We start from the raw sequence: 115,343 nt of genomic DNA on the forward strand, positions 1-115,343 counted from the left end.
CAATTGCAGGGTACTGGTTAAATTAATTGTACCGCTGATAGTAATAATATCACCTGCCTTGGCATTGGCAACAGCGGTCTTTAAAGCTGATTCTGTAGTAACAGTGGTGTTAACAGCTGCAACGGAAGTACCACCTGTTAATTCTGATTTGGCAGCGGCATCAGAGGAGGAAGCGTTAGTTGCTGGTCTTTCTGTATTCTTTAAGCAACTGGCAAAAAGGATCACAAGCGCCATGGCGCCAATGTGTTTTTTCATACTTGAAGGCAATTTAATCGTTAAAAAAAAGGTTCTTCACTAAATTTAGCACATGTACTAAATAGTTAGAGTACTGCTTTTAACATTAATTTATGCAATCGTTACCGGTAACGATTGCACCTTCGCCCGCAAATATTTCGAATAATAGTAAAAACCACATTTATAAGAGCTGCAGCCCGTTAGAACTCTTTTCCGTCAATATTATAAAGGTTATAATCTGTCATTGGTGCATCGGTAAAGCCCAGCTGCCGCCCAATAGTTATAACCTGTCCGCGATGATAGGTGCTGTGATTGGCATAATGTACTATATATTCAAAGTTCCTGAAATTGCACCTAAACCAGGGGCTTTCGATCATCGTCTTTTCCTGTACATTTTCATCGGTCATGGCGTTTATATACCTGGCCAGTTCACCCGAGGTTTTTAATAATGCATCAAATACGGCCTGCATATTTCCGGTGAATTCGCCATAAGCCGGTTCATCTTCGTTTTTAAGTATGGCCAGCCAGTAGCGTTCTGTTTGCCAGATGTGTAAAAGCGTAAGCCTGATGCTGGGAAAACTGGAAGGCACTTCCCGCTCCAGGGTGGCTACCGGCTTGGTTTTTAGCCAGTTTATAAGGGTTGAATTGGCCCAGAGGTTATAATTCGCATAGTTTTTCATTAAACAGGCAATGGCTGTTTCCTTTGTTGCTGGTTCAATGTTTACCGTATCCATAGTTGTTTGTTTTTTGATAGTACAAAGAAACCCGGGGTTGGTGACAACAGTATGTCAGCAGGGGTTGAAATAATCTGAAAATGTTTTAATGTTATAATGTGGGGTTTTATATTTAAAAAATAGCTGCTATCTTGGGCCATACATTATAATATCTATGAAATCCATTGTACTGCTCCTGATCTCCGTGGCGTTTTTTACGGGTAATGCTTATTGCCAGAATGCCGGCGGGCAGGAATTTGGGGAAGACATTAAGACCTGGTTAAAGGAAGGCGAGCATAAAGTGGAGTTGATGGGCGTAAAGGCTACCGTAAATCCCCGTATGATGGAGCTTACCTCCAAAATGTTGAAAGCTGCTGAAAAAAACGCTGCCTGGATCAAGGATTCCATGGCCACGGCGACCGACTCCTCAGTAATGTTTGAGAAGTTTGGTTTAACAAAGGCCGAGTATTATGAATATATCGCTTTGAACAATACCACCACAACAAACCAGCAATGGATAAAAACCGGTGATGAAAAGCTGGTAATAAAACGAAAGAAGAATACACTCAGTTTCCAGGGCACCGGCCAGCTAAAGGTGCTCGATTCACTTAAATTCAATATACTTCTGAATGAACCCATTTATGGGGGAAAGGAAATAGAATTTGCACATAAATCTGAGTCGGCAGAAAACAGCAACCCGTTTAACAGTCCATGGACCGGTTACCATTATTCGTACGAAAATGTAGAGGACATTGGTACGGGGGTATCTGATATGAGTGCAACAACCATATCATTCGATATTGGACAATTGAAGAGCAATGGAAAGATCATTCTGTTGTTCATGATGTACCAGGTAGAACTTGGCAAGCTCACCCATAAAGCAACGCTTTTCTGTCAATTTGATTAGCGGCTTCCCAATACAGATATAATAAACAATAATAATATCTGGAAATCATTTTCCTTCCCATTCTTTTTGATTGAAAGTGTCAAAAATAAATGTGGTTTGAGTATTTTATTACCCAACAATATTGAGTTTGTTAATGAATAACTTGTATGTTGTGGAATTTTTATAATTATCTTCTTCGTTCTGTTGATCTCCGCTTCTTTTTCTTATCAAGGCTTATAATTTGCATTAAAGAATGGGGTTCCATGCAAAAAAATAAGGAGTTGCATTATTTAATAACTAACCTAGCGGGGATGGATGCTAAAAATTCTATTGCACAGTGATTGACTTTATTTGATTCAGCTCTTAGACTATCCCATTTCACCAATAAAACGATTGCTACTAACATTTCACAAGCATTATATGGTGTTTGTTAAGGCATTCTTTGGCATAAACAAAACAAGAACGTATGTATAGATCAACTTATGTAGTTATTATGGCAGGAGGAATCGGCTCACGTTTTTGGCCGGTTAGCAGAACTGATTTTCCCAAACAATTCCTTGATATATTGGGAACAGGTGAAACATTGATCCAGCAAACCTTCAAACGGTTTGAAACATTGGCCCCGGTTGAAAATATTTATGTAGTAACTTCCACAGAATATACAGATATTGTAGAAAAGCAGTTACCCACATTACTCAAAGAAAATATTTTAAGCGAACCTGAAAGAAAGAATACAGCTCCCTGCATCGCATATGCATCCTTTAAAATTCTACAAAAAGATCCGGCTGCCTCAATCATTGTAGCGCCGGCCGATCACCTGATATTAGACCAGCAGGCGTTTGAAGCAGTTTGCACACAGGCCTTACAGTTCATCGATATTCATCATGATGCCCTATTGACATTGGGCATTAAGCCTTCTTATGCGAATACTGGGTACGGATATATACAATTTAATAAAGAGACTGCACAATCCGGGGTGCATAAAGTGATAGCTTTTACTGAGAAACCAGATGCCCAACGTGCTGCAAAATTTGTAAACGGTGGGGAACACCTGTGGAACTCGGGCATTTTTGTGTGGAAGGCCAGATCAATAATAAATTCAATTGAAAAATATCTTACTGATCTGTTTCAGCTGTTTAAAGAAAAACAATCATGGCTTGGAACAAGTTTTGAGAAGCTAATGATCGCCGATATTTATGCTGTATGTGAAAACGTTTCAATTGATGTTGGCGTCATGGAAAAAGCGGGGAATGTATATATTATTCCTGCTTCGTTCCGGTGGAGTGACCTCGGAACCTGGAACAGCGCCTGGGAAAATATGGGTAAAGACAGGCGCAACAATGCAGTGGCCGGTAATGGTGTGCTGGTTATTGATACAACACAATGTGTGGTACATGCTTCAGATGAAAAGCTGGTAGTGTTACAGGGATTACAGAATTACATTGTGGTTGATACAACGGATGTGCTGCTGATATGTCAGAAAGAAAAAGAACAGGATATAAAGAATTATGTGAGCGAAGTGAAAAAACTAAAAGGTGAGCGATACCTGTATTCTGTTAACAACATATTAAAACCCGCGGGTGCAGTACTTGAACGGGTTTATTAAATAAAATTGATTTGTTTGCTGATAATCATTCAAGAACAAACTTGAAACAAGGCTGGCACAAAAAATTAATATTATGATTTCCGATAAAGTGCAAGCTTTTTGATATAAGACCCCAAACCTTAAAGATCCCCCTTGCTTGCATATAAAAAACACCTCTTCCCTTAGGTTACTCCTGATTCAATAGGACATACAGGTCCTGTAGTGTAGTGTAATAGGCTTGTCAGGCAAAATTAAAAATCATATATGGGTTATAGAAAAACTATGGCATGGCCACGGTGGTGGCAGTCATGTAAATATTATTGTGTTTTGGTAGTACTGCTGGCAGGCGTGTCATGTACGAGTACGAAGAAGGCAGTTTATTTTTCAGAGCAAAAGAACGGTTCATTTGAAGCCCCGGCTATTCCAAAGCTGGTTATACAAAATAATGACCTGCTGAGCATTTCTGTCAGCAGTTTGAACCCTGAAGCATCAGCAATATTCAACCAACCTAATAATGCTGCTGCCAATACTAATACAACCACAACTGTTGCCGCTACCGGCTACCTGGTCGATGGTGAAGGCAATATTCAATTCCCTTTTTTAGGGTCGGTAAAAGCAGCCGGTTTATCAAAAGATGAGTTGAAAGATAAGCTCATCAAATCGCTGGTTGATAAAAAGTTGTTGGTAGATCCCATCATAACCATCCGCTTTCTCAATTTCAAAGTAACGGTTTTAGGTGAAGTGGCGCACCCCACCGTGGTGACGGTGCCCAGTGAAAGAATATCCTTGCTGGAAGCCCTTGGCCTGGCAGGCGACCTCACCATTTATGCCCAGCGCGATAATGTGCTGGTGATAAGGGATGAAGATGGTAAAAAGGTCACCCATCGCCTGAACCTTAATTCAACAGAACTATTCAACTCACCATATTATTATTTAAAGACGAATGATGTGGTGTATGTAGAACCAAATAAATCAAAAGTAGCCAGTACAAGCCGTTCCCAGCAATGGATACCAATTGTATTAAGCGCTTTATCGCTGGGAGTTATCGTCGTAGATCGTTTAACAAGATAAAATAAATTATTTATGCAAGTGACACACAAAAATGGATTGGAGATGGAGAGCAGGGAAACCAGTTTTAACCAGTTATGGAACCGTTATGCTTCCTACTGGCCATGGTTTGTATTTCTGTTGTTGCTGGCAATAGGAGGAGCCTGCCTGTACATGCGGTATTCAATTCCACAGTATGAGTCCACTGCACGGTTACTTATTAAAGATGAAAAGAAAGGGGTGGAAGATTCCAAAGGGTTGGAATCACTGAACCTTATTTCTACCAAGAAGATCCTGGAAAATGAAATGGAAGTGTTGCAGTCGCGCACCCTGGTAAAGGAAGTGGTGAACAACCTGGAATTGTATGCACCGGTTTATGAAGAAAGGAGGATCCATTCCTGGCTGGAATCGAATAAATGGTTATCGAACAACGCCCTTGCCAACTGGTTTACAAAAAAAGGCGTTGCTCCGGGTGGATTGCCTGCCTATACTACCTCACCGGTAATTATTAAAGCAAAAAGCCCCGATAGCCTGACCGAAACAAAGAAAGTTCCTTTTGGCTATAATAAGGAAGAAAAGAAAGTGGTCATCGGCACCGACAGTTACCCGATAAATGAATGGGTGCAAACACCGTATGGTACGTTACAATTCATGCCGAACCCCCGGTTGAAAGATTCGGCCTATGTACCTGCCGGACAATTCTATTTCACTTTGCAGGAACCTAAAAAAGTGATTGCGAATATTCAGGACCGGCTGGTGATCGCCTCGGCCAGCAAGCTGTCTTCTATTTTAAACCTTACCATTCAGGATGAAGTGCCCGAGCGCGGTGAAGACATCCTGAATGAATTGCTGACGCAATATAATGTTGCAATGCTCAAGGATAAAAATACGCTGGCCGCCAATACCCTCCGGTTTGTGGAGGACAGGTTGAACCACGTATCGCGCGACCTGACCGGCATTGAGCATAAGATTGAACAATATAAATCATCACAGGCGGCGGTAGATGTAAGCGAGCAGGGCAAATTGTTCCTCGAGAATGTAAGCGCCAACGACCAGAAGCTGGGTGAAATTGATATGAAGCTGGCCGCGCTTGACCAGGTAGAGCGTTACGTAAAACAAAAAGATAATAACAGCAGCATTGCACCTTCTACATTAGGTGTTTCTGATCCGGTATTATCGAACATGCTTGATAAATTATACGAACTGGAGCTGGAATATGAAAAGAAGAAAGGAACTACGGGGGAAGGTAATCCATTGATGTCATCGGTTACCGATCAAATCAACCGCATAAAGCCCGGCATCCTTGAAAATATTCAAAACCAACGGCGGGGTTTACAGGCAAGCAGGGGCAACCTGGCTTCAACCAATAATTCCTATACTTCGGTATTGCAAACCATTCCCAAGAAGGAACGCGATCTCATAGAGATCAGCCGCCAGCAAAGCACCATGCAAAGCATTTACGCTTTCCTGTTGCAAAAGAAAGAAGAAACAGCCCTTTCTTATGCTGCCAATGTGAGCGACAGCCGCGTGGTTGACCGCGCTTCTACTACTGTAAAACCGGTTAGTCCAAAAGCACCGATCGTGTTTGCCATCGCTGTTATTACTGCCCTGGCTATTGGGGTTGTTTGGATTACATTGAAAGAAATATTCAACAAGAAGATCATGTACCGGCAGGATATAGAACGCCTCACCAGTCATCCGGTGATCGCAGAGATCTCAATTGATAAATCAAAGAACCCGGTCGTGATCGGCGGCCCAAACAGCCGCAGCTTTGTAGCGGAACAATTCCGCAAATTGCGCGTGGCGCTTAATTACCTGGGGGTGAACACCACTAATAAAAAGGTGCTGGTAACTTCCAGTATCGCCGGGGAAGGTAAAAGCTTTATAGCCACCAACCTGGCATTGAGCATGGCGCTTACCGGTAAAAAAGTAGTGCTGCTCGAAATGGACCTGCACAGTCCGGCCATCAGTGAATATCTGAACATCAATTCAGAAGTAGGTATTTCCAATTATTTGCTGGGCACCCGCGAACCTGAAGAGATCATTAAACGGAGTGACGTAAATGATAATTTATTCATTATTCCTGCGGGACCATTATCGGCCAACCCCACTGAAATTTTAATGAACAATCGCCTGCCTGAGCTGCTGACCTATCTCGACGGCATCTTTGATTATATTATCATCGATACGGCTCCGGTTGGTCCGGTAACGGATGCATATATTATTTCACCGTATTGCGATGCTACATTGTATGTTATCAGGCACCGTCATACGCCCAAGATAATGGTAGAACAGATCGACAAGATCAGTAAGGTGAATTCCCTGAAGAACATGGCCATTGTATTCAATGGCATCAGGCCCAAAGGATTTGGAAGACATCATTATGGCTACGGATATGGTTATGGCGACGGTTATGCTTACAAGGAGAATAGAAAGATGAAAAAACAGAAGACTTCATTTAAGCCAATATAAGAAGTAGTGAAAAAGGTAAGGGCGCTCATGCTCAGGGAGCGGCGCCCTCTCTGAAACCAGGTCCGCCTTAAACGCCTCAGAAACTGAATACATATTAAAAAATTATCTGCCGGTTACAGGGTACTGTAACTGAGTTGGGCGGAGCCTGTTCTTAAAACAAAATAATCGAAGTATATGGACACAAGTAAGAAATGGTATGCTGTGTATACACGGCCACGATGGGAAAAGAAGGTAGCCGATCTGTTAGTACGAAAGCACATAGAGAATTATTGTCCTTTGAACAAAATGGTTCGTCAATGGGCCGATAGAAAAAAACTGGTCCTTGAGCCTTTGTTCACCTCCTATGTATTTGTGCACACCACCCCACAGGAACATGTGACCATCAAACAAACAGATGGTATTTTGAACCTGGTATACTGGTTGGGTCAGCCTGCAGTTATCCGCGATGAGGAAATAGATACAATAAGACAGTTCCTTAATGAATACCACAATGTGCAGCTTGAAAAGATAAACGTTAATATGAACGACCGGGTGCGCATTTCGAGCGGTCCGTTAATGGCGCGTGAAGGCGATGTAATAGAAGTGAGAAGCAAAACAGTAAAAGTGCAATTGCCCTCACTGGGTTATACCATGACAGCCGAAGTGGAAAAGAGCAATGTTGAAGTAATTCCGATCACCACATCTTATACCAACAACTATTTTTATAATGCACTCTTCAAATAAGATCTATGTAGCCGGTCACCGGGGAATGGTGGGCAGTGCCATTATCAGAAAATTAAGCGCAGCGGGATACGGGAACCTGGTTACCCGTAGTTCCACGGAGCTCGATCTTCGTAACCAGGATGCGGTAGCTGATTTTTTTGAAACAGAACAACCTGAATATATTTTTCTGGCTGCTGCCAAAGTGGGCGGCATTGTTGCCAACAATACCTGGCGGGCCGATTTTCTGTACGATAACCTGATGATCGAAAGCAATATAATTCACCAGGCACATAAAGCGGGGGTGAAGAAGCTGCTCTTTCTCGGTTCTTCCTGCATTTATCCCAAACTGGCGCCACAGCCATTGAAAGAAGAATATTTATTATCGGGTTTGCTGGAACCAACCAATGAACCATACGCTATTGCCAAGATCGCCGGCATCAAGCTTTGTGAAGCGTACCGAGATCAATATGGTTGCAATTTTATTTCGGTAATGCCTACCAACCTGTATGGGTTCAATGATAATTATGATCTGGAAAGCAGTCACGTGCTGCCGGCTTTGTTGAGAAAGTTCCATGAAGCGAAAGAACACTCAGCACCGCAGGTAGTGATCTGGGGAACAGGTTCACCACTGCGTGAATTTATGCATGCCGATGATTTGGCCGATGCCTGTTTGTTCCTGATGAATAATTATAATGGCCGGTCACCGGTGAATGTGGGGGTAGGGGAAGATATCAGTATTATACAACTGGCCGAATTGATAAAAGACCTGGTAGGCTTTAAAGGCCGCATTGTACTCGATGCAACCAAGCCCGATGGCACGCCCCGCAAGATCCTCGATGTAAGCAAGCTGCATGCATTGGGCTGGCGGCATAAGATCTCCCTGAAGGAAGGCCTGCGACAGATATATGAAGACTTTAAAACAACCACGCTCGAAAAATCAATAGCATGAAACGTCCATGACAAAATTTTCATTATGATCATGTAATGCAATGAAAATTTTGTCATAGCCTGTCCCGGCTTGTCGGGAGTAAGTTCCATCTGGCCAAAATAAAAAATAATAATTTCAGATGAAAATAGCGCTTATAACTGGTGTTAACGGTCAGGACGGTGCGTACCTGGCCGAACTGTTACTGGAAAAAGGATATATGGTACATGGCATAAAACGGCGGTCGTCGCTGATCAATACCCATCGTATAGATCATTTGTACCAGGACCCGCATGAAGCAAACGTGCGGTTCCGCTTACATTATGGCGATATGACCGACAGCACCAACCTTATTCGCATCATTCAGGAAACGCAGCCCGATGAAATATATAACCTGGCAGCCATGAGCCATGTAAAAGTGAGCTTTGATACACCTGAATATACCGCCAATGCCGATGGCATTGGCACCCTGCGCCTGCTCGAAGCGATCAGGATACTGGGGTTGGAAAAGAAAACCCGTATTTACCAGGCATCCACCTCAGAGCTGTATGGCCTGGTGCAGGAAGTGCCGCAAAAAGAGACCACGCCCTTCTATCCACGAAGCCCGTATGCGGTTGCTAAATTATACGCTTACTGGATCACTGTGAACTACCGCGAAGCGTATGGCATGTATGCCTGCAACGGTATTTTGTTCAACCATGAAAGCCCATTGCGCGGAGAAACCTTTGTAACGCGTAAAATAACACGCGCGGTTGCCGCCATTGCCCTCGGCTTACAGGATTGTTTGTTCCTCGGTAACCTGAATGCGCAACGCGACTGGGGCCATGCAAAGGATTATGTAGAAGCTATGTGGAAGATCTTACAACAGGATACGCCTGAGGATTTTGTAATTGCTACAGGTATCACTACCGAAGTGCGGGAATTTGTAAGAATGGCTTTTGCCGAACTGGGCATCGTGATCGAATTCACCGGTGAAGGCGCAGCCGAACGCGGTTTTGTAGCCACCTGTACCAACGAAAATTATCAACTGGAATTAGGCAAGCAGGTAGTGGCTGTTGACCCCGAATACTTCAGGCCAACGGAAGTGGAACTATTGATAGGCGATGCTACCAAAGCAAGGACCAGATTGAACTGGGAACCAAAGTATGACCTGACAATGCTGGTAAAAGAAATGGTGGAATGTGATATAAAAGAATTTGAAAAGGCCGGTAAAGTACAATTTGAACATTTGATCAGTTGATCAAAATATAGTATAGGAATCGACTATGACAGAATTTTCATTTAAATGATCTCATAATGAAAATTGTGTCATAGCCTGTTCCGGCTTGTCGGGAGTAAGATCCATCAGGCCAAAAACAAAATAATATTTTCAGATGAATTCTCTGATGGTGGTGTTAACCGCCGGAGCTCTTGTAGCATTCGTTGTTTTGTTGCTGTTCAGCAGGCAACCCAGGCGTACCTATCTTTTATATATGTTGTACGTGCTGCCGTTGATCGATCTGAAGATCACGCCTTATGAATATGGTAGTTTAACCCTGTTTGATGGCTTGTCTTATCTGATGCTCTTCTGGCGGTACAAGGATTTTCTCAGTGTGTACAAACCCAACCGGTTTTATTTTGGCGGGTTTTGTACGTTGATCTTCCTGTTGCTGCTGGGCAGTCTCACTTCATCCTTTATCACCAATTCCTTACTCACCATTTTATCGGTGTTCCCAATATTTATCTATGCCCGTTTGCTGATGGTGGAATGCCTGCACGATGAAGGGTTTATTAATAAAATGATCAACGGTTTGCGTTTTGCCTGTTTGTTTTCCATGGCTTTCCTGGTGGTGCAATTGGTGATCGGGCTTGACTTCCGGTTGTATACGGAGCTGAACCAGAATACCCTCGACAGCAATGGTATTCGATATCCCAGTTTCTTTGCCGATTCACAGAAGTATGCGCAGTTCCTGGCCATGCTGAGCTTTATGTTCCTGATCAACAATAAGTACATTCAGCGCCCCCAACTAAAGAATATCCTGCTTTTTCTGTCGGTGGTGGTGGCTATTTTCTTAACAGGAGGCCGTTCAGCATTCCTGGGATTGAGTGCGGGGGTGTTGTTCCTGCTGTTGTTTGCCGGCATGCAATACAAAAAGTACATCGTAATAGGTTGTATTGCGGGTGGGGCAGTGATCGCTTTATTTTCCAACTCACTGATCCTGTTCAAGCGGCAGGATGATATAAATAACTCTTTTGATTTCAGGGCTACCATCTGGCGCGAAGCATATGATATATACAGGTCACATCCCTTCCTGGGTATCGGCATCGGAAATTATAAAGATTATGTTTCGCGTTATGCGCAGGACCAATACCTGGTGCTGGAAAATGAGGTTGTTTTTCTCGATCAGCCCGAGAATGGGTATTTAAAGATACTCACTGAATTTGGCGCTCCCGGCTTCCTGGTGGTATTCGCATTGATACTGGGCGCCGTTATTGGCGGCTTGCGGGGTTGGGTGAAAAAACAAACCGATAGCCGGGTGTTGTTATTTATTGCACCCATCATAAGCTGGCTGGTATCTTTTGTATCGCTGTACTCCATAACCGATAGAAGGAACCTGATCGTGCTGGTGTGCCTGTGTACATTCCTGATCTATTTATCAAATCGTTCAAAAATTGTTCATGAAGTTGAACCTGATGCAGCGTTCGGTGAACCTGTTTAAGTCGCGGTTAATAAAGAACAGCTTCTGGGGCATTGCAGCCAATGGCCTGCAAAGTGTTTTGGTTAGTTTGTTCTTTGTGATCGTAGCACGTAAATACACCACCGGTGAATTTGCCTTTTTTCTGATCGCCAATACTATTTATCAATTCCTGGCTGCCTTTTCAACATTGGGGTTGGGGCAGTGGTTTACCCGCGAGCTGGTTGATGTGCCCGATAAGCAACAGCTGGTAAGCCGGTTCGTAAAAATACAATTGTACAGTGGTTGCTTTTTTTATGTATGCAGCATAGCCATTGCATTCCTGCTGTACCACGATGCCCTTTTGCAATCACTGATCGTATTGCTGGGGGTGAACATAATTTTCGATAATATCATTTATGCCATTAAATCTTTGAATATTGCCGAGTTCAATCAGAATAAAACATTTATTATCCTCATCATTGATTCGGTGCTCAAGTTTGCGATCGGTTGCCTGCTATTTCTTTTTCCCATTTCGATCATGGTATTGAGTGTGCTGCTGATAGGGGTACGGTTTATAACATTGAATTTCTTTCTGGCGGTTGGTTCCTCAAAGACCATCAGCATGCGGTCGTTGTGGAATTACCGGCTGGCAGGGAGCGAAGTAAAAAAGATCGTGTTTGCAAACTGGCCCTTTATCATCATTGGCAGTGTTTCCATAGCCTACTGGCGCATTTCGAACATTATTATTTCAAAGACATTGCCGTTGGCCGATGTGGCGCATTTCGAGATCTCGTTCCGGGTATTTGCCATGGCACAAATATTACCACTGATCGTTTCCATGTCGGTGTTTCCGGCGCTGGTGCAGCAATTCAAAACAGGCAGCCTCGATGATTTCAGGAATTATTACAAAAAAGTATTTAACTACTATTTACTGTTTGGCCTGTTTGCCTACACCTTTATTTATTCGTTTGCCGATACCCTGATACCCTGGGCATTTGGAAATAACTATAATGCTACGGGCGCCTATACAAAGGAGATGTTCCTGACCATATTGATCTTCCCAACGGCCCTGTTGCAGGCCAACGTGTTGGTGTCTATGAACCTTGAAAGGGCCGATATGTGGTTCAATGTAATCAGCCTGGTGCTGAACATCGTGTTTTGTTTTACGGGTTTCCTCATTGATAAAAGTCTTACCACAGTGAATCTTGCCATATTTTTCTCATTCCTGATATTTCATATTTGTCAGGATGTGCTGTTGCTGCGAAAGGGTATGGTAACCATGGGGCATGTGCTGAAATTCTATTTGCTGACCGGTTTTCTGGCTGGCAGCTATGTCTTATTATCATTCAAGTTTTCACCAATAGTATTGTTTACAGGTTACTGGTTATTGCTGGCGCTTGCATTTGTAAAAATACCCGCTGCCAGTTTAGGATCCCGCTGGGGCGGGAATGCGCCATCGCTAACGCTAAGACAATCTGAAACCCGAAAATAATTTATCATGACAGTTGTGTATTATATGCAGGTCGCGTTTATGGATGCCACCATTGAGCTGGTGAACATCCTTAAAAAACATGTGCAATTGCATGTGCTCATTGAGTTAACGCCATCGGGCAGGAATACGTCGGTTATTGAGGTTGACCATCTTCCTGACGATAAAACCCTGGTAAAGCCAGAGCAGGTCTTATCTCCCCGCAGCTACCAGGGCCTGAAACCATATTTTGAGGGCGTGGCCAGTGTGCATTTTGTGATCCACCCGCATAAAACAGGTTTGTCATACAGTACCCTGAATGCATCTTTTAAAGTTTGGAAATACATAAAGCAGTTCAGGCCCGATATTATTCATTTTGAAACGTTCAGTTTGCGGGCTATTGGCATGTTGTTGTATTTACGGTCATTTAAAAATGTTTGTCTTACCATTCATGATCCCGTACCGCATTCGGGCGAAGACACCTGGAAGATAAGCCTGCCCCGTACCTTCTTTTTCAATATGCCGGTTAAAAAGAAATTCCTGTTCTACTCCGATTTTGCCAAGGCCCAGTTCGAGCAATACTATAAAGACCATGCGCCCAATAAAACGGTATTGAAGATGAGCCCGTACAGTTTTCTGAGGCGGCTGGTACCGGACGGAGAAGACAAAAAGAAATACATTTTATTCTTTGGCCGCCTCTCGCCTTATAAAGGAGTTGATGATCTGTTGAATGCCATGCCCGATGTGTTCAGGGAATTTCCTGATGAACAGTTGATCATAGCCGGTAAGCGGTATTATGGATTCGATATGGATGAAGAACTGTTGAATAAGTATAAGAATAACATCACGCTAATTGAAAAGCATATTCCCAACGAAGAGCTGGCCACGCTGATACAGCACGCGAAGTTTATCGTTTGTCCGTATAAAGATGCTACCCAAAGTGGGGTGCTGATGACTGCCTTTGGATTGAATACCCCGGTGATTGCTACGAATGTGGGCTCTTTCCCCGAATTCATTGATCATAATGTGAACGGATTGCTGGTGCCACCGAGCGATCCGGAAAAGCTGGCCGAAGGCATACGATTTGCATTGCGCAATGAACATTACAAAACACTGGCGCAAAACATCAGTCATTTAACCGAAGACGAAATGTGGAATAGAAATACAGAGATCTTACTGCATGCATATGCATCATAGGATATAGTTGCAAGTTACAGGTTTCAAGTTTCAGGTTACAGGTTACAGGTTGCCAGTTTCCGGTACCGGCAAAGAATTAGTAGAGCCCGATTATGTATAGACTGATCGAAATTCAAGTCCTGGCAACTGGTAACCGGTAACCGGTAACGGCAACATTCACCACACACAACTTACAATATGAATTTCTTTCAATTTATATTTCAAGATTGGGAGTCTAATAAAACCAGTGCGAAAGGCCGGGTGATCATGCTGTTGTTCAGGATCGCCAACTTCTGCACTACACGAAGGATCTATTACTATCTCCTGTTTCCCTATCTCGTTTTTTACAAGATACTTGTAGAATGGTTCTTTAGTATCGAGATACCATGGAATATAAAAGCGGGCTGTGGGCTCAGGATCTATCATGGCCAGGGACTGGTGTTGAACAACCAGGTGGTAATTGGCAATTATTGCACGCTGCGCCATTGCACTACTATCGGCAACAAACAGTTGCCAAATGGTACCATGTCTCATTCACCGGTGATCGGTAATTATGTTGATGTAGGCTGCAATACCTGTATTATCGGTAATATAACCATCGGCGATCAGGTGACCATTGGCTGCGGGTCGGTAGTGACCAAAAGCGTACCTGCCAATACCGTGGTGGCCGGTAACCCCGCTGTTCCCATCAGGAAATTAATGCAAGCAGTAGAAGTAGCGTAAACACTCTCCAACAAATAGCAATAGTTCATGAAGAAAGTTTTATTAAGTGCCTATGCCTGCTCGCCCATCAGGGGGAGTGAGGAAGGGAACGGATGGAGCTGGGCGCTCAACCTGGCGTTGCAGGGGTATGAAGTGTGGTGTTTGACCAATGTGCAGGACAAAGAAGCTACGCTGGCCGAACTGGAACGATTGGAATTGCCTAACCTGCACATCGTTTTTGTAGAGCTGGCGTTGAACCTCGACAAAGTATTGTTCAACCCTTCTTCCAAGACCATTTACCTGCATTATTTTTTATGGCGGAAGAAGGCTGCCGGCATCGCTTTACAAATGCACCGGAGAATGCATTTTGATGTGGCTCATCACGTTACTTATGGAAGCTTTCAGCAGGGCACATTTTTATGGAAGCTGAAAGGCGCCCGCATCATTTTTGGACCGGTGGGTGGTGGCCAGGAAGCATTGCCCGAATTCAAAGAATATTTTGGACCGGCCTGGAAAATTGAAAAGATCCGGAGCCTTATCTCAAAGCTGAGTATCAGGTTCAGCACCAATCTGAAGAATACCGTTACCCTTTCTGATCACATTCTGGTTACCAACCAGGATACAGCCGACATAGTACAAAAAGTACGAACGGCGCAGCCCCGCAATATTCACCTGATACTCGACAATGCGATCCCCCTGTCGATGCAGCACATGGATTTTATTGAACGTGCACCCGGCAAACAACTGAACCTGTTGTGGGTGGGGCGCATGTTACCCCGCAAGGGATTGAACCTTATTCTGCATGCGTTGTCGCTGGTGCCCAAAGAAGTGAATTATACGTTCACGATAGTGGGTGGGGGCGAACAATACCAGTTCTTGGAAGGATGGATACAACAATACGGATTGGATCCCTCGCAGTTGCGGATATTGGGACAAATACCCTTTAAAGAAGTAGTTCATCACTATGAACAGGCCGATGTTTTTATTTTCTGCTCATTGCGCGATTCGTGCCCGGCCCAGTTAAATGAAGCCATGGCTTTTGGGTTGCCGGTGATCACGCTCGATATACATGGTTCAGCCCTCGCGGTTAGCAATGAGTGTGGCATTAAGATAAAACCCACAACAAAAGAAAATACAGCACTTGACATTGCCAAAGCGATAACCCGGATGTATGTGGATGTTGAGTTCAGGAAAAAATGCTCGGTCAATGCATTTAATTACGCCAAGGGAAATACCTGGGAACGAAAAGTGCATTTAATAACTACACAATTTTATAATTAATGGCTCAACGGATATTGGTGGGCGTGCCACCAAAAAATCATGTTCTTTTATCACATGACGAGATCGATGGTTTCACCGATCTGGGATATGTATGTAAACCGGTGCCATTTAGCCGTAATGATAGTACGGCCCCAAAAATGTTAAAGCTATGGGGGGTAATAGTGAAGGCGTTGAATATTGTGAAGCAACTCTATGCTTTTTCACCGGAATTTTTATACCTCAACTCCCGGTTTGAACCCGTCGCCACTACCCGTGATTTTATTACGGTGTTGCTCATAAAGCTCCTGTATATACACAAAGTGAAAATTGTAATAAAGACACACGGGTCAGATGTATCGATCTTACAAAGCAGATCATTTTTATTCCGCCACATGGTGGTGCCGTTTGTAAGAAAGCATGTGGATGTATGGTTCTTTTTATCGAGCGAAGAGAAAGAGCTGGTGCGGCAATATGATCCCGCACTGGCGCGAAAAATATTTATTACGGCCAATATTATTGACCCCGCGCGCTCGGAAGCATCACTGGCATTCAGGAAAAAATATGCGTTGGATGATTCCAAATTCAAGGTATTGTTCGTTGGCCGCATTGTACGGGAAAAAGGCGTTTTCAGCCTGCTCGAAAGCATTCCCATGCTGCCCTGTAAAGATGATTGCCTGTTTGTATTTGTAGGTGATGGCCCCGATATGAAGGAGCTACGGCAACGCGCCGAATCATTACAGGTTATGGATTACGTTCGTTTCACTGGTTTTATACCCGATCAGGAATGTGATCACTTTTACGCCAATGCCGATATGCTGGCCTTTCCTACCTTTTTTAATGAAGGGTTTCCGATGGCGTTGTTTAAGTCGATAGCGGCCGGTTTACCGGTGATCACCACCCGCATTCGCGCGGCCAAAGATTACCTCACTGCTCCTGATAATGTTTTGTGGGTTGATGGAGAATCGGCTGAAAGTGTAGCAAAAGCAATCAGCATTTTATATGGCGATCATGCTTTGCGCAAAGCCATGTCGGCCAATAACCGGGAGCTGGCGAAAAAGTTCACCCGTTTGCAGGTGTGCACCGGCATGCATGAAGTAATGAATTCAATTGGCCATGCGCAGCCAGGCCCTTCGGCCCGGCTGGTACAGTCAAAACCCAATGGAAAATAAAAGTTAATCCAGATACTACATAACTGTAAAACTTTCATCCCCAATAAGCTTACTGGTATGGAAAGAAAAAGCATTATCAACTTCGGAATTACGACAGGGAATTATTCTTCTTTCGTAAGTCAAATTGTAACGTTGGCGCATCATAAAGAGAGTGCCAACGTATGTGTGGCCAATGTGCATATGTTTATTGAAGCCTACAAAGATCAGTCGTTCAACCAGGTCATTAATGATGCTACCATGGTAACGCCCGATGGCAAACCGCTTACCTGGGTGTTGCGGTATGTATATGGCATCAGACAGGACAGGGTAGCGGGTATGGACCTGTTGCCCGATCTGTTGCAGCAAATGATGTTGAAGAAACTGCCGGCTTTCTTTTATGGCGGAACACCTGCCCTGCTCGAAAAAACAGAACATTACCTGCGTTATGCATTTCCCGACCTGCCAATTGCCGGCATGTACAGTCCGCCGTTCAGACCTGCCACCCGCGAAGAAGAAGACAAGCTGGTAGAGAAGATCAACAACTCGGGCGCTGCCGTAGTGCTGGTAATTCTCGGTTGCCCCAAACAGGAAAAATGGATGGCTTCCATGAAGGGAAGAATAAATGCAGTGATGATTGGAGTGGGGGGCGCTTTACCCGTTATGGTGGGGATGCAAAAGCGGGCACCGGCCTGGTTGCAGCATTTGGGGCTGGAATGGTTATTTAGGTTGATGCAGGAACCACGCCGCCTGTTCAAGCGGTATGTGATCACGAATTCGCTGTTTATTTATTTGTTTTTTAAGAAGATCTTCAAGGTACATGGGCCAAGGAGATTAGAAATGAGAAATTAACAACTCACTAATCATTGACCTAAAACTGATGTGTGTATGAATAGCAGATTTTTGCGCCATTTGCAATTGACCTTACTGGCAATGGACCTGGTGGCTATTAATATAGTTTTTTTTATTGCCCGGTTCTACTTTCAACGGGAGAGTTTAATCGAGGCGTATGTTGAATATACTTATTTCGGAATTTATTTAACGGTAGCCTGGCTGGTGGTGGCGTTATCGGGTAATGTATATCATGAACGGAATATTTTTTCATTTGAACTGTTTGCCGGGCGATCGACCCGCGCCTTTTTATATTTCCTGCTCATGGTTTGCGCGTTTTTGTTCTTCTCGCATTTCTTTATCATTTCGCGCCTGTTCATTGCAACCATAATATGCGGTATTCCATTACTACTGGCCTGTAACCGATTTTTATACCTGGCCGTTTATCATTACTTTAAAAAGAAAGATTTCTTTCATAATAAAGTGATCGTGCTGGGGTATAACGACCTGTCGAGGAAACTGGTCGATTACCTTGAAGAAGATGGCATCAATAAAGAAGTGGTGGGGTATTGTGAAGAGCTGGAGAATATTCATGAATTATCACGTTATCCCATATTAGGCAATATCAATGGGGCGCTGGATGTTTGCAAACGGTATGGGGCCACTGAAATATATTCTACCATAGTGCCCGAACAAAACCCCGGTATTTACCGGTTGATCAAGAAAGCCGATCAGAACTGTATCAGGTTTCGTATTGTACCCGATATAGGCGCCCTGGTAAAACGGCAGGTATATATCGATTATCTGAATGAGATACCTGTACTTTCCCTGCGCCGCGAACCGCTCGACGATCTCGGCAACAAAGTCAAAAAAAGGATCTTTGATATCCTGGTAAGTGCATTGGTAACGGTATTCATACTTTCCTGGTTGATACCGTTAATAGGCCTTTTGATTAAACTGGAATCGAAAGGCCCGGTATTTTTCCGCCAGCAACGCAGCGGACAGGATAACAAAAGCTTCTGGTGCCTGAAGTTCAGGAGTATGAAGGTAAACGATAATGCCAACACGGTGCAGGCTACCCGTAACGATGCCCGTATTACCAAACTGGGGCAATTCCTTCGCCGCTCGAACCTCGATGAATTTCCACAATTCCTGAATGTGTTGATGGGCGATATGAGTATCGTGGGGCCGCGGCCGCACATGTTGAAACATACAGCAGATTATTCAAAGATCATTGATGAATATATGATACGCCAGTTCCTGAAACCGGGTATTACCGGCTGGGCCCAGGTGAGCGGCTTCAGGGGTGAAACAAAAACGCTCGACCAAATGAAGAAGCGTGTTGAGTATGACCTGTGGTATATGGAGAACTGGAGTATGTGGCTCGATATGAAAATTATGTTTTTGACCGTATTTAATACTATAAAAGGCGAAGCAAATGCATTCTGATACAAATGTGACGAAGCTGGGCAGGTACCGGTTAGAGGGGATTGGTAAAGTGATCCTGTTCATTGTGCTACTGGTTATAACGGGACTGTTTTGCGAATGGCCTAACTTTCATCCTGAACATTATTTTGGCGCCAGTTATCACTGGTGGCTCGATATGATCTTTCATGGTGGCTATTATTTTGTGATCACCATATTGCTTTATGTTATTTTTTGCAAAGGCCGCTATAAGGGACTCTTCTGGCTGGCCGTACTATTATCGTCGTACCTTTTTGAAATTGGACAATCCTTTGTACCCGGAAGAACCGTTTCCTGGCTTGATATAACAAGTAATTCTTTGGGCATATCACTGGCAACATTGATTGGCGCCCTGGTTTACAGATAATATAGCTTGCGATTTCCTTATCCACGTTCTGAATAATATACCCACGATTGCTGCCAATATAGAACAGCCCTTCTCCTTCCCCAACCGGCATCGCTCAAACACCCGCCAAGTTCTTTTATTCCCTTACATAATTAATTAGTAACTGGCCCCGGCTTAACCGGAACTGGTTTGGATATGATTTTTAAGAAATAACAAACATCAGAATGATGAAACCAAGGATCCTGTTTATTGTTCAGCTACCGCCCCCCATTCACGGCGTAACCACCATGAATCAGTACACTATAGAAAATCCCGGTTGGCGAACGAAGTATGATGTTAAAACCTTGCCTTTACACTTTGGTCAAAGTCTTGATGACATTGGTAAGATAACGTCTTTGAAGATGCTACACATGGTGGGCTTTATTTTCAGGCTCTGCCGCATTCTTATTCAATTCAGGCCTTCCCTGGTATATTTTACAATCGTCCCCACAGGAAAAATATTTTACCGGGATGCCCTGATAACCGCGTTGATCAAATTATTTCGCCGCCGCATCGTATTCCATTTGCATAAAAGAGGGATAGAAGAAATGGCCAATGGTTCGCGCCATAAAAAATGGTTATTGAGAAGGACCTTTAAAGGCGTAACCACCATCTGCCTTTCAGAAAAACTGACTGCGGATATCCGTACAATTTATGAACCGAAACCTTTTATTCTGCCCAATGGCATCGAGATCGTGAACAAGAGAAATATTGAGCGCAATAATGCGGCCCCCCGCATATTGTATCTCTCGAACCTGGTGATCAATAAAGGGATTGAGGTCTTTCTGCAAAGTTTGGTTGAGCTGCACAAGCTGGGCTGCCAGTTCCATGCCCGTATAGTGGGCGCTCCTGTTGATTATACCATTGAACAGGCAAAGAACTTTTGCAAAACAGCCGGCATTGAGCACCTGGTTGATGTGGTGGGGCCCAAATTTGGTACTGATAAATTTGATGAGCTGGAAGTGGCTGATATTTTCGTGCTGCCTTCTTTCACCGAATGCGTTCCCCTGTCGATATTGGAAGCCATGCAGTTTGGGTTGCCGGTAGTGGCAACTTGTGTGGGCGGCATTCCCGACATATTACAGGAAGGCGTGAATGGCCTGCTGATCCCTCCCGGCAGTGTAAAAGACCTTACTGTCCGGCTGAAACAACTATTAATGGACAAGCCCCAACGGGTACAAATGGGCCATTGCGCCCGTGAACGCTTTTTGCAGAAATATACACTCACAAATTTCTATGATAGTTTGACGGGTATTTTTGAGCAGGTATTGCATAATAAACCCCAAAAGCAGGAAAGCAGTGTTTCATAGAACGATATTCATTATTTTAGTGTAGGGAATAAAATACCTTACACATCATGAAGCTATTTAAAACAAGCAAAGGGACCTTATTACAGTTTAAAGAGGAATATTATGTGTTGCAGCACGAGTGGGATAAACTCATTAACCGTGATAATCTATATGCCTTTTTGCTCGGGGAATATTTGAATGGCAAAAAGATAACCGCTGCAGAGGCTGAGGAATGGCACCGTGAGTACCTGTTACCACCCATAGGCACACAGGAAGTGTGGGCGGCAGGTGTTACCTACCTGCGCAGCCGCGATGCCCGCATGGAAGAATCGAAAGATACCGGCGGGGCCGATTGCTATCAGCGGGTGTACGAAGCTGAACGCCCTGAGCTGTTCTTCAAATCATTGCCACACCGGGTGGCCGGTCATCAGCAAACAGTGTACATCAGAAAAGATTCAACCTGGAATGTTCCTGAGCCTGAGCTGGCATTGTACATTAATTCGGCCGGCGTTATTCAGGGCTATACGATAGGTAACGATATGAGCTCGAGAAGCATTGAAGGCGAGAACCCCTTGTACCTGCCACAAGCCAAGGTATACGAAAGAAGCGCCGGACTGGGGCCCTGCCTGTATATTACCGAACAGCCAATAGCTGCCGAAACCGGTATATACATGACCATTCACCGCAATGAGGTCAGGATGTATGAAGGCAGCACCACACTGAAACAAATGAAACGGTTGTTACCCGAGCTGGTGAGCTATTTGTACATGGAGTGTGATTTTACCACCGGTTGTTTTTTGATGACCGGCACCTGCCTGGTACCACCAACCGATTTCACCTTACAACCACGTGACCTGGTAACCATCAGCATTGACGGTATAGGTACGCTGGTGAATGTTGTGGACGTAAAGCCTGCGCTTTAACGCAAACAGAAAAACCACACCCAGGCCATATATACCGGCTGAAAGAATAAACGCGAGATGTTATACAGATTCGGTTTACTGCGCGCCACGAATATGTTGGCGGGAAATACTGCTATTAAAAGTAATAACAAACCGTAGGCGGCCCACATACGGGTTGCCGGAAAAAGCAATAAGATACCCAGAATGATCTCTGCTGCACCGCTGAGATAATTCATTGCCCGGCGGTAAGGCCAATGGGCCGGGATCATCGCTTCCAGTTTTTCGGGTTTGGCAAAATGACTGATGCCTACCAGTACAAACATCATGGTTAAAGCAAATACGCCTTTATCGGCCAGCGTAAGTAACCAGGCGCCGCCGGATACAGCACCTATAAAAAGGCCAATTAAGAAGAATACTATAAGTCCGATCAGGAATGCCATAAAATAAATTTGTGCCTGTAAAGTTGGGCATTGTATACGGCAAAAACGATAACCGCTGACAAAAAAGCGTACCGGTTTATTAACATAGGTTAATGCCTGTTCAGCCGGCTCAGTTTATTGCGGATGCGGCTTAGGCTGGGCGCCTGTATGCCCAGGTACGAGGCAATATAATGCTGGGGCAGGCGCTCGAGAATTTGCGGTTGAGTGTTTAATAATTCAATATATCTTTCTTCTGCGGTCTTTAATAGAAGCGATTTGTACGAGTTCATAGTCACCAGGTAAACATATTCTGCGATCAAACGGCCAAACCGTTCATAACGGGCGCCCATGTTATATAGTTCCTGCATTTTATTGTAGGAGAGGCAAAGTACTTCACTATCTTCCAGGGCCTGTACGTTATTGGCAGCAGGTTGCTGGGTAAGAAAGCTTTCATAATCGCCCAGCCACTGCCCTTCGAACATAAAATGGCCGGTTTGTTCCCGCTCCCGGTAAGTAAAATACATTCTGAACGCTCCTTTTTGCACAATGGCCATGTCGTGGGCTATTTGACCTTCCTTTACAAAAAGATCATGTTTGGCGATAGTACGGGCTTCAAGCTTGCTGATAAAGAAGATCATTTCTTCTTCAGAAAGCGAAGGCATTATGCGTAATAAAGATTCTTTGATTACTGTAAACATACTGCAAGTTACATAGCTTACTCCGACTTTATGTGTTTCAGGGTACCGGTTGCCGGTTGCCAGTTACCAGGACTTGAATTTCGATCAGTCACAAGATAGTCGGACTCTCCAAAATTTTTTGCCCGGTAACCGGTAACTGGAAACTGGTAACAGCAACAGTTTTTTCTTTATCTTGGCATCATGTACAAACTAATAACCGCATTCTTTCTATTTGCCAGCGGTTCAACGATTGCCCAAACAGGAGTACGCCTGTCAACAGCGGGCAGGGGATGGGCTGCCAATTCAGTTAATGCCGTCATTTTCCGGCATAACTCGCTTACCAGTTTTAACAATACGCAGTACATTGCCTATTACGATTCCGCACAGCGGCTGGTGATCGGGAAGCGATCGATCGGTTCTACCAAATGGACCTTGCAAACGACCCCATATACAGGTAAAGCCACCGACGCGCACAATACCATCAGCATAATTGCTGACGGCGAAGGCTACCTGCACGTTTCATGGGACCATCATAACAATGAATTGCGGTATGCCCGCAGCGTGCGTCCCGGTTCATTGAAACTGACTGATAAAATGCCCATGACGGGTAACAGGGAAACGAAAGTGACCTATCCGGAGTTTTACCGGTTACCCAATGGCAACCTGTTATTCCTGTACCGCGATGGCGCCAGTGGTAATGGCGACCTGATGCTGAACCACTATGATACCAAAGCAAAAAAGTGGACGCAGGTGCAAAGCGGCTGGATCAGTGGGGAAAATCAACGCAGTCCGTACTGGCAAATGGCCATTGATAAAGCAGGCACGCTGCATATTTCCTGGGTATGGCGCGAGAGTCCCGACGTTGCCAGTAACCACGATCTTTGTTATGCCCGGTCAAAAGACGGTGGCCTCACCTGGGAAAAAAGTACCGGTGAAAAATATACCCTCCCTATTACTGCCACTACGGCAGAATATGCCTGCCGCATTCCGCAGAACAGCGAGCTCATAAATTCCACCTCGATGAACACCGATGATGCGGGCCATCCGTACATAGCTACCTACTGGCGCGATTCATCGAGTACTGTACCACAATACCGGCTGGTTTATAATGAAGGCCAACACTGGATTGCGCAGCGGGTCTCTCATCGCACCACGCCATTTTCCTTATCGGGTGGCGGCACCAAACGAATACCCATTTCGCGGCCTCAGTTATTGATCGCGGACCTTAATGGCGCTGTGCAGGCCGTGCTCATTTTCCGCGATGCAGAGCGGAATGATAAAGTGAGCGTTTTGCAATGTAATGACATTACGCAGCGGAGATGGGAAGTAAAAGACCTTACCACTGAACCTGTAGGGTTATGGGAGCCCAGTTATGATACGGATAGCTGGAAAAAGAATAAGGTGTTGCATTTGTTCGTAGAACGGGTTGAGCAGGGCGATGCCGAAACCACGAAGGCCATTGAACCCCAACCGGTGCAGGTGCTGGAATGGAAACCATAAAGTATTACTATCCTTTACGCTTAAACCGCCGCAACCAGCGGCTGTCTTTCCATTTGTTACGAAACTGAAAAGCAAAGAATGACCAGGCGGCAATTAATAATGCAGCTATCATAGCGTTAATAGTAAAATGATTGAAAAAGGTTGGCTCAAATGGTGACAACGAGCCGGTGGCCGCCGGGCACTTCAAGGTCCCAAAGCTCAGCAAAGTGTTCCAGTTTCACCGAAATGGTATCTACGGTAAGTTTGCCGGCTGCTGCCAGTTGGAACATGGCAGGCAGAATTTCTCTCAACAATTGACCCACCTGTGCTTTTGTCCAGGAGCCCAGGCCTGAGCCGGTCAGCTGCAGATCAACACTGCGTAAAGTAGCTGCCGATAGCTGAATAAGATCGCCCGTTATACTGCCCACCGAAACATATCTTGTTTTATTGGTAAATGACCCGTTGCCCTGCAGGCAGGCCAGTATCATTTCGGCGGTATGCCCCCATAAATAATCAATGATAATATCAATGGGGGTTTGGGAATGGATCGCTGCAAGCTGTTGCTTAAAAGCATCATCATCCGCTGTAATCGCAATTGCGTCGTTGGCGCCCAGCGACAACAGATCATTTAAGGAAGAAGTGTTTCTGCCTGTTACGATCACCTTTCCGGCGCCATAGTGTTTGGCAATTTGTACGGCTACCCGGCCGGTAAATCCGGTGGCGCCATTGATGAGTACAACATCTCCTGGTTGTATACCTGCTTTGAACCGGAGCCCCATTGCTGCCCCAATAACGGCGTTGGGCAAAGCGGCTGCAGTAGCATCGGAGATTCCTTCAGGTAACTTTACCATTCTGTCTTTTTCAATAGTGGCTTTTTCTGCCAGCATACCACTTGCGCCAATGCCATATACGCGGGTGCCATCGGGCAACAGGCAAACCCCGTCGCCGCCAATTACCCGGCCATTTTCGGGTGCGGCGCTGCTTGAATAATGTTTGCCGGCAGCACGGCCTTTATCAAAATGTTTAATGGCTACTGCTTTAACAGTGACCAATACCTCCGATTCCTGGTTAACAGTTGGTTCGGGAAAATCTGCATATTGCGGCAATTCGCCTTTCCGGTACATTACGGCTGCTTTCATTTGTTTTGTTTTTAGTGACACAAAATTAGCCGGCAAGCCACCTGCGTACGATAACATATGTTATCAAGTTTAGAAATGCGATCTTCCTTTTGCCAGTTTACTTTTAATACGGCTCAGGTGCACTGTACTAACGCCAAGGTAAGAAGCAATATAATGTTGGGGCACCCGCTGAATAATATGCGGCCGCTTCTTCAGCAGGTTCTGATAGCGTTGTTCGGGTGTATCGCGTATAAAGGAAACGAATTCATTCATGTAATGGAGCTGCCGTTGCGCACTGATCTGTAACAGCATTTGTGCGAAAAAGGGTTCCAGGCTCAATTCGCTCATCAACCGGGTAACATGTTTTTTGGGTAATAAATAAATGACCGAAGGCTCAATGGTTTCAATGGTAAGCAGGCTTGGTACATTGTTTATAAAGCTGTCGAATGAGGTTAGCCCTTCCTGCTCAAAAAAGAACTGCACGGTTTTGTCGGTGCCATCTTTATTGAGAAAAGTTCTTACACAGCCTTTCTCAATAAAAATATAATGCTGTGACTTCTTTCCTTCCTGCAGTAGAACAGTCTTTGCAGCAACCTCGCGCCGTTGCTGAAAAGGCAGGTATTTATCCCAATAGGCATTTAATTGAGGGAATTTATTTCTGAAATGAAAAAACATGGATGAACAATTAGATAATGTGATAATATGATAATGTGATAATGGCTTTATGCGGGATGCTTGCGATTTATCGGTCATCACGAATTTTATCATTATCAAATTATCGAATTTTCAAATTATCACATTCGGATTTACCTTTTTTTCCGTATATTTATAGTGTAATCTACCAAATGACCATAATTATCAAATACAAGACCTGTTGTTGTTGCTGTTGTAAGCAAAAGGCGGTTATTAGGGTGGAGGATAGCCATACCTTGATTATATAATAATTTATATATACACATTATTAAAGCTCCCCAGTGCATCGGGGAGCTTTTTTTATTTAATAACTTTTCTATGTCAACTGTAATTTCGACATCAACCATAGATTTACAATTGTTGCGGAGTGTGCAGCAACTGGGCACGCAAATTGGCCATACGCCCCTGCATCGCATTACCCGCCTGTTCAATAAACCGGGCGTTACCGTTTATGCCAAAAAAGAGTGGAAACAATTATCGGGGAGTGTAAAGGCAAGGGCTGGTTATGCTATTTTTAAAGCGGCCATTGAAAACGGTTCACTGACCAAACAAAAAGCATTGCTCGATGCTACCAGCGGCAACACCGGAATTGCCTATGCCACTATCGGTGCCCGGTTAGGGGTTCCGGTTACTTTATGCCTGCCCGAAAACGCCTCGCCCGAAAGAAAGGAAATTCTGCGATCGCTGGATGCTGAGATCATTTATACTTCCCGTTTTGAAGGCACCGATGGTGCGCAGCAGGTGGCCCGGGCGCTGGCTATGGAACAGCCAGAGGCCTATTATTATGCAGATCAATACAGGAACGACAATAACTGGAAAGCACATTATCATTCCACGGCGCTGGAAATATTTGAAGCGCTGCCTGGCATTACCCATTTTGTTGCCGGGCTGGGAACCTCCGGAACATTTACCGGCACCGGCCGGCGGTTAAAGGAACTGAACCCCGCTATTCGCCTTACCTCGTTGCAACCCGATAACCCCTTGCATGGGCTGGAAGGCTGGAAGCATATGGAAACAGCCATTGTACCCACTATATACGATAGTACCCTGGCCGATGACAATTTAGAAGTTGGCACCGAAGAAGCCTGGGAAATGATAAAAGCGGCTTACCATTATGAACAGCTGTTGTTGAGCCCATCCGCGGCAGCCAACCTGGTGGGCGCCTTGCAGGTAGCGGAAAAGCTCGATCATGGCGTGGTGGTTACCATACTGCCCGACAATGCCGATAAATATAAAGACATCATAAAAAAACTATTGTAACATGATTGTACTTGACAATGAAGCACAAAGAACGATCGTGCAGGATGCCGTGGATACATTCCCCGATGAATGTTGCGGCTTTTTATACGGGCACGAAGACAGCAGTGGCCGGCGGTACATTACCGAGGCCCATGTAGTAAAGAATGTAAAAGATGGCGATAAACGCCGGCGTTTTGAAATTGCCCCGCATGATTACCTCGAGGCGGAGCAATATGCCGAAGCGCACCAGCTCGAGTTGCTGGGCGTGTATCATTCGCATCCCAATCATCCGGCCATACCGAGTGAGCACGACCGGGCCGCGGCGCAGCCTTTCTTTTCGTATGTGATCATTTCAGTGAACGATAAGGAACCCGGGCCCATTCGCTCCTGGCGGTTAAACGACGACTGGCAGTTTGAAGAAGAAAATAATCACTTACTGGCGCAGTGAAGCGTGAATGATGATTGGTGAATGGCGGCCAAACCAAAGAACTGAAAAACTTACAGGAACCCAGAATTAATAACATCCCAAATTTATAACCAACCCTTTTTCCCCTTTAGGGGGCGAGGGAGTAAACAAAAAAACATGGCAACAGTTATTATTCCAACCCCATTACGAAAATTCACCAACAATACGGCAAGGCTTGAGATTGAAGCCGATACCATTGCGAAAACAGTTTCTGCCCTCACGGTTAATTTTCCTGATCTCAAAAAGCACCTGCTTGATGACCGGGGGCAGATCCGTTCATTTGTAAATATCTTTGTAGGAAATGACGACATTCGCAATCTGGAGCAGGAAGACACTTTTGTAGCGCCCGATGCGATTATAAGCATTGTTCCTGCAATAGCAGGCGGGGCAATCGTGAATGTTGCTGTTACCGGTTGCCTGTTACCAGTTACCAGGACTTGAATTTCAATCACTCTGTAAATAGTCGGGCTCTCCGAAATTTTTTGCCCGGTGTCCGGTAACAGGTAACTGGTAACCTGAAACTTGAAACCTGTAACAGACACAAAGAACCTTATTCCTACATTTGTTAATTGATCAATCATGAGCAACCAGATAACCTTTTCAAAAGAAGAACTTGCCCGGTATAACCGGCATATCATTATACCCGAATTTGGGCTGGCGGCGCAACAAAAATTAAAAGCAGCCAAAGTGCTGGTAGTTGGCTCCGGCGGATTGGGAAGCCCGGTATTGCTGTACCTGGCGGCTGCCGGTATTGGCACCATTGGTATTGTTGACTTTGATGTGGTTGACGACAGCAACCTGCAGCGGCAGGTATTGTTTGGGGTGAATGAAATTGGCAAACCTAAAGTAGAAGCAGCCAAACAACGGCTGCAGGTATTGAACCCGCATATTGAATTTGTGCTGTATAACACCCAGCTCACTTCACAGAACGCATTGGACATCATTAAGGATTATGATGTAGTGGCTGATGGAACCGATAATTTCCCCACCCGTTACCTCGTCAATGATGCCTGCGTATTATTGGGCAAACCAAATGTATATGCATCCATCTTTCAGTTTGAAGGGCAGGTGTCTGTTTTTAATTACCGCCATGCCAATGGAGAGCTGGGGCCGAATTACCGCGATCTGTATCCTACGCCACCGCCCCCCGGGCTGGTGCCCAGCTGTGCCGAAGGCGGCGTATTGGGCGTATTGCCGGGCATTATCGGCAGTTTGCAGGCGCTTGAAGTTATTAAAGTAGTTACGGGAGTAGGGGAGCCGCTGGTTGGCCGTTTTTATATTTTTGATGCCCTCAGTTTCGAGAGCCGTACATTTAATATTTCCCGCCGCGACGATAATCCCTTAAATGGTAAGAACCCCACTATTACCACACTCATCGATTATGAACAATTCTGCGGCGTGAAAGCGGTTGAAACACCGGTGAAGGAAATTACCGTTAAGGAGCTGTATGAGCTACAGGTAAAAGGCGAGCCCTTTCAACTTATTGATGTACGCGAGCCTTATGAATACGAAATTGTAAATATTGGCGCCGAACTGATACCGTTGGCAGCAGTAGCCGAACATGCTGGCGACATCAGTAAAGACAAACCCGTGATCGTTCATTGTAAAATGGGTGGCCGCAGCGCCAAAGCCATTCGTGAGCTGGAAGAAAAATTCGGGTTCACGAATCTGTATAACCTCAAAGGCGGCATACTGGCGTATATCGATGAAGTGAAGCCGGAGTTAACGAAGTACTAAATTGAAACAGGGTATCGGTTTTTAGTCGAATATCCACTGTAAAATACTTCGTTGTTTCTGTATAACGGTGGCGGTTGCCTTCATACCATGGTATAATGGGGCCAGTTCGGCCAGCTTTTTTAAACTGTTGCTTTCTGGTGTTAACATCACCATATGTCCTTTACCAGCTTCAGCTATAAGGGATGCATACAAAATCCTGCTTTCTGCAGCAAAGTTATTTCCTGTAGTTTCTGGCAGTTTAATGAACACTTTCGCTGAATGTAACAGGTTCTGTGGTAGTTGCCCGTTATAATACCCCACCGCAGTTACCTTAAACAGTGGATCAATGATTGGCAAAATAGTTGCCAACGTGTCACCGGCTTTTACCTGGTTGGTATTGAATAGCTGGTTGTTTGAATGGATGGTATAACCAGTGCAGGGGGAAATAACATACCTTTTCAATTGTTCCGGTGCAGATACAACCAATAACGTATCTCCTTTTTTTACCTGTTGTGCCCCGGTTAATTTATTCACTTCCACGTTGCCGCTGGCATCTGCTGTTACATAAGTAGCTTTGTCATTACCAATTGTTACAGGGAAACTGATGGTTTGATCATACGGAATGATCGCTGCTAAACACAACAAGGCTATTATCGCTAACAAAACCGTAAGTACCCCCCATTTCATTATCCAGGTGGGCGTTTTGTCTAAAGCATCATGGTTGAAGCTATCCTTTATTTCAATTTCTTGTTCCATTGTATCGAAAACGTTTAGTAAGGGAAGATTTATACACCAAGCTCAAGCTGGTTCTTTACCAGGTTAAAATAGGATCCTTTTACCGATATCAATTCATGATGGTTGCCGGCTTCGATGATCCTTCCGCTTTCCATAACCAGTATCTGGTCGGCGTTTTTAACGGTGCTAAGGCGGTGAGCTACTATTACCACTGTTTTATTCCTGAAAAAGTTCTGAAGATTTTCAATAATAGTACGTTCGTTGTTTGCGTCAAGTGCATTCGTGGCTTCGTCAAAAAAGATATACTCAGGGTTTTTGTATACGGCCCTGGCAATAAGCATCCGTTGCTTTTGTCCCTGGCTTAACCCCATTCCATCTGACCCTATTTTGGTATTATACCGCAAGGGGAGTGTTTCAATGAAGTCTTTTATATTCGCTACAGAGACTGCATGCAATAGTCTTTTTTTGTCAATGTCGTCAAATCCCAGGGTAATATTCTTTGCTATGGTATCAGAGAAGATATAGCCATCCTGCAAAACAACTCCGCATTTGCTTCGCCAAAAATCCTCATTGATCGTGTTGAGGTTCAGGTTGCCTATTAATATAGATCCGTTTGAGGGTTCATAGAATTTTAATAAAAGCTTCAGTAATGTGGTTTTGCCGCTGCCACTGAGCCCTACAATGGCCGTTACTTTTCCTTTGGGTATGGTGATGGAGATATTATTCAGTACGTTGAAATAGTGTGTTCCGCCATATTTAAAACTAAGATTTCTGATAATAATGGAATCATTGACTAAGTATTCGTCGGTAGCAATAGGTGGGGTGGCCCCGGCTTGCTCAGGGTCGCCTGCATGAATTTCGCCTATGCGTTCTATACTAATCCTGGCATCCTGGTATGCATTTAAGAACTCCAGTAAATTAAATAATGGAACATTTAATTCACCCACAATAAACTGAACTGCCAGCATTTCGCCCAGAGACATTTTATTACTGATCACAAGGCTTGAACAAATGAATGTTGTAGCAATATTTTTCAGGGTATTAATAGATTGAGCGCCTACCCGCTGAAATTGTTCAAGGGTAAGGTACTGTACGTTTACCCTGAACAACCGGGCCTGTATGGCCTGCCATTCCCACCGTTTATGTCGCTCGGCATTCTGTAATTTAATATCGTGCATTCCGTTTATGATCTCTACCAACTTCGACTTGTTGTTGGCTAATTCGGAAAACCGCTTATAATCAAGTTGTTTTCTTTTTCTTTGGAAGTAAGATATCCAGCCTAAGAATAATATGCCCCCGGTCACAAATACCGCAAAGATCAATGGGCTATAGTAGATAAGCAGGCAGGTGAAAACAAGGAAGGTGAATATCGAAAGAATGAACCTAAAGGTTCCGTTGGTGAGAAAATCTTCTATTCGCTTGTGGTCATCAATGCGTTGTAATAAGTCGCCCGACACCCTGGTGTCGAAAAACCGGAGTGGTTTGCGCATTAATTTTTTGAGGAAGTCAGATATAATAGATGTATTCACCCGGGTGCCAACATATAATAATGTCCAGCTTTGCACCAGTGAGATAATGGTTTCAGCAATAAAGATCACTATTTGCCCAATGAGTATAAGATAAACGAAATTAATATCCAGGTTACCTATACCGGTATCTACAATGCTTTGCGTAAGAAAGGGAAAGGTTAATTGTAATAAGGTGCTTACAAGCAGGCCAATCGCTAAATTTATCAGCGGTTTGCGATGTTGTTTGAAATGCACTAATAAGTACCGGTAGCCGGTTTTTATTTGACTGGTTTTGGGCGTTTCGAGGTCTTTTTCATAAAACACCGTTGTAGGCTCCAGTACAATGAGAATGCCAAAGTCTTCACCATGTTCCTTCCCGCTTGCCCACCCATTTAAAAACTCCTGTCTGTTCAACTTTTGTTTGCCTTGTTCGGGGTCGGCAATATAAACATGTTTTTGGGTGATCTTATATACTACTACAAAATGATTTTGTTTCCAGTGAGCAATGCATGGTAACTGTATTTGTTTTTCCAGAACGGAAAAGGAAGCTTTCAATGCAACAGAATTGAATCCCAGTTGCTCGGCAGCGTTATTGATACCCAAAACCGATACGCCTTCTTTGCCGATGTTGCAAAGATCGCGTATGTATGACAGTGGATAGTCCTTTTTGTAAAACCGCGCGATCATTCTGATGCAGGTGGGGCCGCAGTCTTTGGCATCGAGCTGTTTGAAGAAAGGAAAGGTGTTTGGGTAAAATTGCATTTTTGAAAAAGTATATAGATATGTTGATAAAATATATTCGAATATATGTTATAGTTATTAAACTACAATATCCTAAATTTAGTAACTATTTAATCAATTTCATTAATCAAAAAAATCTTGTTTTATGAGTCAAGAGAAAGAAGTAAAGAAGGTAGACCCTAAAGAGTTCCTTGGTGCAAAAGTAATTTCTCCATTGGAGCAGGAAAAATTAGTTGGTGGCGTTTCAAGTGCTGTTAAAGAGAAAGAAAAAGAGAAAGAAAAAGAAAAGTCAGTAAACTAAACCGTGATTATGCAGATTGACCCTCAAGGTCAATCTGCTATTTTTTTTGGGGCATAAACCGATAAACCTTAGCTATGATCTCTACAACTCATGCTACCAGGGAAGTCATGCGCGAAAGTGATCGTGACGTTTATAATACGGCTACCGGAACGCATACCCGCATTTTCGATCTATACATGACAGAGGCCAATGGGCATTACGTTAATACACTTCATTATATTCATTTATTTGATCCCATTTTTACCGATACGGTAAATCAATTAATAACCGGCCAACTTGGTTCCGCTTTTTCTGAAGAAGCTGATGAAAAGAAATGGAATAGGATAAACAGCAGTGCCGATACCGGCGGTGAGTTGGGAATTTTGGTAGCAAATGGCAGCATCACCATCAACTACACGGGCCATAAGGAACGAAGTACGTTTACCATTGAGCTTTTAAAAAATTTAATTAAAGACATTGATGAGCGGCTTCAGGGCATCTGAAGCCTTTTTAAACCTTTTCTTATGTTAACAAAAAACGAGGTTATTGCCTCTGCTGACCAAAAAATAACGGCTGCATGGTGGAACGAGTTTTTGCTGCAGTGTAAAAACTTTACCGAGACTATTGTTATTCCCGATGTATTATCTGACAGGGATTGTACTGATATGAGCATGATGACGCTTGATGCAGTGCGGGAGATCTGTAACCGCCAGGCCGGTAACTACGATTTCAGGTATTACCAGGGAACCGAGGCTATGGATGAAGAATACCTTAAGAAGAACATATACCCATTTCCCCCTATGCCGGGAGAAACACTTACTGCCTGGGCCGAACGGGTTTTTCCGGGGCAAAAGTTCGGGATCATCTTAAACTATGGAGAAAAATTTTCGCCATTGCTTGCAGAAACGCTTGGGCGGTATGCTGCGCCATTACTTCAGAAAATAGGGATTCCCGTCAATGGTACCTGTATAACCATTTTCATTGGTAATTACGGGTATACGCCGCTTGGTATTCACCAGGATCATAAAGGAGAGAATGTGATACATTTTCATTTGGGGCCAGGAGGTAAAGTAATGTATAACTGGGAGGTAGATGAATTCAAAAAGTTGGGTGGGCATCAGAATTTTATGGATGTACAGAAGATGTTGCCTTACGCCACTGAATTCCCGTTTAAAAAGGGTGACATATTCTATATGCCATGGAATAAGTTCCATATCGGGTATTCAGATGAGCTTTCTATAGGGGTTACATTATGGTTCAATAATATTACCCGGAAGAAAATGATCAACAAGCTCATTAATTCTATTCAGCTGCAATATATTGACCAGGAAGACGACACAATTACAAAACCTGAGAAAGATATTAATGACCTGCAGGGGTTTAAAGAAATAGAAGCGCTGATCAAGTATGATGATGACATTCAAAATTTAACTGTCGGGCAGTTTTTCAAACATACGTATAATGAGTATATGCAGGCGCTGTACAGTAATGGCGGATGGCGTGCACGGCCATTATCGCTTGAGCAGGAAGTAAACTACAATGAGAACGAATTTGAACATTTACACGGAAAAGTTATACAGCGGGTCTCCCCATTCATCTTTCATTATAAGATCAGTTCCGACAATAATAAGTTGTTCGTGTACTGCCGGGCTTCAAAGATTGAAATAAACTATCATCCTGAATTGATAAACATCATTGAAAAATTAAATTCAGGGGAAAGCTTTGTGACAAATGACCTGGTTGCCGGGTTGGCGAGGGAATGGCCCGAAGAGGCCGGACTGTATTTTCTTTCCCTCCTGTATAATAAGCGGGGAATACAAATAATCGACTAATGTAGTGCGCCCGAAGGTAGGGCGCCCATCTTTAATTGTTAATTGCCTTTACCATGAATGCTACAAGTCCTGAAATTGTGTCAAATAAAATAAACGTCCAGGCTATAAAAATAAACGATAGCTGGTGGGAGCTGTTTTTAGAAAAAACAAATCATTTTAAAAATACCACAGTTATTAAAGATGCCATTTCCGGCATTGAGTGCGACGAAATAAAAGAAATGGTGGGAAAGGTGATCAGGGAAGTTTGCCGGGCTAAGACAGATAATTATGGGTTCAGAATATTTGTTGACGGAGTTAAAGTGAAGGGAGAAGAGCTGGAAAGCCTGGTTTTTCCCCAGCCACCCCTTATGAATGAGGACCTGCAAAGCTGGGGCGAACGCCTTTTCCCCGGAAAAAAAATAGGGATGATCATTAATTCGGGCGAAAAATTCTGTAATGAATTGGCTCAACGGTTAGCAGTGTATGCAGCGCCGTTACTTGAAAAAGCAGGCATACCATTGAATGGATTGCATTCAACCATTTTTGTAGGTAATTATGGGCTTACACCGCTCGGTATACATCAGGATCATAGAGGCGCCAATGTAATACATTTTCATGTGGGGCCCGGTGGTAAAATAATGTATACCTGGAATGAACAGCAGTTTAACGAACTATTGAAAGGAAGAAATAAAAAAGACGTTCCTGTTGAAGAATTATTGCCACACGCAAACGAGTTCCCGTTTGGGAAAGGTGATATTTATTTTATGCCCTGGGACCAGTTTCATATAGGGCATTCCGATGAGTTTTCAATTGGGGTTACCTTATGGTTCGATAACCATGTGCGGAATTATGTGTTGAATAACCTGCTGGAGTCGTTCCGGGTGCAATATCTGAATATGGAAGATACAACCGTTACAGTTCCTGAACAATCGCTTAACGACCTTAAAGGATATGCCGATATCGATGCCGTACTTAAAATAGATCAGCATTTGGCAAAAAAGACGTTTCCTGAATTCCTGAAGTTGGTGTATGAGGAATACATGTTCTCTTTATTCAGCAACCAGGGTTGGAGTTCGTTGCCGCTCTCACTTTCGGAAGAGATCAATTACGACGAAAATGATTATGAGTTCCTGGCCGAAAAAGAGATCAGGATCGCGTATCCCTTTAAGATCTTGCATAAACACATTCAGGAAGTTCAAAAAGTACAGCTTTTTGCGCGCGGATCGAAAATTGAGTTAAACTATCACCAGGAGATCATTGATCTGGTAAATAAGCTCAATGAAGGTATTGTATATAAAGTTTCGTCGCTTGCGGCCCAGGTATTTAAAGAACTCCCTGCAGAAGTTGCCTTATATATATTGTCATTGCTGTTAAACAAAAGAAGTATTGAATTGGTCAACTGATGGGGCAACGCTATAACTAATATTTAATGAGAAGCCTACTTACTGTTGCTTTCATAACATTAGCCTGTTCATTGTTTTCACAGGAAGGAAGAAAGTACCGGGTTCGCGGAGTTGTTTATGACGGGGCAATACAAAAGCCATTGACCGCTGTAACAATTACCCTTTCACGGGAAATTCCTGCTATGAAACCCAGGACGGTGATAACCGATTCTGCCGGTAAATTTATTTTCGATCAGGTTAATGCCGGAACATACAAGCTTGTATTATCTGACATTGTACATAAAGAGTGGCAACGGACCGTATCGGTAGTTACTGCCGATATTGACCTGGATACGATCTTCCTTAACAGTAAGATAACCACCCTGGGCGAGATCACCGTATCATCGAAAAAGCCTTTTATTGAAAGGCGCATCGATAAACTTGTTTTGAATGTAGAAAGCAGTCCTGTTTCGGCCGGCGGATCAGTAATGGATGTATTACAAACCTCTCCGGGGGTTACCGTAAATGATAATATTATTTCCCTGAAAGGGCGAAAAGGAGTGACCATTATGATAGATGGACGGCCGAGTACGCTTTCTTCTTCAGATATTGCCAATATTCTGCAAAGTTTACCTGCTAATGCGGTAGCCCGTATTGAGATCATTGCAAACCCTTCGGCGAAATATGATGCCGCGGGGAATGCCGGCATTATTAATATCGTCACTAAAAAAATACGGGTGAAAGGATTTAATGGTACTGTAAATGCGTCGTCGGGATTTGGCGTTTACCCGAAATACAATGGGGGCGGCAGCTTTAATTATAAGAATGACCAGTTTAACTTTTTTGGTAACTATTATATAAATAAGAGTACAGGCTTTAACCGCTATACCAGTAAACGGATAATTGATAGTATTGTTTTTGATGAATCGGGAAGATCAAAAACGAACAGTACCGCACACAATTACCTGGTGGGCATGGATTTTCAGGCAGGAAAAAGAAATGTGATCGGCTTCTCCATGACCGGAAATTTTTCAGACAGCCGGTTTAAGGAAGATTTCAATACAGATTTTGTTAAGGAGAAGAAAGATTCTTCTTTGCTGGTAGATAACCTAACCAATTCCGATTATAATAATATGTCGTGGAACCTGAATCACGACTTCAGGATCGATTCATTGGGTAAATTACTCTCTACCAACGTCGATTATTCGCGGTTTACCTGGCATAACGGCGGCTTGTATAATAACACCTATCTGAGCCAGGACGGCCTGCCAATGCGTGACCTGGAAGCACTCCGGAATAACAGTGAGGTGCTAATAAAGATTGGAAGCGTTAAAGTGGATTATACGCACCCGGTAAGTAACAAAAAATTGACCATTGGCGCCGGTGTTAAAACCAGTTGGGTACGAACCGACAGCGATATTCGTTTTGAGTCAAAGAAAGGAACGGTGTGGCAGGAAGACCCCGGAAAAACCAATCACTTTATTTTTGATGAATATATAACGGCTGCTTATGTTAATGTTAGCAAGAAAATAAATGATTACGAATTTCAGCTCGGATTACGCGCCGAGCATACCCACAACAAGGGCAATTTATTGACCGGGAACATAATAAATACCAATGATTACCTGAAGTTATTTCCTTCCCTGTTTATAAACAAAAAGCTGGATGAGTCGCAGACCATAAATTTTTCATATGGAAGAAGAATTAACCGGCCTTCTTACGAAGATCTGAACCCGTTCATTTACTATAACTCACCTTATTCGTTTTATCAGGGAAATTCTTTTTTGCGACCTGAGCTTACCAATACGCTTGAGTTAGGGTATTCATTGAATGATGAACTGCTGGTGTCAGTGAGCTATAGTAATACCAAAGATTATTTTACCTATTTAACCTATTTGAACGATACAACTAAGATCTCAAGGGAAACCATTAATAATTTCAAACGGTACCTTAGTTACGGTACCAGCATCTCGCTCGATAAAGAGCTTACGAATTGGTGGCATTTGTCGGCCAACCTGGATGTATTTTATGAAGAATATACCTCTTTTTACCACACCCGGGATTTTAAAAACACCCTGATAAATGTAAACGGTAACCTCTCTAATGACTTTTCATTTGCCGGCAATAACAGCATTGTTCTCACGGGTATATACAGGTCGCCCTCTATTGATGGCATCAGGAAAAATTATGCGCGTTATAGAATGGATGCCGGGTATAAAAAAAGCTGGTTGAATAAAAACCTCATCCTGAAGTTAGCTGTGCGGGATATTTTTTATACCTACAGGAAGAATGGCAACAATAGGGCAGAGAACCTGAATGTGGAATTTACCAACAGGAGCGATAGCAGAGTGTTTTCCATAGACCTTACCTATAAATTCGGAAATCAAAAATTGAAAGCGCGCAAACCGGCAAGGGGTAACGAAGATGAATTGCAAAGGATAAAGGGAATGAATTAAGCAACCGGTAACCGGCCACCCTTTAGGATGCCGGCGGATCTTCCACTGCTTTCCTTTTCATCCTGCTCAAAAACTTCTGCCGGATAACTATCTCAGTAGCCGGAATATTTTCCATTTTGCTTTCGAGCCAACTGATGATATCGAGATAGGCAAAGGCGCGTGTTTCGAAGCGGTTCGCCTGTAATTGTTTTAACTGTTCCAACAGTTTGGCGAACTCGGGCTTTAACTGGCGGGGCGACAAATGGAACGTACGGCGCAAAAAGCGAAAGATCTCTTCTTCCACCACACTGAGGTTACCCATTTTCGCCATAAACCGGTATACCGATTTGAACAGGTATTCAAGCAGCTGAAAATTCCCCAGCTCATAATGCGCTATCAGGTGCAGCAGGCGGCTGTAGCATTGCAGATCAGTACGCAGGTCAACCTTCCAGTTAATGATCTTGTTGAGGTAATCGATGGCTTTCTCATACTGGCCGCTGCCAAAATACAGGGAAGCGATCTTATAATAGAACACCAGAATGCGGTGGCGGTCGAGGTAGATCTCGTATTCGTGCAATTTTTCTTCAATATAAGGCACCAGCAGCAGGCCTTCGGTAAAGGTGCCTTCCATAAAATGCTTGTTGATCTTGCTTACGTTGAGGTAAACAAAGACCTGAATGCGGTTATTATGGTTGTTGACAACCAGGTCGCTTTGGGCGAACGCCTCGAATTTCTCAAGGGCCTCCTTCAGCTTGGTATAGTTCTGCAGATCGAAATGGGCGCCCATGAGGTTGTGCATGCCTTTGATGTAATGGGCGGTCTCCACTTCTATCATAAATGGCTCTTTTTCAAATAATTCTACCCATTTTTGCGTATACCGGTAATAAAGCAGGAAATCCTGTCGAATAAAAGCATACCAGCAATAGCTCTGGTACCGGTACAGCCGCTCGTAAAAGCCTTTGGCCTCATCGGCCCCCGGCGGGTAATGCTGGTCGAAGAACTGCTGGATCTCCTTTTCGTCGTTCTCGTCGCGGGCATGGCCATGTTTTATGTACCAGCTGTACAGCAGCAGCGACAGGTTACTCAGTTTGCTCACCATTACCAGGCGGCGGTTGGTTTCGTCCACATCACAAACAAGCTGTTCGGCGCGGTCGGTCATACTGCGCGTAATATGCAGAGCCTCAATCTTTTTCTCGAAAAATAACACCTGTAGTAAATAGGTGATCTGGTTATTGGCCCGGGCCAGTTCCTTCATGCGGTCGAGCATCTTGAGGCTTTGGAGGTACAGCCCCTTGTTGTACAGGATACGGGCATGGTCCATCATCTCATGCAGTTGAATATCAATGTTGTTCTCGTTCTTGATAAGCCGTAAACTGCTGAGTATCTGTTTATATAGATGAGCTTTTATGTTCGAAAGCTGCTGCTTTTTTAAGTCCTTATACTTACTCAATAGTAAACTTTCGTCGTAAGTATCCATTTTGTCAAGGGCGTCAAAAAGCTGCACGATCTTCAGGTTTTCACTCGAAGAATTGCGTTGAACATAAAGCTTGAAATTACGTTTCTCTGACTTTTCCAGCGACTTTACCAGCTGAAATAAGGCATCTGTAGATCGGTTGGGCATCGTAATCGAAAATCTTTAAAATCCTTGACCAACAAGGGTTTGCACCAGGTTGGTAACATTTAAGTAATGTAAATTAGGTACAAATTTGGTTTTAATGGTTGAATAAACAGGAATAATTTCGGATCAGCAGGTTGTTTTTCTCATTTATAGCAAGCAACAAAAAAATCGAACAGCCTGCTTTTTTTAAATAAAATCCTACTTTATAGAGAGATACCTATGCCAAAGAACAAAGTCTATATTTTCGACACAACATTGCGCGACGGCGAGCAAGTGCCAGGCTGTAAATTAAATACCAAGGAGAAGATAGAAATTGCTTTGGCGCTGGAAGAACTGGGTGTAGATATTATTGAGGCCGGTTTTCCCATATCATCACCTGGCGACTTTAAAAGCGTGAGTGAGATTGGGGCAGTGATAAAAAACGCCGTTATATGCGGTTTAAGCCGGGCTGTGCAAAAGGATATAGAGGTGGCTGCCGAGGCGTTAAAGACGGCCAAAAGGTCTCGTATTCACACTGGGATCGGAACTTCCGACTTCCACATCAAATCGAAATTCAACTCAACCCGTGAAGACATTTTGCAACGGGCTACCCAATGCGTAAAATGGGCGCGGAACTTTACCGATGATGTTGAGTTTTATGCCGAAGATGCCGGCCGCACCGATAACGAATATCTGGCCCGCGTAGTAGAAGCAGTTATTGCTGCCGGCGCTACAACGGTGAACATACCCGATACAACAGGTTATTGCCTGCCGCATCAATATGGTGAGAAGATCGCTTACCTCATCAATAACGTGCCCAATATCGACAAAGCGGTGATCAGCTGCCATTGTCATAACGACCTGGGCCTGGCAACAGCGAACTCTATTGCCGGCGCCATGAACGGGGCACGCCAGATCGAGTGTACGATCAACGGACTGGGGGAAAGAGCAGGTAATACTTCGCTGGAAGAGGTGGTAATGGTGATCAATCAACACCACTCGCTCGGTTTCTATACCGATATCAAAACACAACAATTGAACCCATTGAGCCGGCTGGTTTCCGATACCATGCGGATGCCGGTTCAACCAAATAAAGCTATTGTAGGCGCCAATGCATTCTCACATTCATCGGGTATTCACCAGGATGGATTCCTGAAAGATGCACAAACCTACGAGATCATCAACCCCGAACAGGTTGGGGCAGATGGCAGCAAGATCGTATTAACAGCGCGCAGCGGTCGCAGCGCTTTGGCCCATCGCTTTCAGAAGCTCGGTTTCCAGTTTAACCGGAACGACATTGACGTGTTGTATGAGCAATTCCTGAAAGTTGCTGACAGAAAGAAAGAGGTAGAAGATGAGGACCTGAAGGTATTGGCCAATCAATACCAGACCGCCACAGTGTAGTGAGCAGTATTTTCTCATAATCATGTAGTTTTTGTTACGCGTGGTGCGTCTGCACCACGCTTTTTTCCAAAACTACCATTCGCCAGCCGGCGAACGAGCAATGAAAAAAGGAAAGAAAGAAGAATGAAAGAAGGGTCAAATAACGGTGATAAAACAGCATGTCTCTGCCAGTTGGCGGAGTATACGACCCTCAATAGCTGCACGTACAATCAACAATTACCAATAAAAGTCAAGAAAGAGCGCCTGCAGCCGCAGGTATTGATTGAAAAGAAAGCCAGTCTGTATAGACGGTATTCCTTTCAGAACAATATGCCTGTGCCTGTATAACGCCGGGTGTCAGAAGGAGAAACAGGGACCGACCAGTCCGAGTTTTGAAACTACATTTTATGGAAAAGAATATTGTTGTTATAGAAGGTGATGGCATAGGGCCTGAAGTTACCCGACAGGCAGTAAAAGTATTGAATGCCGTTGCCGAGCAATTCGGTCATGAGTTCCACTACCGGTATTGCTTAATGGGTGCCGATGCCATTGATAAAACCGGCAACCCGTTACCCGATGAAACCATTGAAGCCTGCCTTAACAGTGATGGAATATTATTTGGCGCTATCGGCCATCCCAAATACGATAACGATCCTTCCGCAAAAGTTCGCCCCGAGCAGGGCTTACTGAAACTGCGGAAAAGCTTACAATTGTTTGCCAACATTCGACCTGTAATCACGTACCCCTCACTTCAACATTTGTCTCCTTTAAAAGCACAGCAATTAGAAGGAGTTGATTTTATAATTTTCAGAGAGCTGACCAGCGGCATTTATTTCGGCAAGAAAGAGTTGAGCCAGGATGGTAACAGGGCTGCTGACGATTGCGTATATACGCGCGAAGAGATCGAACGCATTGCCCACCTCGCATTTCAGTATGCAGGAAAGCGCCGTAAGAAATTAACGCTGGTCGACAAGGCCAATGTGCTGGAAACTTCGCGCCTGTGGCGCAAAGTAGTGCAGGAAATAGCTTTACAATATGCCGACGTGAAAGTTGATTTCCTGTTTGTTGATAATGCCGCCATGCAGATCATCCTGAACCCGAAACAGTTTGATGTGATACTCACAGAAAATATGTTCGGCGATATCATCAGCGATGAAGCCAGTGTGATCAGCGGTTCACTGGGTTTGTTGCCCTCGGCATCAGTTGGTACCGGTGTAGCGTTGTTTGAACCTATTCATGGTTCGTACCCGCAGGCTGCCGGTAAAGACATTGCCAACCCGCTGGGATGTATTTTGTCTGCAGCCATGTTGCTCGATCATTTCGGACTGGCCAAAGAAGCGGAAGCGGTGCGGCTTGGTGTTGAATGGACACTAATAAATGGCTTTGTGACAAAAGATATTGATCCTATTAATTTTTATTTCACTTCAACCATTGGTGAGCTGGTAAGTGATTTTGTTGCGAACCGTATACCGGGCGGGGTGAATAAGGCTAATATTGAATTAAGAAAGTCGACGATTATATAATTAGCTAATGTGCTGATAACAAGGAGAAGTAGGAGGTAAGAGGTAAGAAGTAGGAAGAGGTAAGAAGGAGGGAGGAATGCTGGAATGTAGCGAACAATCATACTTCATACTTCATACGTCTTACTTCAGAGGCTTAGGATCCAGAATACAGATTTTTTTAAAAAAGCTCTTTATAATTCAAACGGCGGGTGTATATTTGTGACACACGAAGTCCTCTTATGCAAAAAAGCAGCATCAATAACATCATCTCTGTCGTAACTGCAATAATTATTATTGTGGTGGTGGTGATTATTCCTGCAACGCACGGAGGTGGTGTTTAACGTATACAAAGAATCAAAATAAACGACCCGCCTCCAACGAGGCGGGTCGTTTGCTTTTAGGGGGTGCTGAGCGAGTTGAAGCATGTGACCCGGGTTACGGGCGGGCCGGGAACTGAATTATTGAAGAACCTTATTATAAATAAATTATTAAATGGCATACTATCAGGATAATACGATTATTTGGCTCAACGGCGCTTTTGTAAAAGCGGCGGAGGCAAAAACTGACTATTACAGTCAGTCATTGCATTATGGCTATGCGGTGTTTGAAGGCATCAGGTCGTACCAGACTGCCGACGGCGATACAAAGATCTTTAAAGCTACTGAGCACTATGAGCGCTTGCGCAATTCGGCCACTGCCCTTAACATGCCCTATGGCTGGGATACCGATGAGATCATTGAAGCCACTTACGAAGTATTGAGCCGCAATAATCTTCAGAACGCATATATCCGTCCTGTGGTTTATGCGCCGGCCAATATGAGCTTCAACCCCAATAAAGAATCCTATCTCCTGATCGCAGCCTGGGAAATGGGGCTCTTCCTCGGAGAAAAATTATTACGCGTAATGACCTCTTCCTTCCAACGCCCCAATCCCAAAGGATTTCGCATTGAAGCCAAGGCCAGCGGTCATTATGTAAATTCCATCCTGGCCAGTCAGGAAGCAAAAGCAAAAGGTTTCGATGAAGCATTGCTCACCGATATGAACGGTTATGTTGCAGAAGGCCCCGGCGCCAATGTTTTCTTTGAGAAGAATGGCAAACTGTATACGCCGCCAACCGGCAACATTTTACCCGGCATTACCCGCGCTACTGTAATAGAGATCTGTGCAGAACTGAATATACCGGTTGAAGAGCGTTTGTTCACCACCGATGAACTGAAACAGGCCGATGCCGCATTCTTTTGTGGTACCGCTGCAGAAGTGATCGGTTGGGAATCGTTCGATGAGGTAAAATTCCCGGCTACCTGGAATGATACGCTGAGTAGAAAGATACAGTTGGTATATAAAGAAAAAGTGACAGCGGCAGGAAAAGAGGAATTATCAAAAGCAGGGTAAGAACCAAAAAAATAAAAAGTAAAATCCAAACTTATAACAGTCGAATAGAATGGCAGAAATAAACAAATATTCAAAGACACTTACGCAGGATGAAACACAGCCTGCTGCTCAGGCCATGTTGTATGGCATTGGCTTAACTGATGAAGATCTGAAAAAAGCACAGGTAGGCATTGTCAGCATGGGTTACGATGGCAACACCTGTAACATGCACCTGAACGACCTGGCAAAAATTGTGAAGGACGGCGTGTGGAGCAATGACCTGGTAGGTTTGATCTTTAATACCATTGGCGTTAGCGACGGTATGTCGAACGGAACCGATGGGATGCGCTATTCACTGGTGAGCCGCGATATCATTGCCGACTCCATTGAAGCGGTTTGCGGTGCACAATATTATGACTCATTGATCGCCATACCTGGCTGCGATAAAAATATGCCGGGCTCTGTAATGGCAATGGGCCGGTTGAACCGCCCCGCCATCATGGTTTACGGCGGAACTATTGCACCCGGTCATTATAAAGGCCAGGACCTGAACATTGTTTCTTCCTTTGAAGCATTGGGACAAAAGATCGCAGGTCAGTTAAGCGATGCCGACTTCAAAGGCATTGTAATGAACAGCTGCCCCGGCGCCGGCGCCTGCGGTGGAATGTACACGGCCAATACCATGGCCTCGGCCATTGAAGCGTTGGGAATGAGCCTGCCTTATTCCTCTTCGAACCCGGCCCTAAGCGATGAGAAAAAGAAAGAATGTCTGGAAGCGGGTAAGGCTATCCGTAACCTGATGGAAAAAGATATCAAGCCCCGTGATATCATGACCCGCAAAGCTTTCGAAAATGCCATCACCACCATTATGATCCTGGGCGGAAGCACCAATGCGGTATTACATATGATCGCCATTGCAAAAAGCGTGGATGTGCCATTGACGCAAGACGATTTTCAGGCTATCAGCAACAAGATACCTATGCTGGCCGACTTTAAACCCAGCGGAAAATACCTGATGCAGGACCTGCACGAACATGGTGGCCTGCCTTCAGTAATGAAATACCTGTTACAAAAAGGACTGCTGCATGGCGATTGCCTCACTGTAACCGGTAAAACCCTGGCCGAAAACCTGGCCGGCGTTCCCGATCTCGATTTCAACAAACAAAAGATCATTCTCCCCCTCGAGACGCCGATAAAAGCTACCGGACACTTACAGATATTGTATGGTAACCTGGCCGAAAAAGGCAGTGTGGCCAAGATCACCGGTAAAGAAGGCGAACGTTTTGAAGGACCCGCCCGCGTATTCGACGGCGAGTTTGAGCTGATTGCCGGTATTCAAAGTAAAAAAGTACAACCCGGCGATGTAGTGGTGATCCGTTACGTAGGCCCCAAAGGCGCACCCGGTATGCCTGAAATGCTGAAACCAACGGCTGCGCTTATTGGTGCGGGTTTAGGTAAAAGCGTGGCCCTCATTACCGATGGCCGTTTCAGCGGTGGTACGCATGGCTTTGTGGTAGGGCACATTACACCCGAAGCGTATGACGGTGGTGGCATTGCACTGGTAAAAGATGGCGATATCATTGAACTGGATGCAGTGAAGAATACCATCAACCTCAAGATCAGTCCCGATGAGCTGGCAAAACGTAAAGCAGCCTGGAAGCAGCCTGCATTAAAAGTAAAAAAAGGAATTCTCTATAAATATGCGAAGCAGGTAAAAGATGCTTCGGAAGGATGTGTAACCGATGAAGCGGAATAAACGATGCCGTTAGATCGGATAACATTTAGAACAGGAACTAAACCGACAATTGAATCACAAAAAAAAGTTTATGAGTACAATCGAAAAAGCACCTGCCAAAGGAAAGACGGACAAGAAGCCAGCAGTAACAAACATCAGCGGTTCGGTCGCGGTGTTGGAAGCATTTCTGGCAGAAGGGGTCGATACCATCTTTGGGTATCCGGGTGGCGCAATCATGCCTATCTATGATGCGCTGTATGATTACCAGGAGAAACTCCATCATATACTGGTGCGTCATGAACAGGGTGGTATACATGCCGCTCAGGGTTATGCACGTTCATCAGGCGACGTAGGGGTCGTTTTTGCAACCAGCGGTCCCGGTGCAACCAACCTGGTAACAGGTTTGGCAGATGCCATGATCGATAGTACACCATTAGTATGCATCACCGGTCAGGTATTTGCCCATTTGCTGGGAACAGATGCCTTTCAGGAAACAGATGTTATCAATATAACCACACCGGTTACCAAATGGAATTACCAGGTAACTGATGCAACCGAAATACCTTCAGTGCTGGCAAAAGCATTTTATATTGCCCGCAGCGGAAGACCCGGTCCCGTGTTGATCGATATTACCAAAAATGCCCAGCTGCAGAAATTCGATTACGAAGGCTATACAAAATGTGATCATGTACGCAGCTACCGGCCTGCTCCCATTGTACGTAAAGAGTACATCGCAGAAGCAGCTAAACTGATCAATGAAGCGAAAAAACCATTCGTGATCTTTGGTCAGGGTGTAATTCTGGGTAAAGCAGAACAGGAATTTATAAAGTTCATTGAAAAAGCGGGTATTCCCACTGCATGGACCATCATGGGATTGAGCGCTATTCCTTCAGACCATCCGCTGAATGTAGGGATGCTGGGCATGCACGGCAATTATGGACCTAACGTGCTCACCAATGAATGCGATGTATTGATCGCGATCGGGATGCGTTTCGATGACCGCGTTACCGGCCGCCTCGATAAATATGCCAAACAGGCAAAAGTGATCCACCTGGATATTGATCCGGCTGAAGTAGACAAGAACGTAAAAGCAACTGTACCGGTTTGGGGCGACTGTAAAGAAACCCTGCCTTTATTGACCGCACAGATTGAGCAGAAAGTATACCCGCAATGGTTGCAAAAGTTCAAGGACATGATGAAGGAAGAAGAAGATACCTGCATTACACCTGAACTGAACCCCACCACCGACCAGCTGACCATGGGTGAAGTAATAAAGACCCTGAATGAACTCACCGGTGGCGATGCGATCATTGTAACCGACGTTGGCCAGCACCAGATGGTGGCCTGCCGTTATGCGAAATTCACGCAATCAAAAAGCAATATCACTTCAGGTGGTTTGGGCACTATGGGTTTTGGCTTGCCCGCAGCTATAGGTGCAAAAGTAGGCGCTCCCAAAAGAACGACTGTTGCCATCATTGGCGATGGTGGTTTTCAAATGACCCTGCAGGAGCTGGGAACTATTATGCAATCACAGATCGATGTAAAGATCCTGATATTGAATAACCAGTTCCTCGGCATGGTGCGTCAGTGGCAACAGCTTTTCCACGACAAGCGTTACTCGTTCGTTGATATTGAAAGCCCCAATTTTGTACAATTGGCCAAAGCATATAACATTGACGGGAACAGCATTTCGAAAAGAGAAGACCTGAAGAAAGCAGTGACCGACATGTTGAATTCAAAAGGCGCGTACCTGCTGGAAGTAATGGTAGGAAAGGAAAACAACGTATTCCCCATGGTACCGCAGGGATGCAGTGTAGCAGAGATCCGTTTAAAATAATTAAAAAGGTAACCAATGGCTATAACAGAAAAAAATACCTGGAATACCTCGCTGTACGACAACAAACATGATTTTGTTTTTAAGTATGGTGAGTACCTGGTACAACAGCTGCTAACCCCACAGGAAGGCGAACATATTCTGGATATAGGGTGTGGTACGGGTTATTTAACCAGTTTGATTGCCGCTTCAGGCGCAATGGTTACAGGTATGGATAGTTCAATAGACATGATCGCTAAAGCGAGAAATGAATATCCGCACCTGCCCTTCAGGCTGGCCTCAGTAACCGATTTCGACTTCAATGAACCATTTGATGCCTTGTTTTCCAATGCGGTACTGCACTGGGTAACCGAAAAAGAACAGGCCATTAAATGCATGTATAAGAACCTGAGACCCGGCGGCCGGCTGGTGCTGGAGATGGGTGGAAAAGGGAACGTGCAACTGATTATGCGTGCATTGAACAATGCCCTTATTCAATACGGATACCCACAGAACGCAGAACGCGAAATATGGTACTATCCTTCATTAAGTGAATACACCAGTCTGCTTGAAAAACAGGGATTCAGGGTTACCTACGCGGCGCATTATAATCGCGAAACCGAGTTGAAAGATGTGCAGGATGGTATCAAGGATTGGGTGCATATGTTTTGCGGTGCTTTACTGGAAGGGGTAGCTGAGGAAACAAAAGAGAAAATTCTGGAAAATGCACAGGAAACATTGCGACAAACCCAGTTCAGGAACCAGAAATGGTATGCTGATTATAAAAGGTTGCGCGTAGTGGCCATTAAAGAAAACTAAAGTAAATCGTTATTCATTAAAAACCCATTGGGTTACATCATGAAACAGGAATTCACCGTTACGGTATATACTGAAAATCAGATCGGGTTGCTGAACCGGATCGCCATTATGTTTTCACGCCGTAAGATCAATATTGAAAGTTTGAATACTTCACCTTCCGAGATCGAAGGCATTCACCGCTTTACCATTGTTATCAATGAACTGGAAGACGTGGTGAAAAAACTGGTGCGCCAGATCGAGAAACAGGTAGAAGTATTGAAAGCTTATTACAATACCAACGACGAAATTGTTTGGCAGGAGCTGGCATTGTATAAAGTACCTACCAGTGTGATCGCCGAAAAAGTAAAAGTAGAAAGGTTATTACGGGAGTACGGTGCACGTGCTGTAGTGATCAGGACTGATTACGTAGTATTTGAAACAACCGGCCAGCGCGATGAGATCAACAAACTGATCTCTGTACTGGAACCCTACGGTTTGATCGAATTCGTACGCAGCGCCCGGGTGGCCATCATTAAAGCCAGCAAAGGCTTCCACGACAAACTGAAAGAGTTTGAAAAGAAAGAACCCGGTGAAGACGTGATCGAAAATGAATATTTAGGCAAAGGCGGCGAAGTGTTTACCATGTAAACACCGAACGCAAAAAATACAGAAAAGGCAGTGAGTGATAACTCGCTTTCCAATACAAAAAACCAATAACAATAAACATTCTCAACAATGGCAAAATTAAATTTCGGCGGGGTGGAAGAAAATGTAGTAACTCGTGAAGAGTTCCCACTTGCCAAAGCGCAACAGGTATTGAAAAATGAAACGGTAGCAGTGATCGGCTACGGTGTACAGGGACCGGGTCAGGCGCTGAACCAGAAAGACAATGGTATCAATGTAATAGTTGGTCAACGCAAAAATTCAAAAACCTGGGATAAAGCGGTGAAAGATGGTTTTGTACCCGGCGAAACATTGTTTGAAATTGAAGAAGCATTACAACGCGGTACCATCATTTGCTACCTGTTGAGCGATGCTGCACAAATTCAATTGTGGCCTACTGTAAAAAAACACCTGACTGCAGGTAAAGCATTATATTTTTCACACGGCTTCGGTATTACCTTCAACGAGCAAACAGGTATCGTTCCTCCCAAGGATGTAGACGTATTCCTGGTTGCCCCTAAAGGTTCAGGCACTTCTTTGCGCCGCATGTTCCTGCAGGGCCGTGGTTTGAACAGTAGCTATGCTATTTTCCAGGATGCTACCGGTAAAGCCAAAGAAAGAGTAGTGGCTTTAGGTATTGCTGTTGGTAGCGGTTACCTGTTCGAAACAGATTTCAAGAAAGAAGTATACAGCGATCTTACCGGCGAAAGAGGTACATTGATGGGTTGTATTCAGGGTATCTTTGCTGCCCAATACCAGGTATTACGCAGTAAAGGTCACACGCCTTCAGAAGCATTCAACGAAACTGTTGAAGAGCTCACCCAATCACTGATGCCGCTGGTAGCGGAAAATGGTATGGACTGGATGTATGCCAACTGTAGCACCACTGCACAACGCGGTGCATTGGATTGGTGGAAGAAGTTCCGCGATGCAACATTGCCTGTATTCACTGAATTATATGAAAGCGTTGCAACCGGTAAAGAATCTCAACGTTCTATCGACAGCAACAGCCAGCCCGACTATCGTGAGAAACTGGAAGCTGAACTGAAAGAATTGCGTGATAGCGAAATGTGGCAAGCCGGTAAAACAGTGCGCAGCCTTCGCCCTGAAAATCAGAAGCCAGCCGAAGTAACAGCTTAAGACAATATACAATAGGCAATAAGCAATTGGCCAGGCTGGTTGTTTATTGCCTATTGCCAATTAATTAGCCACCGTTCCGATATTTTCTGATAACTAAAACAGTGGTATTCCTGAGATTCGTCGAAGGAGATCCTGAGCGAAGTTGAAGGGCGGTGGCTATTTTTTTTAACTAATCCTGAGCAAAGCCGAAGGGCTCAAATCAAAGATGGGCACATTCACACATACCACGCCTGAACTGGAGTTTCACAAAGCAGCGTTGCGGTTGAAAAAAGTGGTGAACAAAACACCGCTGATGTACAATCACAATCTGTCGAAGAAATACCAGTGCAGCGTGTATCTGAAGCGGGAAGATCTGCAGGTGGTACGGTCGTACAAACTGCGGGGTGCGTATAACATGATGAGCAGTTTGCCGGTTGAGCAGCTACAACGGGGGTTGGTATGCGCCAGTGCCGGTAACCATGCCCAGGGATTTGCCTATTCATGTAAAAAACTGAATGTAAAAGGCGTGGTTTTCATGCCTATCATTACCCCCAACCAGAAGGTGAACCAAACCAAGATGTTTGGGGAAGAGAATATAGAGATCCGGCTGATCGGCGATACCTTTGATGATTGCGCCATAGCAGCCAAGAAATTCACTGAAGAGAACGGCATGACCTTTATTCCGCCGTTTGATGATCACCGTATTATTGAGGGGCAGGGAACCGTAGCAGTTGAAATACTGGAAGAACAAACAGAGATCGATTACCTGTTTGTACCGGTGGGTGGCGGCGGCCTCAGCGCCGGTGTAGGGTCGTATATGAAAACGTATTCACCCAAAACAAAGATCGTTGGACTGGAGCCCGAAGGTGCTCCTTCGATGTTTGAAGCGTTAAAAGCCGGTGCGCCGGTAACGCTAAGCGACATTGACCGGTTTGTTGATGGCGCTGCGGTAAAAAGAGTAGGGGAGATCACTTTCTCTATTTGTAAAGGAGTGTTGGATGATATGCACCTGGTGCCTGAAGGAAAAGTTTGTTCTACCATTTTGAAGTTGTATAACGAAGATGCGATAGTGGTGGAGCCGGCTGGTGCTTTATCAATTGCTGCGTTGGATGATTATGCTGATGTTATTAAAGGCAAGACAGTAGTGTGCATTGTGAGTGGCAGTAATAACGACATTGACCGCATGCAGGAGATCAAGGAAAGAAGCCTGCAGTTTGAAGGGCTTAAACATTATTTCCTGATACGGTTTGCACAAAGACCGGGCGCGTTGAAAGAGTTTGTGAACCATGTGCTGGGACCCAATGATGATATCACACGGTTTGAGTATATGCAAAAGACCAACAAGGAAAGCGGTCCTGCATTGGTAGGAATTGAATTAAAGAAAAAAGAAGATTACGATATACTGTTGCAGAATATGCAACGTTATAACATAAACTATACAGCGTTGAATAAGAACGATACGCTGTTTGGGTATTTGGTATAAAACATATGTTATCTGTTTTTTTAAGTGGTGGCCATCCTGATAAAACGGGATGGCTTTTTTGTTTGTTACCGGTTGCCAGTTACCAGTTGCCGGGACTTCAATTTCGAACACGTTGCAATTGGTCGGAGTCTCGAAATTTTTTGCCCGGTAAACCGGGACCTGGTAACCGGTAACTGCCATTCATAAAAAAGCCCCGCCGAAGCGGGGCTATGTCGTCTGACGGACGATCTTTTTAAGGATACTGCGATTACCATGAAGAGCTGCTATCGGTAGCTAACGGAATGGTTTTTTCACAGATACCAGAATCGTCAATGTTCTCTAAGGGGCGGATCAAAACATATATGATTCTACCTGGATCTAACAGGGTTAAAAAAAGTGCACAGGGCATTGCGACATTGGATTCTTACATGCAACTGGCTTTATCATGATATTGGATATAAACGTGTAAAATAACTTACACGGGACGTTGCTATTGGATTTTGCATGTAACTGGCTTTATCCGGATATTGGAACTAACAGTGATACTGGATCTTAATACAAACGGCTTTTCCTGGATATTGAAAACGAACGGTTAAATAGATACAAGGGGCCGATATTGGATTTAATTCATAACCTGGTTTTTCCGGATATTGAAAACCTAAACAACTGTGCGAAAACTGATATTGGATATGTACATGAACCGGTCCCGACTAAAGTCGGGATGAAATGCTCGTCCCGCGCCCCGCGCGGGACAGGATATTCTAAGAAATCAAATTATTTTGAAAAACCTATTACGGCAAAGCATTGTCAGGGCAAACAGTTATTGAAAAGGCCTCTAGAGAACTGATAGAAAAAGATAAACTATGGCGTAATACAACAATGGTTAGAATAGGTGCAGAGTATTTTGGTTGTGCATGCTAACAGAAATATCGTATTTGCGCTGCAAAGTTAAGCCGTTACAGCGCAGCATGCAAATGTGTTTGGTAAAAACTTATTAACATGTAACCCTTCATAACACACGAATAACATTCATTTCTTAGAACACTGATGGTCGTTAGTTTCATTCATAACAACCAATTGCCAAGTGTATTGTAGTATTGCGCAACTCATATTGAAGGGTATTAAAACAAGCCGGTATGTTTAATAGCGCAGAACAGGCGTTTGTTTTTAAGACTAATTCAACAATCATTTAGGAAATGTTAAAATCAGCGTTGAAGTGCATTTTGTGACAGGGAGGCTGGGAGAAGTTGTAGAATTGACGTTTTTGTCCGGTGCACACGCCCCAAATCAGCGGGCGATGGTTATTTTTGCCTGAAAATTAAGCAGCGGGTCCACGTAATTTTACGTCTGGCTCCCTTGGTAAACAATGCGGATAATTATTTGTCATATTAATCAGCCTTTTTATGCGAAAAGCGGGGCAGAAAACATTATTTGGATCATAAAATCCGCGTAAATACAAGTAGCTATTTTGCGAAAAAAATTGCACGAAACGCGGACAATAAGCGGTTTTTTTCGTAATTTCAATCGCTTGCTTGCTATGAATTAAACGATTTATTGAGAATTTGACTATTTATTGAATATTTTTCAAAAAACTATGCATTTCCATGGCAAGTAACCAGGGTTTATACCATCCTTCCTTTGAGCGTGATGCCTGTGGCATTGGATTCGTAGCCAACATTAAGGGGCATAAGAGTCACCAAAACATCAGCGATGCTTTGACTATATTGGAAAATATGGAACATCGCGGTGCCTGCGGTTGTGAAAATAATACAGGCGACGGTGCCGGTATTATGATCCAAACTCCCCATGAATTTTTCTTTGACGAATGCATTAAGCTGGGCGTTCATTTGCCAGCCTTCGGCCGCTACGGTGTAGGGGTGATCTTCTTCCCCCGCGAGATCCGTTTGCGTGAAGAGTGCCGCGATATCTTCAATCGCGCCGCCGAGAAATTAGGACTGGAAATTCTTGTTTACCGCAAGGTGCCTGTGAATCCGGATGGCATTGGCCCTTCAGCACTGAGTGTTGAACCCGAAATGGAACAGGTGTTCATTGCCTGCCCCGATCACATCAATAACCCCGATGACTTCGAACGCAGATTATTTGTACTGCGCAACTACGCCAGCCACACCATCAATAATACCGTAAAGAAAGATGCGATCGGTTTTTACATCGCGTCGCTTTCTTACAAAACGGTTGTTTATAAAGGACAATTGACCAGCGGTCAGGTTCGTCATTATTTTAACGACCTGAGCCATAAGCGAATGGTATCTGCATTCGGCCTGGTTCACTCCCGCTTTGCCACCAACACCTTCCCCAGCTGGAAACTGGCTCAGCCTTTTCGCTTCATCGCTCATAACGGCGAGATCAATACGCTGCAGGGTAACCTCAACTGGTTAAAGACCAGCGAACATGGTTTTACCTCACCATTCTTCACCAATGAAGAAATGGAAATGCTGCTGCCGATCGTTACAGAGGGTCAAAGTGACTCTGCCTGCCTCGATAACATGATCGAGCTGCTGGCATTGACCGGCCGTTCACTGCCGCATGTGATGATGATGTTGATCCCTGAAGCATGGGATGGCAACGACCAAATGGATCCCGTGAAGAAAGCCTTCTATGAATTTCACGCTTCTATCATGGAGCCATGGGATGGTCCCGCTTCTATTTCATTCACCGATGGAAAAATTATCGGCGCTACCCTCGACAGAAACGGTCTGCGCCCGTCAAGATATTGTGTTACCAACGATGATCGCGTGATCATGGCTTCTGAAACTGGCGCGCTGCCGGTTGACCCCACCATCATCGTTGAAAAAGGCCGCCTGCAACCTGGTAAAATGTTTGTGGTTGATATGGAGCAGGGCCGCATCATCAGTGATGAAGAGCTGAAAAATGATATCTGCAGCCGCAAGCCTTATGGCGACTGGTTAAATCAATACAAGATCCGTTTGGAAGAACTGGATGAACCCCGTGTTGCGTTCACCCACCTGTCAGACGCATCTATTCTGAAATACCAGAAAGCACTCGGTTATTCCACTGAAGATATTGAGGATATTATTACCCCCATGGCCGTTGATGGCAAAGAGCCGATTGGCTCCATGGGTACCGATACGCCGCTGGCTGTATTGAGCGATCAGCCGCAGCACATCACTTCTTATTTCAAACAATTATTTGCACAGGTAACCAACCCACCCATCGATCCTATTCGTGAGCGCATGGTAATGAGTTTGGCAACCTTTGTGGGTAATAACGATAACCTGTTACTCGAAGATCCCAAACATTGTCATACCGTTGCGTTAAAGCATCCGATATTAACAAGCACCGAGCTCGAGAAACTGCGTAGTATTGATACTGGTATCTTCCAGGCCAAAACCCTGCAAACCTATTTCAGGGCCGATGGCAAACCCGGTTCGCTGAAAGCTGGTCTCGACAGGCTTTGCCGCTATGCAGAAGATGCCGTACATGATGGTTTTGAAGTGTTGATCCTCTGCGACCGCGCAGTTGATTCTGATCACGCTGCCATTCCTTCCTTACTGGCAACTGCGGCTGTGCATCACTACCTTATTCGCAAAGGTTTGCGCGGTAAAGTTGGTATCGTTGTAGAAGCCGGTGATGTTTGGGAAGTGCATCACTTCGCATGTTTGTTAGGCTTTGGAGCTACCGCCATCAATCCTTACCTGGCGCTGGCTACCATCCGCAACATGAAAGTGAATAACACATTGCAAACTGAACTTACGTGGGACCAACTCCGTAAGAACTATATCAAAGCCGTATGCGATGGCTTGCTGAAAGTGTTCTCAAAGATGGGTATCTCAACCCTGCAATCGTATCAGGGCGCCCAGATCTTTGAAATACTTGGTTTAAATAAAAACCTGGTCGACAAGTACTTCACCGGTGCCGTTAGTCGCATAGAAGGTATTGGTTTAGATGAGCTGGCAAAAGAAGCGCTGGCCAAGCATTTGTTTGCGTTCAGCCGCAAGGATATTCCTGTTGATCGTTTACCCGTTGGCGGTTTTTACCAATGGAAACGGAAAGGGGAGTACCACCTGTTCAACCCGAATACCATTCACCTGTTGCAGTATGCAACCCGGATGAACGATTACAATACATTCAAAAAATATTCAAAGCTGGTTAATGAGCAAACTGAGAAAGCTGCTACACTGCGTGGCATGTTCCAGTTTAAAGTTAACAGACCAGCGATCTCCATTGACGAGGTGGAACCGGCTGAAAGCATTTTGAAACGCTTTGCTACCGGCGCTATGAGCTTTGGTTCTATTTCATGGGAGGCACACACTACACTGGCCATTGCCATGAACCGCATTGGCGCCAAGAGCAATACCGGTGAAGGGGGTGAAGATGAAGTAAGATATACGCCATTGCCAAACGGCGACTCCATGCGCAGCGCCATTAAACAGGTGGCCAGCGCCCGCTTCGGTGTAACCAGTTATTATCTTACTGAAGCCGATGAGCTGCAGATCAAAATGGCACAGGGTGCAAAACCCGGTGAAGGTGGTCAGCTGCCTGGTCATAAAGTAGATGAGTGGATCGGTAAAACGCGTCACTCTACACCAGGTGTAGGTTTGATCTCTCCGCCGCCGCACCACGATATTTATTCAATTGAAGATCTGGCACAGCTGATCTTCGACCTGAAGAATTCGAACCGTGCAGCCCGCATTAACGTGAAGCTGGTATCAAAAGCAGGTGTAGGTACTATTGCGGCCGGTGTGGCCAAAGCCAAAGCCGATGTGATCCTGATCTCAGGTCATGATGGCGGTACCGGTGCTTCACCCATCAGTTCTATCAGACATGCCGGTTTACCATGGGAGTTAGGCCTTGCCGAAACCCATCAAACACTGGTGAAAAATAAATTGCGCAGCCGCGTAACTGTTCAGGCCGACGGTCAAATGAAAACCGGCCGCGACATTGCCATCGCCACCCTGCTGGGTGCTGAAGAGTGGGGCCTTGCTACCACCGCATTGGTTGTTGAAGGTTGTATCATGATGCGTAAATGTCACCTGAATACCTGCCCTGTTGGGGTAGCTACACAGGATCCTGAACTGCGCAAACGCTTTACAGGTAATGCCGATCACGTAGTGAACTTCTTCAAATTTATTGTACAGGAGTTACGTGAGATCATGGCTGAACTGGGCTTCCGCACCATTACTGAAATGGTTGGCCAGGTTGATTGCCTGCAAATGCGCGAAGGCATTAATCACTGGAAAACCAGCAAGCTCGATCTGTCGCCTGTATTATATAAAGAACCAACCGGCTCTTATACCGGTTTGTATAAAATGGAAGAGCAGGACCATGGTATTGCAGAAGTGCTCGACTGGAAACTGCTGTCTGCAGCTAAACCGGCGCTGGAAAAACAGGAGCGCATTTCCGCTTCGTTCCCGGTTAAGAATACCGACAGAACCATTGGTACTATTTTATCGAACGAGATCTCGAAGAAATATAAAGCCGAAGGATTACCTGATGATACCATACACTTCAACTTCACGGGTACGGCCGGACAAAGCTTTGGCGCCTTCAATACAAAGGGTGTAACCCTTGAGCTGGAAGGTGATGCCAATGACTACTTCGGTAAAGGATTGAGCGGCGCCAAGCTGATCGTATATCCTTCGAAACAGTCGAGCTATGTGCCTGAAGAAAATATCATCATCGGTAACGTGGCCTTCTATGGCGCCACATCGGGTGAAGCATATATAAGAGGTAAGGCCGGCGAGCGCTTTGGCGTACGTAACTCAGGCGCCCAGGTTGTAGTAGAGGGCGTGGGCGATCACGGTTGTGAATACATGACCGGCGGCCGCGTGGTGATACTGGGTGCTACAGGCCGCAACTTTGCAGCCGGTATGAGTGGTGGTATTGCTTACATATATGATGTAAAAGGACAATTTGCCACCCAGTGTAACAAGGAAATGGTTGACCTCGATCCGCTGGATGCAGAAGATGCACAGGCGCTGAATGATATGATCACCCGCCACTACGCCTATACTGGTAGTACCGTAGCCCGTTTTGTGCTGGATGATTTCGAGAACCAGTTGAAGAACTTCATCAAAGTGTTCCCGAAAGATTATAAGAAAGCTTTGCAGGAAAAGAGCAAGGTTAAACAGGGCGCCAAGAAGAAGTAGTTGGCTCAGTGGGGCAACATTAGGAAATGTTACAGCTGAGCAGCGAACAAGGCCCTGAAGTGTGCGACGCAACCGGTGCCGATGGTAGTGCAAAAGCTGATAACAAAAACAACAAACACAAAACGATAAACTGTTAATAGAAAATGGGTAAACCAACGGGTTTTTTAGAATTTACCAGGGAATTGCCGGGTAAAAAACCAGTAGAGGAAAGGTTAAAAGATTACAATGAGTTTGTTGAGCGGTACAGCGATGAAAAGCTGAACCAGCAATCGGCCCGTTGTATGAATTGTGGTATTCCTTTTTGCCACAGCGGATGCCCGCTGGGTAATGTAATACCTGAATTTAACGATGCGATCTATCGCAAAAGCTGGCAGGAGGCCTATGAGATACTGGCTTCTACCAACAATTTCCCCGAGTTTACCGGCCGTATTTGTCCGGCGCCGTGCGAAAGCGCCTGTGTGCTGGGCATTAATCAACCGGCTGTAGCAATTGAAGAAATTGAAAAGCATATTATAGAAATAGCTTTCGATAAAGGATTTGTAAAACCACGCAAACCACACGTACGTACCGGTAAAAAAGTAGCGGTAGTAGGTTCTGGTCCGGCCGGTTTGGCTGCCGCAGCGCAGTTGAACTATGCAGGTCACTCAGTAACCGTATTCGAGCGCGACGATAAGCCCGGTGGTTTATTGCGGTATGGCATCCCTGATTTCAAGCTGGAAAAATGGGTGATTGACAGAAGGATCAAGTTGATGGAGGAAGAAGGCGTTATTTTCCGCTGCCATGCCAATGTGGGTGAAAATGTTCGCATCAACGACCTGTTGCGCGAATACCACGCTATTGTACTGACAGGTGGTTCTACTGTTCCCCGCGATCTGAAGATCCCCGGCCGCGAACTGAAAGGCGTTTATTATGCCATGCAGTTCCTGAAACAACAGAATAAACGCAATGCCGGTCTCGATCCGCTGGCAAATGCAAATATTGAAAGCAATATCTTCTCTGAGAATTTATTAGCTACTAATAAGAATGTAGTGGTAATTGGTGGTGGCGATACCGGCAGCGACTGCGTAGGTACCAGCAACCGGCATAAAGCAAAATCGGTGACCCAGTTTGAGCTGTTGCCCAAACCGCCTGCCGGCCGTACCGAGTTTATGCCCTGGCCAACCTTCCCCATGATCCTGAAGACCTCTACTTCGCATGAAGAAGGCGCCAACCGTCATTGGGCCATTGCCACCAAAGAATTCATCGGCGACAAAAAGGGTAACCTGAAAGCGCTGAAAGTGGTTGACCTGGAGTGGAAGGTTACTGAAGACGGCAAACCTGCCCAATTTGTTGAGAAGCCAGGTTCAGAGCGTGAGCTTCCCTGCGAGCTGGCATTGCTGGCCATGGGTTTTGTGCATCCGCAACACGAAGGCCTGTTAAATGAGCTGGGTGTTGACCTGGATAGCCGTGGTAATGTAAGAGCTACTGAAAAGGAATATAAGACAAGCATTAATAAAGTGTTTGTAGCCGGTGATATGCGGCGGGGGCAAAGTCTGGTGGTATGGGCCATCAGCGAAGGCCGCGAATGCGCCCGCAAGGTTGATGAGTTCCTGAATGAAGGCGTATCATTTTTAGAAAGTAAAGATCAAAACATAGTTTTAGCGATCTAAGCTAAAAAGGTATTAATTGAAGCCACCTCGTTTAAAGCGGGGTGGCTTTTTTATTTAACAAATATGTAAAATATTTAATTTGAGTATATAGTCCTTTTAATGGGTAATTTTTGCAGTTTATAAGGTAAAAAATGATTGTTTTATCGATATAATTAACAAATTGATCATAAAGAGCCCCTATTTTTTGATGCCATTCAAAAGGATGGCATTTTTCATTTTCAAAACCTTAGTTTGTTTAAAGATAGGGCAAACAAGCAGTTATGATATTTATAAAGGATAAATAAGATATATATTAAAAAATATAAAATCTATTATTTCGGTCAGGTTTTATGTTAAAAAATGAATATTTTCGGTGTAATATTATTAGATGCGAATAAATAATAATATTTATAACTAAAACACAAGTGTATCTATAACTAAAACACAACGGTATGAAAAAGGTATCCCTAAAACAAGTGGCTCCGTTTTTAATTCTGGCAGTGGTTGCCGTGGCTTCTCTATTTATTCCTTCACTTCCTCTGTTTAATGACGGCGGAAAGTACAGTGCAGCTGATATTGCCTGGATAATAGTGGCAACAGCGCTTGTATTTTTGATGACCCCCGGTTTGGCCTTCTTTTATGGTGGTATGGTGCACCGTAAGAACGTGCTTAGTACCATGATGAAGAGCGTGGTGGCTGCTGGTATTGTAAGTGTATTATGGGTAGTTGTGGGCTTTAGCCTTAGTTTTGGTGATGATATTGGTGGTGTTATTGGTAATCCCTCTACATTTCTGTTCTTCAAAAATGTAGCGAATGGTAAACCCTGGGAGTTGGCTCCTACTATTCCTCTTTCATTATTTGCCCTGTTCCAGTTAATGTTTGCGATCATTACCCCCGGTCTGGTGGTTGGCGCCGTAGCAGAACGTATTCGTTTTACTGCTTATACGCTGTTTATCGTTTTATTCAGCCTGTTGGTATATGCGCCCCTGGCACACTGGAGCTGGCATCCGCAAGGTTTTCTGTTTAAATGGGGTGTACTGGATTTTGCCGGTGGTACTGTTGTACATATTTCTGCCGGTTGTGCTGCCCTGGCTGGTGCGCTGGTGCTGAAACGCAGACAATCGCATATCCTGAATAAAGAAATTCCCCCAGCCAATATTCCATATGTATTGATCGGAACCGGTTTACTGTGGTTCGGTTGGTTCGGTTTTAACGCCGGTTCGGCCCTTGGCGCCAATGCATTATCAGTTTCTGCATTCGCTACTACCAATACTGCAGCTGCTGCCGCTGGTTTGTCATGGATGTTCTTTGATGTATTACGCGGTAAAAAGCCTTCTGTATTAGGTTTTTGTATCGGTGCTGTAGTTGGCCTGGTTGCCATTACGCCTGCTGCAGGTTTCGTAGCCATTCCGCAAAGTATCTTCATTGGTGTGGCTGCAGCTATTATCTCGAACATCGCAGTTTATTATAAACAAAAATCAACTTTAGACGATACCCTCGATGTATTCCCCTGCCACGGTTTAGGTGGTATGGTAGGTATGCTGATGACCGGTTTCTTTGCTACTAAAACTGTAAACAGTCTTGGTAACGACGGCTGGTTCTATGGTAATGCGTCTTTCTTCTTTACACAGTTAAAGGCTATGGCCATTGTGGTAGCTTACAGTTTCACTGTTTCTTACTTGATCTTCAAGTTCATCAATTTCATTCTGCCTTTACGTGTAACTGCTGCTGAAGAAGAAATGGGTCTGGATGAATCTCAGCACAATGAAAAGTATATGCAAGGTACTTTGCTGGTAAGTGGTGACAATGGAAAGTTAGTTGAAAAGACAGCTGAAGAATTCTAAAAAGAAAAAGGTACAGCTTATATAAAAAATTGAACTTCTGATCCAAGTTCAATCTTTTCACCGTACCCTTTTCATTAACACTTAAAAATCTAACTGCAATGTTAAGAAAAATTTCTTCATTGGCCATTTTTACCGTGGCCCTCGGTTCCTATGTTGACGCTCAAGACTCTACGAAAAAAAGCCCTTTGAACATTTCTGGCTCTGTTGACGCATATTATCGCTATAATTTTCATAATGTTAAAAGTTCGAATAATTCGGGTTTTACTAACAATTACACCAGTTTCACCAACTCACAAAATTCATTTGAACTGGGGATGGCTTCTTTAAGGGCCGATTACACCACCGGTAAAGTAACAGGGGTAGTTGATCTGGGTTTTGGCAGAAGGGCAGAAGAGTTTTCTTACAATGAAAAAAAATCAGGCCTGGGAACTGCTATTAAGCAAGCCTATATTTCCGTGGCAGCTTCTGACAAGTTAAAGTTCACCATGGGTAAATGGGGTACACATATCGGTTACGAGGTGGTAGATGCCTATTTGAACCGTAACTACAGTATGTCGTACATGTTCTCATTCGGGCCTTTCTTTCATACTGGTTTGAAGGCCGAATATACCGCCGGCAATTTTGGTTTCATGGCAGGTGTGGCAAACCCCACAGATTTTGTAAGCGCCAGCTTTTCACATAAAATGATACTGGGGCAGATAAGCGCTACCGGCGCCGGTGGCAAAGTGAAAGCTTACCTTAATTACCAGGGTGGTAAAGACACAGGTAACAACTCCATTAACCAGGTTGACCTGGTAGTTACCGGCACGTTGAGCGACAAATTCAGTGTGGGATATAATGGTACCGTTCAAGCGGTTAAACCAGATGGTAAAAGCAGCGGCGACTCCTGGTGGGGATCTGCCATTTACCTGAATGTTGACCCCACTAAAATGTTCGGCGTTACCCTGCGTGGTGAATATTTCGATGATAAGAAAGGAGTTTCTACTGCAGGCATAAGTTCCAGCGTATTTGCCGCTACGTTATCGGGCAATATCCGCATCGATAATTTGACCATTATTCCTGAATTCAGGTTAGATAATGCGAAGGATAAGATCTTTTTGAAAAATACGACCGAAGCAGTAAAAAGCACAGGTACGTTCCTGTTGGCCGCTACCTGGCATTTTTAACCAGCTCTTCGAGGTATAAATTGTTTTTTTTAGATAGTACAGAACTGGTTGGCGGTTGATAAATGGCAGTATCAACCGTCAACATTTATAAAGAGTCATTGAGGCCGGTTAACGATTACGGCACGTAACCAAAACTAACTGGCTTATTTGTGCATCCGTAAACCTTTTGATGGGTTTAATAACCGGAGCATAGCAGTTCATTTATTTATTGTTTGTTTTTAAGTTTTAGGTTATTGGGGCTCTGGTTTCGACTACTAAAGTGTATTGATACTTTGTTCATAACGTAGGTGTCAGCAGTTTGACCAGCTGTTGCGCAGATATGATATAGATTAAGAACACAAACCCAAAAGAAACGACCAGACAGATGTGAAGTAAAACTGGCGGCATTGCCGGTTAAACTTCTATTGTTCACCCCCCAACTAAAACTTTAATAACATGCGAGCTAGGCATTTAGGCTTTTTTCGTGTCCTTTCCTGTTTAACGGGAAACAAGGAAAATGTATTGGCACCCGCCATTCAATTAACCCGATCTGAAAAATGGAAATTAGGTACTACCATTTTTCTGGGAAAAATGATTGGTTTGGGCCTCGTGTTTCTGGCAATGATCTTTCTTCCCGGCATTTTGGGTACACCTGCCCATGCGCAAACCGGCTATACAGAACATGAAACAGCCATGGTGAATTCAATAAACACCGTGTGGACACTCGTGGCTGCTTTTTTAGTGTTTGGCATGCAAGCTGGTTTTGTTATGCTGGAAGCCGGTTTTGCCCGTAAAAGGGAAACGGTGAATGTATTGATGGAGTGTATACTGGATACCTGTTTATGCGGTATTCTTTTTTGGGCCATTGGCTATGCATTTATGTTCAGTCATGGTAATGGCTTTATAGGTACACATTGGTTCTTTCTATCAGGTGCTCCCGATACATACGAAGCTACCGGTGTTCCCTTACTGGCGCACTGGATATTTCAGTTTGCATTTGCCGATACCTGCTCAACCATTACTTCAGGCGCCATGATCGGTCGTACAAGTTTTCGTGGCGACATATTATACAGCATTGGTGTAACCGGTTTTATTTATCCTATCATCGGTCACTGGGCATGGGGACCAGACGGATTTTTGGTTACCATGGGCAGTGCCGGTAATTTCCTTCCTTCGGTAGGACAACCTTTTCGTGATTTCGCAGGATCTACAGTAGTACATACCATTGGAGGTGTTATTTCATTGGCAGGCGCTATGGTGCTTGGGCCCCGTCTTGGGCGTGTATTTGCACGTGATGGTGGTGGTATGCCTGCTCCTCATAACCTTACTGTTGCGGCTGTAGGCGGCTTTTTATTATGGTTTGGATGGTATGGCTTTAACCCCGGCAGTACGCTTTCGGCTTTAGATGCACAAGGTATTGGCCGCGTAGCTGCCAACACAACACTGGCTGCCTGTACAGGTGGGTTGGCTGCTATGATGGCTGCTTACTGGTGGGGTGCTACAAAAGGAAAATTCGATCTGGCTTTTTCTATCAATGGTTTTCTGGCCGGTTTGGTTGCCATCACCTGCCCCTGTTATTGGGTAAGTCCCCTGGGAGCGATGTTGCTGGGCGCCATTGCCGGTTTTGTAGTATATGCCGGCGCCTGGTTAATTGAATGGTGGCGCATAGACGATCCGGTGGGCGCTGTTGCAGTACATGGTTTTTGTGGTATTTGGGGAACCATTTCGCTGGGATTTTTTGCCTGTGGCAAGTACGGTGCTACAGGACCCTTTGGCGCCGATAACAGTGCCCCGGTAACCGGATTATTTTATGGCGGGGGAATGGGCGTGCTGAAAGCCCAGTTCATTGGCAGCGCTATAATTACCATAGGCACCTTTGCAGTTGCATTTATATTAATGTGGGTTATAAGGCAGTTACCCGCCCCCTGGAATTTACGGGTAGAAGCAAAAGGCGAAACGGGTACTGGTGGTATAGATGTATTTGAGCATGGTACAGAAGCATATTCAGATCAGCATGCTGTTGTAAATGTGCCCGAATACCACCCACAGCCTAAAGAACAACCGGTATTTTCATAATAGGGCACTTATTGGGGTATTGCTGCCGGTGGCATGCTGTAGTTATGCCTGCCGAAAATGCGCCTGTACTCCAATAAGATACCCAAAGGATATTTCCTGCCTGGCAGGAGGTGTCCTTTTTTATTGCAGATGGGGTACGGACATGGTTTATAAAAAGCCGTATTAAATACATTTTAAATTCAAACCTAACGCAGCTAATTCACAGCATTTGCCTGCGTTTGGTCTGGGTTTGGTCTGCGTTTGCTATGCATTTCGTCTGGGTTTGAAGAAAGACAGACTAAAGAAAGAATGCCTGGCGATAAACAACAAAATGTCAGAAGAGAAGAAGCAGAATGCGGGTGGAGTAGTCTAAAATAGTTACATTATAATTAATTTTATATGATCTTTATTTTAGATGTTGCCGCTAAAAAATGGTATTTTTGGCAATAGTAAGTGATGGAAAATTTGAATTAATACAATGATAATCGCTAAAATGAAAATTTCTGATACATTGTATTTTATTTAATGTTTTAAAATGGTGGTTATGGGGATAGTTTGGGGCTTTATACCCGCAAGGGAGTTTTTGGTTGATAGCTGTGTAGTAGGGGGGAGCCTGACTGCCTGCACCATCTTTTCTTTAACCTTTTCCATTCTATCTGCTTCGCAACCGGTCAATACTTCAGTCTGTAAACACCCTTTTTTATTGAAAGCTGAATTCATTATATCCTGCTAGCTGCATGCAGAACAGGAAAAGACTGGATTGTAATTGAAAAAGGAAAGAAGAAGATGGGGAGTAGCGAGGGATGGAAAACAAATAACGATTGCGTTCACTTAAAATATGCCGATGTTTTATATTAAAAAGTGTGACCAAAACTAACTAACGCTGTGCGGTAATATAATGAAATAGTATTTAATGCTTTTTTTCATTACCGTTGTTTTAGTTATCAGAAAACGCATCCGTTTCGCCGGGTGCGTTTATTTTTTTGGTGAATGGTGAAAGGTCAATGGTCAATGGCGTCTCCCGATTTTGAGATTCCTGATATACTCGAAACCTCCACTATTGCGAGCTATTCACCATTGACCATTGGCTATTGACCACTACGCTGAATTACGTCCTGCATTAATGATCCCGAACGAACTGCGAATGATCAGCTTTTCGAAGATCTCTTTATGATGCGGTTGCGCCATCTGCTCTTCCATTTGCCTGATACGCGACATCGCAAATTGCTGAATGGTGGTAAGCGGCAGCACAATACGCTCGCGCATTTGTATTGAAAGCTGCTCAACCGGGTAATCGGCCATCAGTTCACTTTTGCCCGATAGCAAAAGAATATACCGTTGTGTGAGTTCATATTCCTCATAGATCTTATTCCAGATCTCACCATAACGGGGATCCTGCGACAGGTGCTCTGTTAATGGGAAGAAACATTTCTTCATGGCCATTTCACAATTGTCGATCAGTGTTTTGAAGAACAATGAATGGCGGTAAACCTTCTTTATATCGTTTAGCTTGCCTTTTTTATCGAGGGCCTGTAGTGCGGTGCCCACGCCGTAATAACCCGTTACGTTTTGTTTTAACTGGCTCCAGGCGCCTACGAATGGAATGGCCCGCAGGTCTTTCAACGACAGTTTTGATGAGGAACCGCGTTTGGCCGGCCGGCTGCCGATATTTGTTTGGCTGTAAAACTTCAGCGGACTAATATGCGCGAGGTACTCAAGAAAATCGGGGTTGTTCTTTAATTCATTGTATGCCTTCAACCCTTCTGCAGCCAGTTCGCCTACAATTTCTTCTTCCTCCCTGGATAATGTTTTATCCTTGTCGGCAAACACATCGTTCGAGATACCGGCATTCAGCAATTGTTCAATATTGAACTGGGCCGAATCAATAGTACCGAAGTTGGAGCTTACGGTTTGTCCCTGTATGGTTAACTGAATTTCCTTGTTCGAAATGTTCTTGCCCATGGAGGCATAGAACTTATGGGTTTTGCCGCCGCCGCGTGCTGGTGGGCCACCACGGCCATCAAAGAACACCACATCGATGCCATATTTGGCTGAAATGCTGGTGAGCTTTTCCTTGGCTTTATAAATGCTCCAGTTGGCCATCAGGTAACCACCGTCTTTGGTACCATCTGAGAAGCCAAGCATAATGGTTTGGCGATTGCTCCGTTTTTGCAGGTGTTTACGGTAAACTTCATTTTCGTAGAGCTCCTGCATAATATCGGCGGCCTCCTGCAGGTCGTCGATGGTCTCAAACAGGGGAACGATATCTATAGTAAGATCTTCATTCTTCCAGCCGCTCAGTTTGAACAAGCCATATACCTCAAGCATGTTCAATGCGCTGTTGCACTGGCTGATGATATAACGGCTGCAACCTTCAACCCCGTTATAGCGTTGAATTTCCTTAATGGCTTTAATGGTAAGAAGGGTATCTTTTTCAAGGCCATCTTCAAAAACATGTCCGCCAATATCGCCGCTGGCTTTTGATAATAACTTCTTCTTTTCTTCAGCAGATAATTCTGCATAATTACGGGGAAGTATATCTGATTTGCTGGCTATTGCTTCCAGTACTTTGTTGTGAATGCTGCTATCCTGCCGAACATCGAGAGAAGCAAAGTGCAAACCAAATACATGTACTTTATTAATGAGGCTGTCGACCAGGTGCTGGAACAGTCCATTGTGCTGGTAGATCAGTATTTCTCTTATTTTTTGCAGTGCATCAAGTATGCCCTTTTTGCTTAGGTTGGTACGTTGGCCGGGTATGAAAATGTTTTCGTACAACTGTTTTTCCAGATCGGCCAGTATGGTATCAACGCCTTTGAACGTAAGCCTTCTTTTTAATTTACGTACTTCGAGGTAGTAGCATTTTATAATGCTGCCACGAAGTGCATCGGCTACTTTCTGTGTGATGTCAACAGTAACAAATGGGTTGCCATCGCGGTCGCCACCAGGCCAGAAGCCCATGGTGATAACCGGATTGGTATCGGGAATCATTTGCGGGAACTGGTTGTTGAGGAAAGTGATAATGCGGCCGGCTGCATTATAGAATACATTCTCCAGGTACCAGATAAGGCTGATGGCCTCATCGTACGGCGTGGGTTTTTCTTTTTTGAAGAAAGGCGTTTTACCCAACTGCTGCAGGTACATGTTTATCTGGTTGGTATTATTTTCGGCCAGTGCTTTCGACAGGTCGTGAATAATACCTAAAACGGGTCCGGGATAGAACTGGGTGGGGTGGGCTGTAAGCACCAGGCGAATGGAGAAGTCTTCCAGCTTTTTAGCCAGCTCTTCCTGTTTGCCTTCCTGAATTACATCTGAAGCCAGGTACTTAAGGGTGCCAATGCCATTGAGGTCGTTGATCTCCCTGAAAGAGGCGTCTTCCAGCGCATCGAACAAAACTACCTGCCGTTCAACGTATTGAATAAAGCGGAATAAAAGATCTAGCTTATCCTGTTCCTTCGTGTAAGAGGTATGCTTCTCAAAGAATTCTTCAATGATCTGCACGGGGCTCTGCTTCTTTTTATAGCCTTCTTCACAGTTATTTAATAATAGCGAAAGCAGAATACCGGTCTTTTCAATACGATGAAAAGGGAGCGAGGTAAACAGGCTGTTGTAGAGCTGAAATTTTATGCCTACGTAATTCTTAAATTGCTGCAGTCCTCTTGATGACTGATGGTCCATGTTTTTCTGTTTATGGCATTTAATGCAAAAATATAGCAAGCAGCAACGAAAATCGGGCAATGAAAGTACGTTGAAATATTTAAATATAAATATGTTCGGCCCAATTGTTTTGAATTAAGGCCTAAAACCCTTGTTGCCACTGGTTTTCAGGGGAGGTGTAAAATCGGTGCCAGGCAAAAAAAATTAAAAACTAACAAATGTTATAGACTTTTCGTGTTATCTTTGGTCATATCAATTTAAACAGTGGTAACCTTTCAACATATCATTTTTTCCTCCAGCACAGTGGCTTCCACAGCTACGACTACCACTATTACAACAACCCGTTAAGGGTTGTACATTTCCATATTACCAATTGGGGTTTTTGCCTACCTTGTTCTCCCGGGAAACGGGAAAGTAAGATCAAAATAACATATCGGGTTATACAACTAATTTCAAATCAACTTAATTTCAGGTTATGCAGGTTTTAAAGTTCGGCGGTACTTCTGTAGCAAATGCCGAGAACATGAATAAGGTTAGCAGCATTGTTCAGCAGGCCCTGGCACGCGTGCCGCAAAGTAAAACTATTGTAGTTGTATCGGCTTTGGGTGGCGTAACAGATGTTTTATTACAAAGCGGTGGTTTGGCCGCTGCCGGTGATGAAGGTTATAAAGAGCTGTTGCAAAAAGTAGAACAGCGTCATCTGGAAGCCGTAAAAGCGCTGATACCAGTAACCCAGCAAAGCAGTGTATTAAGCTGGGTAAAACAACGCTGTAATGAAATTGAAGATATTTGTAACGGCGTATTCTTGTTAGGTGAATTGAGCACACGTACCAAAGACCGCATTGTAAGTTTTGGCGAATTGCTTTCCTCTAAAATAATTGCCGCCCGTTTAAATGCCCAGGGCGTTGAAAATGTATGGGCCGACTCACGCGAACTGATACGTACTGATTCGCATTATGGAAGTGCTGCGGTAGACTTTACCATCACCAATTCCCTCTGCAACGATTTCTTTTCAACATCAACTGCCCGTTTATTTATAGTGCCGGGTTTTGTGGCCGCCGATGGCAATGGCAACACCACCACATTAGGCCGGGGCGGTAGCGATTATACTGCTGCCATCATTGCCGGTGCGGTGAATGCCCAACTGCTGGAAATATGGACCGATGTAAGCGGTATGATGACCGCCGATCCGCGCCTGGTGCCCAATGCGAGAATTCTTCCCAACATCTCTTACCAGGAAGCCATGGAGCTGTCGCACTTTGGCGCCAAAGTTATATATCCGCCTACCATACAACCGGTGATGAGCAAGAACATCCCGGTATGGATCAAGAATACATTTGCACCTGAAGATCATGGTACACTTATCGAGAACGATGTGCACAAGAATGGAAATAACATTCGCGGTATTTCCAGCATCAATAAAATTGCCCTGCTCAGCCTCGAAGGAAGCGGTATGGTGGGCATTCCCGGTTTCAGCCGCCGGTTATTTGAGTCACTGGCTAATGATACCATCAACGTGATCCTGATCACCCAGGGTTCTTCAGAACATTCCATTTGCGTTGGTATTGACGAAGCCCTGGCCGATAAAGCCAAGCTGGCCGTTGACAAAACATTTGCGTATGAAATTGAAACCGGCCGGGTAGAACCATTGCGGGTAGAGAAGGGATTGGCCATTGTGGCCCTGGTTGGTGATAATATGAAAAGCCACCCGGGCATCAGCGGTAAAATGTTTGGCGCCATTGGCCGCAATGGTGTGAACGTACGCGCCATTGCACAAGGTTCTTCAGAAAGAAATATCTCAGCTGTGATCGCATCAGCAGATGTTAAAAAAGCCATCAACGTATTACACGAAGATTTCTTTGAAACTACTTATAAACAAATAAACCTGTTCATTGCCGGAACCGGTAATGTGGGCAGCAAACTGTTGTCACAGCTTAAGCAGCAACAGCAATACCTGCAGCAGAATCTGCGATTGCAGGTACGCATTGTAGGTATGGCCAACAGCAAGAAAATGGTTTTCAGTGATGAAGGCATTGAGCTGGATAACTGGCGCGAGCACCTGCAGCAGGGCGAAACCAGCGACCTGGGCAAGTTTGTGGAAACTGTTCGCTCAAAGAACCTGCGCAACTCGGTTTTTGTAGATGTTACTGCCAATGAAATGGTAGCGCAGGTGTACGATCAACTGCTCGCCAAAAGCATTTCGGTAGTGGCCTGTAATAAGGTAGCCTGCTCTTCAGCCTTTGCTTATTACAAAAAGCTGAAAGACCTGGCCCGTGAATACAACGCTTTCTTCCTGTTCGAAACAAATGTGGGCGCCGGCTTACCGGTGATAGGCACGCTGAACGACCTCATGCGCAGCGGCGATGTGGTTACCCGTATTGAAGCCGTGCTCAGTGGCACCCTGAACTTTGTATTTAATAATTATGATGGCACCCGCAGTTTTGCACAGGTGGTAAAACAGGCGCAGGATGAAGGATATACCGAACCCGATCCCCGCCTGGACCTGGGTGGAACCGATGTAATGCGCAAGATCATGATACTGGCGCGGGAAGCCGGTGAACGCCTTGATATGGAAGACATCAGCAATAGCAGCTTTATGCCCGCTTCGTGTATGGTAGGCAGTGTGGATGATTTCTATAAGGAAATGGAAAAGCAGGAAAAGCATTTTAAAGAGATCTACCAGCAGGCCGCTGAAGCCGGGAAGAAACTGAAGTTTGTTGCCAGGTATGAAGGCGGTAAAGCTTCTGTAGGCTTGCAGCATGTTGATCCGCAAAGTGATTTTTACCATTTGTATGGAAAGGATAATGTGGTATTGTTCTATACCAACCGTTATCCCGACCAGCCGCTGGTGGTAAAAGGAGCTGGGGCAGGCGCCGAAGTAACTGCATCGGGTGTGTTTGCAGATATTATTCGTGCTGCTCATTAATTGAAGTAGGATGTAAGAAGTATGAAGTAAGAAAAACCTTTATCTGGAACTAATAATTAAACACAAGCGATTGAAATGGCAAATGAATCAAGCACCCCTTTAGGGGCCGGGGGTAAGGGCGTTCAGGTATATGCACCGGCAACTGTGGCTAACCTGGTTTGTGGCTTTGATGTATTGGGCATGGCGCTGCAACAACCTCAGGATATAATGACCATGCGGTTACGCGAGCAGCCGGGTATTGTTATACAGCACTCCGACGGGTATCAATTACCGGTAGAGCCTGAAAAGAACGTGGCCGGCGCTTCGCTGCTGGCTTTAATGGATGAATGGAAGGAAAAAGTTGGCTTTGAGATCATCATTGATAAACGCATAAAACCCGGCAGCGGTTTGGGATCAAGCGCCGCCAGCTCGGCCGGGGCAGTAGTAGGCGCCAATCATTTGCTGGGCAACCCGTTCTCAAATGAAGACCTGGTGCGCTTTGCCATGAACGGGGAAAAAGTAGCCTCAGGCGTAAAGCATGCGGATAATATTGCCCCCTGTATCTATGGCGGCGTTACCCTTATCCGTTCTATATTCCCGCTCGATATTGTACAGCTAACCGCCCCGCCGATGTATGTAACGGTTGTACACCCGCAAATTGAAGTGCGCACATCCGATGCACGGCAAATACTACGCAAAGAAGTACAGTTGAAAGCAGCCATTAAACAATGGGGAAATATTGCCGGCCTGGTTGCCGGTTTTATGAAGAACGACTATGACCTCATTGGCCGATCGCTCGAAGATGTGATCATTGAACCGGTACGCAGCATCCTGATCCCCGGTTTTGATGAGGTGAAAAAGAAAAGCAAGGACGCTGGTGCATTAGGTGGAGGTATTTCCGGTTCGGGCCCATCTATTTTCATGATGAGCAGGGAAGAATATGTTGCCAAAGGCGTTGAGGAGGTGATGATCGATGTATACACCAGGCTGGGGATAGAATTCAAAACCTATGTGACCATGATCAATTACAGTGGCGCCAAGTGTATGGCGTTATAAGTTGATTTAATAAATTACAAATGAAGTACTACAGTTTAAATAAACAATCTCCAGATGTAGATTTCAAGGAAGCCACCATAAAAGGACAGGCGCCTGACAAGGGATTGTATTTTCCGCATACCATTCCTGTTCACGGGAAGGAGTTTTTTGAAAATAGCTGGCAGTATAGCAATGAAGAAATTGCTTTCCGGCTTATTCAACCTTATGTGGCCGGAACCATACCCGACGATGCATTAGAGGGTATTGTAAAGGAAACCATCAATTTTCGCATACCGCTGGTGCCGGTAAATGACGACATATTCTCCCTGGAGCTTTTTCATGGACCCACCCTGGCGTTTAAAGATGTGGGCGCGCGTTTTATGAGCCGCTGCCTGGGCTATTTTGCACATGAACGTAGTGAGAAAGTGGTAGTGCTGGTAGCCACTTCAGGTGATACCGGTGGCGCTGTTGCCCATGGCTTTTATGATGTTCCGGGCGTTGAAGTAGTGATCCTGTATCCTTCTGGTAAAGTAAGTTCGGTACAGGAAAAGCAGTTGACCACCCTGGGTAAAAATATTCATGCCCTGGAAGTGACCGGTACTTTTGATGATTGCCAGCAAATGGTAAAACAGGCTTTTGTTGATGAGGAACTGACGAAAAAGATTTTCCTCACTTCAGCCAATTCCATTAACGTAGCCCGCTGGCTGCCGCAGCAGTTCTATTATGCATTTGCCTGGAAGCAATGGGCCGATAAACAACATCCGCCGGTGATCTCGGTGCCCAGTGGCAACTTTGGTAACATTTGCGCCGGTTTGCTGGCTTATTGTTCAGGATTACCGGTAAAACATTTTATTGCCGCCTGCAATGCCAATGCTGTAGTACCTTCTTTTTTGACAACCGGTGAATATCAACCGAAAAAAGCCATTGCCACCATTTCTAATGCCATGGATGTTGGCAACCCCAGCAATTTTGTACGCATACTGGAACTGTTCCATCATAAACTGGGCGATTTGCGCAATGTGTTAACCGGGTACAGCATTTCAGATGATGAAACAAGGGCCGTAATGAAAGAAGTGTACCAGCAATACAAATACCTGCCCGATCCGCATGGGGCAGTTGGCTATCTGGCTTTGCAACGCTATTTACAGCAGCATGCCGGCGAAAAAGGGATGTTCCTGGAAACAGCCCATCCGGTGAAGTTTTATGATGTGGTAGAGCCGGTTATTGGTGAAACGGTGCCTGTGCCTGCTTCTATCGAAGAACAATTAAAATTGACCAAGCAAAGCAGCCTCATAGCGCCTGATTATACAGCGTTGAAAGATACCCTGCTGGCTATGTATAAATAATACTACAGGATTCCGGAAACGGAATATCAAATGGTCCGGAAGAAACCCGTTTCTTCCGGACTTTTTACTTTTTATAACATCCCGGCTGTCTGGCGCAACCTGTATTTTCCTTAAATTACCGGTACAAATACCTCCCATGTTCAAACGCATCTCCTTTTTACTGATAATTTTATTGCCGGTTGCTGTTGTAGCACAGGCACAACAACCGGCTTCTGCCGAAAAAGTATTAAAGGAGGCCATGCAAAGGGCCGCACATGAACATAAGAACGTATTCATTATTTTTCATGCTTCGTGGTGCGGCTGGTGTCACCGCATGGACAGTATCATGAATAATGCTGCCTGCAAAAAGTTGTTCAGTGATAACTATGTTGTTGAGCATTTGACCGTAATGGAATCAAAGGATAAAAAGAACCTGGAGAACCCGGGTGCTCAGGATGTATTGAAGAAATACAATGGGGAAGGGCAGGGAATTCCTTTCTGGCTGGTCTTTGATGCCAAAGGTAATTTACTGGGTGATTGTTTGATACGGCCCGAAGGAGCGGCTCTTACAACAAAGGGAGAGAATACCGGTTGCCCGGCAACGAAAGAAGAAGTGGCTCATTTTTTAACAGTGCTGAAGAAAACCTCCCCGTTGAATGCTGCCCAGTTAGCGGTGGTGGAGAAAAGTTTTACAAAGAAATAAACAAAAACGAGGGTGAGCCGCCCTTGAAGGCCGACCCACCCAGATTATATTAAAGAACCGGTGGCTTCTGTTAAACGATGCCGGCCAGCTCCAGGCTTTTCTTTTTTAATTTACGAACTTCCACATCTTCAATCACTGCCTCGGGCGACAGAATGAGCGATGTTTTGTTCTCGCGCCACCAGCTGTTTTGCGCCAGTTCATTAAAGTGCAGCACGCCAACCAGGTATTTGCGGTCTGTTTCGGCATGCCATTCCTCGATCCATTCAAATTTCTCTTTAGGGATATATTTCCAGTCATCAAAGCTTACATACACCCGTATATAAAAGTCGTTGGTGAGTTCGTTGGGTTTATGATGATACAATTTCTTGTATTCATATTTATATTGATAGCGTAAAGCCGACAGGTCGCTTAATACTGCGGATGCAGTGGGGAAACTGCCGGCCCCTTTACCATAAAAGAATTGTTTATCGGCAAAGCCGCTTTCAATTACCACACCGTTGTATTCATTCTTTACAAAAGCGAGGTGATCATCGTGTTTAACAAATTGCGGCAAAACGAACGCAGCTACTTTACCATTCTCAAGTTTCTTTGCCTGGGCAACCAGTTTAATATCGTAATGTTTTTCTGTGGCTACTAATGCATCGCTTTGGTGAATGCTCTGAATACCATTAAATACCAGGGCATCGGGCGGTACTACAATGCCATAAGCATGGGTGAGCAGGAAGTTCCATTTGTTGGCTGCATCAAAACCTTCTACATCGAGCGTAGGATCGCTTTCTGCAAAACCCAGTTGTTGCGCCAGTAACAGGGCCTGTTGAAAATCGAGCTTGTCTTCAAACATTTTGGTAAGAATGAAGTTGGTTGACCCGTTAACGATCGCTTTGATGGAGTGCAACAGATCGTTGTCGTAATATTCCTCCAGGTTGCGGATAACCGGAATAGAAGCGCAGGCTGCAGATTCATACAGGAAGGAGCGCTCGGTTAATTTTTGCAGGCCCAGTAATTCGGGTAAATGCTCAGCGATCATTTTCTTGCTGGCGCTTACCACATCTTTTCCATTCTTTAAGGCGGTGGAAACTATTTCAAAAGCGGGTTCTGATTCGTTGATCACTTCCACGATCACATTGATTTCGGGATCGTTGAGCAGTTCATCTTTATTGGTCGTGAACAATGCATCGGGGGCATTGCGTTTTTTTTCAGGGTTCTTTATACAGACCTTTTTTATAGTGGCTTTCAGCGAAGGGGTTTGTTGTAAAACCTTGTAGAGGCCTTCACCTACTACACCAAAACCAAATAAACCGATTGTTAATGACTTGTGTGCGTCCATAATGTTGATCAATTTGAAATTTTTTCTTTATAATATGTAGTTATTGTTTTTTATGCTTACATCTCTACCGACCATTCATCTTCTACAATTTGCCAGTCGTTGAACTGTTCTTTGCCACCGCGGATCTTCCAGTCAGAATCAATAGTCAGTTTTGAGCTAATGCCACCACGTGGGTTGCAGACCATCACCAATCGTAAGCGGTCAGGCTCATATACAGCGCAGAGATCATCATAAATTATATTGATCAGTCTTTCGTATGATACTACGATGTTGCGCAACTGGAAAACGTAGTGTTTCAGTGATTTGAGTTCTATTATTTTTTTACCAGGGTAGAATGTGCAATAGATAACTGCAAAATCAGGTTGTTCTTTAACACCCAGGAACGTAAACTCAGGTATTTTGATCTTGATCTCGTAGGCCTGATCGGTTGGGTTGGGAATGGGTTTCAAAATACTACGGTCAATATCCTTATAAGTTTTAACAGGTTCCCGGGTTAATTGTTCAGACATGTTTTTTTCTTTAATAAATAATTTAAAAATGGCTATACTTTCCCTTTGGTTAACAGGTAACTGCTTTGTTAACATCTACTTCAACAAAAGCGTTGGCTTTTTCGAGCGCCTGGTGCAGGTCCTGTAACAGGTCGGTGGCGTCTTCGAGTCCAATGCTTAAGCGAATGAGGCTGTCGGTTACCCCGGCTGCACGGCGCTTTTCAGCCGGTATGGTTTTGTGCGTCATGGTAGCAGGATGGCTGACCAGGCTTTTGATACCACCCAGGCTTTCGGCCAGTTTGAATAAGCGGGTGCCGGTAACAAAAGCTTTGGCAGCTTCGGCGCTGTCCTGTTTAAGCGAGAAAGAAACGATACCGCCGAAACCCCTGCTTTGTTTTTTGGCAATGGCATGGTTGGGATGATCTTTCAAACCCGGATAATATACTTTATCAACGGCCGGATGTTGTTGCAGGAATTCGGCCACTTCCTGCGCGCTGCGGCAGTGTTGTTGAATGCGAAGGTGTAATGTTTCAATACCACGGATCACCAGCCAGCTATCGAATGGGGCCAGAATGGCGCCACAGGCATTCTGATAGAATTTTATTTTGTCACCTAACTCTTTTTCCTTGGTAACTACAAGGCCGGCAATAAGGTCGCTGTGACCACCCAGGTATTTGGTGGCGGAGTGCACTACAATATCAGCTCCCAGCGAAAGAGGTTGTTGCAATGCCGGTGAAGCAAAAGTGTTATCCACGCAAAGTAAACACCCATTGGCTTTGGCGATCTGTGCGATGGCTTCAATATCAGAGATCTTCAGTGTGGGGTTGGTGGGTGTTTCGAGCCAGATGAGCTTTGTCTTTGGGGTAATGGCATTGAACACTTTTTCAGCATCGGTGGTATCAACAAAATTTATGGTAATACCGAATTGCTGGTACACCTGTGTAAATAACCGGTATGCACCACCGTAAATATCATCTACGGCTACTATTTCATCGCCGGGGCGTAATAATTTGGCAATGGCGTCAATAGCTGCCAGGCCGCTTGAAAAGGCGATACCTACCTGTCCGTTCTCCAACTGAGCAATAAGCGTTTCCAACGTAGCTCTTGTTGGGTTGTTGGTTCTTGCATAATCATATCCTTTGTTAACGCCAGGTGCTTCCTGTACAAAGGTTGATGTTTGATAAATGGGCACAGAAATGGCGCCGGTCAGTGGATCAACAGGAATGCTGTGAATGAGTTGTGTTGTCGCTTGCATGATAAACAGTTTTTTGCGTGCAGTTGATCCAGGCTCAAAGTCATGGACTGCAACACCTGATTAATTTGTTTAGACAGTTGTTTGCGGCAGCACTTATCAAGAGGAGTTCTTACTGGAAGAGATGATTTGTGTTGAGCTGGATCCCGACTACGCTCGATCCAGGATCAGATACGTCGACTATGCTCAGTACCTGAAAACAAAAAAGCTCTTCCGTAAGTCAGAAGAGCTTTCAATATGTTGAAATTCAGTATTGTAGAAGCTTTTATCTGACTTATCTGTCCCGCCTTCCGCGGGATGGAGTTGGCACCTTACAGCGGTTTTTTAAAACCAACATGCAGGTTGTCAAGGCTTCATCGGGCCATTTCCCTCAGCCTTTCTTGATAAGCGATGTGTAAAGAACTGGTGCAAAGATAATGACGGGAATTAAATTGTCAAATTTCTTTTTTAAAAGGCCTGTATCATATACATGAAATAAAAAAAGTTCTCCGGGTGCGGAGAACTTTTTATTAAGATGTTGTAAGTGTAATTAGAAGCGGTATCCAACCGAAACGCCGAAACCGGTGTTCTTTATTTTATCATCAGTCTTTTTGCCGCTAACTTTCGGCGCCAGGTTGGTCATACCTAATTGTGCATTTAACTGAACAGAAATTTTGCTGCTTAATTCATAACCGGCCAGCAAATTTCCGCCAAAGTCCATGCGTTTAAATGATCTATAGTAATCAGATGCGTTTACATCATTACTAAATTTTACGTCGACACTGTTGCTTCCCTGTTTAAGTTTTCCACCTACACCAATGCCTATATATGGCCCAAAACCAAGTAACAGTTTGCCAGGCCCTAAAGCTGGTTTATATAAGAGATTGATGGGTATTTCAAGATAAGAAAGTTTATATTTTAAATCGTCGCCTGAAAGTTCCTGCCTGGCGCCTTTCTTACTGAATAACAAACCTGGTTGAAGATAGAAATCAGGAACAACGGGTATTTCGGCATTTACGCCGAGATTAAAACCTGTTTTCAATTTTAAATCATAATTATGACCAGATGCGTCTTCTCCATTGAGGTTTGTAAAGTTAATACCTGCTCTAACGCCAAATGATACCTGTGCTTTCGAGGTTAAGGACAATGCAGTAGTTGCCAGTGCAAGCAACAAAACTTTTGATTTCATAAGTGAACTTTGTGGTTTTTAAATGTAATAATAAGAACAAAGGATTTTTAATAAATACATTTATCTTAATGCTCGCTAATAAACGTAGTGGTGTTATTTAAATTGTATAAGTGTTTATATGTAAGCTTGCATGTGTAAAAAAAGCTGCCTTATGGTGAGACAGCTTTTTTTAATATTCTTACTCTTTAATCGTGTTTGATTTACATAGCATTTATCGCTGCATATAATTAAAAGCGATAACCTACTGAAACACCAAAGCCGGTATTTTTATACTTGGTTTTATCGGATGAAAAATCCTGGATATCGGGATTGATGTTTACCATACCTAATTGTGCATTCAACTGGGCCGAGAGTTTACTGCTTAATTCATAACCAAACAAAAGGTTTCCGCCGAAATCCATTCGTTTAATATAATAATTCTGGGCCCATTGTGTGAGGGTAATATCATTCTTGAACTTTAGATCCCATTCCTTACCATTTGAATCGGTATACTTGCCACCTATTCCAAAAGCAATATAGGGTCCAATGCCCAATATCAGTTTGCCATCGCCCAGCCCAGGCTTGTACAGGAAGTTGATTGGAACTTCGATGTAGGAGATATTCAATTTTATATCGTCATCCTTCTTGCTTTTTGCACCTTTAGTGGTAAAAAGCACGCCTGGCTGTACATAAAAATCGGTAGCAACTGGTATTTCAGCATTTACGCCTACATTAAAACCCGTTTTGAGTTTGTTTTTGGTGTCATCGCCATTGCTTTCCTTTCCATTAATGTTCTGAAAATTTACTCCTGCACGTACACCAAACGTAGTGGATTGTGCCTGGGAGCCCAATGCAAATGCAAAAGAAGTCAGCGCGAGCAACAGGGCTTTTGTTTTCATAACTAAATAGTGTTGAAGGTTTATGCAAAATTGATTGATGGCGGAATGAGGACCAATGCCGTTACTACCCTTTTTGCGCTTCTTTGCGGGCGTCTTCTTTCATCTTTTCATTGGCAGTGATGAGGAAGTTCACCCGGCGGTTTTGTGCACGGCCGGCATCTGTTTCATTGCTGGCAACCGGAGCTGATTCTCCATAGCCTTTTGTTTTGATACGACCGCTGGAAACACCTTTTCCACGCAGATAATTTGCAACTGAAGAGGCTCTTCTTTCTGAAAGCTTCATGTTGTAGTCATCTGTACCTTTACTGTCAGTATGTCCCTGTACTTCAATATCTGTGTCAGGATACTCCTTCAAAATGGCAGCCAGCTTGTCAAGATTGCCTGACGCGCTTGCATTCAGATCAGAGCGATCGAAACCGAATAAGATCTTTTCATTGAATTCGACATTAATACCTTCTCCTACGCGTTCAACTTTTGCGCCAGGTACTTTATTTTCAATTTCTTTTGCCTGTTTATCCATTTTGTGACCGATAACGGCACCGGTAACACCACCTACAGTAGCACCAATGATAGCGCCTAAGGCTGTATTACCAGCTGCTTTTCCAATAACGGCTCCTACGGCGCCACCGCCCGCAGTTCCGATGATTGCTCCTTTTTGTGTTTTGTTCATGCTTTTGCAACCGCCCAGAATGATAGCAACGGCGGCAATACTAGTAAGGGTTTTTTGGATTGATCTCATATTATATTGTTTTAGTAAAGACTACATTTAGGCCAGTCCACAGCTTTCAAATTGTATACCACAATACAAATTTTTAGCTAGCCGGTTGATAATGAGGCGCAAATATCTTAAAGGAAATTCAACATTCCTACAGTTATTTTGTTCATATCTTTGACAAATTATTTAGTAAAATCGTTTACGTTTTTAGTGTAATTTCCCACACCAATAAAAGGCGCACGTAAATATGTCAGATGTGAAAGTAAAAAAAACGGTACCTGCGAAAAGCGAACAAAGGGCCGGGGTTGAAACAGACGAGTCGATACATGTATTTGGGGCAAGGGTTCACAATCTCAAGAATATTGATATTAGTATTCCAAAAAATAAGCTGGTTGTAATAACAGGCATCAGCGGCAGTGGCAAATCGTCCCTGGCTTTCGATACCATCTATGCGGAGGGGCAACGCCGTTATATGGAAAGTTTTGGTGCATACGCCCGCCAGTTCATTGGCGATATGGAGCGGCCCGATGTAGATAAGATAACTGGTTTGTCGCCGGTAATTTCAATTGAGCAAAAGACCACTAACAAAAACCCGCGTTCAACTGTAGGTACTATAACAGAAGTGTATGATTTCCTGCGGTTATTGTTTGCCCGCGTTGGGGAGGCTTACAGTTACAATACGGGGAAAAAAATGGTCAAGTTCAGTGAAGAAGAGATCGTTGATAATATCTATAAAAAATTTAAAGGGAAGAAGATCTCCCTGCTTGCCCCGTTGGTGCGTGGCCGTAAAGGACATTATCGCGAGCTGTTCGAAGATATTCGCAAAAAGGGCTATGTTAAGGTACGTGTTGATGGCGAAGTGAAAGACCTTGTTCCCAAAATGCAGGTTGACCGTTACAAGATACACGATATAGAAGTGGTGATCGACCGCATGGCTGTTACAGATGACATGAAAGTGCGGTTGAGTCAAAGTGTGCAAAAGACACTGCAAATGGGGAAGGAACTAATGTTTTTGCTGGTGCATGAGGCAACTGCTTCTAACGGAAAAAATGGAAAAGCGGCAACCGGCGGAGGCGAAACAGTAGTGCAGTATTCACGTCAGTTAATGTGTGAAGACACCGGCATCAGTTATGAGGAACCTTCGCCCAACAGTTTCTCCTTTAATAGTCCATATGGCGCCTGCCCCACCTGTAAAGGGCTGGGCAATGTATACCAGATCAGTATGGATGCCATTATACCTGATAATTCCTTAAGTATTAATGATGGTGGCATTGCGCCGCTGGGCGAAGAAAGGGATAATTATGTTTTCAGCCAGGTACAACGGTTGGCAAAGAAAAACAAGTTCAGCCTTGATGTGCCAGTGAAAGATATGCCTAAGAAAGCGCTGAACCTGGTGCTGTATGGTAATGAAGCCGGGTCGGAAGAAGAACACCTCGATTTTGATTCCATTGGCCCCGATGCAAAGATGTTCACCGAAGAATTTGAAGGGTTGATACCGCAGCTGAAGCGGTGGTTTGCTGCCAGTTCCAGCGATTCGGTGCGTCAGTGGACCGAACAATTTATGGAATTAAAAACCTGTACAACCTGTAACGGCGCCCGGCTCAAAATAGAAAGTCTTTGGTTTAAAGTAGATGAAAAGAATATTGCTGATCTGAGCGAGTTTAACCTCGATAAACTGATGCAATGGTTTAAAGGCATTGAAAAAAGGTTGTCGAACAAACAAAATACCATTGCAAAAGATGTGTTGAAGGAGATCCGCGAACGGTTGCAGTTCCTGCTCGATGTGGGTTTAACTTATCTTACGCTTAACCGGTCGTCCCGTACGCTCAGTGGTGGCGAATCGCAACGTATACGGCTGGCCACCCAGATAGGTTCGCAATTGCAGGGTATTACCTATATATTGGATGAACCGAGTATCGGCTTACATCAACGCGATAACCACCGGTTGATTGAAGCGCTGAAGAACCTGCGCAATATTGGTAACAGTGTGTTGGTGGTAGAGCATGATAAAGACATTATGCTGGCGGCCGATCACCTGGTTGATATAGGCCCCAAAGCCGGTTTTCATGGCGGCAGGGTAGTAGCGCAGGGCGAACCGGCTGCTTTGCTGAAGCTGGATACGCTGACATCTGCCTATTTGAATGGGATCAGGGAAATAGCGGTGCCGAAAGAAAGAAGAAAGGGCAATGGAAAAGTGTTGGAATTGATTGGCGCCAATGGCAATAACCTGCAAAAGGTAACGGCGAAATTTCCGTTAGGTAAACTTATTGTGGCAACTGGGGTGAGCGGCAGCGGTAAATCGACCCTCATCATCGAAACGCTGTATCCCATATTAAGCCGGCATGCCTTCAACTCAAGAATGACGCCGCTTGAATACAAAAATATCAAGGGGCTTGAGCATATTGACAAGGTGATTGAAATTGACCAGTCGCCCATTGGCCGTACACCACGCAGTAATCCGGCAACCTATTGCGGCTTTTTTACTGATATAAGGACCTTGTTTGCGTCGATTCCCGAGGCTAAAATACGCGGGTATAATGCCGGCCGGTTCTCCTTTAATGTAAAAAGCGGCCGCTGCGATGTGTGTGAAGGCGGTGGAATGCGGGTGATAGAAATGAATTTTCTGCCCGATGTATATGTACACTGCGAAAAATGCCAGGGCAAACGGTATAACCGCGAAACGCTCGAGATCAGGTATAAAGGCAAAAGCATCAGCGATGTGCTTGATATGACCGTTGATGATGCGGTTGAGTTCTTTCAGAATGTACCTTATTTATACCGGAAAATAAAAGTGCTGCAGGAAGTAGGGTTGGGGTACATTACGTTGGGGCAAAGCGCCGTTACCTTAAGCGGAGGCGAGGCCCAACGCGTGAAGCTGGCTACCGAATTATCGAAAAAAGATACCGGTAAAACTTTTTACATTCTCGATGAACCCACTACCGGGTTGCATTTTGAAGATATTCAACATTTACTTGATGTATTGAACAAACTGGTCGACCGGGGTAATACCGTGCTGGTGATAGAGCATAATATGGATGTAATAAAAGTAGCCGATCACATTATAGACCTGGGCCCCGAAGGTGGCGATGGGGGCGGGCAGATCCTGTTTGAAGGAACGCCCGAAGACCTGCTGAAAGTAAAAGCCAGCCACACTGCAAAATTTTTGAAAGAAGAATTAAAATAACAGGAGATGGAACGAGTAATTATAGATATGGACGAGGTGATTGCAGATCCTATGGGGGCCATGATCGCATGGTATGAGAAAGCGCATGGGCTACCGGTTGATCTGAATAAAATGAATGGCTCGTGGTTGATGGGTTTTCCCGAACAGCATCAAAAACTTGTACGGGCGCGTTTGTATGAGCCGGGTTTTTTTCGCGACCTGCCAGTGATGAAAGACAGCGTGGAGGTGTTAAAGGAAATGAATCAACGATACGAGATCTTTATAGTATCTGCTGCAACAGAATTCCCCAATTCATTAAAGGACAAGCTGGATTGGCTGATGGAGCATTTCCCATTCTTTACCTGGAAACAACTGGTGCTTTGTGGTGAAAAGCGTATGGTGTTTGGCGATCATATGATCGACGACCATGTACGCCATCTGCAACATTTTAATGGGAAGAAGTACCTGTTTACCGCTGCACATAATATAGGAGTAACCGGTTACGACCGCATCAACAGCTGGGAGCATGCTGCTAAAGTATTTTTGCAGTAATCTGCGGGGAGTACTTTTTTTAAGATGGCTGTTTTGTTACTAACCGTAACATTCATGCAACATTATTCAAGGTTATTAGAAAACGGTTGCGAAGACTTTTTAAAGTAATTAAATTAAAATATCATTAATTCGATGTATCTTGAGGCCCCGGAAAGTAAATTTCTGCGGGCTATTGTATTACTTCAACCATTATGCTTTATCCTGGTCACCATTCGTTTATTGGTTGTCTTGCAAATGAATGAAGCCTAATCGCAACTTGCTATAAGATAGTTTTTTTGTAAAACCAAACTAACGTAAACATGAGAAAAGTTCAGCTACTGCTGGGGTTCATGATGTTGCTGTATACGCAACTTTGGGCTCAGCAAAGAACCATTACTGGTAAAGTTATAGACGGTAATGGTAACCCCATCCCCAATGCCTCAGTAATTATCAAAGAAACCAACGCCGGTACTTCCACGCAAGCTGATGGCACTTATTCCATAACAATTTCTTCCAATGCAAAAACGATCGTCTTTACAGCGGTTGGTATGGCATCAACCAGCTTTTCCATTGGAAATAAAGGGATCATCAATGTAAGCATGGAAGCTTCAGACAAAAACCTGTCTGAGGTAGTGGTGGTAGGTTATGGTACGCAGAAGAAATCTACTGCTACTTCATCCATTGTGAAAGTGGGTGGTGATAAGCTGGAGAACAAGCCATTGGTATCGGTAGACCAGATGTTGCAGGGTGCTGCGGCAGGTTTGCAATCATCGGCTTCTACCGGACAGCCGGGTGCGAATCAACCCATCCGTATCAGGGGGATTGGTTCATTTACTTATGGTGGCGCACAACCCCTGTATATTGTTGATGGTGTGCAAATAAATTCCGGTGACCTTGCCAATGGTAATGGTGTTGCCACTTCCGGTACAGGTTCGTTTAATATCAATCCCAGTACAAACGTTCTCGCAACAATCAATGCGAACGATATAGAAAGCATTTCAGTATTAAAAGATGCTGCTGCTACCTCCATCTATGGTTCCCGTGGCGCCAATGGCGTTATCGTTATTACAACCAAAAGTGGAAAACAGGGTAAAGCGCAGGTCAGGTTCGATGTAGAGGCTGGTAACAGCAAGGCCATTCTGCCTCCTGATGCGGGCAGGCCATTAAGGGCTGCCGACTGGCTTATGCTGCTGAAAGAAAGTTATGTGAATGCAGGTACGGCGCAAGCTGATATTGATAAAAATATGCACTCTTTCGGTGATACCAGTGGTATTGATACCGACTGGCTGGGACTGGTAACCAGAACCGGTACGCAGCAACAATACAATATAAGCGCTACAGGTGGAGAAGGTAAAATTAAATACTTCTTATCGGGTGGGTATTTTAAACAGGAAGGAACCACTATTGGTACCGACCTTAAAAGATATACAGGCAATATGAAAATTTCATATGCCATAACTGATAAAATTACTACTACTACCAAAATATCAATTGGTAATGTATTGCAGAATTCGGCGCTGGCATCGAGCGGGGCAACCGGTGGTGGCGGTTATTTTGGAAACCCCACTTATGTGGCTTTAACCCTTCGTCCTACCCAGCAAGCCTATAATGCCGATGGTTCTATAAACATAAATACCGGCAACAATCTTGGTTTTCCTTCACATTACAATCCCATGTATATTGCCGCGCACGATAAAAGATGGTTAAAGGCAGTACAGGGTTTGGTGAACCAATCACTGGAGTATAAAATACTCGCTGGTTTGAAGTTTACGAGCAACATGGGTTTGCAGTATACTACTGATGAAGAATATCAGTTCAATAACCCATATCATGGAGATGCCTCTGGTTCTTCAGGCGAAGGTATTTCTTATTATACACGTAACTTTTTATGGGATTGGACCAATCAGTTCGATTATCACTATGATATCATAGCCGACAAAAAATTCTATATAGATCTGAAAGCGGGTTATGAGTCAATCAAGAACAGCTTTTTCCAGCAAAAAGGCGATGTGACCAATTTCCCGAACTATGACTATTATTTGTCTACTAACGGGGCCACTTCTACAAATGGAAAGGTTTCCGGTTCTGATTATACATTCCAGGGATATTTTTCGAACGCTATTTTTAGCTATAACGACAGATATTCTTTATACGGAAGTTTCAGACGCGATGCCTCTTCCCGTTTCAGCACGAGCAACCGTTGGGGAAATTTTGCTTCAGTTGGAGCTGCCTGGACAGTTTCCAATGAAAACCTTTTCGAAATTGTGAAGCCTTATGTTTCATACTTTAAGCTTCGTGCCAGCTATGGTAATAACGGTAATGCGGAGATCGGGAACTATACATGGCGCCAGCAGTTCGGCTATACCTATAACTACAATGGTGTAGCTGGTGGAACATTCAACAATATTGGTAATGGAAACCTTACCTGGGAAAAGAACAAGCAAATTGATGCGGGTTTTGATCTCGGTTTTTTCAATAACCGGTTGAATGTTACATTCGATTATTACAAGCGTACAACTAAAGACGCGATATTGAATCTTAATATTTCCCGTACTTCAGGGTTTACCGGATTTATCGCAAATGTGGGCGATCTTGAAAACAAAGGGATTGAGCTTACTATCAATGCTACGCCGGTTCAAACAAAAGATTTCAAATGGGACATCAACTTTAACTTTACGCATAATACCAATAAGGTTACCAAGTTGCCTGCCGGCGATCAATTCAATCCGCAGGCCTCAAACTTTTACCTGCGTGAGGGTAATTCTATTTACTCATTTTATACCCGTGGCTGGGCTGGGGTAGATCCAAATGACGGGGCTGCCCAGTGGTATACCGATAGCTCAAGATCTGCAACTACAAAAGTAAGATCACAGGCTTCACAGTTCCTTGTTGGTAAAAGCGCCGATCCCAAGTACTATGGCGGTTTGGGTAATACCTTTACCTATAAGAACATCTCGCTTAATTTTGATTTCTATTACAACTACGGTAATTATTTCTCTGAATCTTACGCCCAGTATTTCCTGGATGGTTGGCAGGCGACCCGTGGAAAATATGCCCTTAATTTAAAAAGATGGCAAAAAGCCGGGGATGTTACAGATGTACCCAAATATGTATACGGTCTTACCAATACCAACTCGGGATCAGACAGAACACTTTTTAAAGGCGATTACATTCGTTTAAGAAATATTCAGGCGATGTATCGGATAAACAGTAAAACAGTGCTCGATAAAATGCATATAACTGCTTTAAGTGTATATGTGCGCGGTACCAATTTGTGGCGGAAAACCTATGATAAGAACCTGTTGAACGATCCGGAACAAGGTATTCTTGGGTTGAACCAGCAACAGGTACTGCCTACGAAATCGGCTACTATAGGTTTGAACATTACATTCTAATTTCAAAAGCAGTTAAAATTTACTACAATGAACAAACTAAATATGTTTAAACATACTTCAGCATTGATTCTGGCAGGGATTGTACTTCTTACGGCCGGCTCCTGTTCAAAGTCATTTTTAGATAAAGTACCCCTTGATGCTACCAACACTGCGGGCGCAATAAAAGATGAGCCCAGCATGTATACAGCGATCATTGGTATGTATTCTTCATTGCGGGCTACCGATTTGTATGGCAGAACGTTGGCGATCAGGGGTGACCTGATGTCTGATGATTGTTTCCTTTCTTCGTCCAACTCTGGAAGGTATACCGGTTTTAACACTTACGACATGGATAAAACCAACCAATACCCCAGGGATGTTTGGCAGACTGCTTATACGGCTATTAAAAACGCCAATTTTATCATTAACAGTGGCCTTGAGAACAACTCTAATAACATAAGTCATATGTATGCCGAGGCATATGCTGTAAGAGGAATGGTGTTGTTTGATCTTGTAAGGAACTTTGCCCCTCCCTATACTGCAGATCCTACAAAGCTGGGTGTGCCTATTGTGCTGAAATTTGATAGCCTGGCATTACCGGCCAGAGATACCATTAGTAAAGTATATGCACAGGTGTTGTCTGATCTGAATACGGCATATTCCCTGGCAAAATATACCCAGAATGCTACCATGACCTTCGCTTCAACCGGTGTGGCAAGAGTAATGAACGCCTCTTATATTACCAAGTATGCTATCAAGGGTTTGCTGGCAAGAGTTTATCAGCACATGGGCAACTGGACGGCTGCCCGGGATGCTGCTCTGGATATTGTTAATAATGCAGGAAATACGCTTATTGAAAGCGGCGGCCTGGTAGGTTATTGGGCTGGTACAGTTACACGGCCCGATAAAGTGGAAACTATGTTTGAAGTAACATCAGATGCCAATAACAACGTATCGGATGGTACCCTGGCAAATATTTATGTGCCCAAAAATATGGGCGGTAGCTATGGCGACATCCTGGCTACCAAGACCTTGTATGATTCTTATTCATCTACTGATGCCCGAAAGGGATTGTTTATGGATACTGTCCGTAGCTCTCAATTAGGCAGGGCATATTATATAACAAAGTATCCTATCAATACGGTGTCATATGACGATGTGAAAATTGTTCGTTATGCTGAGATCTTATTGATACTTGCTGAGGCTTATTATAATTTAAGTGATGAAACCAATGCCCTGAAGTATGTAAATATGGTTGCTACAAAGCGTGACCCTGCATATGCCGGTTATGCTACAACAGGAACGCTTGTGCTGGAAAGCATTTTAAATGAGCGGTTGAAAGAGCTGGCATTTGAAGGTTACCGTTTCTGGGACCTGTACCGTTTGCAAAGAACATTTGTAAAACCACAGGCTCAGAATAGCAGCAATGCGATCAGTAAGAGTGTTACCGTAACACCTTCTACACCCAATATGGTTTTCCCGATACCAGCCGATGAAATACTGGTAAATGGTAACCTGAAACAGAATGATGGTTATAAATAATAAAAAGATATTGTTGAAAAACCGGTAATTATTACTCTTTTTCTCATGTATGGTTAGCAGGGGTTGGTTGAAAAACCAGCCCCTTTTTTTATTATGTCATACCTGATCTATGTTTAGTTAACTCCTCTAACAACACGTCTATTGCTAAAATCTACACGCCTATTGGCAAAACTTCACGCATATCAAAAAGTGACTAACTAAGGAATTTTATATTCATTAGTTATCTTATTTTTATATCACACTAACCAAAACACGTAGACCTGTCCATGAGAAAGAAAATACAAGCTTTTCTTATTGCCTGCATGTGCATCCTATGCTGTCAAATGGCTGGTGCACAGGATAAAAAGCCTTCTGTTGATAGTATTATAGACATCCCTTCTTCTTATTTCTCGAAAATTGAAAGCAAATACGATGGCCTGGAAGACCGGGTAACGAAACAAACTGAAAAATACCTTCATCGATTATTCAACCGGGAGAAGAGACTGCAACGCAAACTGGCCAAAATAGATTCAACAGGGGCAAAACAGCTGTTTGCCAATTCAGAAAAGCAGTATAAGCAACTGATAGATAAAATGAAATCCACGGGCGATAAAGCATCCGGGACCAGTGGGGCCTATATTCCGATGCTTGATTCGGTAAAGACCAGCCTCGCGTTCCTGGACCAGAACAGTTCATTTTTATCCCAGTCTAAAGAAACTCAGGAAAAGCTGAAAGGATCGCTATCGAAGGTCAATCAGCTGCAGGACAAATTCCAGCAGACTGAGCAGGTGAAAGCCTTTATTCAGCAACGAAAACAGCAGATAAAGGAATCGTTAAGTAAATATAGCAATCTTCCGAAAGGTATTACCAATGAATTTGATGGTTATAAAAAGGAAGCCTATTACTACCAGGCTCAATTAAAGGAGTATAAGGAAATACTGAACGAACCTGACAGGATGATTCAGAAAGGTTTGTCATTATTGAACAAACTGCCTGCTTTTACACAGTTCATGAAACAACACAGTGAGTTGGCCAGCTTATTTAGATTACCCGATAATTATGGTTCCCCACAAAGTCTGGCCGGATTGCAAACCAGGGCGCAGGTACAGCAGCAAATTCAAAATCAATTGGCCAGTGGCGGACCCAACGCGCAGCAATATTTGCAACAAAATCTGCAAGCGGCGCAGTCGCAGTTGAATACGCTTAAAGATAAATTAAATAAGCTAGGGGGCAGTGGTGGCGGTGATATGGATATGCCTGATTTCAAACCCAATAACCAGCGAACAAAGACCTTCTGGCAACGCCTGGAATACGGTACTAACTTTCAGACAGCTAAAAACAATTTCTTTCCCACCACAACTGACTTTGGGTTATCCGTCGGTTATAAAATAACAGATAAAAGTACTGTAGGTATAGGCGCCAGTTACAAAATGGGGTGGGGACAAGATATCAAACATATTGCCATCACTCATCAGGGTATAGGACTTCGTTCTTATCTCGATATCAAACTTAAAGGCAGTTTTTTTGCCAGCGGTGGATTTGAATATAATTACCAGCCGATAAATGACAGCTTACTCACAACTTCTTCGGCAAGAGGATGGGAAGCACCTAGTTCCTGGCGGCAAAGCGGATTGATAGGTGTCAGTAAGATCGTATCTATAAAAAGCAAATTTTTCAAGAAGACGAAACTGCAATTGATGTGGGATTTTTTGAGCTATCAGCAGGTGCCGCGCACACAGCCGGTGAAATTTCGCGTAGGTTATAATTTTTAAAGCAGAAACTTTATCAATATGGCAATAATAAAAATGGGTAAAAAGTCTAAACTACTTATTGGACGGTTAACTGTTTTATTTCTTTTCCTGCATCCTGTGGTTTTATTAAATGGACAGAACCTTAATCCGCAGAACCTGACCAATGTCATTCCGCCTACACCGGAAGTGGCTGCTTTCGCAAAGTATGTAGATATGCCGGTAGGTTATTCTACCGGGTCAGCTCAGGTAAGTATTCCGGTATATACAGTTACCAGTGGAAGCTTGTCGGTGCCTATCAACCTGAGTTATAATACCTCGGGTATCAAAGTTGAGGAAGCTGCAACCTGGGTTGGATTAGGTTGGAATTTAAGTACGGGGGGATCCATTTCCCGGATGGTTCGTGGATTACCTGATGATTTTGGCTCCGAGGGGTATATGCATACGGCAACCACTGTTCAATATATTTTATCATTATCGCCTTCCAGTGATGAATATAAACAAATCATGGCAGGCAGGGTATATGCTTCCAACTCCCTGGATATTGAACCCGATATTTTCATTTATTCAATAATGGGGTATTCAGGAAAGTTTTATTATGATCAGCAATTGCATCAATTTGTGCAAACTCCTTATCAGGCTGTTAAGATCCAATATACGCTGAATGGGAGCATGATAACGGGATGGACGCTTACGTTACCGAATGGTGTTACCTGTTATATGGGGCTTTCAAAGGACGGCAATAGGACCGGTTATGATACTTATAACGGTCAATCAGGGTTTACCAATACAAATGGTACAAACGGTGAATCCGCAGGCGACGGATCTCCTTCGCATATAACCACCTGGCAAGTCATGGATATTGTTTCCCCAACGACCAAATCTATAAAATATTATTATACAAGCATAACTGCAACCGATTTTGGCAGAGGCGGGGAAACGAAAGATTATCAGACAGGTTCCTTGTGCGATGAACTTACTACTGACAGAATCAGTGCATCTTTTTATAAACAATATTCTAATAAGGCACAAATAAGCAGGATTTCAACCGATTTATGCGACGTATATTTCGTACCCTCGATAGAAGGCAGAGAAGATGTTCTGGCAGACCCTGTGGCTACTAAAAGATTAGACAGTATAATTGTAAGAAATAAATCAAATCAGATTGTTAAATCCTTTTCATTTGATTATGGATATTTTGTCAGCACTGATATAACTTCTATAAACGGGATGGGGGATGTGACAGATGTTTCGGCCAAACGGCTGTACCTGAAATCACTTACAGAAAATAGCAGTACCGATGGGACAAAATTGCCTTATTATTTTTATTATGATACTAATATTAAGCTTCCAAACCGGCTGTCTGCTGCACAGGATTACTGGGGATATTACAATGGCAAGAGTAATGGCACTAATTTAACACCTAAACTAAGGGAAAGGTTAATATATGGGTTTGGCACAGGTTTTTTACCAGGGGCCGACAGAACCGTAGATTTTAATTATGCCAAAGCTTGTTCTTTAAATAAAATTAAATATCCTACCGGCGGCACCACAGAATATTTTTTCGAAAAGAATATGATTGGCGGGAATTCCTATAATAATATAATGAATGGGTTCCAATTGTCTGGCATGTTGGACAAGAGTTACTTTTTTTATAAGTCAACTGAATTTCAACCTCAGGGAACGCCCGCTTTTACTTATATAGATACGCTTGAAATTGGAGATATTGTCGATGAAGCGCAGGTGATTGCTCAAATTCCGGGATGTGCATCTGGTGCACCCATGTCAGATGATTGTCCCGTTGTGTTTTCTATAACCGGTATAACTGATAATAGTTTTTATATAACAATGCAGACCAAAACTATTTATGTTAATCTCCCAAAAGGTAAATACCTGGTAAAAGCGGTTACAAGCAGCGATGGTGATATTACCATTCCTGATTTTTCAGTAAGAATTAATTGGCAGGAAAATCCGGATCCGAATAATTACGTGGCCGGAGGCATGCGGGTATATAAAATTGTGAATACCGATGGTAACGGAGGCCGCCTGGTAAAACGGTTAAAGTATAATTGGTTTACAGACTCCACCCGTAGCAGCGGTGAACTGATTTCGGCTCCAGTGTACCACAAAAAAATTTATTGCGGCACTGCAAACCAAATTGAGCCCACTGTATTACGTACGGTCTCAAGCAGTATGGTGCCCTTGGCTTCACTGGACGGACAGATCATTCATTATACCAATGTAACAGAGTATTATAGTGATACCAATTCCTATAAAACCGAATATGAGTTTTCGTTTGACTACTATGGCACTGTTGATCCTAATGGTGAAAATTACCCGGTACCTACACCTGTGCAGCGGGATTGGAGAAAAGAATTGCTAGTCAGCAAGAAGGTTTATGAAAAGGTAAATGCATATGATGGTTTCAGGATATTACAGTGGGAACAGCATTTTTATAATTATTTTGAATTTAAAGAAAAAATTAACTCGTTTGGTATTCGGATTGCACCATATGCGACTGGTGGTTTCGGCACTACCCCTTACAAATTTACTACTGAATGGTATCTGCCTGATTCTATAAGTACTATTCAATATACTTATAAAGCTGATGGAACTCCGGGTAATACCATTGTATCTACTAGCAAAAGCTTTTTTAATTCAAACAACTATTATGTTGTTTCAAATACCCGCTCAGTTAATAGTAAAGGCCAGGTAACAGATACCAAAACGTGGTATCCCGCAGATTATAATAATATTTCAAGTACTAATCTCGCTTCGTTACAGCAGGCCGGCTTTATTCAGTTGCCTGTTAAGGTAGAGACTTCCAATGATGGAAAGTTAACCAACGGTCAGCTAATAACTTACAATGACCAGGGACTTCCTGTTGGCGTATATGCTTATGAGAATAGCAACATTACAGATACAGTGGCACATGACAGGAACCTCCTAATTCCGGCTAATTATTCACTAAAAAAATCTTTGTGGTATAAGAATGATTATTTCACATTGCTGCAGGCAAAAAATCCGGATGATGAAATATTGTCATTTATATGGGATTATAGCGGATCTTATCCCATTGCGCAGATTATGAATTCAGACAGCGCTTCTATTGCTTATACCAGTTTTGAGGCAGATGGCAGTGGATACTGGAGTGTTGGCAGCAGCGCACGCGTATCAGGCGGAATAACAGGAGGCTACTCTTATCAGTTATCCAATGGTAATGTCAGTAAAACTGGGCTTACCAGTACCGCCACTTATATAGTTTCATACTGGACAAGAAATGCCTCGCCTTATACAATTGCAGGTACAATAAGTGGTTATCCGGTTCAGGGAAAAACTGTTACTATTAATGGTATCACCTGGACCTACTATGAACATAAAATAACCGGTCAATCTACTATTACAATAGCCGGCACAGGTTACATTGATGAATTACGATTGTATCCTGAGAATGCGCAAATAACCACCTACACGTATGACCCATTAATAGGTATTAGCACCCAATGTGATGTGGATAACAGGATCACTTACTATCAGTACGATGGATTGGGAAGATTGCAGCTTATTAAAGATCAGGATGGCAATATTATTAAAACTGTAGAATACCATTACCGGCAATAATACACAAAGAACTTCCTTTGCTGCAAACAAGAGTTGTACTAATCATAAGAATATAATAACCACAATATATGCCAGGTCCTAAAAATATTATTTCAGCTATATGTCGGGTCATTTTGTTATTGTTTGTTGTAAACACTGCGTATGCCCAGGGGGGTGAAGACCCAGGTGATGGTGGAACTTACACTATCACCGGACCGACTTCTGTAACCATGACAGATGTCGGCTATTATTCTGTTAGCCCTACGTTACCAGATGGTTATACCTGGGGTGTGGATAAAGGCGAGTTGACGAGTGTTTCTTCTACTTCTGCAACTATAACCTGGACAACGTCGGGTGTAGGATCAGTGATTATTTACGATCATTCATTGACAGTGGTAGGAGTCCTGGCTGTAGATATCGCTTCTCTTCCAGCCCTTAACGGAGGAACAGTCAATGGTTCCCAGAGCGTTAATTATAATACGACGCCTGCTTTGATAAGCGCAACAGTTGCCAGTGGAGGCAATTGTGGTTCCTCATTTGTTTACCAGTGGCAATCTTCAACGGATGGTTCTAATTTTAATAACATAAGCGGGGCAACCGGTCAGAATTATCAACCCCCTGCTTTAACTACTACTACTTATTATAGAAGAAGAGTGATTTGTAATACGCAGACCGCCTATACAAATGTAGCTACCATTACCGTTTACCCGCTGCTCACAGTAGGAAGCATCAGTCCGGCATCACAGACTATTAACTATAATAGTTCAGCGGCAACATTATCCATAACCAGTGTTTCAGGAGGTAACGGCAGTTATTATTATCAATGGCAGATTTCTACTGATAACAGTAACTTCAGTGATATAAGTGGGGCTAACCTGGCAACTTATTCCCCTGGGGGGTTAACGGCTACGAGGTATTATCGGGTATCAGTATTAAGTTACGGCGTTACCAAATATTCCAGTAGCAGCATAATTAGTGTTTATCCCCAATTGTTGTCGGGAAGTATCACCCCCTCTTCACAAACTATTAATTACAACAGCTCCGCAGCAGCATTATCTATTAGCAGTGCTTCCGGGGGTAATGGGTCTTATACATATCAATGGCAGATTTCCACTGATAACAACAGTTTCAGTAATATCGGTGGAGCAACGAGTACCACCTATTCACCAGGCAACCTAACCGCTACCAGATATTACCGTGTAGTAGTGAATAGTAATGGGGCAACTGCAAATAGCCCAGTAAGTACAGTAAATGTGTATCCGCAGTTATTGGGCGGTACTATCGGTCCTGCTACCCAAACCATCAGCTATAATAGTGTGTCTGGCCCATTAAGTTTAACAAATGTTTCCGGTGGCAATGGAAGCTATGTCTATCAGTGGCAGGCATCAACAGATGGAAGTAATTTTAATAACGTTAGTGGTGCTACTGGTACCAGCTATTCTCCAGGGGTATTAACTGCGACAGTTTATTACAGGGTTGCTGTAACAAGTAACGGAATAAGCGCTACCAGCGCTATAGGGACAATAGTTGTCACACCCCAGCTTGCTGGTGGCGTTATAAGTGGAAATACAGGCCCTGTCAATCACAATACTTCTCCGGGAGCATTTACTGGAACGTCAGCAACCGGTGGCAATTGTAGTAGTTATAGTTATCAATGGCAACAGAGCACGGATAATATTTTATACAGCGACATAATGAATGCCACAACTACCGGATATACGCCAGGATTACTTTTGTATAGAACATATTATAGAAGAAAAGCAACCTGCGGTTCGGAGACTGCTTATTCAAACGTTCTTACGGTTCAGGTGAATGCTGAACTTTCAGGTGGAACTATCACCCCTGCAGCGCTAATTATCAATTCGGGAACCAGTCCGGGGATATTAACAGCCAATTTACCAACAGGCGGTAACGGCAGTGGATACTATTACCAATGGCAGCAAAGTACAGATGGTATTAATTTTTTGAATATTACCAATGTTACTACCCAGCATTATACACCCGGCAATCTTTCTGTGACAACTTATTATCGTCGCATGGTGACCTGTGGAGCAGAAATAGCCTATACAAACATCGCTGTCATTACTATGGGGGTAATTGCCGCTGATCAGAATTACATCAGGGTTCGAGACTTTGGCAAATCAGGAGTCACTGATATTACAACGGCCGATAACGTTACTAATGTCACAGAAGTGAATCAGAATACGAAGTATTTTGATGGGCTGGGCAGAGCGATGCAAACGGTAAGCAGACAAATGAGCCCTTTGCAAAAAGACCTGGTAGCACCAATAGTGTATGATGAATTTGGCAGGGAATCGATTAAATATTTACCCTATGTTTCTTCCACTGCCGACGGCTATTATAAAACATCGGCATTAACAGAACAATACAGCTTCAATAGTAACCAGTTTCCTGGTGAACAATTTTATTATAGCCAGACAAATTTTGAGCCTTCCCTTTTAAACAGGGTTCGGTCGGTAAGTGCACCAGGGCAAAGCTGGACAGGCGCTTCAAGAGGAGTGGAAAATCAATTTCTGGTAAATGATGGCAATGACAATGTGCAGATATGGAGTATTGCCCAGGCTGCAGGCAGTTTACCAACCACAGCAGGTACTTATGCAGCTGGCCAATTGTATAAAAATATAATAACAGATGAGCATGGCGTTCAGACGGTAGAATTTAAAGACAAGGATGGAAAGATAATATTAAAAAAAGTACAATTGGTGACAACACCTTCTGTTAATCATACAGGATGGCTATGTACTTACTATGTATATGATCATTACGATAATCTCCGGTTTGTACTGCAACCTCGTGCAGTTGAGCTGATCAATAATACCTGGATAGTTACCCAGTCTATAGCAGATGAACTTTGTTTCCGCTATGAATATGACCAGAAGAAACGGATGATCATTAAAAAGTTGCCGGGGGCTGATGAGGTTTGGATGGTATATGATGCACGCGACCGGCTGGTAATGACACAGGATGCTAATTTAAAGGCAGGAGGTCAATGGCTGGTAATGGAATACGATAGCCAGAATAGGCCAATACGGACAGGTAAATTAACAGATGGTAATAACCGGGCCTATCACCAGGGGCTTGCATCCAGTAGCATTAGTTATCCGGGAATTAGTTCTGGATATGATATATTAACAGAAACTTACTATGACGGGTATGGATGGATATCAGGAACAGGCTTAAGTGCTACTATGGATAATACCTACAGTTCGAACAGCAGCTATTTCATTACAAATTATAATGCTTCACCAGCTTATGCAGTAGCCCTGACACCTTATTACAATGTTCAGGGGCTGGTCACCGGGACAAAGACAAGGGTATTGGGAACTGTTAGTCAATATTTGTATACGGTTAATTTTTTTGATGACCATGGCCGGATAATTCAAACCCAAAATATAAATGTTACCGGAGGAAAGGATATAATTACCACACAATACGATTTCACCGGAAAAGCACTACGCATATTATTGCAGCATCAGAAAAACGGTCCAAACGCACAAACGCATCTTGTTTTAACAAAAATGAGTTATGATCATGTCAAACGATTAAAATCAGTTACTAAAACTATCAATAGTAATATTGGCAGTGAGATCTTTACGAGACCGGAACAAATAATTGTAAACAACACCTATGATGAACTTGGTCAATTGAAAAATAAAGCAGACGGCAATGGAATTGAAACACTAATATATGATTACAATGTTCGAGGCTGGTTATTAGGTATGAACCGCGACTTTGTAAATGATGCTGCCAGTAATTATTTTGGGTTTGAGCTGGGATATGATAAAAGCGCCAGTATTGTCAGCGGAGCCAGTTATGTTAATCAGCAATATAATGGAAATATCGGGGGAACCATCTGGAAAAGCAAAGGTGACGGTGAAAAGCGTAAATATGATTTTACCTATGATAATGTAAACCGGCTTACTGGTGCCGACTTTAACCAGCAATATGGTAGTTCCTGGGCTAAAACTGATCCCAATAATTCAGCAAACAATATCAACTTCAGTGTAAGTGATCTTACATATGATGCGAACGGGAACATATTAACCATGAAACAACAGGGTTGGAAGCCAGGCACAAGTGGATTTATAGATAATCTTACTTATACGTACGCGAACTATGGTAATAGCAATAAGCTATTGGCTGTAACGGAAAATCCCACTATTGGTAATGTTGATAATAAACTCGGAGATTTTACCGATAATAATTCCAGTTTGGATGATTATACGTACGATAATAATGGCAATCTCATTACAGATAAAAACAAAAGAATAACTGGTATTACATACAATCACCTGAACTTGCCGCAACAGATCAGTTTAAATACAGATGCCGGTACATTAAAAGGAACGATCACCTATACTTATGATGCAGCCGGTAATAAGCTGAAGAAAACTGTAGCTGACAATACGAATGGTATTACTACCACCACTTTATATTTGGCAGGCTTTGAATATAAAAACGATACATTACAACAAATAGCTCAGGAGGAAGGCCGTATACGATATACTAAAAAATATTTTTTTAATGGTGATAGTGCTTATCAATATTTTTATGATTATTTTCTTAAAGATCACCTGGGTAATGTACGCATGGTGCTAACCGATCAAAAAGATACAGTTGGGTATTATGCTACAATGGAGTTGGGTACCAATAATTCCATTCGTAACAAAGAAAATCAGTTGTTCGCCAATATCAATGCAAGCGTAACAAGCAAACCAACCTGGTATCCTACTGACACTTCATTAACAAATCCAAACGACTATGTGGCAAAATTAAACGGTAGTGGTCAAAAAACAGGCCCGTCGATTGTTTTAAAGGTAATGTCGGGTGATGTAATTGATCTGGCAGTAAAATCATATTACCAGTCGCAAAGCATAACACCCAATAACAGCGATGCGTTAACAGATATTTTAAGTTCCCTGGCAACGGGCATTGTATCGGTATCGGGGGTAGTAAAAGGCTCTGTAAGCGATTTAAGCAACAGCAGCACCAGTCCGCTGCTGGGTGCCCTGAATCTGTTCAGGAACGGGAATAATGCCAATTCAGGAAGTAAACCCAAAGCCTATCTAAACTGGATCCTGTTGGATGAAAGATTTCAATATGTAAGTAGCTATCCGCAAAGCGGAGCTTTTCCGGTTGGGAATGCCAATGCATTGAATACGTTAGGGTATACCGGCATTAATATAACAAAGAATGGATATTTGTATATTTATGTAAGCAATGAAACCCAGAATTGGGATGTATATTTCGATAACCTGGCAATAAAGCATTATTCCGGGGCCATTTTGGAAGAAACACACTATTATCCGTTTGGGTTGACGATGGCGGGGATAAGTTCGAAGGCGATTGGTAGTCTGGATAATAAATATGAATATAATGGAAAGGAAAAACAAGAGAAAGAATTTAGCGACGGTAGTGGATTAGAGTGGTATGATTATGGTGCGAGGATGTATGATGCGCAGATAGGAAGGTGGAATATAAAAGATCCTTTGGCAGATAGCATGCGTAGATTCAGTCCATATAATTATGCATTTGACAATCCGATCAGGTTTATAGATCGCGACGGTAGAAAGCCTACCGATGATTATTATATGACCACTGGGGGTACCTTATTAGCGGTTCGAAGAACATCTGAAAGTGTAGATAGGTTTTATGAACTTCAAAGTGATGGTAAAACAATCGTCAATGTACAGGAGCGTCAAAAAGGTGACAACCCCGCGATGGGTGGTGTTAATACTCAAAGACCAGTTGCCTGGGGTAGAATACCTGATAATGATAAAGTGGCTTTAGTTCATCAGGATATTAAAAAGATGCCTGATGGTGGTGCGTTTGATGAAAATAATATTAAAAATAAAGGAACTATCCAGGCGTTAGTTGAGACGCAATCCAACACGAGTAGCCCGGGAAGAATAATTGGTGCATATAAAATTGGTAGTGATGATATAAAATTTGTAAGAGCAAATGATCCTTATAACCCCGGCGGAGCCAGCTCAGATTTGATTTTGCCTGCTGGTTCCACTATTCCGGCTCCTCAGGGTTTCCAGTCCAAAGCTGAAATAACGCCGGGTGCCCTTAATCAACCACTAACACCAGCACCGCCGCCACCACCACCGATCTTTACTTTGCCTAAAGACAGACCAATATGATGAGAAGAATAACTAAACCTATTATTTGCATTTTAGTAACGTTGTTACCTTTTTTTAGAGGTTATACACAGGATGGCCTTGATATGGTGAACTGGTATATATTGAAAGTTGCAGAGGTGGATAAAAATGCCTTGCTTCACCATATTCAAACTGTTTCACTATCCGTTAGGGATACAGGAGAGGAAAAAGCTGTAGTAAAGAAGCTGTATGATAAAAAAGGGTACCTGGTAAGCAGGGTTGATTACTCCGGAAAAAATAAGCTTGATAGTGTAGAAACAGTAATTAAAAGAATATCATCCAGTGAAACAGTTATTGAGTATAAATTTACCGGGGGGGATTATTATGTTGATGATGAAGATGACCCCGTGCCGGACCTGCTTGGTTATTTAGATACGTTACATGCTGACAACTATTCGGTATTGATCAAGAAATACACAAAGGTGTCTGATAGTACTGTACGGGTGATTACATCTTTAAATAATAGTGTTGAAAAAAGTACTGAATTTATATTATTGAATAATGCTAAACAGCAGCCGGTAATTGCGTCTGGTGATACTGCATGCGCTCACGATACGCTCGTACTTATCAAACAACAAAAGGATGCACTTGGTAAACTTTCAGTGCTAAAGACTTATTTTATTAAAGGGATAGTGACTCCTGTTAAAGAAGAGGCGCTCAGGTACTGGCATGATTCGCTGGCGTATCAACAAGTTGAAATAAATGAGTTTGATAAAAAGAAAAGGCTAGTCAATCATGCGGTTTATCAGGGGCCTCCCTTAACTCAGTATGAAAGTAAAAGGATAATTTATAATGATTTAACAGGTGAAAGAACGGAAACAGAAGACAATCATCCAACAACAGGTACGCCGCAACGAATATGGCGCTACGATAAGAAAGGGCGTATAGTTTATTTTGAAAGAGTTGCGCTGTATGGCAGAGATAAAGGAAGTATGGTTTATAAATACAATAAAAAGGGACTGTTGGAAGAAGCAGTATTTTCAGTGAATGATGTCCCATCCAGGTATACATTATATAAATATAGGTACTATTAAATGCCCATCTAGGATGTCTTATTGTAGTTTGTCTGCTAGGTAGTTCCTTTAATGGGGACAATTATATTAACAAAGATTTCAGTAAGCTAAGGAATAGGGAAAACACCAAAATAAAGTTTGAAATAACTAAAGCCGAAAAAGCCGCAGCGATCGCTGCGGCTTTTTCGTTAAGAGGCATACGCCTTTTTAGCTTGCAAAGCGGCGGAATAAGTAAAAAGGACTTAAAAGCAGCGATGAAGGGTATGAGTAGCGAGCAGAAAACATTGGCGAAAGGATACATGCAAATGATAAATTCCGATAAAACAGTAGTCGCATTTTTTGGTAAAAAAATCAAGTAATGCCTACAGAGCTCCTGTTGACAAATAATGCTAAGCAACTTTTTGAGGGGAAAACAATGAAAGATATGTCTGACCGTAATGGTGCAGTAACAGTTGCGGTTACCGATGAAAATCAAAGATCCGCAGGGAGCAATAAAAATTATGTTGCTGCATTTTTTATTAATACTGATGCTGATTACAGTAAAAGAGAGTTTGATGTTTTGCAAAATGGGTATTCAGGAAAGTATAAAGATGGTCAGTATGACACCTATAAAGCTAGTGGTTCGAATATAGATGAAGCTATATTGCATGAGGCGGTTGGTCATGGATTGTTTTCAGGGGTTTATGGGTATATCAATAGCAGTGTACATGCTATACAGATAAGCAATCTGTACAGAAAAATAATGCATCTTGCTATGCGTAGTGGAGAATATGATCATGGCATTGATGCAAGGGGAGATCAACGGCATACACCTAATGCGGATGTTTCAGGTATTCCAGATGAACTAAAAAAAGCCGAATGCATAGTGCGGAAAATCAATCACGGAATGCAGTGTTGAATATTAAGCGTCGAGCATTGAGTTGTGAGGCAAGAGGTATTAGGTATCTACAAAAAACAAGTAGCCGGCAAATATTCATCGCCGGCTACTGAGGATACTGGAATTAACCAGAAGAAGTTTTAAGAGCCAATAAGCAAGCGCAGGGAGTGATTAATAAAATCTTTGTGTTTCAGGGTACTTAAAAATAGGGAACGGATCAGGTTTTGACTCAACCGGATATATGGATTTTACTAATTTCCCTGCAGCTTATTGGTTTATAAGTTAATAAAGAGCTTCTATAGGGTTGCCGTTACCGGCAACTGATTTATTTTATAATCACCTGCCCATTCTCGATACGCTCATCATCACTGAACACTTCGAACAGGTAATTGCCTTTTTCGATGTTGTCAATAACAGTAGTTTCTTTGTTTTTAATATTCGCCTGCCTGATCAATTTTCCGGCAACGTCGAATAAAAACAGCTGGTATACTTTCCCTTCGGTTCCCCGCACACTAAAAAAGAGAACATCTTGCTCCGCATTCGGATACAATTTAATTCTGGGTTTTTTACTGGTAATTTGTTTTTGTACCAGGATAGTATCATGTGAGAACGTAGGTATTGATAATGGACAACCGGTAGAAGCATTTACACCTGTTGACAGCATAATGAGTGTAAACAGTGCGGGTATAGTACGGATATTAAAACGCTTTACTACGGTTTCGGTCGTGTTCATGGGTTCGTAATTGGCTACCCGCCGAAGGCGGGCCAAAAGGTTTTCAAAAAGGGTACGGATCAACAATATCTTGAATACGGAAAATGTAACTATTAGAATCTAACCGGGCAACGGGTTGAACTGTAGTCGTTACCACCGCGACCTAACCTGAAACCAAATTTCACGTTAACTGAGAAATAGGCATCATTATTCGTGGCAGTTCCTCTTTTCATGCCGGGTGCATATGGCGTAGTAGCTCCATTGTTTCCGCTCTTGTTAGCCATTCTTTCGGCCAGTTGTGCCTGTGCCAGTGGCATGTGCGCATAAAAAGAAGCCGGATCAATATAAGAAGTACTTACGTCATCAATATAATCAGTGAAAGTAGTTCTGTGCAGAATTTCAAGTGACAGGTTCATTGATTCACTGAGGAAATATTTTGCACCTATACCCATTGGAATATTAACCTGCGTTAATTTATATTCCTTGCGGCCAGGATATTCAGCAAATCCCTCTCCTTCGGTATGCAAAGGTTTCAGATCAACCCAGGCGCCTGATTTGGGATCTGTGCCTTGTGGATTAAAATGGAAAATACCGGCGCCAATTGCAAGGTAGGGTCTCAGCCTTCCCCAAACGTCTGTTGGATCGCCTTCCAGGAAAACAGTGGGATAAATTTCTGCCAGGATCATGGCTTCGGTTATTCGCGAGCGAAAGTCAGAGTTACGGTACTTGCGGGCTTCTTCATAACCGCCTTTACCTTTAATAATGGCGTCATCGCCACCAATTGTCCCTCTGTTCACTGCTAATCTGAACCCCAGCCATTCGTTCGGCTGATAAGTAAGATAAGCACCAAAGATGAACCTGGTCATCGGGAAGTTGTTGTCTTTGATAAACTTGGTACCTTTTCCAGCGTTACCTCCCAGGTCGCCCAGGAAGTTAGAAGGTCCCATAGAAATGCCTGCTTCAAAAAAGGAGGAACTTTCGGTGTTCTGGCCAAAAGAAGTAATGCAGCTGCCTGCAGTGACCAGTAGTAACAAGCTACACCTCCATACAGAGTGTAAAAATTGTTTCATGAGAATATCAGATTTAGTTTTCAGACGGTCAGAGAAATCCGGCGCTAAAATAGTGCGCGCCGTTCACACTTACTATAAACGCTCAATTGTTTGTTTTTTGTGTGTGGCGCTCAAAAAAATATGTAAATAAGTGTTTCGATCTAGTGTTTTCAACTATTTGCTGGTAGAAACATCTTAATGTGTTGAATTCCATCCTCAATATAAATGTCGCTACATTGTTGAAATCCCAATGAACTGTAGAAATTACGAAGGTAAAGTTGCGCCCCGATGGTGATCGTAGTTTTCCCCCACACATTGTATGATGTACGAATGGAGTATTGCATTAGTAGTTTTCCTATACCGGCATGTCTGAATTTCGGCGAAGTTACAACACGGCCTATTGATGGTTCGTCGTATGCTACACCAGCTGGCACCAATCGTGTATAACCTGCCAGTAAATCGTTTTGCCAACACATTACATGCAATGAAGTCTGGTCTTTATTATCTGCATCCTGAAATACGCAGTTTTGTTCTACAACAAACACTTCGCTGCGTAATTGCAGTATAGCATATAATTCATCTGGTGTGAGTTCGCTAAATGGTTTATGTATGAAGGTTATACCGGTCACCTGTATTAGTAGTTAGTAGTAAGTAGAAGAAGTAAGTAATACTTATTATTATGATCGTTGCATTAGGTCAATATCCATACTTGTCTTTCCAAAGGCCTTTCAGGAATCTTCTCAGCTCTTCTTCCCGTGCATTTTTTCCGGGATTGTAAAATTTGTTGCCGGTAAGTGGTGGTGGTAAATACTCCTGGCTCGAAAAATTTTCTTCATAATCGTGCGAATATTTATAACCCTTACCGTAGTCGAGTTTTTTCATGAGGAACGTAGGCGCATTGCGAATATGCAGCGGTACCGGCAGGTCGCCATGTTCCTTTACTGCTGCCAATGCATTATTAATGGCCATATAAGATGCATTGCTTTTAGGGGAAGTGGCCAGGTAAATGGCGCATTGTGATAAAATGATGCGCGCTTCAGGATATCCGATCTTGTCTACTGCTTCAAAGGTGGCATTGGCGAGCACCAAAGCTGTAGGGTTGGCATTGCCAATATCTTCACTGGCCAGTATCAGCATACGGCGGGCAATGAATTTTACATCTTCGCCGCCCTCGATCATCCGCGCCAGCCAGTATACGGCACCGTTGGGGTCGCTGCCGCGCATGCTTTTTATAAATGCCGAGATAATATCATAATGTTGTTCTCCGCTTTTATCATACAACGCTATGCGTTGCTGGGCTATCTCCATTACTGAGTCATCGGTGATAATGGCTGTTTCGCCCAGGGAGTCAGCAACCAGCTCTAACAGGTTCAATAATTTGCGGGCATCTCCGCCCGATATAGTGATCAACGCTGCGGTCTCCTTCAGCTCAATGTGTTTCTTTTGCATCAGCGCATCTTTGGCAATTGCCTGGTGTAGCAATTTTACCAGGCTTTCTTCCTGCAACGGCTTTAATACATATACCTGGCAGCGGCTGAGCAAGGCGCTGTTCACTTCAAAGGAAGGATTTTCAGTGGTGGCGCCAATAAGGGTAACGATGCCTTTTTCTACAGCGCCCAGCAGGGCATCCTGCTGGCCTTTATTAAAACGGTGAATTTCGTCGATAAATAAAATAGCCCGTTCTTTTTCTTTGGCTTCGGCAATTACCTCCCGCACTTCTTTAACGCCGGCACTTATGGCGCTGAGTGTATAAAAAGGAACCTGTAAGGTGTGGGCAATAATATTGGCAATAGTGGTTTTTCCCGTACCGGGCGGCCCCCACAAGATCATGGAGGGTACTTTTCCCTGCTCAATAGCTGTTCGTAAAATACTTCCTTTGCCGGTGAGGTGTTCCTGACCAGCCAGTTCATCCAGTGTATTGGGGCGTAACCTTTCTGCAAGTGGTGTTGCTTCCATAATAATGGGAAGAAAAATAGCCCCTCAAGTTAGGAAAATTTTGACTGATGGATCTTTTGATCATTGAACGTTCGCCTGCAGAAAGCTGATGATCTTTTTATACGAATCGTCCATGGCCGTAGGGGAGAACCCATGCTGCTCGCCGGGATAAATAACCACCTGGTTGGTTACGCCGGCTGTATTGAGCTTATTTTTTAAGAGGTTGGCCTGGTCAACCGGCACCAGCATGTCTGCATCACCCTGTAACAGCAGGGTAGGGGCCGAGGTACTGGTTACATAATTGATGGGGCTCGAAGCGTTGTATATAGAGATATTTTGTGTAGGGGTAAAGCCAATAATAAGGGCAAGCACGTTGGGCAAAGCTGCCTGGGCCGGATGATTGTACAGGTAGGCCAGGTCGGTAGGTCCAAAATAAGAGATAATGGCCTTAGGCGCCATCATGCTGGCGTATTTATACCCCTGCAATAAGGCCAGGTGCGCACCGGCGCTGGCGCCCAGCAACACTATCTTTTTAGAGAACTTGTATTCAGCCTTCTTACTGAGTAAAAATGAAATGGCAGCTTTTACATCCTCTTCCTGGGCAGGAAATTTATTTTGTCCGTTGCTGTATAAACGATAGTTGATATTGGCGAACGCGTATTCGGGCAACAACTTTTTTATATCGGGGATCGAAAAATCGGCTTTATCTCCTTCAATCCAGGCCCCTCCATGTATCAGCATCATTAATTTGGTGTTGTTCGTATCTCTGTTGGCCGGCAAGTAAACATCCATTTTCTGTTTGGCATCGGTCCCATACGACACATCCATGTAGGTTTGTTCAACATTGTTATTGTTACCACTGTCTTCTTTTTTACAGGCAATAACCAGGAATAACAGGCTTAGGAGTAATAGACGCTGCATTGTATAAAATTATAAAACGCTTTCCCAATAAGGAATAGCCAGGGGAAATAAATTGTTAATAAGGCTGAAATGTAGGTACTCCCGGGCGTTATTATGGCTTTTGGTCAAACTGTTCGTACCACGAGCCGATGGAATTTTTATATATGAACCTGCGCAGCTGATACATGCCGGCCAGAAAAACGAGATGTATTATGAAAATAACCCATGAGAACAGCAGTTGGGCGGCCAGGGTATACCATACTTTATTGCTGATGTTCTCTGAATTGAATACGAACGGCACCAGCCACCAGCTGTTCACCACCTGGGCAAACAAAAAGGCGATCAATATAAAATTGAGGAGGTATAAGATGTTGAACGACCTTTTTTGTTTCGGGGATAGCGGAATGTCGGGGTAATTATAATTCAGCATCGATAAACCGTGGTACACAAAAAGGAACACAAGCGTATAAGCGATAACATCGATACAGCTGATGAGTATATTGCCTGCATAGAATAACTGGCTGAACGATAATACGCCCTTGAATGCGACCAGGATCAGCTGCACGATACAAATAGACCTGAATATCTTCCAGAATATGGTAAAGCTTTTCATCCCCCTGTTTTTATACTAAAAAGCCCCATCTGCCAGCTGGCGGAGGGGGCTTTAAAATACTGTATTATCCTTTTATTGCAAATTCAACTTTATCTGTAATTCGTCGAACTGTTTTTGGTCGATGGCGCTGGGGGCATCGAGCATAACGTCGCGGCCGCTGTTGTTCTTGGGGAAGGCAATGAAATCGCGGATGCTTTCGCTGCCGCCGAGGATAGCGCACAAACGGTCGAAACCGTACGCGATACCGCCATGCGGGGGAGCACCGTATTCAAAAGCGCCCAGCAAAAAGCCAAATTTGTGCATGGCTTCTTCCTGGCTCATGCCCAGGGCCGCAAACATTTTCTCTTGCAGATCGCGCTGGAAGATACGGATGGAACCGCCGCCGATCTCATTTCCGTTCAGCACCATATCGTACGCATTGGCCTTGATGTTAGCGTAGGGATGCTTCAGGTATTCAGCCGCGTTTTCAATTACGGGGCTGTTTTTTATCATGATCTCAATTTGATCGGGTTTGGGCGAAGTGAACGGATGGTGGCGGGCTACCCAGCGGTTATCTTCTTCGCTGTATTCGAACAGCGGGAAGTCGAGCACCCACAATAATTTAAATTCCTCTTTTTTACGCAGGCCCAGGCGTTCGCCCATTTCGAGGCGCAGCTCGCTGGTGGCTTTACGGGTCCTTTCTTCGGCACCGGCCAGTATAAGCACCAGGTCACCGGCTTTGGCGCCGGCAGCATCGGCAATGGCTTTCAGTTTATCTTCTGTAAAGAATTTATCTACGCTGCTTTTATAGGTTCCGTCGGCATTGCATTTAATGAACACAAGCCCCTGCATACCGATCTGCGGGCGTTTTACCCACTCTGTAAGTTCATCGGTTTGTTTGCGGGTATATTCCGCACAACCTGGCACTGCAATGGCCAGCACCGTTTCTGCATCGTTGAACACTTTAAAATCGGTTCCGGCAATCAATTCGCCGGTAGCCGGCAGCTTGCCGCCCTTGGTGAAGGCCGATTTTATACTGAGCAGCTGCATGCCAAAACGGATGTCGGGTTTGTCGTTTCCATAATGCCACATGGCATCTTCCCAGGTCATACGTTGCACTTTTTCGGTAACCTCGATGCCTTTCACTGCTTTAAATATATGTTTGATCATGCCTTCAAACATGTTCAGGATGTCTTCCTGCTCAACAAAGCTCATTTCACAGTCAATCTGGGTGAACTCGGGCTGGCGGTCGGCACGCAGGTCCTCATCGCGGAAGCATTTCACCACCTGGTAATACCGGTCGTACCCGCTCACCATCAACAACTGTTTAAAGGTTTGCGGCGATTGGGGTAAGGCATAGAACTGCCCGGGGTTCATACGCGAAGGCACTACAAAGTCGCGGGCGCCTTCGGGGGTGCTTTTTATGAGGAAAGGTGTTTCAATATCCATGAAATTGTTCTCGTGCAGGTAATTGCGGGCAGCCCGGTTAACGGCATACCGCAGTTCCAGGTTCTTTTTCACCAGGTTCCTGCGCAGATCGAGGTAACGGAATTTCATCCGCAGGTCGTCGCCGCCATCGGTATCGTCCTGGACGGTGAAGGGCGGTGTTACGGATTTATTAAGAATGGTAAAAGCCGCTATTTTGATCTCGATATCGCCGGTTGGCAGGTTGGGGTTTTTGTTACTGCGTTCAGATACTACGCCTGTAGCCTGTATAACAAATTCCCGGCCCAGGGGCTGCTGGTCGAGTTGATTGTTCAGTTCTTCCCCTAATAATAACTGGGTTATGCCATAGCGATCTCTCAGGTCGATAAAAGTAATACTGCCAAACTTTCTGATGGTTTGCACCCAGCCGGCAAGCGTTACCTGTTGCCCGGTTTGTGCGATCCGTAATTCTCCACAGGTATGAGTTCTGTACATTCCTATTTATTTTAATAATCTGATAAGCGATTAATGACCAGGAGCCATGCCTGGTATTTTACCCCGTAAAGGGTGGGGGGCAAAGGTAATTCAAAACGGTATGCTTTCATTGGCCCAACAGGCGCAAAAGCAATTTAGACCGGGTTGATTGTCAATAGGCGGCAAAATATGTGTTTTTTTATCAATTTCCGGCCCGCAAACTTTAACATATGGCTTTTGTTAATTTGTAAGGGGCCATTACAGGTTGTTGGTTAATTTTTTTTATTTTTCTGCACAGATGATATTGTTTTGCAGCATCTAAAAAAGGCTAAGGAAGGAAGTTTTGAACAGACCGGTAACAATAACAATAGCTCAAGTACCAATATCATATTATGGAATCCGGAATCATTTTTTTGCTGATTGTAGTGGTAGCAGGCGGCTTTGCTTTTGCCAAATACCTGCGCGACAGGTACCTCGCGCAGCGAGTGAAAGAAATGTACGAAAACAAGCATAAATCCTATGATGCCATTCTACAGCAATATATTCCCTATTACCGCAAACTGAGTGCGGCAGAGAAAGAACGCTTTCTTAAAAGGACCCTCATATTCAAGGCCATCAAGCATTTTGAGTTTGTAGAAATGCAGGAGGAAGAACACATGTCGCTTTTGATCAGCGCTTCGGCCATTCAGCTCACTTTTGGCCTGCAGCATTTTTTGATGGAGCATTTTAACAAGATCTATATCATGAAGCACGATTACCATTTTGGCTTGTTCAATGTGCCTTTTCAGGGCCATGTGAACGAGGATGGTATCTATCTTTCGTGGAATAATTTTTTAAGGTCTTATGCCAATTACACCGATGGCGACAATGTAGGTTTGCACGAAATGGCGCATGCACTGGCATATATAAATTTTCCTGAACATGAGCACGATGGGGAAGACGAAGCATTTCAGCGCCGGTGGTTCAAACTATTCACCAAAACCGGCAAGGAAGTGTTCAACCGCATGCAGGCGGGCGAAATGACGTTCCTTGGTAGTTATGCGGCCACCAACTACCAGGAATTCTGGGCGGTTTGTGTGGAGAATTTTTTTGAACGTCCCGAAAGATTTAAAGCACAACTACCTGAGCTGTACGATGCTATATGCAAACTGCTTAACCAGGATATGTTAAAGCCCGGTTTATTGCTTGAAGCGGTAGTGGATGATTACAGCCAGTACTGATTTTGAGCGGAGCCGAAGAATGAGCGAACCGAAGAACGAGCGGAGTTGAAGAACAGACATATAAAATTACCTTAAGACGCTTCCTTTTTTAAAATTTTATTTTTACTTTGTACCCGGATAGACCCTCTAATGATCACCACCCTTTAATTGCCATACCTCCCCACAATCCCTGAAAACCGGTTGAGATCCATCATCTCTATTCGAAAACCATCTTTTTGTTGATCTGATCCCCGTCCAAGTCATTTACTAAGAAAAATAGGCTTATGGAGATAGTGATCATATTTCTGGTGGTCCTCGGTATCATCGTTTTGCAAGGTCCTGTAATCAAGATGTATAATTTTCTGTATGAAAAAAGACAGTACAAATTGTTTCTTGCCCAGGAAACCTTCTACCATTCCATAGTTTCCCGGGACCTTAAGTATTACAACCGGCTGAGCGTTGAAAATCAGCACAGATTCCTTTTCAGAACATTCCTGTTCCAAAAGGCAAAAAAATTCCATTACATAGAGGTGCAGGAAAGCGCCGAAATGCCCATTCTTATCAGTGCAACGGCTGTGCAATTAACCTTCGGCCTCGAAAAGTACCAGTTCAATTTTTTCAGGGACATCCATGTGGTGAAGCACGATTATCATTACGGCTTTTATTCCCGGCCTTTTGAAGGGCATGTTGACCACAGCGGTATTTATTTATCGTGGGACAAATTTATAAAAGGTCTGCGGGGGCTTACACCCAATTGCAATATGGGTTTGCATGAAATGGGGCACGCGCTGGCCTATGTTAATTTCATTTCCCAAACTGAGGAAGACAAACATTTCAAAAAGGAATGGAAGAATTTTTCGCCAGTGGCCCGGCCAATTTTTGAAAGCATGCGGCAGGGCGTTAAAAATTTGCTCGATAGTTATGCCGGCACTAATTATCAGGAATTCTGGGCGGTAAGTGTGGAAGTGTTCTTCGAGAACCCCGTTCGCATGCGTCACGATTTGCCTGAGTTGTATGCTGCTATGTGCACGCTGTTACGGCAAGATCCCATTCATTTATTGAGCATCAATAAACTGGCGGCCTAACGCACTATTTTACTTTTTAGCCTGATATGAGTATTGTGTTTTTGTCGAAAGCAGTTCTTTATTGCTGCTTTCGGCATTTTTTTTTGAGTATGTATACCGCTCGTGCCTACCTGATATCAGGAAATTTCTTCAACCGGTACCGGTTTGGCAGCGGCTGTTTTCTTTTTTTGCAAAGGTGAGTAAATAAGATAGTAGTACACCAGCACTAACAACCCCAGGGAAAAGGGAATAAGGCAGTATGGTTTTACCTTTTCATCGACACCATAAAACTCAGAGATCATCCACATGGAGTTGGCGCTTATCCATAAGGCAATGGCAATATTATGGGTGAGTTCGGCAACAATATGCCGGGTGCGCCAGGCAATAGAAACAGCAATGGCCAATGTGGGAAAGATCATTGCGATCCCCAGCGGTTTAAAAACCATACACCAGCAGATATCTTTAACCAGCCAGAACAGAATGTGCAAATTCTCCATCTTGCGGAATTTGGCTGGTATTACATACATATCATTTGATTCCTGCCCCACGGTTATTGATTTGAAATTTTATAATTGAAGTTGCCCGTCTTCTCCGCCGGCTGGCGGCTTCGGCCTTGCTTCGCTGAAGCTTCGCAAAGGCGCAACGAGCGATGCAAAATTATGGTTATTTCGATAATACCCGTTTAAATCGCTGAATGTCGACCTCGGGTGGCAGTGATGTTTGATGCTGAATATGTTGTACCAGTTGCGGTGCAAAAAAAGGCGCCAGTGAGCACCCTTTGGTGCCCATACCATTAAAAATTCCGATGGCAGGGTGTTGTGGGTGGAACCCGATAAATGGCCGCCGTTCAATGGTGGCGGGCCGTACGGCTGCTGTATGTTCCAGTAACCGGATGGGCGCTTTTATCCAGTGCTGCAGGGTGGCCATTGTTCGCTCGCGGAAGGCAGCTGTTGGCTGATCGCTGGTAAAATCCCATTCATAGGTTGACCCCACCCAAAATATGTTGTCGCGCCAGGGCACCCAGTTGATGCCTTTTTTAAAGATATTACCGGTTGGCATATCACCCGCTTCTACCAGCAATACCTCGCCTTTATTGGGCGCAAAGGGCAGGTTGGCAAACCAGGGACTATTAAACGAAGCAATGCCATCGCAAAAGATGATGCGTTGTGCGGTGATGTCTTTGTACTGTACTGAATTTGGTTGAACCTGTAATTGCGTACCATCGAATCTTTCTTCGAGCAATTGTTTACCCGATAGCAATAAACGGCGGTAGGCCGGCAATAAGGCGGGCAGGTTTACGAGGTAACAGGGCGTAATAGTGCCGTAACCGAAATCATAATTAAAGAATTGGTTCCAGGCGCCCGGTTCGTTGTGTATAGAAATGTATTGGGTATCCTCTTCATATCGTTTTTCATAGGCCAGTTTCATTTGCGGGGTAGGAAAAAAATCAATGATGTCTTTTTGTTCTATCGCAGTTACCTGTAACTGTTTACCCAGTTCGGAATATTGTTGCCAGGCAAATGGCATTACTTCATCGATGAGCCAGGTTTTTACAATTCGCCGGCCCGTTACGGGGTTTATAATGCCCGCCGCTACTTTGGAGGCTGTGCCTGGTTGGTTGTCGTCGATAACCAGAAAAGAATACCCTGCTTTTTGTAACTCCCGGCTCAGGAAGGTTCCGCAAATACCCTGTCCAATCAGTAAAAAGTCAACATGCATGCTGCAAAAATAGGTGAAATGCAAAAAGGGTGTCCCGGTTTTACCCAGAACACCCTTTTGTTATTCGTTGAAATATGACTACTCAACTTTTACGTGTACCCCTTCACTGTGGCTGGTGAACTCCGGTGCGTACATACATTGAATGGTGGTAACACCATTGCTGAATGTACCGGTGTGGGTAACGAACAAAGGATATTCAAATACCCAGGTGCCTTTGGGCAGCTGGCCAAAGAAGAAGTTGGTGCTTGCATCTTTGGTTGATTCATAATAACCCAGTCCGCCCTGCCATTTGAAGGTACTGAGCACATTCACCGGTTCCAGACAGGCTGCGCGCATATCTTTCATATGCACATACTCCATGTCGCGGTCAACACGCAGCTCAATACGCACTTTCACTTTATCGCCCACTTTAATGGCATCGCCTTCATTGATGGGCTGTAATACCGGTCCACGATCGGTATTCTTTTCTACAAATAACTTTTTCGTTAATTGCAAAGGGGTGGCCGCAGGAGTTATCTTATCGAGGTTCTCAAAATACTGCCAGTATACGGCGCCCCACGAAACGCTGGCATTGTTCTGGTTGCCAATAGAAGATACCGTTACTTTGATATTGCCCATCTCTGGTTTCACCTGCTTTTCATCGAACACTTTTTTGAAATAACCGGTACCTGCCTCTTGTTGCTGGTCTTTACTGCGAACTGCTGTGCTGCCAAGATCGATGGTGATATCGGGTGTGTTGGTGAGCAAATCGGTGCCCTGCAACAGCAATGCATAACAGGCATCGGCGGTTGCTTTGGTGGTTTTCCAGTTCTGTGTTTGCTTTTGTTTCAGTAACCATAATTTCATTTCATTCACCGCCGCGATGTCATTGGTAACTTCGGTAAAGGTCTCCATCAGCAGCGCCTGGGCTTCAATGGGCGACTGGTACCAGTAGTAACCGCCGGTAAATTCCTTCCAGTACATACCCATTTCTTCGTTGGTAAGTGAATTTTCCTTTATTGACTTAACAATATTGCGGGCGGTTTGTACATCGCCGGTGCGGAACAGCGACAACGCGATCATGCCCTGCATGTACCGGCTTTGTTTTACCCAGCTTTTTTGTGATTGGGTACGGTAATAATTATAAGCTTTGAACACGCCACCCGGTACGCCATATTCGGGGAAGAAGCTGCGCATGTACAGGTACTGGATGTGCAATGGACTTATGTATTCGTCAATGGGTACCTTTTTGTTGTACTTCAGCATGTTCTCATAATCTTCCTGCATGCGTGCATCGAGATAGGGGATGGCTTTTTTAATGATCTCATTTACCACATCATTCGATGGCAATGCTTTCAGTTTTTTCAAATGACCAATACCGGTGAGTATATATTGAGTGATATAGCGATCATCGGGGCCGCCTTTGAACCATACAAAACCACCGTTGCTGCTTTGCAGTTCCTGCAGTTTGGCGATCCATTTATTGAGCTCACCGCTCATGCGCACCATATCGAACAACAAGGCAATATTCTTTTTTTGCTGCGCTTCGTTTTTCGCTTCCAGTACCCAGGGCGTTTCCTGTAACAGCACCGATTTAAGCTCCTCATTTTTTTGCAGATTGCTCAGCAGGGCTGCGGTATCGGCAGTTTTCCAGCGCTCAAATATTTGTTTGATCTTAGGTGAAGCATTGGCGATGGTGCTGGCCAGCGCATTGGCATAATAGCGGTTAAACACCTGTTCGGCACAATCATAGGGATACTCCATAATGTATGGCAATGCTTGCACGGCATACCAGGCCGGGTTGGTGGTAAATTCAACCGTTAATGCATGATTGTTGAGGGTTTCGCTGCTATCGCTTTTTACCAGTTTGTCAAAAACAAAGTTTTTGGTGCCGTTACCACGAACCGATAAGGGCAGGCTTTCTGTTACCAGCATGCGGTTGCTTACTACCGGCAGCATGGCTTCTTCGCCATCGCTGGTATTATCTGCTTTGGCAACAAGGCGGTAGGTAACCGGCCGGTTATACTGGTAAGGAATTTCAATGC

The 115,343-nt window shown here is 43.9% G+C and carries 84 protein-coding genes and 1 riboswitch (2 of these 85 cut by a window edge); of the genes, 58 read left to right on the plus strand and 26 right to left on the minus strand.

What is annotated here, in order from left to right; genetic code table 11:
* Nucleotides 1-255: the beginning of a right-handed parallel beta-helix repeat-containing protein gene (locus A3860_RS15625; RefSeq protein ID WP_081147659.1), read on the minus strand. 645 nt of this gene lie to the left of the window's left edge; only the first 255 of its 900 coding nucleotides appear in the window; its start codon is at nt 253-255; the stop codon falls past the left edge of the window.
* A 179-nt stretch (nt 256-434) separates the two neighbouring features.
* Entirely contained in the window at nt 435-968 is a 534-nt protein-coding gene (locus tag A3860_RS15630; RefSeq protein WP_081147660.1) for a DinB family protein, read from the minus strand.
* Between the two features lie 154 nt (nt 969-1,122).
* On the opposite strand from A3860_RS15630, the gene A3860_RS15635 reads away from it, so the two are divergent.
* From A3860_RS15635 to A3860_RS15720, 18 genes are all read left to right on the plus strand, one after another.
* On the plus strand, nt 1,123-1,854 hold the full coding sequence (locus A3860_RS15635) for a hypothetical protein (protein WP_081147661.1): 732 nt from the start codon (nt 1,123-1,125) through the stop codon (nt 1,852-1,854).
* A 445-nt stretch (nt 1,855-2,299) separates the two neighbouring features.
* Nucleotides 2,300-3,439, plus strand: a complete 1,140-nt coding sequence (locus A3860_RS15640) for a mannose-1-phosphate guanylyltransferase (RefSeq protein ID WP_081147662.1) — start codon at nt 2,300-2,302, stop codon at nt 3,437-3,439.
* A gap of 261 nt (nt 3,440-3,700) precedes the next feature.
* Nucleotides 3,701-4,489 (plus strand): polysaccharide biosynthesis/export family protein, encoded by a 789-nt coding sequence (locus tag A3860_RS15645; protein ID WP_245843550.1) that lies wholly within the window; start codon nt 3,701-3,703, stop codon nt 4,487-4,489.
* Between the two features lie 12 nt (nt 4,490-4,501).
* Nucleotides 4,502-6,937: a GumC family protein gene (locus A3860_RS15650; protein WP_081147664.1), complete on the plus strand. Its 2,436-nt coding sequence runs from the start codon at nt 4,502-4,504 to the stop codon at nt 6,935-6,937.
* 174 nt (nt 6,938-7,111) lie between these two features.
* On the plus strand, nt 7,112-7,660 hold the full coding sequence (locus A3860_RS15655; RefSeq protein ID WP_081147665.1) for a UpxY family transcription antiterminator: 549 nt from the start codon (nt 7,112-7,114) through the stop codon (nt 7,658-7,660).
* Complete coding sequence (gene fcl, locus A3860_RS15660; protein WP_081147666.1) at nt 7,644-8,588, plus strand: GDP-L-fucose synthase; 945 nt, start codon at nt 7,644-7,646, stop codon at nt 8,586-8,588. Before A3860_RS15655 ends, fcl begins: the two co-directional genes overlap by 17 nt.
* 118 nt (nt 8,589-8,706) lie before the next feature.
* Nucleotides 8,707-9,804, plus strand: coding sequence for a GDP-mannose 4,6-dehydratase (gene gmd, locus A3860_RS15665; RefSeq protein ID WP_081147667.1), 1,098 nt, complete (start codon nt 8,707-8,709; stop codon nt 9,802-9,804).
* A gap of 133 nt (nt 9,805-9,937) precedes the next feature.
* A complete protein-coding gene (locus A3860_RS15670; protein WP_081147668.1) occupies nt 9,938-11,263 on the plus strand; it encodes an O-antigen ligase family protein in 1,326 nt (441 codons plus the stop codon).
* Nucleotides 11,223-12,713: a lipopolysaccharide biosynthesis protein gene (locus tag A3860_RS15675; protein ID WP_081147669.1), complete on the plus strand. Its 1,491-nt coding sequence runs from the start codon at nt 11,223-11,225 to the stop codon at nt 12,711-12,713. The genes A3860_RS15670 and A3860_RS15675 overlap by 41 nt, the downstream gene beginning before the upstream one ends.
* A 6-nt stretch (nt 12,714-12,719) precedes the next feature.
* Nucleotides 12,720-13,886 (plus strand): glycosyltransferase family 4 protein, encoded by a 1,167-nt coding sequence (locus tag A3860_RS15680; RefSeq protein WP_081147670.1) that lies wholly within the window; start codon nt 12,720-12,722, stop codon nt 13,884-13,886.
* Between the two features lie 177 nt (nt 13,887-14,063).
* Complete coding sequence (locus A3860_RS15685) at nt 14,064-14,588, plus strand: serine O-acetyltransferase (RefSeq protein ID WP_081147671.1); 525 nt, start codon at nt 14,064-14,066, stop codon at nt 14,586-14,588.
* 27 nt (nt 14,589-14,615) lie between these two features.
* A complete protein-coding gene (locus A3860_RS15690; protein ID WP_081147672.1) occupies nt 14,616-15,848 on the plus strand; it encodes a glycosyltransferase family 4 protein in 1,233 nt (410 codons plus the stop codon).
* Nucleotides 15,848-16,996: a glycosyltransferase family 4 protein gene (locus tag A3860_RS15695; protein ID WP_081147673.1), complete on the plus strand. Its 1,149-nt coding sequence runs from the start codon at nt 15,848-15,850 to the stop codon at nt 16,994-16,996. The genes A3860_RS15690 and A3860_RS15695 overlap by 1 nt, the downstream gene beginning before the upstream one ends.
* 57 nt (nt 16,997-17,053) lie before the next feature.
* Nucleotides 17,054-17,824, plus strand: a complete 771-nt coding sequence (locus tag A3860_RS15700; RefSeq protein WP_081147674.1) for a WecB/TagA/CpsF family glycosyltransferase — start codon at nt 17,054-17,056, stop codon at nt 17,822-17,824.
* Nucleotides 17,825-17,860: 36 nt separating this feature from the next.
* Complete coding sequence (locus A3860_RS15705; protein WP_081147675.1) at nt 17,861-19,252, plus strand: undecaprenyl-phosphate glucose phosphotransferase; 1,392 nt, start codon at nt 17,861-17,863, stop codon at nt 19,250-19,252.
* Entirely contained in the window at nt 19,242-19,634 is a 393-nt protein-coding gene (locus tag A3860_RS15710) for a VanZ family protein (protein WP_081147676.1), read from the plus strand. The genes A3860_RS15705 and A3860_RS15710 overlap by 11 nt, the downstream gene beginning before the upstream one ends.
* 203 nt (nt 19,635-19,837) lie before the next feature.
* Complete coding sequence (locus tag A3860_RS15715) at nt 19,838-20,962, plus strand: glycosyltransferase family 4 protein (RefSeq protein WP_081147677.1); 1,125 nt, start codon at nt 19,838-19,840, stop codon at nt 20,960-20,962.
* A 47-nt stretch (nt 20,963-21,009) separates the two neighbouring features.
* Nucleotides 21,010-21,864, plus strand: coding sequence for a fumarylacetoacetate hydrolase family protein (locus A3860_RS15720; RefSeq protein ID WP_081147678.1), 855 nt, complete (start codon nt 21,010-21,012; stop codon nt 21,862-21,864).
* On the opposite strand, the gene A3860_RS15725 is transcribed toward A3860_RS15720, so the two are convergent.
* Together A3860_RS15725 and A3860_RS15730 are read right to left on the minus strand one after the other, a co-directional pair.
* A complete protein-coding gene (locus tag A3860_RS15725) occupies nt 21,861-22,283 on the minus strand; it encodes a DoxX family protein (RefSeq protein ID WP_081147679.1) in 423 nt (140 codons plus the stop codon). The genes A3860_RS15720 and A3860_RS15725 overlap by 4 nt on opposite strands.
* 89 nt (nt 22,284-22,372) lie before the next feature.
* Nucleotides 22,373-22,960 (minus strand): Crp/Fnr family transcriptional regulator, encoded by a 588-nt coding sequence (locus A3860_RS15730; RefSeq protein ID WP_081147680.1) that lies wholly within the window; start codon nt 22,958-22,960, stop codon nt 22,373-22,375.
* 180 nt (nt 22,961-23,140) lie between these two features.
* Between A3860_RS15730 and A3860_RS15735 the strand changes: the two genes are divergently transcribed.
* Nucleotides 23,141-24,439, plus strand: coding sequence for a BNR repeat-containing protein (locus A3860_RS15735; protein WP_081147681.1), 1,299 nt, complete (start codon nt 23,141-23,143; stop codon nt 24,437-24,439).
* Between the two features lie 146 nt (nt 24,440-24,585).
* Here the strand turns inward: A3860_RS15735 and A3860_RS15740 are convergent, their stop codons facing one another.
* Nucleotides 24,586-25,557 carry a quinone oxidoreductase family protein gene (locus A3860_RS15740; protein WP_081147829.1) on the minus strand — a complete coding sequence of 324 codons (972 nt, stop codon included), beginning with the start codon at nt 25,555-25,557 and terminating at the stop codon, nt 24,586-24,588.
* Nucleotides 25,558-25,626: 69 nt separating this feature from the next.
* Entirely contained in the window at nt 25,627-26,211 is a 585-nt protein-coding gene (locus A3860_RS15745; protein ID WP_081147830.1) for a Crp/Fnr family transcriptional regulator, read from the minus strand.
* A 336-nt stretch (nt 26,212-26,547) separates the two neighbouring features.
* Here A3860_RS15745 and A3860_RS15755 point away from each other — a divergent pair, with 336 nt between their 5' ends.
* The 4 genes from A3860_RS15755 to moeB all read left to right on the plus strand — a co-directional run bounded on the left by A3860_RS15755 (nt 26,548) and on the right by moeB (nt 29,671).
* Nucleotides 26,548-27,489, plus strand: a complete 942-nt coding sequence (locus tag A3860_RS15755; RefSeq protein WP_081147683.1) for a PLP-dependent cysteine synthase family protein — start codon at nt 26,548-26,550, stop codon at nt 27,487-27,489.
* A 1-nt stretch (nt 27,490) separates the two neighbouring features.
* Entirely contained in the window at nt 27,491-27,916 is a 426-nt protein-coding gene (locus A3860_RS15760; RefSeq protein ID WP_081147684.1) for a Mov34/MPN/PAD-1 family protein, read from the plus strand.
* 135 nt (nt 27,917-28,051) lie between these two features.
* The gene (locus A3860_RS15765; RefSeq protein WP_081147685.1) at nt 28,052-28,375 is read left to right on the plus strand and encodes a MoaD/ThiS family protein; all 324 of its coding nucleotides are present in this window, start codon (nt 28,052-28,054) and stop codon (nt 28,373-28,375) included.
* 138 nt (nt 28,376-28,513) lie between these two features.
* Nucleotides 28,514-29,671: a molybdopterin-synthase adenylyltransferase MoeB gene (gene moeB / locus A3860_RS15770; protein WP_081147686.1), complete on the plus strand. Its 1,158-nt coding sequence runs from the start codon at nt 28,514-28,516 to the stop codon at nt 29,669-29,671.
* A 21-nt stretch (nt 29,672-29,692) separates the two neighbouring features.
* Here moeB and A3860_RS15775 read toward each other — a convergent pair whose 3' ends face one another.
* Together A3860_RS15775 and A3860_RS15780 are read right to left on the minus strand one after the other, a co-directional pair.
* On the minus strand, nt 29,693-30,406 hold the full coding sequence (locus A3860_RS15775; RefSeq protein ID WP_081147687.1) for a hypothetical protein: 714 nt from the start codon (nt 30,404-30,406) through the stop codon (nt 29,693-29,695).
* Nucleotides 30,407-30,435: 29 nt separating this feature from the next.
* Nucleotides 30,436-32,655: a peptidase domain-containing ABC transporter gene (locus A3860_RS15780; RefSeq protein ID WP_081147688.1), complete on the minus strand. Its 2,220-nt coding sequence runs from the start codon at nt 32,653-32,655 to the stop codon at nt 30,436-30,438.
* Between the two features lie 124 nt (nt 32,656-32,779).
* Between A3860_RS15780 and A3860_RS41090 the strand changes: the two genes are divergently transcribed.
* From A3860_RS41090 to A3860_RS15800, 5 genes are all read left to right on the plus strand, one after another.
* Entirely contained in the window at nt 32,780-32,935 is a 156-nt protein-coding gene (locus A3860_RS41090) for a hypothetical protein (RefSeq protein ID WP_158085272.1), read from the plus strand.
* Nucleotides 32,936-33,009: 74 nt separating this feature from the next.
* Nucleotides 33,010-33,417 carry a hypothetical protein gene (locus tag A3860_RS15785; RefSeq protein WP_081147689.1) on the plus strand — a complete coding sequence of 136 codons (408 nt, stop codon included), beginning with the start codon at nt 33,010-33,012 and terminating at the stop codon, nt 33,415-33,417.
* Between the two features lie 21 nt (nt 33,418-33,438).
* Nucleotides 33,439-34,746 (plus strand): hypothetical protein, encoded by a 1,308-nt coding sequence (locus A3860_RS15790; protein ID WP_081147690.1) that lies wholly within the window; start codon nt 33,439-33,441, stop codon nt 34,744-34,746.
* A 53-nt stretch (nt 34,747-34,799) separates the two neighbouring features.
* Nucleotides 34,800-36,128 carry a hypothetical protein gene (locus A3860_RS15795; RefSeq protein ID WP_081147691.1) on the plus strand — a complete coding sequence of 443 codons (1,329 nt, stop codon included), beginning with the start codon at nt 34,800-34,802 and terminating at the stop codon, nt 36,126-36,128.
* Nucleotides 36,129-36,154: 26 nt separating this feature from the next.
* On the plus strand, nt 36,155-38,563 hold the full coding sequence (locus A3860_RS15800) for an outer membrane beta-barrel protein (protein WP_081147692.1): 2,409 nt from the start codon (nt 36,155-36,157) through the stop codon (nt 38,561-38,563).
* Between the two features lie 22 nt (nt 38,564-38,585).
* On the opposite strand, the gene A3860_RS15805 is transcribed toward A3860_RS15800, so the two are convergent.
* Entirely contained in the window at nt 38,586-40,163 is a 1,578-nt protein-coding gene (locus tag A3860_RS15805) for a hypothetical protein (protein WP_081147693.1), read from the minus strand.
* Nucleotides 40,164-40,379: 216 nt separating this feature from the next.
* On the opposite strand from A3860_RS15805, the gene A3860_RS15810 reads away from it, so the two are divergent.
* The 15 genes from A3860_RS15810 (at nt 40,380) to A3860_RS15880 (ending at nt 64,806) form a co-directional block, all read left to right on the plus strand.
* Nucleotides 40,380-41,543: a 2-isopropylmalate synthase gene (locus tag A3860_RS15810; RefSeq protein WP_081147694.1), complete on the plus strand. Its 1,164-nt coding sequence runs from the start codon at nt 40,380-40,382 to the stop codon at nt 41,541-41,543.
* A 123-nt stretch (nt 41,544-41,666) separates the two neighbouring features.
* A complete protein-coding gene (locus A3860_RS15815; protein ID WP_081147695.1) occupies nt 41,667-41,870 on the plus strand; it encodes a hypothetical protein in 204 nt (67 codons plus the stop codon).
* 59 nt (nt 41,871-41,929) lie between these two features.
* Complete coding sequence (gene leuB, locus A3860_RS15820) at nt 41,930-43,045, plus strand: 3-isopropylmalate dehydrogenase (protein ID WP_081147696.1); 1,116 nt, start codon at nt 41,930-41,932, stop codon at nt 43,043-43,045.
* Nucleotides 43,046-43,516: 471 nt separating this feature from the next.
* Complete coding sequence (locus A3860_RS15825; protein ID WP_081147697.1) at nt 43,517-44,416, plus strand: branched-chain amino acid transaminase; 900 nt, start codon at nt 43,517-43,519, stop codon at nt 44,414-44,416.
* Between the two features lie 49 nt (nt 44,417-44,465).
* Entirely contained in the window at nt 44,466-46,151 is a 1,686-nt protein-coding gene (gene ilvD, locus A3860_RS15830; protein ID WP_081147698.1) for a dihydroxy-acid dehydratase, read from the plus strand.
* Between the two features lie 70 nt (nt 46,152-46,221).
* Entirely contained in the window at nt 46,222-47,967 is a 1,746-nt protein-coding gene (gene ilvB / locus A3860_RS15835) for a biosynthetic-type acetolactate synthase large subunit (protein WP_081147699.1), read from the plus strand.
* A gap of 15 nt (nt 47,968-47,982) precedes the next feature.
* Nucleotides 47,983-48,762 carry a class I SAM-dependent methyltransferase gene (locus A3860_RS15840; protein WP_081147700.1) on the plus strand — a complete coding sequence of 260 codons (780 nt, stop codon included), beginning with the start codon at nt 47,983-47,985 and terminating at the stop codon, nt 48,760-48,762.
* Between the two features lie 39 nt (nt 48,763-48,801).
* Nucleotides 48,802-49,389 (plus strand): acetolactate synthase small subunit, encoded by a 588-nt coding sequence (ilvN, locus tag A3860_RS15845; RefSeq protein WP_081147701.1) that lies wholly within the window; start codon nt 48,802-48,804, stop codon nt 49,387-49,389.
* Nucleotides 49,390-49,476: 87 nt separating this feature from the next.
* A complete protein-coding gene (gene ilvC, locus A3860_RS15850; protein WP_081147702.1) occupies nt 49,477-50,544 on the plus strand; it encodes a ketol-acid reductoisomerase in 1,068 nt (355 codons plus the stop codon).
* Between the two features lie 205 nt (nt 50,545-50,749).
* The gene (gene ilvA, locus A3860_RS15855; protein ID WP_081147703.1) at nt 50,750-52,006 is read left to right on the plus strand and encodes a threonine ammonia-lyase; all 1,257 of its coding nucleotides are present in this window, start codon (nt 50,750-50,752) and stop codon (nt 52,004-52,006) included.
* A gap of 1,583 nt (nt 52,007-53,589) precedes the next feature.
* Nucleotides 53,590-58,113: a glutamate synthase large subunit gene (gene gltB, locus A3860_RS15860; RefSeq protein WP_081147704.1), complete on the plus strand. Its 4,524-nt coding sequence runs from the start codon at nt 53,590-53,592 to the stop codon at nt 58,111-58,113.
* A 143-nt stretch (nt 58,114-58,256) separates the two neighbouring features.
* Nucleotides 58,257-59,762, plus strand: coding sequence for a glutamate synthase subunit beta (locus A3860_RS15865; RefSeq protein ID WP_081147705.1), 1,506 nt, complete (start codon nt 58,257-58,259; stop codon nt 59,760-59,762).
* 431 nt (nt 59,763-60,193) lie between these two features.
* Nucleotides 60,194-61,585, plus strand: a complete 1,392-nt coding sequence (locus tag A3860_RS15870) for an ammonium transporter (RefSeq protein WP_081147706.1) — start codon at nt 60,194-60,196, stop codon at nt 61,583-61,585.
* A 98-nt stretch (nt 61,586-61,683) separates the two neighbouring features.
* The gene (locus A3860_RS15875) at nt 61,684-62,751 is read left to right on the plus strand and encodes a porin (protein WP_081147707.1); all 1,068 of its coding nucleotides are present in this window, start codon (nt 61,684-61,686) and stop codon (nt 62,749-62,751) included.
* A 435-nt stretch (nt 62,752-63,186) separates the two neighbouring features.
* Nucleotides 63,187-64,806 (plus strand): ammonium transporter, encoded by a 1,620-nt coding sequence (locus A3860_RS15880; RefSeq protein WP_081147708.1) that lies wholly within the window; start codon nt 63,187-63,189, stop codon nt 64,804-64,806.
* A gap of 1,077 nt (nt 64,807-65,883) precedes the next feature.
* Here A3860_RS15880 and A3860_RS15885 read toward each other — a convergent pair.
* Entirely contained in the window at nt 65,884-68,463 is a 2,580-nt protein-coding gene (locus A3860_RS15885; protein ID WP_081147709.1) for a phosphoenolpyruvate carboxylase, read from the minus strand.
* Between the two features lie 454 nt (nt 68,464-68,917).
* Here A3860_RS15885 and thrA point away from each other — a divergent pair, with 454 nt between their 5' ends.
* From thrA to A3860_RS15905, 4 genes are all read left to right on the plus strand, one after another.
* Nucleotides 68,918-71,368, plus strand: coding sequence for a bifunctional aspartate kinase/homoserine dehydrogenase I (gene thrA / locus A3860_RS15890; RefSeq protein WP_081147710.1), 2,451 nt, complete (start codon nt 68,918-68,920; stop codon nt 71,366-71,368).
* Nucleotides 71,369-71,443: 75 nt separating this feature from the next.
* Nucleotides 71,444-72,403 carry a homoserine kinase gene (locus A3860_RS15895; RefSeq protein ID WP_081147711.1) on the plus strand — a complete coding sequence of 320 codons (960 nt, stop codon included), beginning with the start codon at nt 71,444-71,446 and terminating at the stop codon, nt 72,401-72,403.
* A gap of 20 nt (nt 72,404-72,423) precedes the next feature.
* A complete protein-coding gene (thrC, locus tag A3860_RS15900; protein ID WP_081147712.1) occupies nt 72,424-73,728 on the plus strand; it encodes a threonine synthase in 1,305 nt (434 codons plus the stop codon).
* A 136-nt stretch (nt 73,729-73,864) separates the two neighbouring features.
* A complete protein-coding gene (locus A3860_RS15905) occupies nt 73,865-74,410 on the plus strand; it encodes a thioredoxin family protein (protein ID WP_081147713.1) in 546 nt (181 codons plus the stop codon).
* 70 nt (nt 74,411-74,480) lie between these two features.
* Here A3860_RS15905 and A3860_RS15910 read toward each other — a convergent pair whose 3' ends face one another.
* The 6 genes from A3860_RS15910 to A3860_RS15935 all read right to left on the minus strand — a co-directional run bounded on the left by A3860_RS15910 (nt 74,481) and on the right by A3860_RS15935 (nt 80,262).
* Nucleotides 74,481-75,737 (minus strand): homoserine dehydrogenase, encoded by a 1,257-nt coding sequence (locus tag A3860_RS15910; protein ID WP_081147714.1) that lies wholly within the window; start codon nt 75,735-75,737, stop codon nt 74,481-74,483.
* 56 nt (nt 75,738-75,793) lie between these two features.
* Nucleotides 75,794-76,246: a preQ(1) synthase gene (gene queF, locus A3860_RS15915; protein WP_081147831.1), complete on the minus strand. Its 453-nt coding sequence runs from the start codon at nt 76,244-76,246 to the stop codon at nt 75,794-75,796.
* Nucleotides 76,247-76,295: 49 nt separating this feature from the next.
* Entirely contained in the window at nt 76,296-77,480 is a 1,185-nt protein-coding gene (locus A3860_RS15920) for a cystathionine gamma-synthase (protein WP_081147715.1), read from the minus strand.
* A gap of 268 nt (nt 77,481-77,748) precedes the next feature.
* Nucleotides 77,749-77,867, minus strand: a riboswitch (SAM riboswitch).
* 139 nt (nt 77,868-78,006) lie between these two features.
* Nucleotides 78,007-78,645: a porin family protein gene (locus A3860_RS15925; RefSeq protein WP_081147716.1), complete on the minus strand. Its 639-nt coding sequence runs from the start codon at nt 78,643-78,645 to the stop codon at nt 78,007-78,009.
* A gap of 227 nt (nt 78,646-78,872) precedes the next feature.
* Nucleotides 78,873-79,523 carry a porin family protein gene (locus A3860_RS15930; protein ID WP_081147717.1) on the minus strand — a complete coding sequence of 217 codons (651 nt, stop codon included), beginning with the start codon at nt 79,521-79,523 and terminating at the stop codon, nt 78,873-78,875.
* A 64-nt stretch (nt 79,524-79,587) separates the two neighbouring features.
* Nucleotides 79,588-80,262 carry an OmpA family protein gene (locus A3860_RS15935; protein ID WP_081147718.1) on the minus strand — a complete coding sequence of 225 codons (675 nt, stop codon included), beginning with the start codon at nt 80,260-80,262 and terminating at the stop codon, nt 79,588-79,590.
* Nucleotides 80,263-80,485: 223 nt separating this feature from the next.
* Here A3860_RS15935 and uvrA point away from each other — a divergent pair, with 223 nt between their 5' ends.
* The 9 genes from uvrA (at nt 80,486) to A3860_RS15980 (ending at nt 102,271) form a co-directional block, all read left to right on the plus strand.
* The gene (gene uvrA / locus A3860_RS15940; RefSeq protein ID WP_081147719.1) at nt 80,486-83,422 is read left to right on the plus strand and encodes an excinuclease ABC subunit UvrA; all 2,937 of its coding nucleotides are present in this window, start codon (nt 80,486-80,488) and stop codon (nt 83,420-83,422) included.
* 6 nt (nt 83,423-83,428) lie between these two features.
* A complete protein-coding gene (locus A3860_RS15945) occupies nt 83,429-83,953 on the plus strand; it encodes a 5' nucleotidase, NT5C type (RefSeq protein ID WP_081147720.1) in 525 nt (174 codons plus the stop codon).
* A 299-nt stretch (nt 83,954-84,252) separates the two neighbouring features.
* Complete coding sequence (locus A3860_RS15950) at nt 84,253-87,327, plus strand: SusC/RagA family TonB-linked outer membrane protein (RefSeq protein WP_081147721.1); 3,075 nt, start codon at nt 84,253-84,255, stop codon at nt 87,325-87,327.
* A gap of 27 nt (nt 87,328-87,354) precedes the next feature.
* Nucleotides 87,355-88,848: a RagB/SusD family nutrient uptake outer membrane protein gene (locus tag A3860_RS15955; RefSeq protein WP_081147722.1), complete on the plus strand. Its 1,494-nt coding sequence runs from the start codon at nt 87,355-87,357 to the stop codon at nt 88,846-88,848.
* Between the two features lie 266 nt (nt 88,849-89,114).
* Complete coding sequence (locus A3860_RS15960; protein WP_081147723.1) at nt 89,115-90,599, plus strand: coiled-coil domain-containing protein; 1,485 nt, start codon at nt 89,115-89,117, stop codon at nt 90,597-90,599.
* 18 nt (nt 90,600-90,617) lie between these two features.
* Nucleotides 90,618-94,196: a hypothetical protein gene (locus A3860_RS15965; protein WP_081147724.1), complete on the plus strand. Its 3,579-nt coding sequence runs from the start codon at nt 90,618-90,620 to the stop codon at nt 94,194-94,196.
* Nucleotides 94,197-94,264: 68 nt separating this feature from the next.
* A complete protein-coding gene (locus A3860_RS41650; protein ID WP_081147725.1) occupies nt 94,265-100,342 on the plus strand; it encodes a DUF6443 domain-containing protein in 6,078 nt (2,025 codons plus the stop codon).
* Nucleotides 100,339-101,394 carry a hypothetical protein gene (locus A3860_RS15975; protein ID WP_081147726.1) on the plus strand — a complete coding sequence of 352 codons (1,056 nt, stop codon included), beginning with the start codon at nt 100,339-100,341 and terminating at the stop codon, nt 101,392-101,394. Before A3860_RS41650 ends, A3860_RS15975 begins: the two co-directional genes overlap by 4 nt.
* A 337-nt stretch (nt 101,395-101,731) precedes the next feature.
* Nucleotides 101,732-102,271 carry a hypothetical protein gene (locus tag A3860_RS15980; protein ID WP_081147727.1) on the plus strand — a complete coding sequence of 180 codons (540 nt, stop codon included), beginning with the start codon at nt 101,732-101,734 and terminating at the stop codon, nt 102,269-102,271.
* Nucleotides 102,272-102,575: 304 nt separating this feature from the next.
* On the opposite strand, the gene A3860_RS15985 is transcribed toward A3860_RS15980, so the two are convergent.
* The 7 genes from A3860_RS15985 to aspS all read right to left on the minus strand — a co-directional run bounded on the left by A3860_RS15985 (nt 102,576) and on the right by aspS (nt 109,358).
* Nucleotides 102,576-102,983 carry a T9SS type A sorting domain-containing protein gene (locus A3860_RS15985; protein WP_143774124.1) on the minus strand — a complete coding sequence of 136 codons (408 nt, stop codon included), beginning with the start codon at nt 102,981-102,983 and terminating at the stop codon, nt 102,576-102,578.
* Nucleotides 102,984-103,075: 92 nt separating this feature from the next.
* Entirely contained in the window at nt 103,076-104,032 is a 957-nt protein-coding gene (locus A3860_RS15990; RefSeq protein WP_143774126.1) for an outer membrane beta-barrel protein, read from the minus strand.
* Nucleotides 104,033-104,181: 149 nt separating this feature from the next.
* Nucleotides 104,182-104,640 carry a GNAT family N-acetyltransferase gene (locus tag A3860_RS15995; protein WP_143774127.1) on the minus strand — a complete coding sequence of 153 codons (459 nt, stop codon included), beginning with the start codon at nt 104,638-104,640 and terminating at the stop codon, nt 104,182-104,184.
* 67 nt (nt 104,641-104,707) lie between these two features.
* Nucleotides 104,708-105,967: a replication-associated recombination protein A gene (locus tag A3860_RS16000; protein WP_081147730.1), complete on the minus strand. Its 1,260-nt coding sequence runs from the start codon at nt 105,965-105,967 to the stop codon at nt 104,708-104,710.
* Nucleotides 105,968-106,027: 60 nt separating this feature from the next.
* Nucleotides 106,028-106,867 carry an alpha/beta hydrolase gene (locus A3860_RS16005; protein WP_081147731.1) on the minus strand — a complete coding sequence of 280 codons (840 nt, stop codon included), beginning with the start codon at nt 106,865-106,867 and terminating at the stop codon, nt 106,028-106,030.
* Nucleotides 106,868-106,958: 91 nt separating this feature from the next.
* Nucleotides 106,959-107,459 (minus strand): hypothetical protein, encoded by a 501-nt coding sequence (locus A3860_RS16010; RefSeq protein WP_081147732.1) that lies wholly within the window; start codon nt 107,457-107,459, stop codon nt 106,959-106,961.
* Nucleotides 107,460-107,531: 72 nt separating this feature from the next.
* Complete coding sequence (gene aspS, locus A3860_RS16015) at nt 107,532-109,358, minus strand: aspartate--tRNA ligase (RefSeq protein ID WP_081147733.1); 1,827 nt, start codon at nt 109,356-109,358, stop codon at nt 107,532-107,534.
* Between the two features lie 371 nt (nt 109,359-109,729).
* On the opposite strand from aspS, the gene A3860_RS16020 reads away from it, so the two are divergent.
* A complete protein-coding gene (locus tag A3860_RS16020; RefSeq protein ID WP_081147734.1) occupies nt 109,730-110,557 on the plus strand; it encodes a zinc-dependent peptidase in 828 nt (275 codons plus the stop codon).
* 263 nt (nt 110,558-110,820) lie between these two features.
* Complete coding sequence (locus A3860_RS16025) at nt 110,821-111,621, plus strand: zinc-dependent peptidase (RefSeq protein ID WP_081147735.1); 801 nt, start codon at nt 110,821-110,823, stop codon at nt 111,619-111,621.
* A 116-nt stretch (nt 111,622-111,737) separates the two neighbouring features.
* Here A3860_RS16025 and A3860_RS16030 read toward each other — a convergent pair whose 3' ends face one another.
* From A3860_RS16030 to A3860_RS16040, 3 genes are all read right to left on the minus strand, one after another.
* Complete coding sequence (locus tag A3860_RS16030) at nt 111,738-112,148, minus strand: hypothetical protein (protein WP_245843551.1); 411 nt, start codon at nt 112,146-112,148, stop codon at nt 111,738-111,740.
* Nucleotides 112,149-112,263: 115 nt separating this feature from the next.
* Nucleotides 112,264-113,319 (minus strand): NAD(P)/FAD-dependent oxidoreductase, encoded by a 1,056-nt coding sequence (locus A3860_RS16035; RefSeq protein ID WP_081147834.1) that lies wholly within the window; start codon nt 113,317-113,319, stop codon nt 112,264-112,266.
* Nucleotides 113,320-113,397: 78 nt separating this feature from the next.
* Nucleotides 113,398-115,343, minus strand: the 3' portion of a protein-coding gene (locus tag A3860_RS16040) for an alpha-2-macroglobulin family protein (RefSeq protein ID WP_081147736.1). Its footprint extends 4,159 nt past the window's final position; 1,946 of the gene's 6,105 nt are visible here — the last part of the coding sequence; the start codon falls outside the window, past its right edge; the stop codon is at nt 113,398-113,400.

The organism is Niastella vici (genome assembly GCF_002077945.1).
Lineage (GTDB): Bacteria > Bacteroidota > Bacteroidia > Chitinophagales > Chitinophagaceae > Niastella > Niastella vici.

What these genes read in the sequence shown, in the direction of transcription:
- A3860_RS15965 (WP_081147724.1), top strand. Translation starts at nt 90,618, where the DNA reads ATGGCAATAATAAAAATGGGTAAAAAGTCTAAACTACTTATTGGACGG.
- A3860_RS15700 (WP_081147674.1), top strand. Translation starts at nt 17,054, where the DNA reads ATGGAAAGAAAAAGCATTATCAACTTCGGAATTACGACAGGGAATTAT.
- A3860_RS15775 (WP_081147687.1), bottom strand. Translation starts at nt 30,406, where the DNA reads ATGGAACAAGAAATTGAAATAAAGGATAGCTTCAACCATGATGCTTTA.
- A3860_RS15810 (WP_081147694.1), top strand. Translation starts at nt 40,380, where the DNA reads ATGCCAAAGAACAAAGTCTATATTTTCGACACAACATTGCGCGACGGC.
- A3860_RS15765 (WP_081147685.1), top strand. Translation starts at nt 28,052, where the DNA reads ATGGCAACAGTTATTATTCCAACCCCATTACGAAAATTCACCAACAAT.
- A3860_RS15985 (WP_143774124.1), bottom strand. Translation starts at nt 102,983, where the DNA reads ATGAACACGACCGAAACCGTAGTAAAGCGTTTTAATATCCGTACTATA.
- A3860_RS15805 (WP_081147693.1), bottom strand. Translation starts at nt 40,163, where the DNA reads ATGCCCAACCGATCTACAGATGCCTTATTTCAGCTGGTAAAGTCGCTG.
- thrC (WP_081147712.1), top strand. Translation starts at nt 72,424, where the DNA reads ATGAAGTACTACAGTTTAAATAAACAATCTCCAGATGTAGATTTCAAG.
- A3860_RS15755 (WP_081147683.1), top strand. Translation starts at nt 26,548, where the DNA reads ATGTCAACTGTAATTTCGACATCAACCATAGATTTACAATTGTTGCGG.
- A3860_RS15895 (WP_081147711.1), top strand. Translation starts at nt 71,444, where the DNA reads ATGGCAAATGAATCAAGCACCCCTTTAGGGGCCGGGGGTAAGGGCGTT.
- A3860_RS15910 (WP_081147714.1), bottom strand. Translation starts at nt 75,737, where the DNA reads ATGGACGCACACAAGTCATTAACAATCGGTTTATTTGGTTTTGGTGTA.
- A3860_RS15885 (WP_081147709.1), bottom strand. Translation starts at nt 68,463, where the DNA reads ATGGACCATCAGTCATCAAGAGGACTGCAGCAATTTAAGAATTACGTA.
- A3860_RS15715 (WP_081147677.1), top strand. Translation starts at nt 19,838, where the DNA reads ATGATGAAACCAAGGATCCTGTTTATTGTTCAGCTACCGCCCCCCATT.
- A3860_RS41090 (WP_158085272.1), top strand. Translation starts at nt 32,780, where the DNA reads ATGAGTCAAGAGAAAGAAGTAAAGAAGGTAGACCCTAAAGAGTTCCTT.
- A3860_RS15875 (WP_081147707.1), top strand. Translation starts at nt 61,684, where the DNA reads ATGTTAAGAAAAATTTCTTCATTGGCCATTTTTACCGTGGCCCTCGGT.
- A3860_RS15690 (WP_081147672.1), top strand. Translation starts at nt 14,616, where the DNA reads ATGAAGAAAGTTTTATTAAGTGCCTATGCCTGCTCGCCCATCAGGGGG.
- ilvB (WP_081147699.1), top strand. Translation starts at nt 46,222, where the DNA reads ATGAGTACAATCGAAAAAGCACCTGCCAAAGGAAAGACGGACAAGAAG.
- thrA (WP_081147710.1), top strand. Translation starts at nt 68,918, where the DNA reads ATGCAGGTTTTAAAGTTCGGCGGTACTTCTGTAGCAAATGCCGAGAAC.
- queF (WP_081147831.1), bottom strand. Translation starts at nt 76,246, where the DNA reads ATGTCTGAACAATTAACCCGGGAACCTGTTAAAACTTATAAGGATATT.
- A3860_RS15695 (WP_081147673.1), top strand. Translation starts at nt 15,848, where the DNA reads ATGGCTCAACGGATATTGGTGGGCGTGCCACCAAAAAATCATGTTCTT.
- A3860_RS15720 (WP_081147678.1), top strand. Translation starts at nt 21,010, where the DNA reads ATGAAGCTATTTAAAACAAGCAAAGGGACCTTATTACAGTTTAAAGAG.
- gltB (WP_081147704.1), top strand. Translation starts at nt 53,590, where the DNA reads ATGGCAAGTAACCAGGGTTTATACCATCCTTCCTTTGAGCGTGATGCC.
- A3860_RS15945 (WP_081147720.1), top strand. Translation starts at nt 83,429, where the DNA reads ATGGAACGAGTAATTATAGATATGGACGAGGTGATTGCAGATCCTATG.
- gmd (WP_081147667.1), top strand. Translation starts at nt 8,707, where the DNA reads ATGAAAATAGCGCTTATAACTGGTGTTAACGGTCAGGACGGTGCGTAC.
- A3860_RS16025 (WP_081147735.1), top strand. Translation starts at nt 110,821, where the DNA reads ATGGAGATAGTGATCATATTTCTGGTGGTCCTCGGTATCATCGTTTTG.
- A3860_RS15635 (WP_081147661.1), top strand. Translation starts at nt 1,123, where the DNA reads ATGAAATCCATTGTACTGCTCCTGATCTCCGTGGCGTTTTTTACGGGT.
- A3860_RS15980 (WP_081147727.1), top strand. Translation starts at nt 101,732, where the DNA reads ATGCCTACAGAGCTCCTGTTGACAAATAATGCTAAGCAACTTTTTGAG.
- A3860_RS15935 (WP_081147718.1), bottom strand. Translation starts at nt 80,262, where the DNA reads ATGAGATCAATCCAAAAAACCCTTACTAGTATTGCCGCCGTTGCTATC.
- A3860_RS15740 (WP_081147829.1), bottom strand. Translation starts at nt 25,557, where the DNA reads ATGAAAGCAGCCGTAATGTACCGGAAAGGCGAATTGCCGCAATATGCA.
- A3860_RS15870 (WP_081147706.1), top strand. Translation starts at nt 60,194, where the DNA reads ATGAAAAAGGTATCCCTAAAACAAGTGGCTCCGTTTTTAATTCTGGCA.
- A3860_RS15780 (WP_081147688.1), bottom strand. Translation starts at nt 32,655, where the DNA reads ATGCAATTTTACCCAAACACCTTTCCTTTCTTCAAACAGCTCGATGCC.
- A3860_RS15840 (WP_081147700.1), top strand. Translation starts at nt 47,983, where the DNA reads ATGGCTATAACAGAAAAAAATACCTGGAATACCTCGCTGTACGACAAC.
- A3860_RS15825 (WP_081147697.1), top strand. Translation starts at nt 43,517, where the DNA reads ATGGCATACTATCAGGATAATACGATTATTTGGCTCAACGGCGCTTTT.
- A3860_RS15800 (WP_081147692.1), top strand. Translation starts at nt 36,155, where the DNA reads ATGAGAAGCCTACTTACTGTTGCTTTCATAACATTAGCCTGTTCATTG.
- ilvA (WP_081147703.1), top strand. Translation starts at nt 50,750, where the DNA reads ATGGGCACATTCACACATACCACGCCTGAACTGGAGTTTCACAAAGCA.
- A3860_RS15880 (WP_081147708.1), top strand. Translation starts at nt 63,187, where the DNA reads ATGCGAGCTAGGCATTTAGGCTTTTTTCGTGTCCTTTCCTGTTTAACG.
- ilvD (WP_081147698.1), top strand. Translation starts at nt 44,466, where the DNA reads ATGGCAGAAATAAACAAATATTCAAAGACACTTACGCAGGATGAAACA.
- A3860_RS15760 (WP_081147684.1), top strand. Translation starts at nt 27,491, where the DNA reads ATGATTGTACTTGACAATGAAGCACAAAGAACGATCGTGCAGGATGCC.
- moeB (WP_081147686.1), top strand. Translation starts at nt 28,514, where the DNA reads ATGAGCAACCAGATAACCTTTTCAAAAGAAGAACTTGCCCGGTATAAC.
- A3860_RS15730 (WP_081147680.1), bottom strand. Translation starts at nt 22,960, where the DNA reads ATGTTTACAGTAATCAAAGAATCTTTATTACGCATAATGCCTTCGCTT.
- ilvC (WP_081147702.1), top strand. Translation starts at nt 49,477, where the DNA reads ATGGCAAAATTAAATTTCGGCGGGGTGGAAGAAAATGTAGTAACTCGT.
- A3860_RS15675 (WP_081147669.1), top strand. Translation starts at nt 11,223, where the DNA reads ATGAAGTTGAACCTGATGCAGCGTTCGGTGAACCTGTTTAAGTCGCGG.
- A3860_RS15650 (WP_081147664.1), top strand. Translation starts at nt 4,502, where the DNA reads ATGCAAGTGACACACAAAAATGGATTGGAGATGGAGAGCAGGGAAACC.
- A3860_RS16000 (WP_081147730.1), bottom strand. Translation starts at nt 105,967, where the DNA reads ATGGAAGCAACACCACTTGCAGAAAGGTTACGCCCCAATACACTGGAT.
- A3860_RS15920 (WP_081147715.1), bottom strand. Translation starts at nt 77,480, where the DNA reads ATGCAAGCGACAACACAACTCATTCACAGCATTCCTGTTGATCCACTG.
- A3860_RS16010 (WP_081147732.1), bottom strand. Translation starts at nt 107,459, where the DNA reads ATGAAAAGCTTTACCATATTCTGGAAGATATTCAGGTCTATTTGTATC.
- A3860_RS15630 (WP_081147660.1), bottom strand. Translation starts at nt 968, where the DNA reads ATGGATACGGTAAACATTGAACCAGCAACAAAGGAAACAGCCATTGCC.
- A3860_RS15710 (WP_081147676.1), top strand. Translation starts at nt 19,242, where the DNA reads ATGCATTCTGATACAAATGTGACGAAGCTGGGCAGGTACCGGTTAGAG.
- ilvN (WP_081147701.1), top strand. Translation starts at nt 48,802, where the DNA reads ATGAAACAGGAATTCACCGTTACGGTATATACTGAAAATCAGATCGGG.
- A3860_RS15950 (WP_081147721.1), top strand. Translation starts at nt 84,253, where the DNA reads ATGAGAAAAGTTCAGCTACTGCTGGGGTTCATGATGTTGCTGTATACG.
- A3860_RS15865 (WP_081147705.1), top strand. Translation starts at nt 58,257, where the DNA reads ATGGGTAAACCAACGGGTTTTTTAGAATTTACCAGGGAATTGCCGGGT.
- A3860_RS15955 (WP_081147722.1), top strand. Translation starts at nt 87,355, where the DNA reads ATGAACAAACTAAATATGTTTAAACATACTTCAGCATTGATTCTGGCA.
- A3860_RS15735 (WP_081147681.1), top strand. Translation starts at nt 23,141, where the DNA reads ATGTACAAACTAATAACCGCATTCTTTCTATTTGCCAGCGGTTCAACG.
- A3860_RS16035 (WP_081147834.1), bottom strand. Translation starts at nt 113,319, where the DNA reads ATGCATGTTGACTTTTTACTGATTGGACAGGGTATTTGCGGAACCTTC.
- A3860_RS15930 (WP_081147717.1), bottom strand. Translation starts at nt 79,523, where the DNA reads ATGAAAACAAAAGCCCTGTTGCTCGCGCTGACTTCTTTTGCATTTGCA.
- A3860_RS15925 (WP_081147716.1), bottom strand. Translation starts at nt 78,645, where the DNA reads ATGAAATCAAAAGTTTTGTTGCTTGCACTGGCAACTACTGCATTGTCC.
- fcl (WP_081147666.1), top strand. Translation starts at nt 7,644, where the DNA reads ATGCACTCTTCAAATAAGATCTATGTAGCCGGTCACCGGGGAATGGTG.
- A3860_RS15670 (WP_081147668.1), top strand. Translation starts at nt 9,938, where the DNA reads ATGAATTCTCTGATGGTGGTGTTAACCGCCGGAGCTCTTGTAGCATTC.
- A3860_RS15745 (WP_081147830.1), bottom strand. Translation starts at nt 26,211, where the DNA reads ATGTTTTTTCATTTCAGAAATAAATTCCCTCAATTAAATGCCTATTGG.
- A3860_RS15905 (WP_081147713.1), top strand. Translation starts at nt 73,865, where the DNA reads ATGTTCAAACGCATCTCCTTTTTACTGATAATTTTATTGCCGGTTGCT.
- A3860_RS15960 (WP_081147723.1), top strand. Translation starts at nt 89,115, where the DNA reads ATGAGAAAGAAAATACAAGCTTTTCTTATTGCCTGCATGTGCATCCTA.
- A3860_RS16020 (WP_081147734.1), top strand. Translation starts at nt 109,730, where the DNA reads ATGGAATCCGGAATCATTTTTTTGCTGATTGTAGTGGTAGCAGGCGGC.
- A3860_RS15815 (WP_081147695.1), top strand. Translation starts at nt 41,667, where the DNA reads ATGAAAGAAGGGTCAAATAACGGTGATAAAACAGCATGTCTCTGCCAG.
- A3860_RS15640 (WP_081147662.1), top strand. Translation starts at nt 2,300, where the DNA reads ATGTATAGATCAACTTATGTAGTTATTATGGCAGGAGGAATCGGCTCA.
- leuB (WP_081147696.1), top strand. Translation starts at nt 41,930, where the DNA reads ATGGAAAAGAATATTGTTGTTATAGAAGGTGATGGCATAGGGCCTGAA.
- A3860_RS15975 (WP_081147726.1), top strand. Translation starts at nt 100,339, where the DNA reads ATGATGAGAAGAATAACTAAACCTATTATTTGCATTTTAGTAACGTTG.
- A3860_RS15685 (WP_081147671.1), top strand. Translation starts at nt 14,064, where the DNA reads ATGAATTTCTTTCAATTTATATTTCAAGATTGGGAGTCTAATAAAACC.
- A3860_RS15795 (WP_081147691.1), top strand. Translation starts at nt 34,800, where the DNA reads ATGAATGCTACAAGTCCTGAAATTGTGTCAAATAAAATAAACGTCCAG.
- A3860_RS15725 (WP_081147679.1), bottom strand. Translation starts at nt 22,283, where the DNA reads ATGGCATTCCTGATCGGACTTATAGTATTCTTCTTAATTGGCCTTTTT.
- A3860_RS15705 (WP_081147675.1), top strand. Translation starts at nt 17,861, where the DNA reads ATGAATAGCAGATTTTTGCGCCATTTGCAATTGACCTTACTGGCAATG.
- A3860_RS15645 (WP_245843550.1), top strand. Translation starts at nt 3,701, where the DNA reads ATGGCATGGCCACGGTGGTGGCAGTCATGTAAATATTATTGTGTTTTG.
- A3860_RS15990 (WP_143774126.1), bottom strand. Translation starts at nt 104,032, where the DNA reads ATGAAACAATTTTTACACTCTGTATGGAGGTGTAGCTTGTTACTACTG.
- A3860_RS15790 (WP_081147690.1), top strand. Translation starts at nt 33,439, where the DNA reads ATGTTAACAAAAAACGAGGTTATTGCCTCTGCTGACCAAAAAATAACG.
- aspS (WP_081147733.1), bottom strand. Translation starts at nt 109,358, where the DNA reads ATGTACAGAACTCATACCTGTGGAGAATTACGGATCGCACAAACCGGG.
- A3860_RS15785 (WP_081147689.1), top strand. Translation starts at nt 33,010, where the DNA reads ATGATCTCTACAACTCATGCTACCAGGGAAGTCATGCGCGAAAGTGAT.
- uvrA (WP_081147719.1), top strand. Translation starts at nt 80,486, where the DNA reads ATGTCAGATGTGAAAGTAAAAAAAACGGTACCTGCGAAAAGCGAACAA.
- A3860_RS15655 (WP_081147665.1), top strand. Translation starts at nt 7,112, where the DNA reads ATGGACACAAGTAAGAAATGGTATGCTGTGTATACACGGCCACGATGG.
- A3860_RS15680 (WP_081147670.1), top strand. Translation starts at nt 12,720, where the DNA reads ATGACAGTTGTGTATTATATGCAGGTCGCGTTTATGGATGCCACCATT.
- A3860_RS41650 (WP_081147725.1), top strand. Translation starts at nt 94,265, where the DNA reads ATGCCAGGTCCTAAAAATATTATTTCAGCTATATGTCGGGTCATTTTG.
- A3860_RS16005 (WP_081147731.1), bottom strand. Translation starts at nt 106,867, where the DNA reads ATGCAGCGTCTATTACTCCTAAGCCTGTTATTCCTGGTTATTGCCTGT.